Source organism: Pseudomonas sp. NPDC089758, from assembly GCF_044748705.1.
In the GTDB taxonomy this organism is placed as follows: Bacteria; Pseudomonadota; Gammaproteobacteria; order Pseudomonadales; family Pseudomonadaceae; genus Aquipseudomonas; species Aquipseudomonas putida_X.
Window position 1 is genome coordinate 1 of record NZ_JBIVGN010000006.1, and the last position, 113719, is coordinate 113719.

Here is a 113719-nt window from a genome sequence, read left to right on the forward strand (position 1 = left end):
AACAGCGGTAAGGCAACGACCCAGGCGTTGGTAATTCTGGCCAGGAAGCTCGCACGAGTGGCATTCGCCCTGATGAGAAATCAGGACGAATACGTTACCAAAGGCGGGAAAATGGCTTGCTGATAACCATAGAATCTCCCACAAAATGTCAGCAACCTTCAGGCATGCGGTATACCTTGTGGGAGCCGCGCTTGCCGGCGATGGGCCGCGAAGCGGCCCCGGTTACAAATGTCTGCTTTGGGTCCAGGCTGGGTAAAAACGTTCGGTGCGATCCGGCTGTTAGAAACATGATTTCTGCAGTGAGGCCCAGCTCTGGGTCGAAAGTCGTCAGTCGCCAAGGGCTGCTATCGACCCTAGCGCCGTTCGCGGAAAGTAGTAAACGGCCGCCAGCGGACGTTCGCGTGGAAAGCTCGCATCAAAAGACATCAGATTGAAGGGTTGCGCGGTAATAAAGCATGCTCTCGTCCCACTCTCCAGACTCACCTGTCATTCACGACTGAGTAGCCGATGCTGATTTCTACCCTTATCAACGGCCGATTGAAAACTCCACCGTTGCAGGACGACCCCCTCGTGCCCTGGTGGAGTTTCACGAAAACGGTATTAGCCGCGACAGCCCTGACATTAGTCCGCGACGGCAGGCTTGACCTGGATGCTTCGCTTCCCGAGGGTGTATTCACTCTGCGCCAACTTCTGCGTCACGAGGCCGGGCTCGCGGACTATGGCGAACTTCCCGAATACCACGCCGCCGTAGCCAATCATGAGTCTGCATGGCCCGTAGGCGAAATGATGCAGCGCCTGGATGGGCACCGACTGCGGTATAGCCCTGGAACGGGTTGGCGTTACTCGAATGTTGGTTTCATGCTGGTAGCCCAAATCATCGAGCGTGCTGCCGACCTGTCGATCGCAGACACTGTCAGACAGCAAGTCCTGAAGCCGCTCGACCTATCGACGGTTCGCTTTGCAACTGAGCGCGCTGAACTGAACGGGAATCACCTGAGTTACGACCCCGGCTGGGTCTATCACGGACTGCTGATTGGCCCTGTTTCACAAGCTGCCCGGCTCTTGGATGGTGTGCTTGCTGGAGATGTCCTACCTGACAATCTGATTCGGGAAATGCAGGCCACACGAGTACTGGGTGGCCCAATGGCAGGTCGGCCTTGGTTGACGCCTGGTTACGCGCTCGGCCTGATGCGAGGCGCAATCGAGGGAGACCTGATATTGGCTGGGCATACCGGATCGGGGCCAGGCAGCGTTGTTGCGGTTTATCGGTGTGATGTTGGTGACTCCGCCGTATGCTGTGCAGTTCACTCGGTGGGGGCGCAAGAGGCAGGTATTGAAAAGCTGGTAGTTCAAGAAATACGAGAGGCGCTAGCAGTGACACGCTGAAGTTATGCGTGCCGCTCGGGACGGCCTCTCCTCGCAACGCCTGCCTTGGGTCGAACGCAGCCAATCCCGGCCGGCAGATCTCGATCCGAAGCGGCCACGGGCGAGTTCGAGCGCGAGAGGAACAAAAAACTAGGCTGGAAGTCGCGTTCCTGGGCGAAATCCAGATCGGCTGACGTGCCCACAAATTTGAGCTTTCATGTAAAAGCGCACACTCTAGGTCTGGCAAAGAGTTTTTATACGCTCCGGGTCGAATGCGGCCGGTCGTGACTGACCGCAATCGACCTAAAGCGACCCTTGGTGGAAGGCAGCAAACGGTTGCATGGCTTCCAGGCCGAGACCCGCGATGTGCCGCACCTGCTCATCGGCATCCTGGGTTGCCAGGCGTAGCGCCTCGATGGCTCGAAGCGCGTCGTCGGGCAGCAGGCCACGGTTATTCAGCCCACTCACGGCGTGACGACGAATGGCTACGTGGGGTGAAGCCAAACCACGCAAGGCTTCGTTGACATCGGCGGTGGTGGTGTCGATCTGACCGTAGACGTCTTCAAGGGCCTCTTCAACAGCAGCCGCGAGCTCAGGACGCTGATCCAGCAGACGCTCAACAGGTGTGTAGTCCAGCACCGGTGGCTCCACGCCCCGCCAGCGGAAACCGTCAAAGTTGGCGCAGACCCCCGCCACAGCGACGTCGAACGCTTGCTGCATGAGCCAGTCGAAATCCTCGAGGTAACCCAAGGCCTTTGCGCACCAGTTGCGGGTCGGTTGTTCACAGGCCGCTATAGCCTGCCGGCGCAGGGCCTGAATGACGGGCTCATCAGCCATGCCAGCCAGCCCGAGAATGCGCGCGGCAGCGGTAGGCTCTTTGTGCCCGTTGAGCTGTTCGATAAGCGCTGCCTGTGCCGGACGGCCGTTGGCAATCAGCCAGCGCTCTGCGTCCTCCCCCGAAATGCCATCCGAACAATGCAAACGGCTGGCGTAGAACGCGGCCTGCTCGGCGAGCGGCAAGGCAGCGACTGCGCGCTGGGTGTTTTCAATGGCCAGTTCGACCGGGAAATTTTCCTCGAACTGCCGGCGGGTCATGCTGCGCTTGGCCAAGGCCATATAGCCAGCAAAGTCATGAAAGATCACCACGAAACCAGGCGTCACACCAGGATGCTGAGCGAAATGGCGGCCCAGCGCCCTGGCGGCACGGCTAACGGTGACCAGCAAGCGTTGCTCAGCCGCTTGCCATTGGCGCGGGCCAAGCCGGTTGGCGTGGGCTTGCAGCTCATCATCAAGCCGCGTGAACGACTCACCCGCGCAAATCTCCCAATCCCAGCGCCAGTCCGCCGGGTTCCACTTCACCGAACTGAAGCTTTCATCTTCCTCGTCGGGGTAGTCTTCGCTGAGTGCTTGCAGGCTGTTTGCGGCAAAGCTGGGCAGCGACAAAACCGCCCCTTCTTCTCGGTAGCTGGCATGAAAGGCTGCGGCGTACAAAGGGCTGCACCCCTCATCTAGCAGCGTTTGCAATGCCTGCCTGGCGGCGTCGAACAGCGCCAGTTCCAGCGCTTTCCAATTCATCATTCAGGTCCTTGCCGACAAGTAGAGTTCAGCCGAGCAGATCGAGCATCCCCTCAAGGGTGCTTTCCAGACGGGCTAATTCAATGTGCGTGCCATCGCCATATTCAGCGGTACGCAGCGCACACTCAATGATCACCGTGAGCCCCCGAGGGGCTCGATGGCCGGGGTATTTGCGCAGCTTGAGTTCGACCCGGGTCGGGCTCAACCAAGTGCTGAGGTCTGCTGACCATAGAGGATCCTGAAAGCCAAACACCACGTTTGCGTTTTGGGTATCGATGATTTGCGGCGGGAACACCCAGTGCGTGTTGCCAGCTTCCCACGGGGTCGCCTGGACTTGGTAGCGACCGTCTGGAGACAAGGACAGTATTTCAATTTCACTCATGAGTGTGCGTTCGCAAAGGCGTGGCCATCGAAGGCGCCTACTTGGAACGGGTCGAAGATGTATTTGACATGGCAGGTAATCATGAAATCAGTCCTTGATTCGGGAGCCCATCATAGGGGGCAACGGCTGCCGGTCAAGACTGACTGCTTTCGACGCATAGCGGACTCCCTCAGGTAGGTATGATCGGGTGCTTGTCGAGTTAGCCGGCGGTGCGCCTCAATAGTTGGGAAAAGCGGTAGATAGCCGCATGAATGTCATCCCTAGCGTCACAATCCCAATCTTCAATGGTTTCGAGTTCGGCTTGAGCCGTGCTATCCGCTCCATGATTTCTGCTACCTCTACAGCCCCACATTGCGCGGCAATTGCCGCCCATTTCTCCTCAGGAATTCTCTCCTGGATCGAAAGTCCTGCCTGTGCTTCTGCATTTAGTGCGGTGAGTTTACTCATCTTTACGCTCCAAGTGAGGCTGTTTCGGCGCTATAGATTCTCAGGCTTCTATGCCCGATTCTGGCCGGTTGCTGCCCCGAACGAAAGGCAGCTAAGGGTCGATAGCGGCCTGTCATGTACGGCAGCTTTCAACCCGAAGCTGGCATTTGTACCCGGGGCCGCTTCGCGGCCCATCGCCGGCAAGCGCGGCTCCCACAGGTACACCGCATGCCTGAAGGCCGGTGACATTCCTGTGGCCGGCTTGCCGGCGATGAGGGCGGACCTGACCACTGAGCTTTGACTCGCTGTCTACTAAGTGTCGAAAGCAGCCAATAACGAGCGGCAGCTTTCGACTCATTGCTGCCCTTCGCATAAGGCGGCAGTCGGCCAGAAGGAGGCGCTGGCGAGTGCTCAAGTTTTGAGGGAACATTCGGGGCATTAGGTACTAGCCGCCAAGGAACGGAAATGGCATTGACCAGCAAGATCACCCCCTACAACCCCACGTGGCCCGCCCGCTTTCTGGCAGACAAGTCACTCATCGCTTCGGCCTTTGGCGATGAACTGATTGCCATCCAACATGTTGGAAGCACCTCCGTTCCAGGACTCGCGGCGAAGCCCGAGATCGATGTACTCATCGAGGTTCACGATCATAGCAACGCCTCGGCGCGGGACGAGGTGTTGATGGGTTTGGGGTATATACGAGGAAGTGATCTGTCGGAAGGGCATCATTTCTATCGGCGTAATGTGGATGGGATTCGCACGCACAAGCTCCACGCTTGTGTTCGTGGCCACATTGCGATCACCCAGATGCTGGGGTTCAGAGATTTGCTCAGATGCAATGCCTCACTGCGCCAGCAGTATGAAGCGTTGAAGCTCCAACTGGAGTCGAGCAATACGGGTGGGATGGCTGAGTATCTGGAGAAAAAGTCTCCGTTTATTATCGCGGCACTACTACATGCCGGTATTGCCGTTCCTGGATGACTGAAAGATCGCTAAGCGACCCAGTATCAAGTGTCTGCATTGGGTGGAAAGCAACCCATCCCGACCGGCAGCTTTCAACCCGAAGCAGGCATTTGTAACTGGGGCCGCTTTGCGGCCCATCGCCGGCAAGCGCGGCTCCCACAGGGGTGGTGCAGAACTGGAGGCTGGTGACGTACCTTTGGGCGACGCGTGCCGCCGGTGTACGGCAGCTACCGACGCGTCGCGCAAATGCCAAAATTGCTCAGCTGCAGCTCGTGGAGTTCAGGTCGTTGATCACATCGTCGAACGCGCTACCGAAGAACTTGGCATCATGCTCGATCGGGTTGTTGTGCTTCCATGCCATCTGGCGTTGCTCATTGTATTTGTAGCCACCGGATCTGGCCGTATCGATAGCTTCACGGCCCTTGCCGACAAACTGGTTCAGGCGGCTGAGCATCACGCTGCAGCCTGGGCCGGTTGCCGTGTTCTGCTTGTGCCAGCCTTCGATCATCTGCGCGGTTTTACCCAGGCTTTCTTCAAATGGCTTGACCGACGCCTCGGCCCCGGCCGACTGGAAGAAGTCGGTGGACAAGCGCATCGATTGCTTGGCGTATAGCACGATCCCGGCGCGGTAATACGCCAGCGAGTCCTGTTCAGCCTCGTCGAACGCCTGTCGGGTGTTGACTTCATCGCGCTTGGCCAGGCCGTCATAGAACTTGGCCTGCTCGATGGCAACGCCCTCGAGCGCTGCATCCAGGGCCGGCTCCATCGCCCTGGCCTTCTGGCCACCATCGCTCAGGTAGCCTTTGGAGGCAGCGTAGTTGGCGAGTTCGCTGTGGACGGGCTGGAGCTTGTCCAGCGCCACCAGCATCGCTTTTGCTGGCGCGTCCAGGTCCGGCATGGGTGACGGCAAGGCCAGGGCCTTGTTAAGGTTGTCGCGCAGGAGGCTGATGTCGTAGGCACTGAACAGGTAGTACTCCGACAGCTTGTTCTTGGGCTGCAGGTCCTTCGAATACTCTGTTCGGCGATGATCCAGAATGGCCGCAAAATTGCCACCGCTGTTGGCGGCGTCGACATAGGCGTTGTACTTCTCGATCTCGATCTGTTCGGCGCTGGGTTGTTCGGCCGCAACCTGGCCTTGAGGGGCCGTCGCACTGCGAGGTGCTTGCGCGTTGTCACAACCGGCCAGCAGAACCCCTGCGGCGATCAGCAGTCCTAGCCATACCCTGCTTGCTTGCATCATCTTCATCCTTGTCATGTCCTGGGGCGACCAGCTGCTGACACATTGCCATCAGCCGGGAGCGGTATTCTAGAGACTCAATACTCGATGAAGTTCAAGCAGAGCCTGCCTTTTTGCGTTTTTGTGGCCGGCCTCGCATTCTGCCTCGGTGACTGCACCGTAAACTTGCATTCGGAACGAAAAGGAATTCGCCATGATTGTCGGGATTGACCTTGGTACGACCAACAGCCTGGTCGCGGTATGGAACGAAAACACCAGTGAGCTGGTGCCCAATGCCCTGGGGCAATTGCTGACGCCCTCTGTGGTCGGGCTCGACGACGAAGGCCGGATACTGGTCGGGCAGGCTGCCCGCGAACGCTTGTGCACGCACCCGTCACTGACCGCAGCGCTATTCAAACGGCATATGGGCAGTGCCCGCACGCTGCAGCTGGGCGCGACGCCGTTTCGTCCCGAAGAGCTGTCGGCGATGCTGCTCAGAAGCCTCAAGGCAGATGTCGAGCGCACCTATGGCGAGGTAGTCACCGAAGCGGTGATCAGCGTGCCGGCCTACTTCAACGATGCCCAGCGCAAGGCGACCCGCATCGCCGGTGAGCTGGCCGGGCTGAAAGTCGACAAGCTGATCAATGAGCCTACCGCCGCGGCGCTCGCCTACGGCCTGCCCCAGCACGGCAGTGAGTCGTCGTTTCTGGTGTTCGACCTGGGCGGTGGCACCTTCGACGTGTCGATCCTCGAGCTGTTCGACGGCGTGATGGAGGTACGTGCCAGCGCAGGCGACAACTACCTGGGTGGCGAGGACTTCGATCAGTTGCTGGCCAGGCAGTTTATCCAGGCCCACGCTGAAGATCCGGACTTCCCGGATAGCGCGTCGATCAGCCCGCTACTGCGCCGCGAGGCCGAGCGGGTACGCATCGCACTGGGCCACTCCCCCACCAGCGAATTCGTGCTGCAGGTCGGTGCGCGACGCTGGCAGCACACCTTCACCCAGCAGGCCATGGCCACGCTGTTCGAGCCCTTGCTGGAGCGGCTGCGCAACCCTGTGGAACGCGCCCTGCGCGATGCCCGCATACGCAGCGACGAGCTGGACCAGGTGCTGCTGGTGGGCGGCGCCACGCGCATGCCGCTGGTCCGCAAGCTGGCTGCCAGCCTGTTCGGCCGCTTCCCTTCGGTGCAGCTGAACCCGGACGAAACTGTAGCGCTGGGCGCTGCGGTGCAGGCCGCCTTGAAGGCACGGCACGCGGCCCTGGAAGAAGTGGTGCTGACCGACGTCTGCCCCTATACCCTCGGCATCGCGACCCTGCGCCAGGTGGGCAACGAACATGAGAGCGGGCACTATTTGCCGATCATCGAGCGCAATTCCACCGTCCCCGTCAGCCGGGTGAAAACCGTGTGCACGGTGCATGAGGCGCAAGAGCTCGTGCGGGTACAGATCTACCAGGGCGAGAGCCGCCTGGTGCGTGACAACATCGCCTTGGGCGAACTGGAAATCCCGGTGCCGCCGAACAAGGGCGTGGTTGAAATTGATGTGCGCTTCACCTACGACAGCAACGGCCTGCTCGAATGCCAGGTCAGCATCCCCGTCACAGGCGAGCAGTACGCGCTGGTCATCGAGAACAACCCCGGCGTGCTCAGCGCCGATGAAATTGCCGAATGCCTGCACAAGCTCGAAGCGCTGAAAGTGCACCCACGCGACCAGCAGGTCAACACCCTGCTGGTCGCCCGCCTGGAGCGCTTGTATGAAGAAAGCCTGGGCGAGCGTCGTGAGCTGGTAGACCACTGGGCCACACGGTTCCAAGAGGCGCTTGCCAGCCAGGATGAACGTGTCATCGGCCAGGCGCGCCACGAGCTGAACGCGCGCATGGCAGCATTCGAAAGCAGCGACGGGCGTTGACCGATGAGCTCGCTTTCCGATTGCTGGCAGGTGCTGGAGCTTACATCCGCGTGCGACGAGCGAAGCCTCAAGCGTCAGTACGCCAAACTGCTCAAAGTCACGCGCCCCGACGAAGACCCGGCCGCGTTCCAGCAGCTGCGCGACGCCTATGAACAGGCCCTGCAGGCGCTGCAGGGGGAGCGCACGGATGCTCAAGTTACCGAACGCGCGCCAGCGCCCGACACACCACCCGCCAGCCGTACGCTCCACGCGGGTTCAGCCCATGAGCAAGCCGTTGCCTTGCTGGACGGGTTCGTCGACTCGGCCATCGAAAAGGCCTGGGCCCAAGCGCAAGCAAAAGGCATCGAGGGCGTCTTCGAACGCCTCTTGTTCGAGCGTTGCCTGCGCGCCGCATCAGCCCATTCCCATACCCTGCACTGGGGTATCGAACAGCGTCAGTGGCTCACCCCATGGCAGCAGTTTCCCGCCTCGCACGCCGAACAGCAGCACCTGTCGCTCATACTCGCTGCCACCCTCTACAACGCGCTCGAACAATTATTGGCCGCAGGCGAGCATGAGCGCTTTAGCGGCATGCTCGAACGGGCCAGTCGCCAAGGCTGGCTAGCGGACCTGGAGCGTCGCCAAGCGCTTCAAGTGCACGTGCTGACCCTGTTGCTGAACGATGAAGGCTGGCCGCCCGAGCTGTTCGAGCACCTGTGCCAGACATTCGCCTGGAACGCATCAGGTGCCGAGCCGCCGATTGCAGACGAGCACTGGCAAACCCTGCGCAGGCGTTACCAACAGCGAGCCTGGCTGAGCCACCTGCGCAGCCTGGCGGATCGCCGCGAGGCGCAGGCCAGCCCCGATGCCAACGCCGCCGCGCTGTTTCTGTCGGCGCCTCAACCTGAGCAGCAAAAGGCAACGGCCGCTGCCTTCGTCGAGGCTGACTGGCAAGCCTGCGAGCGCCTGTCTGAGGCGTTCGCAGCGCGCTACCCCGACCTGCTGGGGATGTTCCCCAACCATGACGCCTGGTTCTGGAAAATGCTGGTCGAGCCCCGCGACCCGCCCCACGGCGTCAAACGCGCCGCCGCTGTGATCACACTGGCCCTGGCGCTGAAAGGCTTGCCCAATCTGGACCCTGTCACCACCTTGATCCTGCTCCCGCTTTACGCGGTGGGCGGGCTGCTTGCAGCGAAGATGGGCCAGTGGCTGTTCGGCCACTGGGCGCAGATTGCAGCCAGCCTTGAGGACATCGATCAACGCCTCAGCGCCTGGTGCGTCAGCAAGCGCCTCACCCGCGACCGCCGCTACCTGGTCATACGCAACGCAGGGCCGTTGCTTGGGCTGGCCGTGCTGTTATGGCATTGGCTGGGGCCGCTTGGCCTGGGCACCTACGTGCTCATTGGCATCATCGGGCTGCTGCAGCCCGCCGATTGGGGGCCGCAGGCCCGCGACTATCGCTGGCGCAGGCCGCTGCAAGCGGTGTATCGGATTGCCGGGCTCAGTGGCGTGCAGTGGCTGCTTTGCAGCGTGATGGTGGTGGTGATCGCTTGGATGCGGTGGGTAGCCTGATCGCCTTTGACACCTGAGTGAGCCACGAGACATGACAATGGCATACGCATCCCAGTATCCCTCAAGCCCGCGTGGCGCTTAGGGCTAGCAAAGCCTGCCGTTTTCACACGGTGCAATCGATAGTCACTATCGAGAATGGCAATTTCTAATGATCGCGGCCGCTCAATAACCTTGCTCCATCGATTCGTCATACACCATCCCCGAATCCTGGAGCTTCGCGATGAACACCACGGCCCGCCTGCTGCTCGCCACCTTGTCCGCTACAGCCATTGCCGTGCTCAGCGGTTGCGCCAGCCACCCGGAATTGCGCCCTTACACCGCGGAAGAAACCCGCCAGCTGCAGCTCGAAGCCATCCAGCGCCAGGCACTGTCCCTGGATGAGTACGAACTGCGCAAGCGCGTGATCTTGCGCGCCGCCAGCAAGCAGGTGGTGACCGAGGCGGCCGAAACGCCCGGGGCGATCGAAGGTTGAATTCAAAAAGCAGGCAGTACGTTCGCCACCTGGGCCAGAACCCGATTGAGCCCGCCTGAATCCGCTAAGTACGCCGTATTGTTTTCCCCACCCGCCAACACAGGTATCCTGTGCCGCTCAAGCGCAAGCCTTCCAGGACGGTGACCATGACCAGGCCCTTTCTGTTGCTCAGTGCGGCTCTGCTGTTCAGCACAGCGCTGCAGGCGCAGCAAATACAGCGCGAACTGGGCGATTTCGACTTCAAACTTGGCACCACGCCTTCACGCAGCATGGCCCAGGGGCTGATTTCGCCCAGCGCCAGCGGCGCCTTTCACGGTGGCCTGGACCTCACCCACCCCAGCGGTTGGTACGTGGGCCAGTATGCGCCGAGCATGGGGGTAACGCCTGACTCGACACTGCGCCTCGACAGCTACCTGGGCTACAAGCACCACTTCGACAGCACACTGGGTTATGAGGTAGGCCTGATCCATTACAGCCAGCCGAATATCGCAGGGCCAGACAGCTATGCGTTGTATGGCGGCATTTCGGTCATGGGCAGCCGGATCGGCGGGGCCTGGCGTGACAACCCGGACAATCGCACCGGTACGCTGTTCGCCGATTTCGGCCAATTGCCGTTGTTCGACATCGACCTCACGGTCAAACTCGCCCATCATCGCCTGGGCACGCCCTTCACCATCGGCGACGGCAGCCAGGTCAATGCCTTCTCCGACTGGTCACTGGAGCTGTCGCGGCCGTGGCTGGGCATCGACCTGAACCTGATCTACAGCAACTCCGACCTCAACGGCGGGGGCTGCGATGCCTATGCCGGGATCAACGCGTATTGCGAGAGCATGGTGACGTTCAAGGCTCAGCGTAGTTTCTTCTAGGGGGCCGGGGGCGGTTGCAATGGGCTGTCTGCACCCTCAGGCATCAAGGTGGCGATCAACGCCCTCACCGTCCCAGGCAACGCATCCAGCTCACGCACCAGAATGCTCCGCTCACGCACGGCCCAGGCTTCATCCAGTTCGATGGTGACCAGGTTCATGGTCTGGCTGTGGCGGATCGCCGCCGACTCGGGGATGATGCCAATCCCCACGCCCGCCTCCACCAGCCGGCAGATGGCCTCAAAGCTCGACAGTTGGATACGCAGCGACAGGCTCAGGCCCATGCGCTCGACATGGTCACGCAGGAAGCTGAGCAAGGTGCTGCCGTCGTGCAGCCCGATATGCTGAAACGCCAGCGTTTGCCTCAACGTGACCTGCCGGCTGCCAGCCAGCTCATGCCCTGCCGGCACGATCAGCACCAGCCGGTCGGTACTGAAGTGCAGCACTTGCAAGCCGCTGGCTTCCACGGGGCCGGCAATGATGCCCATGTCGGTGCTGCCATCGAGCACACCGCGCACGATATCCCGCGACAGGCGCTCCTGCAGGTCCACGGTCACGCCGGGACGTTTGGCGAGAAAGCCCGCCAGCACTTCGGGCAGGAACTCGGTCACGGCAGTGGTGTTGGCAAAGATGCGGATATGCCCGGCCGAATCGGTGCCGAACTGGGCGAATTCGGCTTTCAGGTAGTCCACCTGGCGCATGATCAACCGCGCATGCATGAGCAGTTTCTGCCCCGCCGGCGTCAGCTCTACACCCCGGCTGTCACGGTACAACAGGCGCGTGTCCAGCTGCGCTTCCAGCGCCTTGACCCGTGCACTGGCGGCGGCTGGCGAGAGGAATGCCCGCCGCGCGCCTTGGGTCAGGCTCGGTGACTCGCCGATATGAATGAACAGCCTCAGGTCTGCCAGATCGAAATGCATGGGCCTATCCGAAAGGGGTACAGGCGTTCAGCATACACGAACGCTGCTTTACACAAATGCAAATTCACAGAATGCCAGGTGCCTCGCATGATCGCTGCATAACAACAAATGCAGAGGCCAATGGTTATGACTGCTACGCACCCGCCCACGGATTACAGCGCCTGGATCGGCCGCACCGAAGAAGCCGTCGATGAGCTCAGCCGCAACCTGATCAAGCGCATCGCCGCCACGCTCGGCGAAAGCGCCCCTGCCGTGGGGCAGCCCTTGCCACCGCTGTGGATGTGGTGTTTTTTCCAGGAGCCGGTGGCCGAATCGCAACTGGGCAGCGATGGCCACCCGGCGCGCGGCGGCTTCCTGCCCCCCGCCGACAACCGCAACCGCATGTGGGCCGGGGGCCGTGTCGAGTTCATCGCCCCGCTCAAGGTCGGTGCCGAGGCCCAGCGCCTGTCGACCATCGTGAATATCGAAGAAAAGCACGGGCGCAGTGGCGCATTGCTGTTCGTCACCGTGCGCCACGAGTATTCACAGCAGGGCGCACTGTGCGTGCGTGAAGAGCAGGATATCGTCTACCGCGAACCGACCCCGCCCAAACTCAGCAGTGCCGTGCCAAGCGCACCCAGCGACTGGAGCGAGGCCGTTACGCCCTCCCCGACCCTGCTGTTCCGTTACTCCGCCGTCACCTTCAACGGCCACCGCATCCACTACGACTACCCCTATGTCACCGGCACCGAGGGCTACCCCGGCCTGGTGGTGCACGGCCCGTTGATCGCCACCCTCACCCTGCGCGCCTTCCAGCGCGCCAACCCTGGCAAACGCCTGCGCCAGTTCGCCTACCGCGGCGTACGCCCACTGACCGTGCCCACCCCATTCGACGTGGCCGGGCGCATGGGCGCACCGGGCCAGGCGCAACTGTGGGCCGGCAATGCCGACGGCGTGGCGCAGAGCGCCGACGTGCTTTTCGACTGAGAACTGGACAGGGAACCCCCGCATGCATACGTACGACAGCGATGATCTCAATGCCATCCGCGAAGGCGTGCGCGCCTTGTGTGCCGAATTCGACGCCGGCTACTGGCGCAAGATCGATGAAGAAAAAGGCTTCCCCGAAGCCTTTGTAAAAGCCATGACCGACGCTGGGTGGCTGTCGGCGATGATCCCCGAGCACTACGGCGGATCGGGCCTGGGCCTGGCCGAAGCTTCGGTGATCCTGGAAGAAGTGAATGCCTGCGGTGGCAACTCCGGCACCGTGCATGGGCAGATGTACAACATGTTCACCCTGCTGCGCCATGGCAGCGAGGAGCAGAAGCGCCACTACCTGCCCAAACTGGCCAGTGGCGAACTGCGCCTGCAGTCGATGGGCGTGACCGAGCCGACCACCGGTACCGACACCACCAAGATCAAGACCACGGCGGTGCGCCAGGGCGACAAGTATGTGATCAACGGGCAGAAGGTGTGGATCTCGAGGGTCCAGCATTCCGACCTGATGATCCTGCTGGCCCGCACCACGCCCTTGCCTGAGGTGAAGAAAAAGTCCGAGGGCATGTCGATCTTCCTGGTCGACCTGCGCGAGGCCATCGGCAAGGGCCTGACCGTGCAGCCGATCGCCAACATGGTCAACCACGAGACCAACGAGCTGTTCTTCGACAACCTCGAGCTGCCGGCCAGCAGCCTGATCGGTGAAGAAGGCAAGGGCTTCCGCTACATCCTCGACGGCCTCAACGCCGAGCGCACCCTGATTGCCGCCGAATGCATCGGCGATGGCCGCTGGTTCGTCGAGAAAGCGAGCCAGTACGCCCGTGACCGCGAGGTGTTCGGCCGGCCGATCGGCAAGAACCAAGGCGTGCAGTTCCCCATCGCCGAGGCGCACATCGAAATCGAAGCCGCCGACCTGATGCGCTGGCGCGCCTGCGCCGAGTACGACAGCGGGCAGCCGGCCGGGGCCAGCGCCAACATGGCCAAGTACCTGGCGGCGAAGGCTTCCTGGGAGGCTGCCAATGCGTGCCTGCAGACCCACGGCGGCTTTGGCTTCGCTTGCGAATACGACGTCGAGCGCAAGTTCCGCGAGACCCGCCTGTACCAGGTGGCGCCTATTTCCACCAACCTGATCCTGTCCTACGTGGCCGAGCACCTGCTCGAACTGCCGCGCAGCTTCTGAGGGCTTGAGCATGCAGCATACCCATGCCCTGGCCGGCTTTCTCGCCGACCTGCGCTACCCGCACCTGCCCGGCCACGTGCTGGACCGCACCGAAGACCTGTTCCTGGACTGGCTTGGCTCAGCCTTGGCAAGCCAAGGCGCGCATCCGATCCCGCTGTTCGAGCGCTATGCCGAACGCATGGGGCCTGCGCAAGGCCGTGCGCGGGTGCTGACCAACGGGCGCACGTCATCGCCCTACTTCGCCGCCCTGGTCAATGGCGCGGCCTCGCACCTGGTCGAGCAGGACGATTTGCACAACAGCTCGGTGCTGCACCCGGCCACTGTCGTGTTTTCTGCCGTTCTGGCGGCGGCGCAGGACCTTGGCAAGTCTGGCCAGGACCTGCTGCTGGCTGCGGTAGCCGGCTATGAAGCCGGCATCCGCATCGGTGAATTCCTCGGCCGCTCGCATTACCGCATCTTCCATACCACCGCCACTGCCGGCACCCTGGCCGCCGCCGTGGGTGTGGGCAAACTGCTGGGCTTCAACCAGGCGCAGTTCATCAACCTGCTCGGCAGCGCTGGCACCCAGGCCGCCGGGCTCTGGGAGTTTCTGCGCGACGCCGCCGACTCCAAACAGCTGCACACCGCCAAGGCTGCCGCCGACGGCCTGCTGGCCGCCTACCTCACCGCCGATGGCCTGAGCGGTGCGCGCAATATTCTCGAAGGCGAACAGGGCATGGCCGCCGGCATGTCCTGCGATGCTGACCCGGCGCGCCTGAGCGACCGCCTGGGCACCCGTTGGGCCCTGGTGGAAACCTCATTCAAGTACCACGCGTCGTGTCGCCATACCCACCCCGCCGCCGATGCCTTGCTGGTGCTGATGCAGCGCGAAGGCCTGCGCCATGACCAGATCGCCAAGGTCGTCACCCGCGTGCATCAGGGCGCGATCGATGTGCTTGGCCGCGTTACCACACCGGCCACCGTCCACCAGGCCAAGTTCTCGATGGGCACCGTACTTGGGCTGATTGCGGTGCATGGCAGCGCTCAACTCATCGACTTCCGTGACCTGGCGCTGAACGACCCACAGGTCGCGCACTTTCGCGAGCGCGTCGAGATGCACCTGGACACCGAAGTGGACGCCGCCTACCCCAAGCGCTGGCTGGGCCGCGTGGAGGTCACCGGCAACGACGGCCGGCGCTTCAGCGCCGCCATCGACGAACCCAAAGGCGACCCCGGCAACACCCTGTCGCGCCCTGAGCTCGAGGCCAAGTTCCAGCGCCTGCTGGCCTATTCCGGCGCGCGCAGCCCGGCCCAGGGCCAGGCATTGATCGAGCGCGTGTGGCAACTGCGCGACGCCCGCTCGCTGGCTGATCTGCACTGAACACCAACAGGTGACCCTATGACTCAAACAACGCCCCGCCCGCTGGACGGCATCACCGTGATCAGCCTGGAGCACGCCATCGCGGCCCCCTTCTGCACCCGTCAGCTGGCCGACCTAGGCGCCCGCGTGATCAAGGTCGAGCGCCCTGGCAGCGGCGATTTCGCCCGCGGCTACGATCAGCGTGTCGATGGCCTGGCCTCGCACTTCGTATGGACCAACCGCTCAAAGGAAAGCCTTACCCTGGACCTCAAGCAGGACGCCGCCGACGGTATTCTCCAGGCCCTGCTGGCCAAGGCGGATGTGCTGGTGCAAAACCTCGCCCCGGGTGCAGCAGCGCGCATGGGGCTGTCGTTCGAGGCCCTGCACGCGCGCTTCCCACGGCTGATCGTGTGCGATATCTCCGGCTATGGCGAAGGCGGGCCTTATGAAAAGAAAAAAGCCTATGACCTGCTGATCCAGAGCGAAGGCGGCTTTCTTTCGGTGACCGGTGGCTCGGGCGAAAACGACATGGCCAAGGCCGGCTGCTCGATCGCCGACATCGCCGCCGGCATGTACGCGTATACCGGCGTGCTCTCGGCGTTGCTGCTGCGGGAGAAAACCGGTGTCGGCAGCCGCATCGACGTCTCGATGCTCGAAAGCCTGGTGGAGTGGATGGGCTACCCGATGTACTACGCCTACGACGGCGCGCCGCCGCCCCCGCGTGCCGGCGCTTCGCACTCCACCATCTACCCGTATGGGCCGTTCCCCACTGGCGGTGGCGGCACCATCATGCTTGGCCTTCAGAACGAACGGGAATGGGCGCTGTTTTGCGAAAAGGTGCTGCTTGACCCGAAGCTGGCCAGTGATGACCGCTTCAATGCCAACTTCAAGCGCTCGGATAACCGCGAGGTGCTGCGCCAGATCATCATCGAGGGCTTCGCCAGCCTGTCGCTGGACCAGGTAGTGGCACGCCTTGAAGAGGCGCAAATCGCCAACGCCCGGGTCAACGACATGCACGGGGTGTGGCACCACCCACAGTTGCAGGCCCGCGACTGCTGGCGTGAAGTGGACAGCCCGGCCGGCAAGCTGCCCTCGCTGCTGCCACCAGGGCGCAACGCAGCCTTTGCCCCGCGCATGGACGCCGTGCCGGCGCTTGGGCAACACACCCAGGGCATCCTCGGCGAACTGGGCTTGAGCCCGGCAGAGCAGGCCAGCCTGGCCGCAAGCGGTGTGGTATGAACGCCGTCCGCTCTGCGCTGTTCGTACCCGGCAGCCGGCCTGAGCGTTTCGCCAAGGCGCTGGCGGCGGGGGCTGATGCCGTCATCGTCGATTTCGAGGATGCCGTGGAGGAGCCCCTCAAGCGTCAGGCCCGGGACAACCTGGGGGCTTTCCTGCAGGCCACGCCACTGGCGTCGGTGTGGGTCCGGGTGAACGCGCCGCAGCACCCGGAACATGCCTCGGACCTGGCCTTTTGCGCGCAGCAGCCTGGCATCGCCGGCGTGCTGCTGCCCAAGGTGGAAAACGCAGCCCAGGTGGCCGTAGCACGGCACACCGGCAAACCGGTATGGCCCATCATCGAAAGCGCCAAGGGGCTGTTGGCGCTGGAGCAGATCGCCCATGCCGAGGGGGTCGAGCGCTTGTCGTTCGGCAGCCTGGACCTGGCGCTGGACCTTCACCTGAACACCGACAGCGCTGCTGCCCGGCAATTTCTCGATCAAGCACGCATGGCCGTGCAGCTACACTCGCGGGGTGCCGACCTGCTGCCACCGCTCGATGGGGTATTTCCGGCCATTGCCGATGCCGAAGGTTTGCACCAGGCGATGCGCCATGCCTACGACCTGGGGTATGGCGGGGCGTTGTGCATTCACCCCGCCCAGGTGGCGGTGATTCACGCGGCTTTCACCCCCAGCGCCGAGGCGCTGGCATGGGCCCGCCGGGTGCTGACGGCGAGCGCCGCAGCCAACGGGGCCGGTGCGTTTCAGCTGGACGGGCAAATGGTGGATGCGCCAGTGGTGTTGCGGGCGCAGCGGTTGTTGGCACAGGCGCCCGCTTGAACCGCGCGGGCGTTCGGCTATACCGAATGCTGTCTTATACAAATGCTAATTCACCACACGCAAGCCATTGGTCCATCTTTACCTCCAATCCTCCTACAACAATAAATCAGAGGTGACATCGATGTTGAAGCTGACCCAGGCGCTGTTCTGCGCCGCTGCAGTGTCCATGGCCGGCCTTGCACAGGCTGCCGATCCGATAATCATCAAGTTCGCCCACGTGGTGGCCGACAGCACGCCCAAAGGCCAGGGTGCGCTGATGTTCCAGAAGCTGGTGGCGCAGGACCCGAAGCTCAAGGACAAGGTCAAGGTCGAGGTCTACCCCAACTCGTCACTGTTCGGCGACGGCAAGGAGATGGAGGCACTGCTGTTGGGTGACGTGCAGATGCTGGCGCCTTCCCTGGCCAAGTTCGAGCACTACAACAAGCAGGTACAGATCTTCGACCTGCCGTTCCTGTTCGACGATCTGGCGGCCGTCGACCGCTTCCAGCAAGGCCCGCAGGGCAAGGCATTGCTGACCTCGATGGACGATAAAGGCATCCACGGCCTGGCCTACTGGCACAACGGCCTCAAGCAGCTGTCGGCCAACAAGAAAGTGATCCTGCCCAAAGATGCCCGCGGCTTGAAGTTCCGCGTGCAAGCCTCCAGCGTGCTCGAAGAGCAGTTCAAGGCGATCCGCGCCAACCCGCGCAAGATGAGCTTCGCCGAGGTTTATCAAGGCCTGCAGACCGGCACGGTCAACGGCACCGAAAACACCTGGTCCAATTACGAAAGCCAGAAGGTCAACGAGGTGCAGCCGTTCTTCACCGAGACCAACCATGGCCTGATCGACTACATGGTGATCACCAACGCCAAGTTCTGGAGCGGCCTGCCTGAAGATGTACGTACCGAGCTGCAAACGCTCATGGACCAGGTCACCGTCGAGGTGAACAAACAGGCCGAAGCCCTCAACCAGACCTCCAGGCAGAAAATCATCGATGCCAAGACCAGCGAGATCGATGCCCTGACTGCCGAGCAGCGCCAGCAATGGCGTGAGGCCATGCGCCCGGTGTGGGACAAGTTCTCCGACCAGATCGGCGCTGACCTGATCAAGGCCGCCGAGGCGGCCAACAAGGCTTCCTGACAGCCGCACGCCCTGCCCCGGCCACCTCTGGCACAGGTGGCCAACCCTCTCTCTGTGTGGAGAATTCCTATGCAATCGCTCAGGCGTGTCTGGGAGCACTTCGAGGAGGGCATGATCGCCTTTCTCCTGGCGGCCATGACCTTGGTGACCTTCGTCTACGTAGCACTGAACAACCTCTATACCGTGTTCTACACGCTCAGTGATCACTGGAGTTTTGCCAGTGACCTGCTGCTGGGCATCGGCGACCACCTGATGGGTTACGCCCAGGAAATGACCTGGAGCATAGCCCTGACCAAGGCGCTCTTTGGCTGGCTGATCTTTTTCGGTATTGCCTATGGCGTGCGCACCGCCGGCCACCTGGGGGTCGACGTTTTGGTGCGGCGCACCCCCAAGCCCGTACAACGCGTGCTGGCGATGATCGCCTGTGCCTGTTGCCTGGCGTATGCCGGGCTGTTCCTGGTGGCGAGCATCAAGTGGGTAAGCGCGGTGCTGGTCGCCGGCATCGGCGCCGAAGACCTGGACCGCTACGGCATCAAGGTCGGCCATATCGCACTGATCGTGCCCTTCGGTTTCGCCTTGGTCATCGTCCGCTACCTGCAGATCCTCTATCGCCTGTTCACCCACCGCCAGTATGGCCTGGGCCTGGCCGACGAGGCTGCCGAGGCGAGCAAGCTGGCCAACCCAGGTGAGGAGCATCACTGATGACGGTCATCTGCCTGTTCCTGTTGTTGTTCGTGTTCATGTTCCTGGGGGTGCCGATCGCGATTTCGCTGGGCTTGTCGGGCGCACTTTCAATCCTGATGTTCAGCCAGGACTCCCTGAGCTCGCTGGCGATCAAGCTGTTCGAGACCTCCGACAGCTACACCTTCCTGGCCATCCCCTTCTTCCTGCTGTCGGGCGCGTTCATGACCACCGGGGGCGTGGCGCAGCGGCTGATCGACTTCGCCAACGCCTGTGTCGGCCACATACGCGGCGGCCTGGCCATTGCCGCGGTACTGGCATGCATGCTGTTCTCGGCGCTGTCGGGCTCGTCACCGGCCACAGTCGCGGCGGTGGGTTCGATCGCCGTTGCCGGCATGGTGCGCTCCGGTTACCCACGCGAGTTCGGCGCCGGGATCATCTGCAACGCAGGCACCCTGGGCATCCTGATTCCGCCATCGATCGTCATGGTGGTGTATTCGGCGGCGACCGAAACCTCGGTAGGCAAGCTGTTCATGGCCGGTGTGGTACCCGGCATCCTGCTGGGCCTGGCGCTGATGGTGACGATCTACATCGTCGCCCGGATCAAGAACCTGCCGGCACAACCTCGTGCCAGTTTTGCCCAGTGGTTGAGTACCGCCAGGCGTGCGTTCTGGGGGCTGTTGCTGCTGGTGATCATATTGGGCGGCATCTACAGCGGCATGTTCACCCCCACCGAGGCGGCCGCCGTGGCAGCGGTGTACTCGGCGTTCATCGCGCTGTTCGTGTACAAGGACATGCGCCTGCGCGACTGCCCGAAAGTACTGCTGGAGTCGGGGCGGCTGACCATCATGTTGCTGTTCATCATCGCCAACGCCATGTTGTTCGCCCATGTGCTGACCACCGAGCAGATCCCGCAGCAGATCACCCAGTGGGTGATGGCCGAGGGCCTGACGCCGATCGGCTTCCTGATCATGGTCAACGTTGTGCTGCTGGTGGCGGGCAGCTTCATGGAGCCGTCGGCGATCATCCTGATTCTGGCGCCGATCTTCTTCCCGATCGCCATGAAGCTTGGGATCGACCCGATCCACCTGGGGATCGTCATGGTGGTGAACATGGAGATCGGCCTGGTGCATCCACCGGTGGGGCTGAACCTGTTCGTGACCTCAGCGGTGACGGGCCTGACGCTGGGGCAGACGATTCGCGCCGCACTGCCGTGGCTGTCGATCCTGCTGCTGTTCCTGATACTGGTGACGTACGTGCCGTTCATTTCGCTGGCACTGCCGCAGTGGCTGGGCATGCCGTGATGCACTGATCATCCGGCCCCATCGGCGGCACGCCGGCGCTGGGGCCGTAAAGGCATCAGATCCCTCCGCCCTCCAGCACCTGGGACATCACCTTGGCCAATGCCGTGACCATCACATCTGCCGTCGGCCGGTGGACGATGACGATTTCGTAGCTGTCCACCTCCGGCAGTCCCTGTTCCCCCCCTAGCACTCGATGCTCCCCAGTGGCCGCCCGTGGCGGCAACAGGCTTATGCCCATACCATCGGCCACCGCTGCCTGGATGCCACTGAGGCTGGAACTGGTAAAACTGATGCGCCAGCGCCGGCCCATGCCTTCGATGGCGCTGATCATGTCATCGCGGTACAGCCCGCGGGGCGGAAATGTCACCAGCGGGATCGGGTCGAGTTCGAAGGCAGGCATGCGCGCGCTGTCGATCCACTGTAGGCGCTCGGGCCAGCACGCCACGCCTTCGCGGCTGTTGCGGCGCTGCTTGAGCAGTACCAGGTCAAGTTCACCGTTGTCATAGGCCTGACTGAGGTCGCGGCACAGCCCGCTGGTGACCTCCAGCTTGACCTGCGGGTGCAGCCGGCTGAATGCCGACAGCGCGTTGGTGGTGCGCCCACCGACGAAATCTTCCGGAACGCCCAGGCGTACGGTGACGCCGACCATGGCACCGGCCAGGGCTTCGAGCATCTGGTCGTTCAATGCCAGCATGTGCCGGGCATAACCGAGCAAGGTCTGGCCGGCGTCGGTCGGCAATACGTCACGGTTCCCGCGCACCAGCAGGCGGTGGCCAACCATGTCCTCGAGACGGCGGACTTTCTGGCTGATGGTCGATTGCGTCGAATGCAGGCGTACGGCAGCGGTGGTGAAGCTGCCACAATCGGCCACCACGACAATGGCACGCAGCAGGTCGAGGTCGAACAGGCTCCTATTCGATTTAACGCTGATAGACATCCCGGTATTCAACTTTTGAATGGCAAGGTTGTCTTCTACCACGACTAATCGCCAAGCGCCACGCCCTCGCGCCGCGGGTCGGCGCCCCCCGCCCAGCCTGCGCCGGAGCGCTGGATGATCTGCATGCCGCTGGTCATGGTCATGGGCGTCACCTCATGGCCCCAGGCCGCCAATTGCCGGATCAGCGCCGGGCTGGTCAGCCCGGCTTCCACTTCAGTACCTACGTTGCGGCTGCCGAAATTTGGCAAGTTGCTGGCCTGTTGCGGGTCGAGCCGCCAGTCCAGCAAACCTACCAGCGCCTTGTTCACGTAACCGATGATCTGCGAGCCACCGGGTGATCCGAGGCTGGCCACCAGTTCCCCGGACGCCCGCGCGAAAACCAGGGTCGGGGCCATCGCCGACAACGGCCGCTTGCCCGGTTCCACCCGGTTGGCCACGGGCTTGCCCTTCTCCTGAGGGATGAATGAAAAGTCGGTCAATTGATTGTTCAGCAGGAAGCCCTTGACCATAAGGTGCGAACCGAATGCCGCCTCTACCGAGGTGGTCATGGCCAGCGCCTGACCGCTGTCATCCACCGCCGAAACGTGCGAGGTGGAAATGCGCAGCGGCGAGCGGTCCGGGGCCAAGGCCAGGTCCGCCCCCTGCGGCCTGCCCGGCCGGGCCTGTTTCATGCTGAAGTCACCGATCAGCGTGGCCCGCCGGGCCAGGTACGCTGGGGCGGTCAGTGCCTTGAGCGGTATCGGCACATAGTCGCTGTCGGCCAGGTACTGGGCACGATCGGCGTAAGCCAGCCGTTCGGCCTCGGCAATCAGGTGAACGGCCAGCGGCGCAGGCTCAAGGCCTGCAGGCGAGGCACTGGGGCTGGGCGGCAGCTTCGCAAGGTCCCGTTGTGGCATGGCGTGCTGCAGCGCCTCGAGGATACCCAGGGTCTGCAGTACGGTCACCGCACCGGACGAGGGCGGCGGCATGCCACAGATCTGCCAGGCCTTGTAAGGGCCGCACAACGGCGTGCGCTCCTTGGCCTGATAAGCGCGTAAATCCGCCAGTGACAGGAATCCGGCATTGGCATGCCCCTGTACCTGGGCGACTATCGCTTCGGCAATTTCACCGGTATAGAACGCCTCCACGCCCTGCTGCGCGATGCGTTCGAAGGTATGGGCAAGCTCGGGGTTGCGCAGTTGCGTGCCCACCGCCAGCGGCTGGCCGTGCTCATCCAGAAAATAGCGGGCCATGGCGGGTGATTTGGCGATGAAAGGGTCACCCGCCAGCAACGCGTGCAGGCGTTCGGACACGGGGAAGCCACTGCGCGCCAGCGCGATGGCCGGCGCGAACAGTTGACTCCACGGCAGCTTGCCATGTTGCTCGTGCGCCATTTCCAAGGCACGCAGCACCCCGGGTACGCCTACCGAGCGCCCGCCGATCTGCGCTGCCCGAAACGGCATCGGGGTGCCGTCCGGTTGCAGGAACAGCGTTTGCGTCGCCGCTGCCGGCGCGGTCTCGCGGCCGTCGAATGCCTGCACCCGTTTGCCATCCCAGTACAGGATGAACGCCCCACCGCCAATGCCGCTCGATTGCGGCTCGACCAGGGTGAGTACCATCTGCATGGCAATCGCGGCATCGATAGCGCTGCCACCGGCACGCAGCATTGCCCGCCCGGCTTCACTGGCCAGCGGGTTGGCAGCCGCCACCATGTGCCGGTTGGCGTAAACCGCTTGCAGGCCAGAGCGGTACCCGGACTCAAGCTCAGGCGGCGCGGGCAGCGGTTGGTCGGCCCAAGCCCAGGGACTGGCCAGGGCAAGGCACAGGGTGCTGATCAATTGGGAAGACGATGGCATGGTGGCGTCCTGTCGAAGTGCGTGCCTTGGCCGCCCAACATAAACCAGGGCAGGTACTGCGCAAAGCGCCGTGGCACCACCTGGGCATTGAATGCACAATTTCTCGTATACAAAAATGAACATTTCTGGTTACATCAACCCGCGCCTACGACAGTGGTAATCGCTGCTGCGTATTGCGACAGGCTAAAGCCATGTACTACCCCTATCTGCTCATTCCCTTCGAGCGCCCCTTGCGAATCGACGCATTCGCCGTTCACCCGTTGCCCTTTGCACCCCTCCACCGCCTTACGCCAAGTCTTAGTGACCCGGCGTCGTCGGTGCGTGCCCGGCTGCGCTGACCGGCCCTGCCGCCCACACCGTGTTTTCCAAGCCGGGCCTGGTTGCCGCGATAACAACCAAGTGTCCGCACTGACAAATTGCACCTCGCCATTAGCGGGAAGGAATACCTATGCCAAAGACTTTGCTGATCAAGAACGCCGAACTGCTGGTGACGATGGACGGCGAGCGCCGCGAAATCAGACGCGGCGGCCTGTTCATAGAAGACAACCTGATCAAGCAGGTCGGCCCCAGCGACGAACTGCCCCAGCATGCCGACGAGATTCTGGACATGACCGGCAAGGTGGTCATCCCGGGGCTGGTCAACACCCACCATCACATGTATCAAAGCCTGACCCGCGTGGTGCCAGCGGCCCAGGACGGTGAACTGTTCAACTGGCTGACCAACCTTTACCCGATCTGGGCACGGTTGACGCCCGAGATGATCGCGGTCTCGACCCAGACCGCGATGGCCGAACTGATCCTCTCCGGCTGCACCACCTCCAGCGACCACCTGTACATCTACCCCAATGGTTGCAAGCTCGACGACAGTATCCACGCCGCCGGGGAAATCGGCATGCGTTTCCATGCCGCGCGCGGCAGCATGAGCGTGGGTCGCAGCCAAGGCGGCCTGCCGCCAGATTCGGTGGTGGAAAAGGAAAGCGATATCCTCAAGGAGTCGCAGCGCCTGATCGAGGACTACCATGACGCCAGCCATGGCTCGATGCTGCGCGTGGTCGTGGCGCCCTGCTCGCCGTTCTCGGTCAGCCGCGACCTGATGCGCGAAGCCGCGGTACTGGCACGCAACTACGGGGTTTCACTGCACACTCATCTGGCTGAAAACGTCAACGATATCGCTTACAGCCGCGAGAAGTTCGGTATGACACCGGCTGAATACGCCGAGGACCTGGGCTGGGTCGGCCATGATGTGTGGCACGCGCACTGCGTGCAGCTCGACCAGCACGGCATCGAGCTGTTCGCCCGTACCGGCACCGGCGTTGCTCACTGCCCGTGCTCGAACATGCGCCTGGCCTCCGGTATCGCGCCGATCCGCAAGATGCGCGACCACGGGGTGCCGGTAGGCCTGGGGGTCGACGGCTCGGCCTCCAACGATGGCGCGAGCATGATCGGTGAAGTGCGCCAGGCTCTGCTGCTACAACGTGTCGGCTTCGGCCCTGATGCGATGACCGCCCGCGAAGCGCTGGAAATTGCCACCCTGGGCGGTGCCAAGGTACTCAACCGTAATGACATTGGGGCATTGGCACCGGGCATGGTCGCCGACGTCGTCGCCTTCGACCTCGGCCATGTCGCCTACGCAGGCGCCCACCACGACCCGCTTGCGGCCTTGGTGTTCTGCACCCCGACCCAGGTCCACACCAGCGTGATCAACGGCCGTGTAGTGGTCAAGGATGGGCGCATCACCACCGTAGACCTGCCGCTGGTACTGGAGCGCCACAACCAGTTGGCCCGCCAGCTGGTTACCGGCGACTGATAGCGGCATGCAAGCCCGTGGAGCGGCGCGCAGGCGCCGCTTTGTCGGGCCCTGCGCCAGGCGCTGTCACAGCACCTTAACCGCCCGACCGATGAACTGCACCGGCCCGGTTGGGCGTCCGGTCGGCGAGCCACCGGCTCTTTCCAGGGTCAACTCAAACAGCTGGTTGGGCTCCAGCGGGGGCAGGCCATCGGCGGGCACGCGGTATTGCTCGCCAGGTTTGACCAAGCCCAGCGACAGCGGCGCCTGCCACTGTTCGCCCTTGGTCCAGAACTGCAGCACCTTGTCGCTCGGTACCGCGAACTGCCCCAAGGGTATCAGCTGAATGCTGCGTGTATCGCTTGCCTGCACCACCCAGCCCGGGGCACTGTCTGCCGGCGCAACCAGCACCACCAGGTAGGAAGGCTCTGGCGCCTTGGCGGTGAGCAGCGTGAAGGCCAACAACAGGCTGGCAACCAGGCCTGCACCGGCCAGGCCCTGCCACAGCACCAAGCGATGCCACCAACGCTCGGCCTGCGCTGGCGGCCCGACGCGCTGCGGCTGTAGCTGTGCATCGACGCTGCGGCTGATCCGCGCCCACAACCGTGGGCTGGGCGCCAACGGCTCAGCGAGCGCATTCAACGCCAATAGCCGCTGCTCCCAGGCATCCACGGCAGCACGCAACGGCTGATCCTCGGTAAGGCGTTGACGCACAGCCTCATGCTGTTCAGCCGACAAGGTACCCAGCACATACTCCCCGGCCAATTCATCGAGTGCGTCGGCGGTCTCGCCTTGTGGCTTCTTCATCCCATGCACTCCCGCAACGCCTTCAGGCTGCGTTTGATCCAGGCTTTGACGGTGCCCAGCGGCGTGTTCAGCAACCCGGCGATTTCGGCATGGCTGCAACCGTCGACATACGCGTGCAGGATGCACAGCTTGCGTGAAGGCTCCAGTTGCTCCAGGCAACGGTGAACCTTGGCCGAGTCCGCCATGAGATCGATATCATTGGCATAGGGCAACGGGGCTTGTGCGCTGTCCAACGCTTCTTCATCCAGCATGACTTCGCGCCGGGTGTCGCGTATGTAATTGAGCGCCAGGTGCCGGGTCACGCTATAGATCCAGCCCCGCGCAGAACCACGTGAAGCATCGAAGCTGGCTGCGCGGGACCATATCCGAATGAAGGCATCGTGCAGGATGTCTTCTGCTGTAGCGTGGTCACGGGCGATACGGCGCACCACACCTAACAGGCGTGCGCCCTCCTCCTCGTAGAGTGCATGCAGCGCTCGGCGGTCTCCCTCTGCGCAAGCTTCAAGGCAACGCTGAAAATCGAAAGGGGGCAAAGGTGAGTTCAATGCAAGGTCAGCCCTGTAGTCCCTGGACGGTTCCCCCGGCCATTGGGCCGGGGGGCTGTCGATCAGCGTAGACGCCAGTGGCTCACCTGCCTATACGCACTGCCATCATTTTGCCGCCCAGAAGATATAGTCGGCCTGATAGTCGACGATTTTGCGCTCACCTTTGTTCTGCATCGAGCAGGCAGTTGCCGGGGCGACCCCGCCACGGGTAGCCACGCGCTGGATATAGCTCACACCCGTCATGGCGCCTTTACCTTCGGCCGGGCTGGCCTGAACCAGTTGGTAAGGCAGGTCGCCCTTGCCCGCTGGCGCCACGGCCAACTGGGTGCCGGTGACCTTCGAACCGTCCTTGGCCTGCCAGGTGGCTGGGGGGCCGAAGTAGTCGCCCACTGCCTTGCCAGACCTGTCCTTGAGTACCGCTTTGGGGCCGACGAATGTCCACTCGGTCTGGCCGGGTGCATTGGCTTTGTCGCGGCATTCGTAGGTGACCTGGCCCACACCGACGGTTTCGAGCATGACGCTGTGGCCGTCCGGAACCTTGACCGCGGCAGGCAACGCGGATTGAGCGTGTGCGGCTTGGCTGGCCACGATCAAGACTAAGCCGCCTGTGAGCATCAACATGGTAACTGGGCTGTTCATGGTGCAAATCTCCTGGCGAGTAATCGACAGCGCGAAGTCGCGCTACCGGTAATACCCGCCAGGTTGCAGATTGGATGCACCTGCAGAAAAAAATGTGCAGCCACTCGCCCGTTACCCGGCTCGCCGATCAGCCAACTTGGGCGGGTGCGGTCTTGGCTGCCTTGCGCAGGCTCCATACACCCCATGCCAGGCCGATCACAGCCGCGATGACCGAGCCGGACAGCACGCCAAGCTTCGCCGCGCCCAGAACGCCAGGGTCAGAGAACGCCAGGTTGGCAATGAAGATCGACATGGTAAAGCCGATGCCCGCCAACAGCCCGATCAGCGTGATGCCGTGCCAGGTAACGCCCGCCGGCAGCGCACACCAGCCCAAACGTACCATCAGCCAGCTGATCGTCACGATACCCAACGGCTTGCCCAGCACCAGCGCCACAGCGACGCCTGTCATCACCCAGTGAGGACCATCGGCAGACAGGTCGACACCAGACAACCCGACACCGGCGTTGGCCAGGGCGAACAGCGGCATGATCGCGAAAGCCACCCAAGGGTGCAGATGGCCTTGCACGCGCAGCACAGGAGCAACCAGCTCCCGCTGCGCCACACGCAGGTTTTTCAACGGGTTCATCAGTTCGCTGTCATCGATCTGCGGTGCCTTGGCGCGACCTAGCAGGTCGTCGGTAAAGCGCCTGACGGCTTCCATCGGGCGCTCGCCCAAGGGCATCGCCCTGACCGGTGTCATCAGGCCGAGTACCACGCCCGCCAAGGTGGGGTGGGCACCAGTCATCAACATGCCCACCCAGGTGATGAACCCGGGAATGACGTAGGCATAGGCCGAACCGACCCCGATCTTCTGCAGGCCGAGCACCAGCAACAGGCCGATGCCAGCGACGCCGAAGCCACTGTAATCCAGGCCACCGGAATAGAAGAAGGCAATGATCAGCACGGCGATGATGTCGTCGATGATCGCCAGGGCGAGCAGGAATACCCGCACATTGGAAGGAATCGACTTGCCCAGCAGCGCCAGTACACCCACCGCAAAGGCAATGTCGGTGGCGGTGGGCACGGCCCAGCCCTCTAGCCCGGGTGGCGAATGATTGAACGCCAGGTAAATGAGCGCGGGTACCACCACACCGCCGACTGCTGCCGCCATCGGCAACGTGGCCTGGCGCAGGCTGGACAGCGCGCCTTCATGGATTTCGCGACGGATCTCCATACCCACGACCAGGAAGAAGATGGTCATCAGGCCGTCGTTGATCCAGAAGTGTAGAGACTGGGAATAGACCAGGGAGCCGAGGCCGAAGCTTATCGGCGTGTGCCAGAGGGCGTCGTAGCTTTCGGCAGCGGGCGAATTCGCCCAGATGAGTGCTGCAACGGCGGCGATCAACAGTACGACACCGCTCACGGCCTCAATGTGCAGAAAGCGCTCGAAGTTGGCGAATGCACGCTGGGCAAGTTGCTGGGCACGGGGCATTGCATGTTTTTGCATGGGCACAAGAACTCCCGCACGGCGGCCCGACCTGCGTAGTTATTTAACCTGCGTCACTGCTTCATGCAGCTAGCACCCGCGGGCATTCTAACCACATGGCCTGCCCCACGTCATCCATTGTTGGTCTCAGACCAACGCAGCTGCATGAACAAATCTTCATAGTGCCTGTGAGCGCCCGGGTTGCGGGGTGAAACGCCGGATGCTCGGTTTTGCGCATGGCAGCTGTCTTGAGCAGAGCCCCCGGCACGCGTAGCATCGCCGCCCCGCATGCTTGTGGGAGCCGGCCTGCCGGCGATTCGAGTGCCTGGCACTCGTCTACATCCATGTTGGCTGGCCTGGCGTAGTCGCCGGCAGGCCGGCTCCCACAGGTTCGCGTTCAGCCGACACATCACCGCCCATGCCCCAACCGATCCCTCTCAAAGACCACGAAAAGGAAAAGCACCTGGTCAACCGCCGGCTCCTGGCTTGCGCTGCCCTGGTCTTCAGCCTGGTCGCCGTGCTGATCGGCCGTCTCTACGTGCTGCAAGTACTGCAACACGACCAGCAAAGCGCGGTATCGGAAAACAACCGCGTACACGTACTGCCCATCGCCCCCGAGCGCGGGCTGATCTATGACCGCAACGGCGTGGTACTGGCCGACAACAAGCCCAGTTTCGACCTGACCATGACCCGTGAGCGCGCCGGCAACCCGGCCAAGGTGCTCGATACCCTGATCCAGGTGCTGGGTTTGAGCGAGGATGAGCGCAAGCAGTTCGACAAGGACCTGCGCCGTGGGCGCAAGCCGTTTGAACCGGTCACCCTGATGGTTGGCCTGACCGAGCAGCAGATCGCCCTGGTGGCAGTCAACCAGTTCCGCCTGCCCGGCCTGGATGTCGAACCGCAGTTCATCCGTGAATACCCGCTGGCCGAGCACTTTGCCCACTCGGTCGGCTATGTCGGGCGGATCAACGAAAAGGAAGCCAAGACCCTCGACAGCACCGAGTACCGCGGCACCCAGTCGATCGGCAAGACCGGTATCGAACACTTCTATGAAAGCCAGCTGCACGGCCACGTCGGCTATGAAGAGGTCGAGACCAACGCCCAGGGCCGGGTGATGCGCGTGCTCAACCATCAGGACCCGATCCCCGGCAAAGACATCCACCTCAGCCTCGACGCGCACCTGCAACTGGCCAGCGAAAAAGCCCTGGGTGACCGCCGCGGCGCGGTGGTGGTGCTTGACCCGGCCAACGGTGACGTGCTGGCAATGGTCAGCAACCCAGGCTTCGACCCCAACCTGTTCGTCAAGGGCATCAGTTTCAAGCAATACGCCGCCCTGCGTGACTCCATCGACCGGCCGCTGTTCAACCGCGTGCTGCGCGGGCTGTATGCACCGGGCTCGACGGTCAAGCCGGAAGTGGCCATCGCCGGCCTCGACAGTGGCGTGATCACCCCCGGCAGCCGGGTGTTCGACCCGGGTTACTACGAGCTGCCCAACTACGCGCACAAGTACAGGAACTGGAACCGCAGCGGCGATGGCTGGGTGGACATGTACACCGCCATCATGCGCTCCAACGACACGTACTTCTACGACCTGGCGCACAAGCTCGGTATCGACCGCCTGCACGACTACATGGCCGAATTCGGCCTTGGCCAGAAGGTCTCGCTGGACATGAACGAAGAGGCTTCGGGGTTGATGCCGTCTGCTCAATGGAAACGCGCCACCCGCCGCCAGGCCTGGTACCCCGGCGAAACGCTGATCCTGGGCATCGGCCAGGGCTACATGCAGGTCACCCCGCTACAGTTGGCTCAGGCCACCAGCCTTCTGGCCAGCAAGGGCGTTTGGCACCGCCCACACCTGGCTCTGACCGTGGGTGACGAAACACCGGTCGACCCGAACCCGATGCCGGACATCGTGCTGCACGACCGGCACGCCTGGGACCAGGTCAGCCAGGGCATGCAGATGGTCATGCATGACCCGCGCGGCATTGCCCGCGCCGCCGCCGCTGGCGCGCAGTACCGCATCGCTGGCAAGAGCGGCACGGCGCAGGTGGTGGCGATCAAGCAAGGTGAGCGCTACAACCGCAACAAGACACTGGAGCGCCACCGTGACAATGCCCTGTTCGTCGGCTTTGCACCCGCTGACCACCCGCGCGTGGTCGTGGCGGTGCTGATCGAGAACGGTGAGGCCGGTGGCCGGGTGGCCGGCCCGGTGGTGCGCGAGGTGATGGATGCATACCTGCTGGATGACCAGGGGCACCTGAAACCGCAGTATGCCGGTGATGCAGTACCCAAGCAGGTTCCACACGCCTGAGGCTGCCCGGCAAACTGATCGCCGGCACGCCCATAGTCACATTTCGGTCACGCTACCGTCGTAATCTGCCGGGCAATTCTATGCCAAAGGTCGCCCGGCATGCTCCGTCCGTTGCTCTTGCTGCTTCACCTGCTCCCGCTGACGGCCGTGGCCGAACCCGTACACCTGCGGGTGCAAGGGTCCAACACCATCGGCGCGGCGCTGTTGCCCGCGCTGGTGCAAGGGCACCTGTGGGCGCAACAGGCAACGGCGATCGAGCAACGCCCAGGCGCGGTGGCCAACGAGACCGTGATAACCGCCGTAGACGCCCACGGCCAGCCGCTGCGCATCGACATCGCGGCGCACGGCTCGAGCACCGGCTTTATCGCGCTTGGCCGTGGCGAGGCCGATCTGGCCGCAGCGTCTCGCCCCATCAACGATACCGAGGTGCGCCAGCTCAAGGCGCTGGGCGACTTGCGTGCAGCCGGCGCCGAGCAGGTGATCGGGCTGGATGGCGTGGCAGTGATCGTCCACCCCGATAACCCCCTGCCGCAGCTCACCACTGCGCAGTTGGCTCAGGTGTTTTCCGGCGCTATAGGCACTTGGGAGCAACTCGGTATCGCGGGGGGGCCGATCCACCTGTATGCCCGCGACGATCGCTCCGGTACTTTCGAGACCTTCAAGGCGCTGGTGCTGGAGCCGCATCAAGGTGAACTGGCCCCCGGAGCACAGCGCTTCGAGTCCGGTGACAGGCTGGCCGACAACGTGGTTGCCGATCGCCAGGCCATCGGTTTCAGCAGCCTGGCAGCCGTGCACGGGGCCAAGGTGCTGGCGATTGCTGAAGGCAATGCGCCGGCCATGCTACCTGAGCGCCCGCAAGTGGCCAGCGAGGACTACCCCCTCTCGCGCCGGCTGTATCTGTATCTGCCCGCCAACGCCAAACCTCAGGCCAAGGCCCTGGCGGAGTTCGCGCAAAGCCCTGCTGGCCAGTCGATCGTCGCTGAGCAGGGGTTCGTTTCACAGCAGATCCGGCCCCTTGCAGTGCCGGCGCAAGCCGACATGCCACCGCGCTACCGCAACCTGGCCCAGCAAGCGCAACGCCTGAGCGTCAACTTCCGCTTCCAGGAAGGCAGCGCCAGCCTCGACAACAAAGCCCTGCGCGATGTACAGCGGGTCGCCGACTACCTGCGCCAGGCCGGCAAGCTGCAAAGCAAGGCGGTGCTGGTCGGCTTTGGCGATCCCAAGGAAACACCAGGCCGCGCCGCCCTGCTCTCGCGCCTGCGAGCACAGGCGGTACGCCGTGAACTGGCGCGCGATGGCGTGGAAGTGCTGGAGGTCACCGGCATGGGCGACGAGCTGCCGGTCGCGGGTAACGAGCTGGAACAGGGGCGCTTGCGTAACCGCCGGGTGGAGGTTTGGGTGTACTGAGGCAGGCCGCCGCGCACGGGCTCAGGCAAAAATTTGTAACAGCACGCCACTCGGCATCACAGGGAAATGGGGCTAGGCTCAAATCCATGTGATACCGGGCCCCTCTGACGGCTGCGCGCCGCCATGTCGGATCACTGTTGCCATGCAACGTCGACAATCAAGGAGGGGCTCATGACAGCTCTACAGACCTTTCTCACAACCCCATTTCTCGGCACCAGCACCTGGTTGTGGCTGGTGTTCCTGGCCATCGTCATCGGCCTGCTGGTACTCGACCTGGGTGTGCTGCACCGCAAAGAACGCGAAATCGAAATGCGCGAAAGCCTGCTGCTGTACTCGGGCTATTTCAGCGTGGGCGTGTTGTTCGGCGCGTGGGTCTGGTACGAACTGGGCGCGCAGTCGGCGCTTGAGTTCTACACCGGCTTTTTGGTCGAACAGTCCTTGTCGATGGACAACGTGTTCGTCATGGCGATGATCTTCGGTTTCTTCGCCATCCCCCGCCGTTACCAGCATCGGGTACTGTTCTGGGGCATTCTGGGTGTGGTGTTCCTGCGCGCGATCATGATCGGCGTGGGCGCGACACTGGTGCAGAACTTTGAATGGGTACTGTACATCTTCGGGGCATTCCTGCTGTTTACCGGGATAAAAATGGCGTTCTCGAAAGAAGACAGCCACCCCGACCTGGCCAACAACCCGGTACTCAAATTCGTCAAGCGGCACATGCGCGTGACCGACCAGATTCATGGTTCACACTTCTTCGTGCGCCTCACCCCGCCAGGCGAGAGCAAGGCATTGCGCTATGCCACACCGCTGTTCCTCGCGCTGGTGCTGATCGAGCTGGCCGATTTGGTGTTTGCGGTCGACAGCGTGCCGGCAATCTTCGCCATCACGCAGGACCCGTTCATCGTCTACACCTCGAACATCTTTGCCATTCTGGGTCTGCGCTCGCTGTACTTTGGCCTGTCGGCATTGATGCACCGCTTCGTGTACCTCAAGTACGCGCTGGCGCTGGTGCTGATCTTCATTGGCTGCAAGATCTTCTACCACGGTATGGTCGGCAAGGTGCCGGCACTGCTGTCGCTGGGCGTGACTTTCGGCTTGTTGCTCGGTGGGGTCGTGGTGTCGCTGATCAAGACCCGCGGCGAGAAAGCGGTCGTGGGCGACGTGCAAGGGGAGCAGCTCCCACCCACGCAGCCCGAAAGCGCCAAAAAGGAAGAAGACCCGCAATTGCGGGTCTGACCCCCTGCATCTGCTGCGTACATTGCTTTCAGAACACCGAACAAGCGTTTATCGAGGCCGCGCTCACCGCCCGCTACGCAACATTTCAACCGGCACATATTTGCCGATCTCATACTTGCCGATCGCCGCCCGGTGCACCTCATCCGGCCCGTCAGCCAGGCGCAAGGTACGCTGCATCGCGTACATGTATGCCAGCGGGAAATCCCCACTCACCCCAGCACCACCATGGAGCTGAATGGCACGGTCGATCACCTTCAAGGCGACATTCGGCGCCACCACCTTGATCTGGGCGATCTCACTGCGCGCCACCTTGTTGCCGACCGTGTCCATCATGTACGCCGCCTTCAGGGTCAGCAGCCGCGCCATGTCGATTTCCATGCGTGAATCAGCGATCTTGTCGACATTGCCGCCCAGCCGTGCCAGCGGCCGGCCGAACGCCGTGCGCTCGACCGAGCGCCGGCACATCAACTCCAGCGCCCGTTCGGCCATGCCGACCGAGCGCATGCAGTGGTGAATACGGCCTGGGCCCAGGCGCCCCTGAGCGATCTCAAAGCCGCGCCCCTCACCAAGGATCACATTTTCGTAGGGCACACGCACGTTCTCGAACAGCACCTCGGCGTGGCCATGGGGGGCGTCGTCGTAACCGAACACAGGCAACGGCCGAACGATCTTCACCCCCGGTGCGTCAGTCGGCACCAGCACCATCGAGTGCTGCTGGTGGCGCGGCCCGTCAGGGTTGGACAGGCCCATGAAGATCATCACCTTGCAACGCGGGTCGCAGGCCCCGGAGGTCCACCACTTGCGGCCATTGATCACCCACTGATCACCGTCACGCACGGCAGTGGCGGCCATGTTGGTGGCGTCCGAGGAGGCTACGTCAGGTTCGGTCATGGCAAATGCCGAGCGAATCTCGCCCCGCAGCAGCGGCTCCAGCCACTGCTGCTTCTGCGCCTCGCTGCCATAGCGCACCAGCACTTCCATGTTGCCCGTGTCCGGCGCCGAACAGTTGAAGGGCTCCGGCCCCAGCAGCGAGCGGCCCATGATCTCGGCCAGGGGCGCGTACTCCAGGTTGCTCAGGCCGGCACCGTACTGCGACTCCGGCAAGAACAGGTTCCACAAGCCCTCGGCGCGGGCCTTGGCCTTGAGCTCCTCCATGATTGCGGTAGGTTGCCAGCGGTCACCTTCTGCGACCTGGCGCTCGAACACTGGCTCGGCGGGATAGACATGGGCATCCATGAACGCGGTGACGCGCTCGCGCAGAGCCTGGACCTTGGGTGAATAGGCGAAATCCATCGGGGCTACCTTCACGGTTCGAAGTACATGGGCAGAGCCTAGAGCAGCGCAGCTCAATCCACCTAGTCTATTTTCTGCGTGTATAAACATTCATAACCGATATATGATCGGCCGATAATTCCAACAAAGAGCGGCGCCCATGAACCTCAGCAAGGTCGACCTGAACCTGTTCATCGTCTTCGATGCCATCTATACCGAAGCCAACCTGACCCGCGCCGGGCAGATCGTCGGCATTACCCAGCCAGCGGTGTCCAACGCGCTCTCGCGCCTTCGCGAAACCTTCAACGACCCGTTGTTCGTGCGCACCGCCCAGGGCATGGTGCCGACCCCCATGGCGCAGAACATCATCGGCCCGGTGCGCAACGCCTTGGCGCTGCTGCGCACCTCGGTGCAGGAAAGCCGCATCTTCAACCCGCAGCAGGCCAACAAGACCTTCCGCATCAGCATGACCGACCTGACCGAAGCGGTGATCCTGCCCCCGCTGTTCCAGCGCCTACGGCGCCTGGCGCCTGCGGTGCTGATCGAGAGCTTCCTGTGCAAGCGCCGTGAAACTACCAAGGAGCTGGCTGCAGGGCGCCTGGACTTTGCCGTCGACGCGCCGTTGAACACCGATCCGCAGGTGCGCCATGTCAAGCTGATGCAGGACCGCTACGTCTGCGCCGTACGCCAGGGTCACCCGCTGGCCGACGCCAAGCTCACCGTCGAGAGCTACCTGGGCATGACCCATATCCATATCTCCAGCCGCCGAAACGGCCTGGGCTATGTCGACCTGGCGCTAGGCAAGATGGGTGTGCAACGCAAAGTCGCCCTGCGCTCGCAGCATTACCTGATGGCTTCCCAGGTGCTGCAACAGACAGACATGGCGATGACCGTGCCAGAACGGTTCGCCCGCCGCCACCAATTGCGCTACCAGCCTTTGCCGGTGGAAGTGCCTGCGCTCGAGACGCACCTGTACTGGCACGAAAGCACCGACCAGGATCCGGCCAACCGTTGGATGCGCGAGCAGATCATCGAGTTGTGCCAACGGGTAGTGGCTGAAGAAGAGCGGAGTTTGGAAAGCGCTTGAGCGTCGGCCTAGCTTATGAAACAACCTACGATCGGTCACTTTTGGAGAATAGTTTTCTACAGAAACGGGTAAACCATGAAAACAAGGGCAAAAATTTTCGCAGCGCCCGGGGTACGCTTGCTGTCAGGATCGCCGAACCCGCGGCGACAGCTACGGACCCAATGCCATGCCCAGCGCCCCACTCTATTTCGACTACGCCGCCACCACACCGGTAGACGACCGCGTCATTGAAACCATGCTCACCTGCCTCGGCCGCCAGGTGAACTTCGGCAACCCCGCCTCCTCGGGTCACGCCTACGGCCAGCGGGCTCGCGAGGCCGTGGAGCAGGCTCGCCAGCAAGTGGCCGAGCGTGTCGGGGCGAGCGCTGAAGACCTGGTGTGGACATCGGGCGCCACCGAGTCCAACAACCTTGCGCTCAAAGGCATCGCGCAAGGCATCGGCCAGCCAGGCCACCTGATCACCAGTGCACTAGAGCACAAGGCCGTACTCGATACCGTCAGCGAACTGGAGCGCCAGGGCTGGGCAGTCACCCGCCTGGCCCCGGACGCTGCCGGCCTGATTCAGCCCTACGACGTACAGGCGGCCCTGCGCGAGGATACCCGCCTGGTCTCGCTGATGGCAGTCAACAACGAACTGGGCACCGTCACCGATTTCGCTGCCATTGGCGAGCGCGTGCGTGCCCATGGCGCCCTGCTGCACGTGGATGCGGCCCAGGCGGTGGGCAAGCTGGCCATCGAGTTGCGGGCGATGGCGGTAGACCTGATGTCGTTTTCTGCCCATAAGGTCTATGGGCCAAAAGGCATTGGCGCGCTGTATGTCGGCCCTCGCGCACGCGCCTGGATGCGCGCCCAGATCCACGGGGGTGGCCATGAGCTTGGCCTGCGCTCAGGCACCCTACCTACCCATCAGATCGTTGGCATGGGCAGCGCCTTCGCCCTGGCCGGCCAGCCTGGCGACAGCGAGCACCAGCGCATCGAGCAGCTCGCCCGGCGGCTGCGCGAAGGGCTGCTGGCCGTGCCTGGGGTCCGCCTCAACGGCTGCGCCCGCCAGCGCGTAGCGCATACCTTGAACCTCTGTATCGAGGCCCCGGGCTTCAACAGCCTGACGCTGGCCAGTGAACTGGCGCTATCGAGCACCTCGGCGTGCAACTCGGCGAGTCACGCGCCGTCGCATGTACTGCTGGCGCTGGGGCTGGATGAGGCGCAGGCGCGCAAAAGCGTGCGCTTGAGCATCGGGCGGTTTACCAGCGAAGCAGAGGTGGACAAAGCGATCGAGGTGTTCGAACGCTCAGTTGCGGGCGCTTCGCTGGCCTTGTGGTGAACCTGGCGTTACCGCTTGCTGCAACGGCCTCCCTCAAAGGAAGGTGAAGACCTTCGAAGCCGGCAGGCGCGATTTGTTCAGCCCGGCATTGAAGTCCGACTCGCTACGGTAACCCAGGCTCAGCACCACCACACTGGTGTACCCCTGCTCACGCAGGCCCAGTTCGGCATCCATGATCTTGCTGTCGAAACCTTCGATCGGCGTTGCGTCCAGCCCATGGGCGGCAGCGCCGAGCAATGCAGTGCCCAGGGCCAGGTAAGTCTGCTTCTCCATCCAGTGCTGCAGGTCTTTCTGGTCGTAGCGGTGCAGGCTCACATAATGGCGACGGCTCTGGTTCTGGCCGGCACGGGCCTGATCATCGCGAAAACGTCCGTCGGCCGCTTCCTGGTCGAGCACGGCGTCCAGGTGTGCTTCGGTCATGTCGGTGCGGGTACAGAACACGATCACATGGGACGCATCGAGGATCTTCGGCGTGTTGTAGGCAAAACCGTCCAGGGTGCTCTTGGCCAGGCGTGTCTTGCCCTCTGCGCTGTCGGCCACGATGAAGTGCCATGGCTGCGAGTTGACCGAGGATGGGCTGTGGCGCAGCTGCTCGAGCAAGGCGTCGATGGTGGCCTGAGGGATCTTGCGCGCGGCATCGTAGGCCTTGGTGGTGTAGCGGCCCTTGGCCAGAGAAACGGTATCCATGTTGCAACTCCTTAAGCGGAACGGGACGTGCGGCGCATATTATCTTTCCTGCCAATCAAAAAAAGCAGCAAAATGCAGCAACACTTTCACCCATGGAGTGAAAATGCTCCGCATCACCGACCTCGAACTGTTCGTGCGCAGCAGCGCACTGGGCAGTTTCACCGCCGCCGCCCACGAGGCCGACCTGCTGCCCGGGCAGGTCGCCGCTGCCATCAAACGCTTGGAGCGTGACCTCGACGTGCGCCTGTTCGCACGGACCACCCGCAGCCTGCGCCTGACAGCCGAGGGCGAGCTGTACCTGCCTACCGCGCTCAGCGTGCTGCAAAGCCTGCGCCAAGGCCGGGAGAACCTGCACGGCGCCAACAGCACCCTGCGTGGGGTGCTGCAGGTGTCGGCGCCCTCGGACCTTGGGCGCAATATCCTGCTGCCATGGTTGAGTGATTTCCGCCGCGAGCACCCTGAACTGACCCTGCGCCTGCACCTGTCCGACCAAGTCGCCGACCTGTTCCGCGACCCGGTGGACGTGGCCATACGCTATGGCCTGAACGAAGAAGCCAACTACATCGCCCTGCCCCTGGCACCGTGGAATCGTCGTGTGCTGGTGGCCTCGCCGGCCTACCTGGCGCGTCACGGGCGGCCGCAGACGCTGGATGACTTGCAGCAGCATGCGTGCCTGCTTTACCTGCAACAGGGGCGTATCTACGACAAGTGGCGGCTGGGCAACCGTACCGTTCAGGTGAGTGGCCCACTGTTCAGCGACGATGCCGATGTGGTGCGGCGCTGGGCCATCCTTGGCGAGGGTATCGCCTACAAATCGTGGCTGGATGTCAGCGCCAATGTGGCAACTGGCGAGCTGCAAGTGCTGCTGCCGGAGCACCCGGGCGAACTGAGCCCGGTAACCTTGGTGTGCCCACACCGCAAGCAGCTGTCGCCTGCGGTATCGCAGTTGCATCTATGGCTGCGCGAGCGTTTCGCCGCGCAGCAGCCGCGCTGAAGCCTGCTGTGCACAATTATTCTAAACGCAGGGCGGATTCTGCATTAAGGTGAACTGCCCTACCTTCTGCAGCCTTGCCGCCATGCCAGACTGGATCGACCTCAAGCAAGACGCCGACACCGGCATCGAGTCGGTGCGTGCGCATTTCGTTGGCCACGCCTACGACCCGCACTGGCATGAGAGCTTTCTGGTCGGCGTCACCGAGCAGGGTGTGCAGCAGTTCCACTGCCGGCGTACACGCCATCACAGCACACCCGGGCAGGTGTTCCTGCTCGAGCCAGGCGACATTCACGACGGCGATGCGCCAACGGCAGAAGGTTTTACCTATTCGACCCTGTACCTGGAGCCGACCTGGCTGGAGGCGGAGCTGCGCGTGCTGTTCGAGCAAGCGCCCAGTGACAGCCTGCCAAGCTTCGCCGATACGCTGTGCGATGATCGCCAGCTTGCCCGCGCCACCACCCTCGCCTTTCAGGCGGTGCATGGCGGGGAGCTGCGCATCGTGCGGCAAACCGCCACCGATGACCTGCTCAGTTGCCTTACCGGCCACCTGCACTGGCGCAAACGCCTGAACCCCGATCCGCGCCTGCCGCTGACCGCCCAGCGGGCACGCGACTACCTGCATGCACACCTCGATCAGGACATCGGCCTCGACGACCTGGCACTGGCCTGCGGCGTGGACCGCTTCCGCCTGACCCGTGCCTTCAAGGCTGCATTTGGCCTGGCGCCGCACGCCTATCTGATCCAGCTGCGCCTGGCGCGCGCCCGACGTCTGCTTGCCCAAGGCCGGACCCCGACCGAAGTGGCCATGGCCCTGGGCTTCGCTGACCAGAGCCACCTGGGGCGCTGGTTCCGCCGTGCCTACCGGCTCACCCCCGCGGACTACCGGCGCCGCTGCTCAAACCTTCCAGACTGACACGCAGCAATCGGCCAGCATGGTGCCCTGTTCAATAGGAGCCGTTCACCATGTCGCATTCGTTGTTGCCGTTCATGCTCTTCGCCCTGGTCGCCAGCATCAGCCCAGGGCCGACCAACCTGCTGATCCTAGGCCATGGCGCACGGCAGGGCCTGCGCGCGAGTGTGGCGCCGATCCTGGCGGGTTGCAGTGCGGCGGCAGCGGTCGTATTGCTGGTCGGCCTGGGCCTTGGTGAGTGGCTGATGCGTCACCCGCTGGCCCAGCAGGTGATGAGCTGGGCCGGCGTACTGTGGTTGAGCTGGCTGGCGTGGCGCATTTTACGCAGCGCGGGGCAGCCCTTGGATGTCAGTGCAGCCAAGCCTTTCGGCGCCCTCAGTGCCGCGTCGCTGCAAGTGGTCAACCCGAAAGTGTGGCTGATGGCAGTGGCGGTGATCGGGGTGTTCGCCGCGCCGTCACTGCCGGTGTGGCAATTGGCACTGGTGTTTCTCGTGATTGCCCTGCCGTGCATGACGGCCTGGGCACTGTTGGGGGTCGGAAGTGCACGCTGGTTGCAGACGCCGGAGCGGTTACTGTGGTTCAACCGAGGGTTGGCGGGCATGTTGCTGGTGTCGGCCTGGGCCGCGCTGCTTGGCTGAGCCGAAGGTAGGCTGTACCGGCCCTGTCGGCAGCAAGCCGACGACAGGGCCGGCACCATCAATCAATGACGCAGGGCCTCGCGAAAGCGTCGGGTGCTGGCCAAGGCCAGCAGCAACCCGACCACCGCCACAGTGCCGCCGGCCCACCCGATGGAGGCCACACCCATCTGGCTGCTGACAATACTGCCCAGCAGCGCCCCGCCGCCAATGCCGATGTTATAGATGCCCGAAAACAACGCCATCGCCACGTCCGTGGCATCGGACGCCAGCTTCAGCGTCTTGGACTGCAGCGACAGGCTGAAGCTGAGGATCGCGACGCCCCAGAACATGCTCAGCCCGGCAAACAGATAGAAGTTGCCCGCCAAAGGCAACAGCAGCAGCAGGCACGCCGCCAGCAAGCCGATCGAGCCTACCAGCAGGCCATGCGGAAAGCGCTCGCTGTAGCGGCTGAACAGCACCGAGCCAAACACCCCCGCCCCGCCGAACAGCAGCAGCAACAAGGTGATGCGCTCACCACTGATCTGCGCCACCTGCAGGGCGAACGGCTCGATGTAGCTGTACGCCGTGAATTGCGCGGTGATCACCAGGGTCACCAGCACATACGTGATCACCAGCGCCGGGCGCTTGAACAGGATCGGCAAGCTGCGCAGCGAGCCGGAGTTCTGGCTGGGCAAAAGCGGCAGCGATTTCACCAGGCAAAGCATGGTGGCCAGCGCCACCCCGGCAATGCTGAGGAAGGTGACCCGCCAGCCCAGCGCTTCGCCGACCACGCGCCCCAGCGGGATGCCCAGGACCATTGCCAGGGTCGTACCGGTAGCCAGCAAGCCCAACGCCTTGGCCTGCTGGCCTGGCGGCGCCACACGCACGGCCAGCGAGGCGGTGATGGACCAGAACACGGCATGGGCCAGGGCGATGCCGATGCGGCTCAGCAGCAGTACCGCAAAACTTTGCGACAGCCACGACAGCAGGTGGCAGACCACGAACACCACGAACACGCACAACAGCAGGCGCCGACGCTCGATATTGCGCGTGAGCAGCATCATGGGCAGCGAGGCTAAGGCCACCACCCAGGCATAGATAGTCAGCATCAGGCCGACCTGAGCGGTGCTCATGTCGAAACTGCGGCCGATGTCGCTGAGCAGCGCCACCGGGACGAACTCAGTGGTGTTGAAGATGAAAGCCGCAAGGGCCAGGGCGATCACACTCAGCCAGCTGCCGCCGCCGGCGGTTGGCGGCAGGTTGGTGGGGATGGGTCCGTTCATGGGGCGAATTCTATTCTCCGCAGGCAAGGCGAAAAGACGCGCGTCAGGGGCCAAGTATCGGCCGCGCTGAGGCACGGGTTTGTTATTGGAGGGAATGCCGGCATGGTACGCGTCAACAGCGCACCTCACAACCAGGCGCGCACAGGGGAATGGGCGCCGCCCCCAGACCCGATCGCCCGGAGGGTCTGGGGGCAACGCGTGGCTGGGAAGGATCAGCCCTGCAGCGTCGCCATGTCGATCACGAAACGGTACTTCACATCACCGGCGATCATGCGCTCATAAGCCTGGTTGATATTACGGATATCCAGCATCTCGATATCGCAGCGGATATCGTGCTCGGCACAGAAATCCAGTACTTCCTGGGTCTCGGCGATACCGCCAATCAGCGAGCCCGCCAGCACCCGGCGCTTCATCACCAGGTTGGCCGCGTGCAGCGCCGGGTCGATCGGCTCGATCAGGCCCACCAGGATATGCACGCCATCGAACTTCAGCGTCTCCAGGTACGGGTTCAAGTCGTGCTGCACCGGGATGGTATCGAGCAGGAAGTCGAAGCGCCCGGCAGCGGCGCGCATCTGCTCGGCATCGGTGGAGACGATCACATGGTCGGCGCCTTGGCGACGGGCTTCATCAGCCTTGGCCTGCGAGCGGGTGAACAGGGTTACTTCAGCGCCCAACGCCTTGGCCAGCTTGATGCCCATGTGCCCCAGGCCACCCATGCCAAGAATGCCGACCTTGTGGCCAGGGCCGACGCCATGGTGCTTGAGCGGCGAGTAGGTGGTGATACCGGCGCACAGAATCGGCGCCGCGCTGGGCAGGTCCATGCCAGCCGGGATGCGCACCACGAAGTGCTCGCTGACCACGATGCTGCTGGAGTAACCCCCCATGGTATTGCTGCCATCGACCCGGTCCGGGGTGGCGTAGGTCATGGTCGGGCCTTCCAGGCAGTATTGCTCCAGGTCCTTGGCGCAAGCCTCACAGTGGCGGCAGGAGTCGACCATGCAGCCGACGCCGACCAGGTCACCGACCTTGTGCGCCGATACCTTCTCGCCCACCGCCGTGACGCGGCCGATGATCTCGTGGCCGGGCATCAGCGGGTACACGGCGATGCCCCACTCATTGCGGGCCTGATGGATGTCGGAGTGGCAGACGCCACAGTAGAGGATCTCGATGGCGACATCGTCCGGGCGCGGGCTGCGACGCTCGAAGGTCATGGGCGCCAGGGGGCTGGTCGGGGTTTGCGCGGCGTAACCGATAGCAGTGTACATACAAGACCTCAGGTGACAGTGAAACGATTCAGGCGGTATATTTTCCCCGTCCTCGCCCTTCCCGCCCACAGCAAATCCTCCGAGGTGAATGCCTGATTCTCCGAACCTGGCCTGAGCCACCTGGCGCCGAGCCTCGGATCTGAGATGATGCAAGTGTCTGATTCTCTGCCCATGGTCCATCATGCAACTGACCCGCCACGTCGACGCCAACGCCCCGCTGTGCGCCCTGATCCGCAGCCTGGCCACACGCCCGGGCTTCGTGCCCACTCATCTGCCACAAGTCCAGGTGTTGAGCTGGGACCATTACGTGGCCAGCAGCCCGCAGATCTATGAACCCAGCCTGATGATCCTGGCCCAGGGCAGCAAGCTGGCGCGCCTTGGCCCGCGCACGCTGGAGTATGGCGCCGGGCATTACCTCGTGCAGGCGCTGTCGGTGCCGTTCATGTGCGAAACCTTCGCCACCGCCGAAGCGCCGTTACTGGGCGTTGCGGTGGACATCGACCGCGGCGTGCTGGGTGAACTGGTACAAAGCATGGCGCTGGCGCCTGACCCTGCAGTGCAGGCGCAGACGCCGCAATCGATGACTTCGGCAGCGCTGGATGCGCCCATGCGCGAGTGCGTCGAGCGGCTGTTACGCTGCCTGCAGGATCCGACAGATGCCAAGGTGCTCGGCCCGGCGCGGGTGCGCGAGGTTCTGTACACCGCACTGCGCGGGCCCCAGGCCGGGGTGTTGCGGGCGTTGGTCGAACAGCAGGGGCATTTCGCGCGCATCGGCGCCGCCCTTGCTCACCTGCGTGAACACTACACCGAGCCGCTGAGCGTGGAAGCGTTGGCTGCACGGGCGAACATGAGCGTGTCGACCTTCCACGAGCACTTCAAGCGCTGCACCGACATGGCGCCGATGCAATACCTCAAGCGCCTGCGGCTGCTCAAGGCGCAACAGATGCTGATCGGCGAAGGGCTGGGTGTGGCGCAAGCGGCGCATCGCGTGGGCTACCAGAGCACTTCGCAGTTCAGCCGCGAGTACAAACGCCAGTTTGCCCGTAGCCCGGGGGATGAGCAGGCCTATCAGAGTTTGCCTGTATGACGGCGGGCAGCCACGAGCACCCCGTCGTGATTGCCGCGCAAGCATGGCGGCAGATCGACCAGTACCCGCCTCAGGGCGTCAACGGCCACTGCGCCAGCGGCAGGTACTGGCCTTTGCGCGATTCGTAGAGCGTGAAGTGCCGGGCTGTAATGAAAAAGTCGGGGGCCACGCTGGCCTCGGGCACCTGGCCGCGAAAGTCCCGTGACAGGGTCAGGTGTGGCCGGTACTCACGGGCCTGCTCGGCAAAGCCCATGGGCAGCAGTGCCTGCTGCAGCCCATAGACGAATTGGCGCAGCGCCGCCGGGGGCTGCTGCGGCTCGAGCACGAGCACGTTTGCCCGGGGCCAGACCTTGAGCTGATCGAGCAGCAGGCGCAGGGGGGCATCGGGACGCGCCAGGTTGTCCACCGCAGCGCAAATCGCCGGCACCTGCACGGCATCCACATCGCCTAGAAACATCAAGGTCAGGTGGAAGTTGGCACTCGGCACCGGTTTGCCACTACGCAGCTGGAGGCCACGCCGCCACTGGGCGATCGCACGCTGCTGGGTGTCGGTGACCGGCAGGGCGAAAAACAGCCGTTTGAAGGGGGCGCCTGTGAGGCGCGGGTCCTGAACCATGCGGGCTCCTTTACGTTAAACGTTTGCGCATACTGCGGCCATTGCACCTTGGTCGGCCGCAAATCTCGCCAACCACGGTGCAAACTATCTGTACAAACTCCCCCCATGATTGTTTATGCTGGCGGGCTTATGCCATGGCGCATGGCCATTTTTCGACAAGTAATCGTCCATGAAAATTGCACTCGTACTCATCTTCGCCCTCTCGATCGCCTATGTTCATCTGCGCGGTCGGGTACGCCACAAGCTCACCCGCCAGTTGGGTGACCACTCCAGTTTCCTGGCCCCGGTCAACAGCTTCCTTTACCTGTTCTCCAGGCACCCGGCCAAACCCTACCTGCCGGTCGAGGCCTTCCCCGAGCTGCAGCCACTCAAGGATCACTGGCAGGAAATCCGCCAGGAGGCCCAGCAGTTGCTGCATGTTGGCGAGATCAAGAAGTCCGACAATTACGACGACGTTGGCTTCAATTCCTTCTTCAAGACCGGCTGGAAGCGCTTCTACCTGAAATGGTACGGCGAAAGCCACCCGTCTGCGATGAACCTGTGCCCACGCACCACCGAGTTGCTGCAAGGCATCGGCTCGGTCAAGGCAGCCATGTTCGCGACCTTGCCGCCGGGCGCCAAGCTGGTGCGCCACCGCGACCCGTATGCCGGCTCGTACCGCTACCACCTGGGCCTGGACACGCCGAACGACGATGGCTGCTACATCGATGTGGATGGCGAGAAGTACTCATGGCGTGACGGCGAAGCCGTGGTGTTCGACGAGACCTACATCCACTACGCCGCCAACACCACCGAGCACAACCGGATCATTCTGTTCTGCGACATCGAGCGCCCGCTGAAATACCGCTGGGCGACTGCGTTCAACCGCTGGTTCAGCCGCAATGTCATGGCTGCCGCGGCAGCGCCGAACAATGCCAATGACAAGACTGGCGGCATCAACCGCCTGTTCACCCGGATCTACAAGATCCGCGAACGGGGCAAGGCACTGAAAAAACGCAACCGCATGCGCTACTACCTGGAGAAGTGGCTGGTGGTGGCGGCCTTGGTTCTGGTGTTCATCTATATCTGAATGGGCCGGGAGCCTTTGCCGCCATGATCCACATCCGCCCCATGACGCCCGAGGATTTCGAGCGTTTCTGGCCCACCTTCCAGGCCGTTGTCCAGGCCCGCGAAACCTACGCCTACGACCCCGCCCTGAGCTTCGAACAGGCGCGCCAGCTATGGTTGGAGCTGCCCTTGCGCACGCTGGTGGCCGAGCAGGACGGTGTGTTGCTGGGGTCGTACTACCTCAAGGCCAATGCCGCGGGCCCCGGCGCCCATGTCGGCAACTGCGGCTACATGGTTGACGAAGCCGCCCGTGGCCGTGGCGTGGCCAGGCTGATGTGCGAGCATTCACAGAAACTGGCGCGCCAGGAAGGCTTCCTGGCGCTGCAGTTCAACTCGGTGGTGGCCAGCAATGAAGTGGCCGTGGCGCTGTGGCACAAACTGGGCTTCGAGACCGTCGGCCGCTTGCCCAAGGCTTACCGCCATGCCCGCCTGGGCCTGGTGGATTGCCTGGTGATGTACAAATGGCTGGCCGACGAGCCGGTAGTGGAAAAACCGCCGCTGCTGATTGGCCGCAAGAACATCGAGGCGCGCGTGTCGCGGCGGCGTGGGCGCTAGGTGCGTTGCACTTTTCTGCGAACCCGTGGCATAGATGCAGGTCAACGCCTGTATGTGACCGTTTGCGCCACTCAAGGAGCCCCGCATGAACAATCCCCCCTACCTTCCACCCAAGGTCTGGCGTAACGAAGCTGCCTCCGGCGGCCAGTTCGCCAGCATCAACCGCCCCATCGCCGGCCCTACCCACGACAAGGCGTTACCTGTCGGCAAGCGTCCGCTACAGCTGTACTCGCTGGCCACCCCAAACGGTGTGAAGGTCACCATCCTTCTTGAGGAACTGCTGGCTCTGGGCCACAGCGGCGCCGAGTATGACGCCTGGTTGATCCGCATTGGCGAAGGTGACCAGTTCTCCAGCGGGTTCGTTGAGGTCAACCCCAACTCGAAGATCCCCGCCCTGCTCGACCGCAGCGTCGAGCCAGCGGTGCGGGTATTCGAATCGGGCTCGATCCTGCTGTACCTGGCCGAGAAATTCGCGGCCTTCCTGCCCAGCGGTGCGGCCGCGCGTACCGAAACCCTGAACTGGCTGTTCTGGCAGATGGGTTCTGCGCCTTATCTGGGTGGGGGCTTTGGTCACTTCTACGTGTATGCCCCGGAAAAGTTCGAATACGCCATCAACCGCTTCACCATGGAAGCCAAGCGCCAGCTGGATGTGCTCGAACGGCGCCTCGCGCAAAGCCGCTACCTGGGTGGCGACGAGTACAGCATCGCCGATATCGCCGTATGGCCGTGGTATGGCCAATTGGTGCGCGGCAACCTGTATGACGCAGCAGAGTTCCTTGCCGTGCATGAATACCCGCAGGTGCAACGCTGGGCCGAGGAAATCGCGCAGCGCCCGGCCGTGCAGCGAGGCACCCGGGTCAACCGCACTTGGGGGGACGAAGCCAGCCAGGTGCCCGAGCGCCATTCGGCAGCGGACCTGGATTAAACGCGTGAGGGCCGCCTGGCGGCCCTTCGCCGGGCACGCCGGCCGCCGCAGTGCCCGACAATGCCCCGCTGCAAAAAACCATTTGCCCCCGCGCAAACCTGCTTCCGCCCAGCCCTTCTTGTACACTCCTCGCAAAAGCCCCCACCTGCACACATTTTGGTGAAAGCATGATCGAGGTAACCGAGGTTTCCATTGCCGAGCTGCGCGATGCGCTCGAACAGGGCCGCACGACGGCGGTCGAGCTGGTCAAGGCCTACCTGGCGCGCATCGACGCCTACGATGGAGCCGATACCCCCACTGCGCTGAACGCTGTGGTCGTACGCAACCCCGAGGCGATCAAAGAGGCCGAGGCGTCCGACGCGCGCCGCGCCCGCGGCGAACTGCTCGGCCCGCTCGACGGCATCCCTTACACCGCCAAGGACAGCTACCTGGTCAAGGGCCTGACCGCGGCATCCGGCAGCCCGGCGTTCAAGGACCTGGTAGCCCAGCGCGACGCGTTCACCGTCGAGCGCCTGCGCGCCGGCGGCGCCATCTGCCTGGGCAAGACCAACATGCCGCCCATGGCCAACGGTGGCATGCAGCGCGGCGTCTATGGCCGTGCCGAAAGCCCATACAACGCCAACTACCTGACCGCACCGTTCGCCTCCGGCTCATCCAACGGCGCCGGCACCGCCACCGCTGCCAGCTTCAGCGCCTTCGGCCTGGCCGAGGAAACCTGGTCCAGTGGCCGTGGCCCGGCCTCCAACAACGGCCTGTGCGCCTACACCCCTTCGCGCGGGGTCATTTCGGTGCGCGGCAACTGGCCGCTGACACCGACCATGGACGTGGTAGTACCTTTCGCCCGTACCATGGCCGACCTGCTGGAAGTGCTCGATGTGGTGGTTGCCGACGATGCCGACAAGCGCGGCGACCTCTGGCGCCTGCAGCCTTGGGTGCCAATCCCGGCGGCCTCTTCGGTCCGCCCGGCGTCCTACCTGGACCTGGCGGTTGACGCCAGCGCGCTCAAGGGCAAGCGTTTCGGCGTACCGCGCATGTACATCAATGCCGACCCCGAGGCCGGCACGTCCGAAAAACCTGGCATCGGTGGCCCGACCGGCCAGCGCATCAACACCCGTGCCACGGTCATCGAGCTGTGGCAACAGGCGCGCCAGGCCTTGGAAGCAGCGGGCGCGGAAGTGGTCGAGGTGGATTTCCCGCTGGTTTCCAACTGCGAGGGCGATCGCCCCGGCGCACCGACCGTGTACAACCGCGGCATCGTCAGCAAGGCGTTCCTGCATGACGAGCTGTGGGAACTGTCCGGCTGGGGCTTCGACGATTTCCTGCGCGCCAATAACGACCCCAAGCTCAACCGCCTGGCCGATGTCGACGGCCCGCTGATTTTCCCCCACGACCCAGGCACCCTGCCCAACCGTGAAGACGACCTGGCCGCCGGCATGGACGAGTACGTCAACATGGCCAAACGCGGCTTGAAGGGCTGGGACCAGATCGAAACCCTGCCAGACGGGCTGCGCGGCCTGGAAAAGACGCGCAAACTGGACCTGGAAGACTGGATGGACGCTCAAGGCCTCGATGCGGTGCTGTTCCCCACCGTGGCCGATGTCGGCCCGGCCGACGCCGACGTGAACCCAGCCTCGGCGGACATCGCCTGGAGCAACGGCATCTGGGTGGCCAACGGCAACCTCGCCATTCGCCATCTGGGCGTGCCGACCGTCACCGTGCCAATGGGCGTGATGGCTGACATCGGCATGCCGGTGGGGCTGACATTCGCCGGGCGTGCCTACAGCGACAATGCACTGTTGAGTTTTGCCGCGGCCTTTGAGGCGACCGGCTCACGCCGCATGGTGCCGCCGCGTACACCGGCACTGGGGTGAGGATGGCCTGAAAGGCCATTTGCTTATCCACCCTTGGATCGAGCGCCGCTTCGGCGCTCGGTTCGCGGCGCATCGCAAACGCCAAGCCCCTCTAAATGGCCACGCGAGCCGCCGGACTACTTCTCGATACGAAAGCTCGCCACCAATCTGCGCAGCTCCCCCGAACGCCCGTCCAACCTTTCACACACCCCCAGGGTCTGCTCTTGGCCCGTCTGCACATGCTGATTGAGCGTGACGATTTCGCCCACTTCCCGACTGATTGACTCGACCACCGCACGTTGCTGATCCGTGGCTGCTGCGACGGACTGATTCATGTCATCGATATCAGCCAAACGCCCTATCACTGCGTCGATACCTTCGCAGGCCTGAGCGATGACGTGAACACTGCGTTCAGCGTGGCGATGGCTGGCAACCATCGAGGCAATCGACGCTTGGGCGCCGACCTGCAGCGATTCGATCATGGCGTGGATCTCCTTGGCCGACCCTTGGCTGCGATGCGCCAGTTGGCGCACCTCGTCCGCTACCACCGCAAAACCTCGGCCAGACTCCCCTGCTCGCGCAGCTTCAATGGCTGCGTTGAGTGCCAGCAAATTGGTCTGTTGGGCGATGCTGTGAATCACTTCAAGGATACGGCCGATGGCTTCAGTCTGGTCACCCAATTGCTCCATGCTCGCGCGGGCGGTTTCAACCTGGGCGGCGAGCGCATCCAGTGCCGTGGAGCCATCGCTGAGAATACGCTGGCCCTGCTCGGCCTGGTTGCGCGCCGCAGCACTCTGTACCGAAACATTCGCGGCATTGCCGGCGATTTCCTGGGCGGCAGCACCCAATTGCTCGATGGCAGCGGCAACCGTGTCGCTGCGCTGTAGCAGTTCGCTGGACTGGCGCAGGGTAGCCTGGCTGGCCTGGACCACACTGCGCGCACCTTCATCGACGCCGACACTGCCACTGGCGACCAGGCCGATGGTGCGCTGCATGCGCTCGACGAAAAGGTTGAACGACTTGGCCAGTTGGGCCAGTTCATCTCGGCCGGTGGCAGGCAGGCGCTGGGTAAGGTCGCCCTCACCGTTGGCGATGTCCTGCATGGCGACGTTCATACGCAGCAGCGGCTTTAGCAGCATACGCAACAGTGCACCGAGGGCGAGCATGACCAACAGCACTGACACCAGCATGGCGATCAACGCCGAACCACTGAAGTCGCGCAATTGCTGGTAAGCCAGGTCACGATCCACCGAAAGCCCGACGTACCAGTCGGCACCCGGCAGCCCCGGTACCGGGACGAAGGTATCGATGCGAACCTGGCCATCGACCTCGTGCTCTTGCAGATCACGACTGACTTTCAGGGTTTGCCCCCGGTCCAGTTCGTCGAGACGCCGGTTGATCAGGTCCGTCTGGGGATGCACCAGGATTTTCCCGGCGCCATTGACCAGGTAGGCGTAGCCTTTGCCTTGCAGGTCGACGCTGCCGATGATCTGGACCAGGGTATCGATCGGCATACCCGCGCCCACCGCGCCAAGCAACGCACCGGCACGCGCTACCGGGGCAGCGGCAGCCATGATCATCTCCTGGGTAGCGGCATTGACATAGGGCTCGGTGAGCACGCTGTCATTGCGCGCCTGCACGCGCTGGTACCAGTCGCGCTGGCGAGCATCGTACCCGGCGGGCATATCCTGCTGCGGGCGAATGCTGAAACTGCCATCGGCGCGCGCCAGATACACCATGTTGAAAGTGTTTTTCAGCACATCCTGGCCGAATGCCTGCTCGACAGCCGCCTCGCTGGTATCGTCGGCCAGGCGTTGTGCCAGGCTTTCCACCAGCAGTACTCGCCCGCCCAGCCAGTTGTGAACGCTGTCGGCGGCCAGGGCGCCAACCTCGCGCAGCTGGCTTTGCAGCTCCCGAGCAGGCGCTTTTGCCAGATGTAGTTGTACAGGGTGAACGATGCGAAGGCGCTGACCACGACCAAGGCCGCGGCCAACAGAATCTTGTGGTTGAATTTCATCATCAAGGCTCTAAAAAGGGCCGCGCAGCAAACCCTGCGCGGCCAAACACGCGCTACGCCATTTGCGGCCCCAGGAGCGCGAGGACGCGAATGCTGGCAGCGTCTCAGGCGACCCGCCCTCCCAGGTACAGTTCGCTGACTTGCGGGTCGTGCATCAGCTCCCGAGCATTGCCGGTCAACGCTACACTGCCCATCGACAGCACGTAGGCACGGTCGGAGATGCGCAGCGCCTCCATCGCGTTCTGCTCCACCATCAGGATGGTCACGCCTTCCTGATCGCGGACCTGCTGGATGGCTTCGAACACTTCCAGCAGCACTTTGGGCGACAGGCCTGCCGAAGGTTCATCGAGCAGCAGCAGGCTGGGCCTGGGCATCAGGGCCCGGGCCAGGGCGAGGATCTGCCGCTCACCACCGGACATGGATGCCGCGGGTGCGTTGAATTTCTTGGCCAGGATCGGGTAGGCCGTGCACAGTTCATCGATACGTCGCTGGTTGTCCTGGGGCCGCTGATAGTGCCCGCCCACATGGAGATTCTCGCGGATGCTCAGGCTGGCGAAGACGTTGTCGGTCTGCGGCACGAAGCCAAGCCGGCAACGGCGGATCTTCTGATGCACGGGTACCCGCGACACGTCCTGCCCCTGCAGCAGGATCTGCCCCTTGCGCGGCAGCAGGTAACCGGCAATGGTTTTGAGCAAGGTGCTCTTGCCGCAACCATTGGGGCCCAGCAAGGTAACGATTTCCTTCTGTTCGGCATGCAATGTCATGCCGCGCAGGATGTCCACCTCGGCGGTGTAGCCGGCGACGACGTCCTTCACTTCGATCATGGCGCGTTCTCCTCGAGGGCTTGCGGGCTGTGACGGCCACCCAGATAGGCCTGGATCACCCGCGCGTTGGTGGCCAGTTTGTCGGGGCTGCAGCTAGCGACGATCTCGCCGCGGTCCAGGACTACGCAGCGGCTGCAGACATCGCGGATGAAATGCATGTCATGCTCGACGATCACCAGCGTCATGCCTTGGGCATTGAGGCGTTTGAGCGCCTCCACCAGGTCACGGCGCAGGTTGGGGTGCACCCCGGCGGTAGGCTCGTCGAGCAGCACCAGTTCAGGCTCGCCCATCAAGGCGCAGACAATGCCCAGCAGTTTCTTCTGCCCGCCCGACAGCGCCGCAGCCGGCAGGTCGCGCACAGGGCTGAGCAGCAACTCATCGATCAGCCGCTCGGCCTTGGCTCGTGCCTGCTCCTCGGCCCGGCGCAGCGCCGGAAGGCCGAGCAAGGTGGCGAACACACCGTGCTGGCGAGTGCTGGCAGCCATCGCCACCTCGATTACCGACATCTTGGTGGGCATGGTAGGCAGCTGAAATGTCCGGGCAATGCCGTGGCGGACAATACGATGGGCCTGCAGCCGCTCGATACGCCGTGCCCCCAGCGCAATGGCGCCGCCATCGACCGCTTCAAAACCCGTGATGCAATTGAGCAAGGTGCTTTTACCGGAGCCGTTGGGCCCGAGCAGGCCGACGATTTCGCCGCGCTGCACGTTGAAGCTGACGTCACGCAGCACCTGGTTGCCGCCAAAGGCCTTGGCTACCGACTGCACGTTAAGCAGGTATTGGCGCGAAGCACTCATGCGATCTTCCTTACTTTTTCGGGGATCAGACCTTCACTGCGCCACATCAGGCAGGCCAGCAGGATCGCGCCGATCAGGCCCAGGCGCAGGGCGCCGGCAAGGTCGGAGTCAAAACCCAGGTAATCCTTGGCGAACGGCACCAGGCTATAGGCGGCCTGGACCAGGAACACCCCCAGCAATACGCCGCGCAGGTTGCCCAGGCCACCGATCATCAACATGGTCCAGAGCAGGAACGTCTCGGAGGCGAGCAGGTAGTCAGGGCCGACATAACTCATGAAATGGGCGTACAGCGAACCGGCGACAGCGGTGAGCGCAGCGCTGGCCATGATCGCCCGCGACTTCAGGGAGGTCAGGTCGTACCCCATGCAGGCGGCCAGTTGCGGCTCTTCGCGCATCAGCCGCAGCGCACGCCCGAAGCGGCCATCGGCGAGGCGCTGGCAGAGCAGCGTGGCGACACCCAGCAGCGCCAGCATCATCACCAGAAAGCCTACACCGTCGAACAGCGTAGGGATCGCACCGATGCCTTGCGCACCACCGGTAAGCCAGCCCTCGTTGGTCGCCACCACGCGCAGGATTTCGGCGATTGCCAGGGTGGCGATACCCCAGTAGTCCGAAGCAAGCTTGCGCCCCAGGCGGGCCACGCCCGCGCCCAACCCCATGGCCAGAAGGACACCAACGGCCATGCCGAGCCATGGCGAATAACCCGCCTGGACCGCGATGCCGGTGGCGTAGGCGCCCAGGCCGGCGAAGGCGATGTGGCCGAAATTGAGCAGGCCGCCATAGCCGGCCTGCAGGTTGAGCCCCAGTGCCATCAGGCCATAAAGGCTGGCGAAGGTAAGCGCGGAAACCAGGAAATCAAACACGGCGCACCTCCCGGTCGAACAGGCCGTAGGGCTTGAACAGCAATGCCAGCAGCAGGATCAGGAACGCAGCGCCGCTGATGTAGGACACCGGCAAGAAAGCCATCTCCCGGCCCACCAGCCAGCCGACGTTCAGGTTGGTGACCAGGGTTTCGGTGAAGGCGATCAACAAGGCGCCGGCGACCGCCCCCATGGGGTTGCCAAGGCCACCGAGGATGGCCGCCGCGAATACCGGCAGGAGCAGGTCATGCCCCAGGTTGATGTGGGCACCGGTGGACAGTGCCAGCAGGCCGCCGCCCAGCCCGGCGATGGCACCACTGGCGAAGGTCACCATCAGGGTTATGCGGGCAGCGTGCAGGCCACTGGCGTTGGCCAGTGCCGGGTTGCCGGCCAGCGCGCGCATGGCACGCCCCAAGCGGGTGTGAAACAGTGCCACGGTGAACACCGCCAGCAGAACGAGGGTGGTGGCGAAGAAGTACAGTTGGGTGTGGGTGATGCGCGCATCGCCCAACAGGATCGGCGCCGTCAGGGGTAGCTCGAACATCCTTGGAAAAGTACCCGCGCTGCCCTGCAGCGCCGCGACCAGCAGCATGGCAATGGCCAGCGAGCCGATCATCGCGATGGCCGGGCCACTTTTGAGCAGACGCTGGAACACCAGGCGCTGCAGCGCCAGGGTCAGGGCACCGACCAGCAGTGCGGCAAACAGCAAGGCCAACGGCAAGGGCGCGCCAGCGGCGCAAAGGCCATAGGTGAGGTAGGCACCCAGCATCGCGTACTGGACGTGGGCAATATTGGGAAACTTGACCAGGCCATACACCAGGCTGAGGCCGAAGGCGATCAGCGCCAGGTCGGTTGCCCGCAGCAAGGTATCGATCAGGAACTGCAACATGGAAAACACTCCGCAAGAGCAGGCTCAAGCCCGCCCGGCGAGCCGGGCGGGGGTATCGCGTCCTTATCGAGGGACGACTTTGCCGCCGTCATACTTGAGCTTGGCGTAGGGCGGGTCGAGCCGCTGGCGGCCGTCGTCGAAGGCGACTGTGCCAGTCACGCCGTCATAGCCCTTGCCCACCTCCTTGAGGGCAGCCTGTACTGCGGCCGGCTCGGTGCTGCCGGCCTTCTCGATCGCCTTGGCCGCCATCAGCACGGCGTCGTAGGCATAGCCGGTGTAGGAGGTTTTCATGCCTTCCTTGTATTTGGCGGCAAAGGCATCGGCGTAGGCCTTGCCGGTCGGGCCGACGAACGACCCGACCTCCATCCCCAGCTGGCCTTGGGCGATGTTGGCCGGCGTGTCCGACAGGCTCATGGACAACAGGATCGCGTACCACGGCTGTTCACGTAGCCCCAGTTCCAGTGCCTCGCGGTTGATGACCGCAGACTCCTGCCCGTAGGCGGTGTAGATGTATGCGTCCGGTTTGCTGCGGGCAATCTGTTGCAGTTCGCGGCGGTAGGTTGACTGGCCGGCGGTGTAGAGCGTCTCGTTGACGATCTTGCCGCCGAGCTTTTCGAACTCAGCGCGGAAACCGTGGGCTACGCCTTGGCCATAGGCATTGTTCGGTGCCAGAACGGCGACGTTACGAAAGCCCAGGTCCCAGGCATCCTGGGAAGAAAATTTGTTGCCCTTGTCTTCCAGGCCGATCAGGTTGAACGAGCTGCTGCCCAGGTCGCGGATCTTCACACTGGTGCTGGCGATGTTGATATGCACCACACCCTCTTTCACCAGATATTGGCCCATCGGGATGCTGATACCCGAGGAATATTCGCCGATCACTACCGGCACCTTGTCGACGCTGACCAGCTTGCGTGCGGCGTTGATGGCGGTGGTGGGGTTGCCGCCGGAATCTTCGACGATGACCTGGAATGGCTTGCCCAGCACACCACCGTCGGCGTTGACCTTGTCTTCAGCCAGCTTCACGGCGCGGCGCACGTCTTCGCCAACGGTAGCGTTGGCGCCCGTCAGGGAGAGCACGGCGCCCATCTGCACAGCTTCAGCGGCTGACGTGAACGGGGCGGCCGTGGCCAGGGTAAAAAACATCGAAGTCGAGATAAGCATGGAGCGGAACTTGAAAGGCATAACTGTCTCCTTGGAATGATCGTGACGGCGTCGCCGTCGCTCACTGCGTCATGCAGCCCCCTTGCGCCAGCGGGGCAAAACAGCTCAAGCACCGATGCTCCCTGAGTCGCTCGTGGCAAATCACGGACGCACCGCTCCGGTCCTCCCGAGGGTTGCGGAAGGAGGAAAATTCATGGCATCGCTTCGAAGCCCTTACCAGATAGGCAGGGTGTAACTGACGGTCAGGCGGTTGTGGTCGATATCGCCCAGTACGTCGCTGCGCAGTACGCCGTTGCGCCAGGCAACGCCCACGCCTTTCAATGGCCCGCCCTGCACCACATAGCTCAGTACGATGTCGCGCTCCCACTCTTCACGGTCGGAACCAACGGCAGTCTTGATCTGGTCGCCCTTGAGCCAGGTGACGCTGGCGTTCAAGCCTGGCACGCCGAGCGCGGCGAAGTCATAGGCGTAGCCGCCCAGGATGGTGCGCTCACCCGCATAGGTGAAGTTCTGCACCAGGCTGTCGGTGATCACATACGTGCTGGTGCCGCCTGCGCCCTCATTGGCCAGGCCGCCCTGGTTCAACTGGGTGAAGACGCTGTCGTCCGACACCTGCTGGTACCCCAGGGTCAGGGCATGGCCGCTCAGGGCGTAGGTGAACTTGGCGCTCCAGGTCGAATTGTCCAGTTCGCCATCGTTGCCACTGCCGTTGGTCGATGCCAGGTAGCCTGCCGCACGGTCGGCATTCTTGCCATCAGAGGTGGTGCGGAAGTAGCGCAGGTCGGTCTTGAGCACGCCAGGGCCCAGTGCCAGGCTGTGCAGCGCACCGATGAAGTGCTGGTCGTAATAGTCTTCGAGGTTGGCGAAGTAATACTGCAGGGTCAGGTCCTTGATGCCCTTGTAGTCGCCCCCGGCGAACCGCAGATGGTTGCTTTGCTGGCTGCCACCGGCGATAGACATGCCGGTGAAGTTGCTCGACATACGGCCCACGACATGCTCGATCTGGCCGCCAGTGAGCGTCAGGTTGTCGATCTCGTTGCTGGTGATCTGCCCGCCTTCGAACAACTGCGGCAGCATGCGGCCGTCGTTCGACCAGAGGATAGGCAGCTTCGGCGTGAGGATGCCGTAGCGGGCCTCGGTCTTGGAAAGGCGCATCTTGCCGGTCAGGCCACCGCGGCTGAAGTTGTCCACCGCCTCGCCGTCGCTGTCGGCCGGGAAAATGGACCGCGCACCGGATGCATCCAGCTTCACGCCCAAGGTGTAGGTGGCATCTACCCCGAAGCCGACCACGCCCTGGGTGAAACCGGATTGCACGTTGAGCAGGAAGGCTTGGCCCCACTCGTCCTGGGTCTGGGTATCGGTGTCCCGGAAATCGTGGTTGAAATAGAAGTTGCGTAGCTCCAGCTTTGCCGTGCTGTCTTCGATGAACCCTGCGGCAAGCGCCTGCCCGCCGCAACTCCCCATGGCCGCAAGAATGGCCATATTCAATAGTTTTCTCTTCATGTGAAGCGACTCTCCCTTGTACGTTGCTTTTTTAGGACGCACGCCCCCGCGGGGCTGCCATGGCAAGGCAGGCCCGGGGCACGAATACGGAGTGGCGACAGATAGAACCCGGAGCGCGAAGGCTCCGGTCATTGCATTCAGGCCGCGCGAGCGCCGCCTTGAATTTCGTCGTCTTTGCGACGTTTACCTACGGACAGGATGGCGACCAGCGAGATAGCTACGGTTGCCAGCATGTACAGGGCCACCGGCTGCCAGTCGCCCTTGTACTCGGCCAGCAGCCAGGTTGCGATCAGCGGTGCCGTGCCGCCCGCCAGTGCAGCGCCCAGCTGGTAGCCCAGGGTGATGCCGGTGTAGCGCACGCGGGTGGAGAATATTTCCGAAGACAAGGTGCCGAGCACGGCGGTGACCGGCGCCCACAGCACGCCGAAGCCGATGACGGTGGCGAGGGTGATGCCCCATTGGGTGCGAGTATCGAGCAGCATGAAATACGGCACGATGTACAACGCGATGGCCAGGATGCCGCCGATGTACACGCGCTTGCGGCCGATGCGGTCAGACAGCCAGCCCATGACCGGGATCAGCAGCGAGGCCACCAGCGCACCGATCATCACGGCGTTCAACGCTGAGACCTTCTGGTAGCCGAGGTTGTTTACCGCATAACTGACCACGAAGGTCGAGAAGATATAGAACGGCGCCGTCTCGACCACTTTAAGGCCCGCGGCGATCAGCACTTCACGCCAGTGATTGCGCAGCGTCTCTACGACGGGCATTTTCGAAACATTACCGCTGGCCTTGGCTTCTTTGAAGTCCGGGGTTTCGTCGAGGCCGTGGCGGATCCACAGACCGAGAAACACCAGGCCGGCGCTCAGCACAAAGGGCACACGCCAGCCCCAGGTCAGGAAGTCTTCCTCGGGCAGCATCGCCATCAGGCTCACGGCCATGGTGGCGAGCAGCATGCCTAGGGTCACGCCCACTTGCGGCACGCTGCCGAACAAGCCCTTGCGGCTGGCCGGTGCGTATTCATAGGCCAGCAACAGCGCCCCACCCCACTCGCCACCAATGCCAAGGCCCTGGATCACCCGCAGCAGGATCAACAGGATCGGAGCCCAGACGCCGATATGTTCATAAGTCGGCAGGCAGCCGATCAACACGGTTGCGCCCCCCATCAGCGACAACGTGATGACCAGCGTTTTCTTGCGCCCGATGCGGTCGCCGATGTGTGCAAACAGTACGCCGCCAATAGGCCGAATAAAGAACGTCAGGGAAAACGACAAGTAAGCCAGTAACAGCCCGACCACCGGATCGAAGTTGGGAAAGAACAGTTTGTTAAAAACCAGCGCGGCGGCTGTTCCGTAAAGAAAGTAGTCGAACCACTCGATCGAACTGCCTGTGAGGCTGGCGACCAATGCGCGGCGACGAGTCTTGGCCGATTGCGCCTCGGCGAGGGAATTGCTCATGTGTTATGCCTTATTTTTTTTGGGTTGGGCCACAACGACCCAAGTATCACTGGGTAGCACCGATCCTAGATTTCATCGGGCACAAGGTGCAACCACACATTTTTCTATAGGTATAACAAAAAGGGTGAATGACGCCGAAATGCACCATTGCAGTGCGCGCCATGGAGATGCCAAACGTTTGCTGCCTTGGTCTAGTACATAACTATTTTTATTGAACAAACATCCAACAAAGTTGATTGAAAGTATTAGGTTGCACTAGGTTGCACCTTTGTTGATTCCGGGTTTACTCTGCGCACCGTTCCGCTTAGCCAACTCCCCACCCGGTAATAACAACATGGCAACCACCACACTTGGCGTGAAGCTTGACGACGCCACTCGCGAGCGACTCAAACAGGCTGCACAACACATCGCCCAGACCCCGCATTGGATGATCAAGCAGGCCATCTTCAACTACCTGGAGCAGATCGAAGGCGGTATGACGCCCGCTCGGCAGGCTGGCCTGGCCGCAGTTGCGGGCGAAGAACAGGTAGAACACCTGGATGAGGGTGCCTTGCAGGTATTTCTCGACTTCGCCGAAAGCGTCCTGCCGCAATCGGTGCTTCGAGCTGCCATCACCGCAGCCTACCGGCGCCCGGAAGCGGACGCCGTACCGATGCTGCTCGAGCAGGCGCGCCAGCCGGTAGAAATGGCGCAAGCGTCTCACCAGTTGGCTTACAGCATCGCCCAGAAGCTGCGTAACCAGAAAAGCGCCGGCGGCCGTCAGGGGCTTGTGCAAGGCCTGCTTCAAGAGTTCTCGCTGTCGTCGCAGGAAGGGGTGGCGTTGATGTGCCTGGCCGAGGCTCTGCTGCGCATCCCCGACAAAGGCACCCGTGACGCCTTGATCCGCGACAAGATCGCCAATGGCAATTGGAGCCAGCACCTGGGGCAGAGCCCGTCGATGTTCGTCAACGCCGCCTCGTGGGGCCTGCTGATCACCGGCAAACTGGTGTCGACCCACAATGAGGCGGGCCTGTCATCCTCACTCAACCGCATCATCAGCAAGAGTGGCGAACCGCTGATTCGCAAGGGTGTGGACATGTCCATGCGCCTGATGGGCGAGCAGTTCGTTACCGGTGAAACCATCGGCGAGGCCTTGGCCAATGCGGCACGTCGCGAAGCAAAAGGCTTCCGCTACTCCTACGACATGCTGGGTGAAGCCGCACTGACCGAGCTCGACGCGCAGAACTACCTTGCCGCCTACGAACAGGCGATCCATTCCATCGGCAAGGCCTCGCACGGCCGTGGCATCTATGAAGGCCCTGGCATCTCGATCAAGCTCTCGGCACTGCACCCACGCTACAGCCGCGCTCAATACGAGCGGGTGATGGAAGAGCTGTACCCGCGCCTGCTCTCGCTGACCCTGCTGGCCAAGCAGTATGACATCGGCCTGAACATCGACGCTGAAGAGGCCGACCGCCTGGAGCTGTCGCTCGACCTGCTCGAGCGCCTGTGCTTCGAGCCAGCGCTGGCCGGCTGGAACGGTATCGGCTTCGTCATCCAGGCCTACCAGAAGCGCTGTCCATACGTGATCGACTACGTCATCGACCTGGCCAAGCGCAGCCGCCATCGCCTGATGATCCGCCTGGTCAAGGGCGCCTATTGGGACAGCGAGATCAAGCGCGCCCAGATCGACGGCCTGGAAGGCTACCCGGTCTACACCCGCAAGGTTTACACCGACCTGTCCTACATTGCCTGCGCCCGTAAGCTGCTGTCGGTACCGCAAGCCATCTACCCACAGTTCGCCACCCATAATGCTCACTCACTGGCGGCCATCTACCATATTGCCGGGCAGAACTACTACCCGGGCCAATACGAATTCCAGTGCCTGCATGGCATGGGCGAGCCACTGTACGAGCAGGTTGTCGGTAAAGTCTCGGAAGGCAAGCTGAACCGCCCGTGCCGCATCTATGCGCCGGTCGGCAGCCACGAAACCTTGCTGGCCTACCTGGTGCGCCGCCTGCTGGAGAACGGGACCAACACCTCGTTCGTCAACCGTATCGCGGACCGCACCATCACCCTCGATGAGCTGGTCGAAGACCCAGTGCTGCAGGTGGAGAAGATGGCCGGCCAGGAAGGCGCACTGGGCCTGCCGCACCCGCGCATCCCGCTCCCGCGCAACCTGTATGGCACCACCCGCCTCAACTCTGGCGGCCTTGACTTGTCCAATGAGCACCGGCTCGGCTCACTGGCCTCGGCGCTGTTGGCCAGCGCCAACCAACCCTACACTGCCGGGCCAACCTCAAGCAGCGATTGCAGCCGCCCCCGCACCGTCACCGCCGTACGCAACCCGGCGGATCATCGCGACCTCATCGGTCAGGTGTACGAAGCCAACGAAAGCGATGTGCAAAATGCCATCCTGTGCGCCCAGGCCAGCGGCCCGATCTGGCAGTCGACCCTGCCCGCCGAGCGCGCGGCCATTCTGGAGCGCGCCGCCGACCTCATGGAAAGCGAGATGCAGCAACTGATGGGGCTGCTGGTACGCGAATCTGGCAAGACCTTCAGCAATGCGATCGCCGAAGTCCGCGAAGCGGTCGATTTCCTGCGCTACTACGGCGCCCAGGCTGGCAGCTTCAGCAACGACAGCCATCGCCCACTGGGCCCTGTGGTGTGCATCAGCCCCTGGAACTTCCCGCTGGCAATATTCAGTGGCCAAGTCGCAGCGGCCCTGGCCGCTGGCAACACCGTGCTGGCCAAACCTGCCGAGCAGACGCCGCTGATCGCCGCCCAGGCCGTGCGCATCCTCCATGAAGCCGGCGTGCCGACCAGTGTCGTGCAACTGCTGCCAGGCCGGGGGGAGACCGTTGGCGCGGGCCTGGTCGGTGACAGCAGAATCAGGGGGGTAATGTTCACCGGCTCCACCGAGGTCGCCGGGATCCTCAGCCGCAACCTTGCCGGCCGCCTGGATGGCCAAGGCCAGACGCTGCCGCTGATCGCTGAAACAGGCGGCATGAACGCCATGATCGTCGATTCCTCGGCACTGGCCGAACAGGTGGTCGCGGATGTCATCAGCTCTGCGTTCGATAGCGCCGGCCAGCGCTGTTCAGCGCTGCGGGTGCTGTGCGTCCAGGCAGACGTGGCCGACCACGTGTGCCAGATGCTGCGTGGCGCGATGGCCGAATACCGCGTCGGCTCGCCAGAGCGCCTGGACACCGACATAGGCCCGGTGATCGACCGCGAAGCGCGCGACAACATCGTCAACCACATCGAGCACATGCGCCGTAAAGGCCGTACCGTCTTCCAGGCTGCCCGGGCCGACGGCCAGGTGCTGCAACGGGGCACGTTCGTGCTGCCGACCCTGATCGAACTCGACAGCCTCAGCGAACTGGAACGGGAAATCTTCGGCCCGGTGCTGCATGTGGTGCGCTACGAGCGCAGCCAGCTCAACCAGCTCTTGGAGCAGATCAACGCCAGTGGTTACGGGCTGACCCTGGGCGTGCATACCCGCATCGACGAGACCATCGCCCAGGTGGTCGATACCGCCCGCGTCGGCAACCTCTACGTCAACCGCAACATCGTCGGGGCCGTGGTCGGCGTTCAGCCGTTCGGCGGTGAAGGCCTTTCGGGCACCGGCCCGAAGGCGGGTGGCCCGCTGTACCTGTATCGCCTGCTCGCCACCCGCCCGCACGATGCCGTGGCGCAGGCCCTGGCTGACGGCGATGGGCATGCGGTTGCAGCCCCCACAGACCTGGAAAATGCGCGCAAGGCATTTGCCGCTTGGGCCGAGCAGAAAGAACCGGAGATCGCCACCCTGTTCGCCCGCTATCTGGCGCAGTCGCAAAGCTACACCACTCACCTGCTCGCCGGCCCCACCGGTGAGCGCAACAGCTACACCCTGCTGCCGCGCGAGGTGGTGTTGAACCTGGCCGAAAACCGCCTGGACCTGCTGGCCCAACTCGCCGCCAGCCTCGCGGTCGGCAGCCGCGTGCTGTGGCTGGATAGCCATCAGGCCCTTCGTGCAGAACTGCCAGCATCGGTGCAGGCGCGTATCGACAGCATCAGCGACTGGACCGACCCGGACACCCATTTCGACGCGATCCTGCACCACGGCGATAGCGATCAGTTGCGCCACGTCAGCCAGCTGTCTGCCCGGCGCCGCGGCGCCATCGTCGGCGTGCACGGCCTGGGCCGGGCAGACACCGACATTCCGCTGGAGCGTCTGCTGATCGAGCATGCCCTTAGTGTCAATACCGCAGCGGCCGGTGGTAACGCCAATCTCATGACCATCTGCTAGGCCCCACGATCGGAACCCGCGCAACGCACCCTTGCGCTGCGCGCCTTCGCACTACCACGAGGAACAACCATGAACGCACTTTTCCTGGGCTACGGTCGCATGGGCAGCGCCATTGGCCAAGCCTGGCTCAAGGCCGGCCTGGTCAGCCATGTCAGCGCCGTTGACCCCTATCTGCAAACAGCCAGCCAAGCCACCCTCTACAGCGACGCCCAGGCCCTGCCTGCACGACCGTTTGACATCATCGTGGTGGCGGTCAAGCCGAACTACGCGTGCGAGGCACTGGCCGCCCTACCCCACGCAGTGCGCGAGCACGCGGTGGTGATTTCTGTCGCCGCGGGTGTGCCCCACGACAAGCTCAGCCTGGCACTGGCTCACAGCTGCCCGGTGGTCCGCGCGATGCCCAACACGCCGGTGCTGGTCAACGCTGGCTGCACCGGCCTGTTCGCCCCCCCTGACCTGGATGCAACCCTGCGCGCGCGGGTGACTCGGCTGTTCGAAGCGGTCGGCAGCGCCAGTTGGGTCGAACACGAGGGCCTTCTGGATGCCGTGACGGCGTTGTCCGGCAGCGGCCCGGCCTACTACCACCTGTTCAGCGAAGCACTCGCCGCCGCAGGTGTAGCGTTGGGCCTGAGCCCAGAACTGGCGAAGACCCTGGCAGCGCAGACAGCGCTGGGTGCCGCGACGCTGCAAACCCAGCCAGGCGCAGACTTTGTCGCGTTGCGCACCGCAGTCACCTCGCCCAACGGCACCACGGCGGCGGCGATAGCCTCGTTCGAACACAATGAGGGCTTGCGTCGGCTGGTCGACGCCGCCGTGCAGGCCGCACATTCCCGTTCACAAGCGCTCTCGCGCGAATCTTGAAAGCCTGGGCAGCGGGCGGCCGGCAGGACGCCACCGCTGCCCCACTTAGCCGATGTGCATAGCCTATGAAGCTCCATCAACTGAAAGTATTGGTCACCATCTGCGAGAGCGGCAGCTTTCAGGAAACTGCGCGCTTGCTGCACCTTTCCCAGCCCGCGCTCTCCCGCACCATCAAGGAACTTGAGACGTCCCTCGGGGTGCCACTGTTGGTACGCTCCAACCGTGGCATCACCACCACCGAATATGGCGAACGCCTGGTGCGCAGGGCGCGCCTGATGCTTGAAGAGGCCAGCCGCGCCCGTGAAGAGATCGCGGCGCTCAAGGGCCAAACCCATGGCCGGGTATCGATCGGCCTGTCGCCGGCGACTCCCAGGGCGCAGGTGATCACAGCCATAAATCAGTACAGCGAGCGCTACCCACACGTGCGCCTACGCATTCACGAGATGCGGCCCTCAAAACTGATGGAGAGCCTGCGGGAAGGGCAAGTGGACCTGGCATTGTCCTGCCAGCCGGCAAGCCGATACGGCGATGGGTTTCAATGGACGGAGCTCTACAATCAACCCACGGCGCTGGCGGTGCGCAAAGGCCACCCGCTGCGCAAGGTGCGCTGCCTGGAGCAGCTACGCGAACAACGGTGGCTGTTGCAGGAGCCGCTGGAAAGTTCACAGATCGGTTTGATGTTCGAGCAATATCAGCTCGCACCGCCTGAAAACATCCTCGAATGCTCCGCCGGGATCATCTTCTGCGAACTGGCACGCGCGACTGATGTGATCAGCTATTGGCCGCTTCGCATGCTCGACTACGTCAACCGCACCGACCAGGGGCTGGAAATACTGAACCTTGAGGAGCAAGTGCCCGCGCTCAATATCTCGCTGGTTTATCGAAACCAGGAATTGCTCACGCGAGAAGCCAGGCTACTCGCTGATGAACTCGAGTATGTGTTCGTCAACCCTCAGGCACCGAAGTAAAGCGATCCAGGGCCGCTTCGCGGCCCATCGCCGGCAAGCCAGCTCCTACCGTTACCGCGCATGCCTCAAGAACTGCGCGGGCATCGAGGGAGCTGGCAGCGCCACAAATCACTTCACGTCGGTAATCTGCTGCGCGGTGCTATCGGCGGTTGCGGCCGGGACACTCGCTGCGGCCTTCGCACGGTTGCGTCGGCCCTGGCTGCGTTGCCGCGAAGCCTGTTGCTTGGCATGCAGCGCCTGAGCGGCGGTCACGATGCCAGAGGGTTGACCATTCAAGTCAAGGCGCGGTGCATTCTCCACCATGGCTGTCCAGTACCGCGCTCCGCGGCACCAGGTAGAAATGCCCAGCTTGAGTTGTTCGCGGGTCAGGCCGAGCAGTTCCAGGTGCTGCTCGGCATCCTTGAAAATACCCTCCTTGAGCGGCACCTTGGGCGCCGGATTGACCGGGAAGGCCAATGGAAAATGCTTCTGCAACGGCCAGATCGCCTGCACTGCAGGATCCAGGTCGCGAGGCTTCGCCTGGGGGGAAGCCTTGCGCTTGGGGTGTTTACCACCCTCGCCTTTTACCTGCTCTTTTTCCGACCTGAGGCGGTCACGTAGCTCAGCTAGTTGTTCAAAACCCATCGTTCAATTCACTGCTTCGAGGTTGATTGCGTTACGCAAGGATATGCCATGCAAGCCTTGAACGCAGCTAGAACAGGATAAACCGCCGCCAAATGGGGGCTGCGACTAAGCATTCAGCGCCCGTTTCAACACCTCGTAGATCTTGCTGTCACCAGATTGAGCGACGTTGAAACGCAGGTAATCACCCGCACTCATGGACTGGCTGAACGCATTGCCGGGCGCGAGCACCACGCCTTCCTTCAAGCACACCCTGGCCAGCGTCGCTGCATCCTTGCCCTGAGGGAGTTGGCACCACAGGTACATGCCTGCCTGGGGCACCAGCCAAGGCTTGATCCCAATCGCCTGAAGCCTCGCGACTGTTTTGTCCATTTCCTCGGCTAACCTGAGGCGGACACCTTCCATGTGCTTTCGGTACCCGCTATCGGTAATCGCGTGATGAACGATGTCGGCAGCCATGCGCCCACCTCCGAATGTGGTGGCAATCTTGAGGTCGACCAGGCTCTCGATCCATTCCCTGCGCGAAGCGATATAGCCGCACCTGATCGACGCGGAAATGGTCTTGGAAAAACTACCGATCTGGATCACCCGAGCCAGGCCATCGAAGGCAGACAGTCGTGGAGCCGGGCTATGCTCGAAATCAGCAAAAATGTCGTCCTCCACAATGACCAGGTTGGAGGCGTCGGCCAGCTTCAGCAGCCTGTGTGCTGTGACGGGCGACAAGGTGGCCCCGGTCGGGTTGTGGATGCCGGAATTCGTGATGTACAACCGCGGAGCATGCGCGAGCAGCGCGGCGCCAAACGCATCGATATCTGGGCCCTTTGCCGTGTAGGGCACCCCGACGATGTTGACCCTATGCGCCTTGAGCAATGCGTGAAAATTGAAATAACAGGGGTCGTCCACCAGCACAGTGTCTCCCGGTTCCAGCAGAAAACGGCAAACCAGGTCGATGGCGTGGGTGCCGGACTCCGTGAGCATGATCTGTTCCAGGGGGGCCTCTACACCGATGCCCGCCAGGCGTCGCGACAAGAATTGCCTGAGGGGCGGATGCCCAAGCGGTGAAGCGTATTCGCTCAGCTTCAACGTGTCAGAACGCGCGACCATTCGTAGCGCTTTACGCATGCCGGCTTCGTACAGCCAGGATGGGGGTAGCCAACCGCACCCGGGTTTCAACGCATCGCCGGAGGTTTCCAAAGACTGACGCGAGATCCACAGCGGGTCGACATTACGATCGAGTTTGGGGCCGAGCTCAGTCAGTGCCAAAGGCGCAACTGGCCCAGCCACGTAAAAGCCGGAGCCAGGGCGGGCGCTAAGCACACCCTCTGCGCTTAACCGTTCATAGGCCTCCAGAACGGTAGAAACCGATACCTGCATGCTCTGAGCCATTGCGCGAACTGAGGGAATTCTCGCGCCTGGCGTGTAGCTTCGCGAGGCGATCTTGGCCTGGACCTCTCCCATTACAGCTCGGATTCGCGTTCCGTTACGTTTCATCGCACCCTCAACTGTGCTGGATTCACTTGCATAACAGTTCGGTTGAATTGTAGTGGAGTGTACATGGCCTCGGCGAACCCGTCAGTGGTGTACTGAGCCCTGACTTATCGAGGACTCACGGATGGACAAAACAACCAGCGGGTGGATAAACGGCTTCATCGGCGTGGCCATATTTGCCGGCTCCTTGCCGGCGACCCGTGTGGCTGTGACGGCCTTCGAACCTACGTTTCTGACATGTGCCAGGGCAACCATTGCCTCCCTGTTGGGTGCGCTGTTCTTGATCGTGCTACGCCAGCCCCGGCCCCAGCGTGGTGACCTGTCGTCACTGGCTGTCACAGCGCTTGGCGTCGTTATCGGTTTTCCGCTGCTGACGGCGCTGGCCCTCCAGCACGTCACTTCTGCTCATTCCATCGTGTTCGTCGGGCTGCTGCCGCTGTGTACTGCAGGGTTCGCCGTGCTGCGGGGCGGTGAACGACCTGGGCCACTGTTCTGGTTGTTCTCGTTGATCGGTGCCGGGCTGGTCGTTGGCTATGCGGTGATGAATGGAGGCGAGGCGTCGGCGCTGGGCGACCTGCTGATGATGGCGGCGGTGGTGGTCTGTGGGTTGGGCTATGCCGAAGGGGCGCGCCTGTCGCGCACGCTCGGTGGGTGGCAGGTGATCAGTTGGGCATTGCTGGTAGCGTTGCCGTTCATGCTGCTGCTCACTATCGCGAATTTCCCGGCGCCCGATGCCTTCGCCCGGGTCAGCACCGGCGCCTGGTTCAGCTTCGCCTACGTTTCGCTGTTCAGCATGCTGATCGGGTTTGTGTTCTGGTACAAAGGGCTCGTCCAGGGCGGCATCGCCGCCGTGGGCCAACTGCAACTTTTTCAGCCGTTCATGGGGCTTGGGCTGGCTGCGTTGCTTCTGCACGAGCACGTCAGCTGGGTGATGCTTGTGGTAACGCTGGGTGCGGTCATCTGTGTTGCCGGAGCCAAGAAATACGCCAGCGCGTGACGTTTCGCTGCGTGCTTGCCGCGCGCCCTGCGTTCAGCTCAGCGGTTGCCGCCGGTAAACCAGCGCATGTAAGGGTTCTGTGCGCTGATCGGTGCCAAGGCCCGCGCCTCGCGCATCCAGGCCTGGCGATTGCCGTTGTAAGCCAGCAATGACAGCCCATAAAAACGACGCAGCAACGCCCACTCATCATTCACCGCGGCTTGCACCGAGGGGGCGGCATTCGCCAAGGGCGGCGCCACCCGCAGCGCCAGCAATGCCGGCAACACGCGGGTGATTTCGCGCGGCCTGACCCACGGCGCATACTCGATCCGGGGCCGATCGTCGGTAACCGGCTGTGCATCGCCGGCATAACGCTCAAGCCCTTGCCTGTCGGTGACCCAAGTGGCCAGCAATGCCTCGACCGAACTCACGCCCACCTGGGCCAAAGCAGCCGAAACCTGGGGTTGCTCGAAGCGCTGGCGGATACGCGGTACATCAAGCTCCATCGGCGTTGCCGAGCCGATCAAGAGCATCTCGTGAAACTCGGTGGTCCACAACGAGGCATGCGGGAACACGTCAAGAAAGCTGCGTACCAGCGAGCGACTGTCCTCGTCGTTCTGAGTGGGGAGCGGTAGCCATTGGGCGACCAGCCCATGCTCCTGCAGGCGCGACGCTGCCAGTTGGTAGAAGTCGCGCGAGTACAGGTTCACCACCCCTGCCGCCGAAGGCGGTGGCGGCTCCAGGGTGATCACGTCGTAGCGTTGCGCGTTACGCAAAAGCTCACGGCGCCCATCACGCAGGCGAATGTCAAGGCGCGGGTCGTTCACCGCATCGAAGTTACCAGAGAACAGCGGCGCCGCTGCCAGCACCTGCGGCAGCAGCTCGGCAACCACCGGATGCTCCAGCCCTGAATAGCGCAGCATTGCCCCGGCGGTGATCCCGGTGCCGAAGCCGATCACCAGCGCCGAGCGCGGCTCGCCGCGATGTATCAGCAAAGGCAGCAACGCCTGCAGGCGCATGTAGCGCAGTGACGGCATGGCATCCCCAGTGTTGGACACACCCTGGATGTACAGGCGGTTGAACGCTTGCCCCTGACGCTGCTGGTGGACCACCGCTACCGTGCCGCCGCGGCCTTCCTGGTAGAACACCAGCTCACCACTACGCGCGCCGGGTAACAACTGCGCCAAGCGTTCTGGTGGGGTGAGCGCGCCGGTAACCAGGGTCGCGCCGCCAACCAGCAGGACCGCTGCCCGCATGCCCTTGTGCACGGCCTGGCCCCGCCATGTCGCGACTACGCCGATGGCCGCCGCCACGCAGGCGAGCACCACCAAGGTTCGCACCAGCCCTATTCCAGGCACCAGGACAAACCCCGTGAGCATGACACCGACGATGCCGCCCAGGGTATTGAGGGCAACCACCGCGCCCACGTCCCGCCCCACTTGGCCACTGTCCACGGCCAGGCGCAGGGCCAGGGGAAACGCCGCCCCGAGCAAGGTGGTCGGGATGAACACCACACACACTGCGGCAGCCGCGAAGCGCGCGCACATCCCTGCCAACTGGCTGCCGGTCAGTTGCAGTACATGGCTTTCCAGCAGGGTCTGCCAGGCCACCAGCCAGCGCCCGAGCCCGGCAATCTGTAACAACGCCAGCAACCCGGCGCTCGCGATCAGCAGGCCGAACAGCCCCCAAGGGTCGCGGATGCGGTCGGCGCGCCGGGCGTACAGCGCACTGCCCAGGACCAGCCCCGTCAGGTAGGTGGCCAACACCACGGAGAAGGCGAACGCGCGGGTACTCATGAACTGCACGATCGATTGCGTCCACACCACTTCGTAACCGAGCGCCACGCCACCTGCCAGGCAATACAGGGCGATGGCCAAGCGAGCCTGCGGCGTGCGCGGCAGCGAGGCCGCAGCGCAAGCAGGCAAGGCCCGCTCATCCCTGCCGCGCCCGCACCAGGCACCCAGCGCGGCCAGCATATTCAGCGCACCCGCTACGCAGGCGGCTCCGGTGACGCCAAGCTGCGGCAGCAAGACGAATGCCGCCAGCAAGGTGCCGAAGATCGCGCCAGCGGTATTGGCGGCGTATAGCCGACCGCCCGCCTCCCCCGTCTGTGCATCAGTGGGGGTCAGCGCTCGCACCAGTACTGGCAAGGTACCGCCCATCAAAAAAGCCGGCACCCCCACCAGGCTCAATGGCAGCAACCAGGCCAGCAAACCGACACTCGCTTCCAGGCGGGCAAACAGTGCCGCACTCTGCGCCAGCCCCAGGGTTGCGGCCACTGCCAGCACTGCCACTGCCAACTCCAGCCCCGCATAGAGCTTGACCGGGTGGCGCAACCGGTCAGCCCAGCGACCGAACAGCAGCCCCCCCATGGCCAGCCCCGCAAAAAACGCGCTGATGCCCGCGGTGATGGCATACACCTCCACCCCAACCACCAGAGACAACTGCTTGACCCAAAGCACTTGATAGATCAGCGCTGCACCGCCAGAAACGAACAGCAGCGCCGCAGGCAGCAGCCATGGCAACGGTGCCTGCGTTTCGGTGGTGCTGGAACTGTCAGCGCGGGGAAGGTTCACGACTGCGGGCATCGACAAGCCTTAGCGGACCCACACGTCTGTCCGCACTGGGTAGGAAAGAATGCGCCCGCCAAGGGCGGGCGCGGGCATCGCGCTTACTGCTTCATCTTCTCTTCGATCTTCTTGTCCACGTCAGCACGAATCTGGTCGATGCTGAAGCTGGCCGGACGCTGGCTCGGCGGGTATTCCACGAACGTCTGCAGGAAGGCGGCAGCCTTGCGGGTCCCCTGGAAGATCAGGTAGTCGTTCTTGGTCACCCAATCGTAGTACTGGTTGGAGACCACATCGGCGCGCTCATACGGGTCCATACGCAAGTTGAAGATCTTGGGCACCCGCAAGCAGGTGAACGGTTCGCTCCAAACCGCGAAACCACCGGGGGCACGCTGTTCGCAGAACACCAGCTTCCAGTCGCCGAAGCGCATCGACACCAGTTCACCGTCATCGTTGAAGTAATAGAATTCGCTACGTGCGCTCTTGTCCGTTTTACCGGTCAGGTAGTCCAGCTGGTTGTAACCGTCCAGATGCACCTTGAAGTTCTTGCCACCTACATCGGCGCCCTTGAGCAAGCGGTCCTTGATGCCAGTGTCACCGGCTGCGGCCAGCAGTGTCGGGAACCAGTCCAGCCCCGAGAACATCTGGGTGGACACCGTGCCCGGTTTGACCTTGCCAGGCCAACGGATCATCGCCGGCACGCGGTAGGCGCCTTCCCAGTTGGAGTTCTTCTCGTTGCGGAACGGTGTGGTCGCAGCATCAGGCCAGGAGAACTGGTTAGGGCCGTTGTCGGTGGTGTAAACCACGATGGTGTTGTCGGCGATCTTCAGATCATCGAGGGTCTTGAGCAGTTTGCCCACGTCACCGTCGTGCTCCACCATGCCATCTGCATACTCATTGCCCTGCATACCGCTCTGCCCGCGCATCGACTCGCGCACGTGGGTATAAAGGTGCATACGGGTGGTGTTCATCCACACGAAGAACGGCTTGTCAGCCTTGGCTTGCTTGTCGATGAAGTTGATTGCCGCCTGGGTGGTCTCGTCGTCGATGGTCTCCATGCGCGACTTGGTCAACGCACCGGTATCCTCGATCTTGCCATCGGCGCTCGACTTGATCACACCCCGTGGCGAGGTAGCCTTGACGAATGCCTCGTCATCCTTGGGCCACAGTTCACGCTCCGGCTCTTCCTCGGCGTTCAGGTGATACAGGTTGCCGAAAAACTCGTCGAAGCCATGATTGGTCGGCAGGTATTCATCCCGGTCGCCCAAATGGTTCTTACCGAACTGGCCAGTGGCATAGCCCTGCGCCTTGAGCGCCTGGGCAATGGTGACATCGCGCGCCTGCAAACCCACGGGCACACCCGGCATGCCGACCTTGGACAAGCCGGTGCGCAGCGGTGTCTGCCCGGTGATGAAGGAAGAACGCCCAGCGGTGCAGCTGTTCTCGGCGTAATAGTCAGTGAACAGCATGCCTTCCTGGCCGATGCGGTCAATGTTGGGCGTCTGATAGCCGACCACGCCCTTGCCATAGGCGCTGATGTTGGTCTGGCCAATGTCATCGCCGAATATCACCAGGATATTGGGCTTTTCCGCGGCGGTTGCCGTGCACACGCTCACCGCTGCAGTAGCGGCTAGCGCGAATGAGGTTATCCATCTTCTGCTGGACTTCATGGGGCGGTTTCTCCGTATCACGTCTACTGGCGTTGGCCACGACTACGTGCACGATCGACCTACTGCTTGGCTGGTTCCCTGTGCCCTGCGGTTCTCTTTCATTGAGCCTGGTTGCTTTCGAATGGGTAGATGCGCTGCCACTCGCGGGCCATATCGACCACGGTCCAGTTGGAACCCTTGGCGGCATCCAGCGCCTTGTCCAAGCGCCCGACCTTGCTGTCGCGGTCATAGGCCCATTCGCGTGTCGCGTCGGTGTGATGGACCAGGCCGGCAAAGCGCTTGCCGTCGCCAGCCATGGTCCATTGCAGCATTTGCAGGTCGCCGTCGGAGTTGCCAAAGGCGAAGATCGGGCGACGGCCGATATGGGCATCGATGCTCACCGGCTTGCCTGGGCCATCGTCGTTGTGCAGCAACTTGGGCAGACGTTCGATCGACAGTTTGCCGTTGTCATCGATGAAGCGAGCCTCCAGCGTGGTGCCGATCACCTGCTCTGGCGGCACCCCGTAGACTTCCTCTGCGAATGCACGCATGAACGCCACCTCACCGCCCGAGACGATGTAGGTCCTGAAACCGTTGGCCCGCAGGTACTGCAAAAGTTCGAGCATGGGCTGGAAGACCATCTCGGTGTACGGCCTGTGGGTGCGAGGGTGTACGGCCGTTGCCAGCCAACGCTGGGTATTGGCGATAAACGCCTCGGTGCTGACCCCGGCATGAGTGGCGGCGACGATCTTGAGCATGCCGTCCATGCCGCTGTCACTCAAAGCCTTCTGGTCGCCCTCCAGAACGGCCTTGAACGGCTGCTGGCTGGTCCATTCCGGGTGTTGCGGTGCGAGCCTCTTGACCTCATCAAGGGCAAACAACACCTCAAAATACAGCGGCTGCTCGCTCCATAGCGTGCCGTCATTGTCGAAGACGGCAATGCGCTCGGCCTCGGGCACATAGTCTTCACTGCCTTCGGTGGTCACGGCGTCCACGAACGCTTCGATGGCTTGCCGTGAGGGGCCATCCCGCCAGGAAGGCAGCGCATTGGCCGCCTGCACCGCCAAAGGCAACACGAGTAACAAGGCCAACCACCAGCGCGCACGGTGTAGATCGAGCATGAAGTATCCCTTCTCAGTGCTGCCTATCACTTCAGGCAAAGACTCATGGGTTGAGTGGTTTCAAGCCTTCAGGGTGGCTGACCTGCCGCCCGCTCACTGCCGCTCGCCGCAACGCTGGTAGGATCGGGCTCAGTGACGGCGCGCTCTGGCGTACTTCACGGCCATTGCCGTAGCGGTTCTGGAGCCAGTCTAGTAGACGTATTCGCAATTGGGGCGGCAAAGCTGAGGAAAATTCTGACACTGTGCGCTGCCCGGTAGCCCTGCGAATCCACAGGTACAGCCCGTCGAGCTGCGGCGGGTCTTGCGCAAGTTGTGCACGCGCCTGCCGCCAGGCATGCTCAGCAGAGTGCAACCGCGCCATACGCCGCGCTGCTTGCCAGCTTTGCAAATGCCGCCACACCGCCCACAGCCACGGCCGTGCAACGTAAATCAGCGCCCCGCCAAGCAGCAGCAAGCCTGCAGCCCACAACCAGTGGCCAGGCAGGCGCAACTGTGCCTGACGGCCGAGCGCGCGCAGGTCCTGGTCGATGGAAAACGGCGCTTTGTAACCACCCTCGATGGCGGTGACATCGATTGGGGGCAACGTTGCTTGCCTGGCCTCACCCGTCGCCGCATCCCACCACTGCAGTTCGATCGCGGGCAGCTGGTAACGTCCGGCGGCCGATACCACATAGCTCACACTGTCCTCGCGCTGGCCGCCGGTCGAGCCCCCTCGGCCATCGCTTAGCGGCGCAACACGAGGGGTTTGCACATAGCGTTTGAGGCCTTCGATCTCGATCAGCGGTGGCGGTGGTATGAGCATCGCCTGCGCACCTTCGGCTCGCGTCACCACCCGACGGGTAATGCTGTCCCCTGCACGCAGCGGTGAATGCGACAGCTGTGTTTGTTGCTCAAGGCTGACCTTGCGTGCCACCAGGCGGTGCACGGTCGCATCACCGGCGAGGGCCTTGGCGACGAATGAAAGCGGCTCGCTGGCGAGTGTGACCGGCGCATCCGACTGGCCGGGGAACACCTGAAAGGTTTGCGCAGGAAGGGTGAAGGCCTGGGCCGTGTGCGGGGTGATCTGATAGGTGTAGCGCAGGCCGAAGAAGGCCTTGCCGTCGAGCCGTTCGTTCAGATGCTGCGCTTCTCCGCTGGGTGCGCTCACCGTAGCACCCGGCAACTCGATCACCGGCAGCACGGCCGGCTGGGTGAACCAGGTGTCTACCAGCAGATCGACCTGCAACTCGAGCGTCGCGCCTACCACCGTGTCGCCGGCCGGCAGCAGGCGCGCCTGCACACGAGCCTCGGGTGCCGCGACCGCAAGCAATGGCAGGTAGAGCCCTAGCAGCAACAGCATGCGTTTCATCAGCTGCCCTCCGCTGTGGGTCGTGAGGCATCCTGAAGCAGGAACTTGCGCCTGAGGAACTGCGCCGGCGACGTCGTCAGGTTATTCAGCCAGACTTGGTCCGAAGCGGCCTGGGGCGTTTGCTGCTGCTTTTGCCGGGCGCCTTTGGAAGGCGTCTGGTCCTCCACCACCTTGTCGGCCTTCTCGTCGGGTGTGCCTGCCTTTTGCTGGTCTTCATAGTCTTTGAGCAGCGCCTGCGCCAGTGCCAGGTTGGCACTGGCCTCGGGGAACGCAGGCTGGCGCTGCAAAGCCTGTTGGTAGGCCTGAACCGCCTGGGGAAACTTGAACTGGCGCACGTAGATATTGCCCCGGTAGAAAAAAGCCTGGGCGGTGTCGAGCTTGCCGAGGCTGGCCAAGGCAACGTCATAGTCGGCGGCGGTGTAGGCAGCCAGGCCTTTCCAGTAAGGGTCGTTGAAATGCGCTGCGGCCTGCGGGTAATGGCCATGCTCGAAGGCCCAGCGGCCCTGCTGGTCAGGGGTGAAGAAGGCATCCGCGACAGGCCCGGCCCGCGCGCTTTGCGGCTGCGTGCCCAACACGACCGCCACCAGCACGGTGGCCATCCAGTGCACCTTCCAGCCACGGCGCAGGCACAGCAGCGCAAGCAGCGCCAGCGGCCAGCACAGCCAGTAGCCGGCGTCCTTCCAGTGCACCTGCTGCGGGTCGCCTTGGGCTGCCTGAAAATGCTGCTGCGCATGCAGTTCGATCCAGTCCAGATCATCGTCGCTCAGGGTCAGGCTGCCCAGCGGGCCGTTGACGGCGTCGGCCAACTGCCTGAAGCCCTGCTGGTCGAAGTCCGCCTGCAGCGGGCGCCCTTCGGCATCGACCCGGGTACGGCCCTGAGCGTCATGCACAACCCCGCTGTCTTGGCTGCCCACGGCCAGGACCATCACCTGCAGGTCGCTGCCTTTGAGCGCGCCCGTCAGTGCCGACAATTGCCCGGCATCGGCGCCATCGGTCAGCAGCACCAGCGTGCCGGGCACCTGCTCGGCTGCCAGCAAGCGTTTCGCCACGTCGATCACCCCTACTACATCCTTGCCGGGTTGCGCGATCAAATCGGTGGTCAGTGCTTGCAAGAAGGTGTCGAGCAAGTGTGGGTCTTCGGTGGCGGGCAGCACCAGGTGCGCGCTGCCGGCATACGCGATGAGCGCTGTGCGTGCCCCTGCGCGGCGCATCACCAGGTCGTGCAAGGTATGTTTGGCGGCTTGCAGGCGGGATGGGGGTACGTCGTCGGCATCCATCGACGGCGACAGGTCCAGCGCCAGGATCAGCGGCGCACGGTTGTCGACGAACGCGGGGATGTCGCGCTGCCAGGTCGGCCCCGCGGCGGCCAGGGCACCCAGGCCGAGCAGTGCTGCCAGCAGGTGAACGGGCCGCAACCGCGCTTGCTCCTCGGGGGTGATGAGCAGATGCTCGACCAGGTGTGGAGCGATCACGCCGTGCAACTGCCGCTTCAGGTCATTGCGCCGCTGCCATGCCCAGGGCAGCAGCGCGGCCGGTAGCCACAGTAACAACCAATAGGGGCGCAGCAGGTGCAAGGCACTAAGGTCGATGTCCATTCATGGCCTCCCCTGCGCAGGCCGTGCCCGCAACGGGCCAGCCACGGCTGCCAGGCTATGCCCCAAGGCCAGCAACAGCAAGGCCGCCCCCAGTGGCCACCAGAACAGGTCACGCTTGGGCTGGTGGCTGAAGGTCTTCACGCTATGGGGGGTGATCCGGTCCAGCGTGGCATACACCTGGGCCAGCGCGCCCCGGTCGTCGGCGCGGAAGAACCTGCCACCGGTGGTGCGTGCGATGCCCTCCAGCGCTTGCAGATCGACCTTGTCTTCACCGCTGGCCTGGGGGTCGCCGATCCCAATGGTATGTACCACGATGTTCCGCTCACTGGCCAAGCCTGCCGCGTGTTCGGGTGTGATCGCACTGCCGGTGTCATTGCCGTCACTCAGTAGCACCATCACCTTTTCCTGCTCCTTGGCCTGATCCAGCAGCTTGATGGCAAGGCCAATGGCATCGCCTATGGCGGTGTTCGGCCCGGCCATGCCCACCCCGACTTCATCGAGCAGCAGCGAGAGACTGGCATGATCGAGGGTCAGGGGCGACTGTGGGTAGGCACCGGTGCCGAATACGATCAAGCCGATGCGGTCTTGCTTGCGCTGGGCGATGAAGTCGCGCACCACCGCTTTCACCGCGCTCAACCTGTCCACTTGCTGGCCATTGGCGTCGGTAAAGTCCTTGGCCTGCATGGACTGAGAAATATCGATCGCCAGCAGCATGTCGCGGATGGGCTGCTCACGCTCGATGGCCTTTTCCACCAGTACGGGCCGCGCGCAGGCGGCCAGCAGAAGGCCCCATACCAGCAGGTTCAAAAGCACTTGCCAGCGCCCACCCGAGGGTGGCGTGGTGTCGGGGAGCTGGTTCACCGCACGGCTCATGGCGAAGAAAAACGGCACCCGCAATGCGCTGCGCGCCTCGTGATAGGGGCGCATGAAGCGGTAGGCCAGCCAGGGCAAGGGCAGCAACAAGAACACCCACAGGTAATCAAACTGCCACATGGTGAGCCTCGATCCAGCGCCTGCAGGTGTTCACCAAGGTTCGCAGCTCAGGCTCGCCGATTGCCTGCACCTGCAGGTCTGGCGCATAAGCCAGCGTGTGCAGTTGCGCGGCGAACTGCTCAGGCAAGGCAAAGCGTGCCCGCTGCTGCAAAAACACCTGCCATTGCTGGCCTGACAGGCCGTGCACCGCTGGCGCGTCAGGCATGGAAAGCGCTACGCGCTTGAGCAACGCCGGTAATTCACGCAGCGCTGGCAAACGCTGCTCGGGATGGGCCTGCGCCGCAACAAGGGCGTCGAGCCGCTGCAACGCCTCACGTCGATAACGATCACGCTGCCAGCGCCGCCAGACATACACGGCATAAGCGAGCCCTACCACCACCACAACGGCCAGCAATACCGCCCAACCCCAGGTTTGCGGGGCATAACTGAACGGTGGCACCGGCAACGGCAGCTCCTTGAGCTGGTCGATGGCGGCAGGCGACGGCCGGGCGCTCATCGGCCACCGCCCCCAAGCCGCCCCAGTTCACGCTGCACCTGGCCCAACACCTCATCGCCGGTACTGATCATCATCAGCGGTATCTGGCTGCGGCGCAGCAACTGCGCCACTTGCTCAAGGCGCCCGGAGAGAAAATCGCCCAGCGGCCGGTGCACCTGGCGCCGCCCGATTTCAAGGTCGATCTGCATCTCGCCCTGGGTCACGCTCAAACGCCCCTTGTCGGGGACATCCAGCGCGATAGGGTCATACACCTGCATGGCGATCACGTCATTGTGCGCGCTCAGTTGCCGCAACAGCTTCAAGGTCTGCTCCGTCACCCCGGCAAAGTCACTGATGATGCAGACCAGCGCATCATGCCCGGCCAGGCCGATGACGTTGCGCAGCGCAGTGTCGAGTTGCCCCTCTTGCTCGCTGTCCGGGCCTGACGCGCTAAGGCGGTTGTTGCTGCGCACCACTGCCGCGCACAGGGCCTGCACCCGTGCGCGGCTGCGCAGCGGCCTGATGTGCACCACTTGCTGATCATCGAATACCAGCCCGCCCACCCGATCACCGGCCTGCAGGGCTATCCATGCCGACAATGCGGCAAGCTCGGCAGCGGTGACTGACTTGAAACTGCGCCGGGAGCCGAAATACATGTTCATGCGTTGATCGACCAGCAGCAGTGTCGGCCGGTCGCGCTCTTCGGTGAAGGTGCGCACGAACGGCTTGCCGTAGCGTAACGATGCGCGCCAGTCGAGGTGGCGCAGATCATCGCCAGGTATGTAACGGCGCAGCTCGTCGAAGCTCAAGCCGCGGCCACGCAGGCGTGAGGCGTGATTGCCCGCCAGGATGCTTGCCAGCGGCTGACGCGCCAGGAAGCTCAAGCCGCGCACGCGGTATTCGAACGCCATCAGCTGGCTGAGCGAGGCGTAGACGAAACCATCCTGGGTCGGTTGCATGGGCTCGCTCCGTTCAGGCCGGGATGGCGACCGTGTCCAGCAGCCGGTCGATCACCTGGTCGGCGCCGATGCCATCGGCAACCGCGTCGTAGGAGAGCTGCAATCGGTGGCGCAACACCGGATGGACCACTGCTCGCACATTGTCCGGGGTGACGTACCCCTGCCCGGCCAGCCATGCGTGGGCACGCGCCACTCTGTCCAGGCTGATCCCGCCACGCGGGCTGGCGCCGATCTTGATCCAGCGCGCAAGGTCCGGATCATGCTCGACCGGGTGGCGTGTGGCGTTGATCAGGTCGATCAGGTAACGATCGATCGCCGGCGACACTTCAATGCCCGCGATCGCACTGCGTGCGGCGAACACCACGTCCTGGGGCAGACGCCCAGGCGCCTGGTGCGGGTGGCCTGCCTGTTGTTCCTCGTTGCGCACCAGGCGCAGCACCAGGGTTTCATCCTCCACCTTGGGATAGTCCAGTTGCAGCTTCATCAGGAACCTGTCCATCTGCGCCTCGGGCAACGGGTAGGTACCCTCTTGCTCGATGGGGTTCTGGGTCGCCAGCACCATGAACAGGTTTGACATCGGGTAGCTCTGACCGGCCACGGTAATCTGGCGCTCCTCCATGGCTTCAAGCAGGGCCGCCTGAACCTTGGCCGGGGCGCGGTTGATCTCATCGGCAAGAATCACGTTGCCGAACAACGGCCCGGGTTGAAACTTGATCTCGTTGCCCTGTGCGGTCTGCTGGAGGATTTCGCCACCAGTGATGTCCGACGGCAGCAGGTCGGGGGTGAACTGGATGCGCCGCATGCTGGCCTCCAGGTGGGTGGCCAGCGCCTTGACCGTACGCGTTTTGGCCAGCCCCGGCAGGCTTTCCAGCAATACGTGACCATTGGCCAGCAAGCCAAGAATCACATGCCGGATGGTGTCGGCCTGGCCCAGCACGCTCTGCGCCACACTGGCTTCGAGTTCAGCAATCTGCTCGCGTGTATCCACTGCTCGGTCCTTGTCAGTCGGGGCATCGACACGAGGCCCCACGGATGTTCGCAACTGCTCGAAGGCGACGAGGTAAATCTAGCCGCTCACAGCGCCATCGCCAGCTCAATTGGTGCTTTCGTACTTTTGCCAGTAAGGCTCGATGCCTTGCAGGCGTGAATCGTCAGGGGCCGCTTTGCGCATCCGTTGCACATAGGCATAGGCTTCGCTGCGTTCACCGGCCAAGGCATGCAGGTAGATCAACGAGTACAGAAGGTCGGCGTTATCCGGTGCCTGCTCAAGGCCACGCTCCAGCGCCGCCAAGGCCTCATCGCGACGGTTCATGCGCGACAGCAGCAAACCTTGGTTGTAGCGAATGCGCGCATTGCCTGGCAGCGCGACCGCTGCCGACTCCATCAAGCCCACGGCCTCTTCGGGCTGGCGTCGTTCCACCAGCAGCAGGGCCAGCATGTACGCCAGGTTGCCGTGGTCGGTCGTCGACATCTTTTCCAGCGCCAGGCCTGCGCGCAGTACGTTTTCCGCTTCATCGAGCTGGCCCTCGGCTGTGGCGAGATTGGCCAGGTTGACCCGCGCCGGCACAAAGTATGGGTCAAGGCGCAGTGCCTGACGGTACTGCTCCATGGCTTCTTGCTGACGCCCCTGGCGGCTCAACAGAACGGCCAGGTTCAAGCGCCCGCCTGGCAGGTCTGCATTGCCACGCAGGCGCGCCTCGTAGTCTGCCAGCGCGGTGCTGAACGCCTCCTTCGCCTGGGCCGGCAACTGCGTGCTGGGCACATCCGCAAGCGCGCGCACTGCCTCATCGCGCACCGCCAGGGAGGGGTCTTCGAGCAGGGGCAACAGTGGTTTGAGGCGCTGCTCTGGCGGCACGCTCGAGAACCCAGACGTGGCATAGGCACGCACCAATGGGCTCGGATCGTTCAACGCCCAGCCCAGGCTGATGAGGGCTTGAGGGCCCAGGTCAGCCATCTGTTCGGCGGCAGTGGCGCGCACGATGCTTGGCTTGGTCTTGTCTGCTAGCACCGTGCCCAAAAGGCTCAATGGGATACCTTGGCCATTGCGCACCGCCTGGAACGCCTCGCCAAACAAAACCGGGCGCTGCGGCTTGCCAAACCACTGCTCGATCGCCTTGGCGGCCCAAGCCGGTTGCTGGTCTTGGTGGCAAGCCGTGCAGGCATCGGGGCTGTCGACCTTGCTGGCGAGGTCCGGACGCGGGATCCGCAAGCTGTGGTCGCGCCGGGGGTCGACGACCATGTAGGTCTTGGTCGGCATGTGGCAACTGACACACTGGGCGCCAGGGCTGCCGGCGACGTGGTGATGGTGCGCCGGCGTATCATAGTCCTTGGCCTGCAGGGTGGCGAAGCGGGCTACCGGTGGATTGCCGTTGTGGCATTGCAGGCACAGCCCGTTGCCTTCGACCTTGACCTTGGCGGTATGAGGGTTGTGGCAGTCGGTGCAGCCCACCCCTGCGTTGTACATCTTGCTTTGCGTGAAGGAGCCGTACTCGTACACCTCACCGTCGATCTGGCCGTCTGCGTGATAAAGCCCCGCGCGCAAGGTGGCCGGCAGGCTCTGGTCGAGCTGCGGATGACCGGGTAGCTGGCCCACGCCAAGAGTCTGCCGCCGGCTGTGGCAGAACGCACACTGCTCGACCAGGCCCTGACTGCCCAACGCCTTGTAATCGACAGCCAGGCCCATGTCCTTGGCCGACGCATCGGCTTGCTCAGCGGATGTGGCTTTGTTCGCCCAATCGACATGGGCCTGGCCAGGCCCATGACAGCTCTGGCAGCCAACGTTCTGCTCTTTCCAGGTGGACGCGAAGCTGTCCTGGCGATCGTCGTAGTGCTTGATCAAACGCGTGGAATGGCAATCGGCGCACATGCCGTTCCAGTTCTGGTAGCGACCGGTCCAGTGCAAAGGGTCATCGGGTGCAAAACGTTGCCCAGGGTAGAGCGAGAACCAGCGTTGCCCGCCCTCGCCCTTGGCTCTGCTGTCCCAGGCGATGGTCAACGCCTGCAGGCGGCCCCTGGGCAGCGCAACCAGGTACTGCTGCAGCGGATAGTGGCCGAATGTGTAGATGATTTTGAAGTCTGCCGGCTGGCCATCCTCACCTTCGGTATTGACGTAAAAGCCGCCGTGCCTGCGAAAGAAACGCGCCGAGACCCCGGCCTCGTCGAAGCGCGCGTCGTTGAAATTGCCAAGCACATTGGTCTCGTTGGCGTCGCGCATCGCCCAACCGTGATCCGAGTCCTTCCAGGCCTTGGCCTGGTCAACGTGACAGCCAAGGCAAGTAGCGGCAGCCACATAGCCTTCGGATTCGGTCGAAAAGGCGGGTGCAGCCCCCGCCTGCTCGGCACACAGCGCAGTGCCTACTGAGCCAACCAGGCAGGTGATCAAAACTGCAGACCAGGACAAGGCCTTCAATGCCAAGCCCAGAATATTGCCTTTGTCGCGACGCCCCATCCTTAGCTCCGTGATCAATAGAATCAGCAACCCTGCGGGTTGTTCTTGCAGGCGTATTAGCGATGCCGGCGTGCATTACCTTGGGAAAAGCAGCGTTACAGCAAACCGAAAGCCCCAGCCTTCGGGGCCATTATCCGGTGAGTCGAGCCAATAACGCGGGCCCGCCTGGACGGTAATAGGGTGCCCACCCACTTTTAGTAGTTGGGTCACCATCAGGTTGATTGGAATTGACCATTGTTTGGATTGCCAGTCGTAGGTCGACTCACTGTTGATGCCAAATGTGGTCAAGGCGCTGTTCGTGTAGGAAAGAAACGGCTGCATGAACGTCTGGTTGACCTTCTCCTTGCCATCTGCAGGGCTGCCCTCCAGCCCCCAGATATGGTTCGCCAGTATCCCGTGCGTCCACCCGTTGGCTTGCTTCAAGGCTACCGCTGTCGGTCCGAGCCCCCACTGTTCACTGCTCAGCACATCGTTGCTGCCTGTTGGTATCAACAGCGCCGGCCCTGCGCCCAGTATCCAGCCACTGGCCGTGGGTTGTTTCGGTGAGAAGAAAAAGCTTTGGGTCACATCGCCCACACCGGAGGTGTCCGCCGCGCCACCCAAACCGTGTTGGTCGACGACAGGCAGGATGGTCCTGGAGATCAGGTTCCAGTCATCATTCAGGCTGAACGGTAGCACGGGCTGGATATTGGTCAGGCTGCGCTTGCCCTCGCCATTGGGGCCCAGTTTCTGGTCCCAGTTATATTGCACCGGCAAGCTGTACATGGCCGCAACCGGGTTCAGTGCCTTCTTGGCAAGCTCTGCCGAATCCTCTGCGTGGCCTTGGCCGGCGTGCGCCAACAAAGCGAGCGCGTAAAGCGGGTAAACGTTCTTTTTCAACGCGGTGTCTCCCGTCAACTGCAAGCCAAGTGGCCAAACCGGATCAGTCGTTCGGCTATCCGCTGTGTTGCGGCATGTCGGGCTGTTTTGGCGGCAGCGGCCCAATGAACATGCGTTTAAGGCGCTCGCGGCCAATGACGCGCGCCAGTTCAGCGATGACGCAATACATGAATATCAAGGTGATCAACAGGATCTGAACCGCCCAGAAGCGAGGCCAGTTAATGGATGACCACAACAGCGCGTTGGCATCCATCACGCCAGCCGCCTCTTTCCAATACTCGTACAGACGCTCCAGGTAATGGACGATCAGCGCGACCAAGGCATACATGCAGGTCTTCCAGGCGACGTTCCAGATCAGCGGCTTGTCGGGAAAGCGATTGATGAAAGGCAGCATATCGGCCACCAGCACAGACTTGCCCAATATCAGCGCGGCGATCAGGACCGACGCTGAAACAGGCAGCTCCACCCCTGATCCTTTGATCATCAGCGCACGAATTAGCGCAACGATGTGCAGGATCACGAAAAAAAACACGGTGGGAGGAAGCACTTTCAGGAATTCATGTTTGAGCTTGAGCATGACCGTTTTCATCGGGGCATCCTTGAAACTTCGAGTCCGTGCATCAAACGCCGATGCCCCCTGCCGCGCAGCCACGGCAGGGGGAACATTCGGGCTATTTTTTCAAAGCCTTGAATGAACTGACCATGTCCTTGGCCCAGCCATCGAGCACGGCACGTGCGTCCGTGGCCTGCATGACCTGCGAGGAGTTCTCCAATTCAGTACCTGCTCCTTTGCGTACCACCTGGGCCACTACCTCGTTGGAGTTTCCGTCAATGAATGCGGCCTCGGTGGCCACGCTGGTGTCTTGATCGCGGATCCCCGTCGCCGTGCTGATGCCGGCGGCCACCAACGCGATCGGGATAACTTCATACGGGCGCAACCCCTTGGTTTTAGCGCTTACCCCAGTGATCGCAGGGCGCACCACCAGCACACCTGGCCCAGGGCTGGTCGCCAGCGGCAGCACGGTGGAAAACTGGTTTTTCAGCGCCTGATCGTAGTATTGGGTTATGCCTTGCAAGGTTTGCTGCGGAATTTTCGCAGTGGGTTGCGGCTTGGGATAAAACTGGCTGGGTTCGATATAGACGCTGGTAAATTGGTTGGCAGTGATGCCCGGCTTGATCCAGCGCATAACCTCCGCACCTGATGGTGACTTTTCCTCTTTGAGTTTGCTGTAGTCCTTCAGAAACCCGGAGTAATCATCAGGCTCCACGTATTTGCTCGCACAGCCATGCAGCAACAGCGATGCGAGGCACACGGTTGCAATAAGCGACCTACTTTTCATGCAACTTCTCCTTCCACGTTGAAGCGGTTATCGAGGATGAAAACCTTCAGAATCGCCACGTTGCACCGCCGCCGATGACGTGCAAGGCGGCGTTGTCGAAACTGCCTGACAACGTATCGCCGGAGCGTGCCTTGGTCTGCTCCACGTCCATATCGCCGAGCCAGAGCAGCGTGTAGGCCAGGTGCAGGTCCAAGCCTTCTTCAACCTTATAGTTCACCCCGGTCGCGAAGCGCCACGTCTCGCCCATCGGGTTGTCCACGGTGCGGTCCTTGTCATCGACGGCCGAGCTGTCATACCCCACCCCAACGCTCCAGCGCAGCTGGCGGGTCATTTGGTACTGCGCGCCGAGTGAGGCGTGCCAGGTATCCTTGTACTTGCGATCGACCGTGCGGCTGACACCGGCGGCATTGGCATCGACCTCCACGCCGATATCACCGAAATCGCTCCAGTCCTGCCAACCCACGCTGCCAAGCAACGTCCATTGCTCGTCCAACTGGTGGGCCACGCTGAACGTGGCGGTCTGCGGCACGTTCATGTCCAACGCCAGGGTGTCCACCGCCAAGCGGTTGAGCGCGGCGTTGATGAGGGGGTTGTTGATGCCGCTGACATGCGGGCTGTCCTCGAACTCCAGCTTCACCTTGCTGGTGTAGGCCAGGCCAATGCGCGTGCGGGGGTCGACCTGGTAGAGCACGCCCAGGTTTACACCCATGCCGAAGTCGGTGTCCTTGTATTCGAGCTGGCCATCGGGCCGCTCGACCAAACCCAGCAGGCTGTTGTTGACGGCCATCTCAGTGCGGTAATAGCCCAGCATCATGCGAGGGCCGATGCCGACAGTGAGGTCATCGGTGAACTTGTAGGCAAAGGTGGGTTGAAACGAGACGCCGATCACAGCCGCTTCCTGGGTGAAGTACCGCCCTGCCCAGTCGTCGTCGTAGTTCAGTGCCAGGCCGAAGTTGCCGTACAGGCCGAATCCGATCGCCGAACGGTCATCGAGCTGGTGGCTGATGAACAGGCTGGCGCCCGGTAGATACTGCAGAGCATTGCCGCCCTCGTTGCCGTCGAACTGGTTATTGCTGTCGCGTGAGTAACGCAGGTCGCCGAGGATGACCTGTGCGTTGGCGCTGACCTGCGTGCCGGGCAGCAAGGCGATGCCTGCCGGGTTGCTCATCAACACGCTGGGGTCTGTGGCGAGCGCCGCCGAGCCCGCGTTGGCCAGGCCGTTACTTTCCTGGCCGGCCTCATAGATGAAGATGCCTCCCGCTGACACGCCACTACTGTGCAAAGCCAATACCGTTATCGCCGCGGGAATCCACCCTTTCCCGTGCGCGATACGATTCGAAGTGGTCATCGTTCCTTGCTCCACACTTGGAATGGAACAGGACACCGATTGCTCAGTGCCCCGCCTGGCGCAGTCTGCGTCAACAGAGCAATCAGGGCGTCAAGGTCGGAAACCAGCTGTCTGGGTCTCTCTTGCGTTATTTGAGAACAGCCATTTCCAGTCCCTTTTGACCAATGCCCTACATCGTTTCGGCATAGCCTCTATGACGACTAGAGAGAGTAGACCGTGGTTTAGTACTCTGCTTCTCAGTGACGTCGTGTTTACGCAAGGGATCGATACTCATCATTGGCTTGAGGTCGCACGCGAGCACAACTCGCTGCTGTGCTCACCGTCGGCAGTGGTTGCGTCGGCTAATGGCTAGATCGCCGCAGGTGTTTTCACACAGCCTGGCCCCTTAGCGACCGCTCAGCCCTGAGAAGCTTGCACAGCACATATGAAAATACGTATATTCGGCTATCCATATATTCCGGTGCCGCCATGTTCACCCCGCCTGATGTCTTCAAATGCCTCTCCGACGAAACCCGTGCTCGGGCCACACTGTTGATTGCCAGTCTCGGTGAACTTTGCGTCTGCGAACTGATGTGCGCGCTGAACGACAGCCAACCTAAGATCAGCCGCCACCTCGCTCAGCTTCGCAGCAATGGCATGCTGCTCGATCGCAGGCAGGGCCAGTGGGTGTACTACCGCCTGAACCCGGAACTGCCCGCCTGGGTGCATGAAATGTTGCAGGTGACCTTGCAGGCCAACGCACAGTGGTTGGCAGATAACGCTCTGCGGCTGAAGAACATGGACGGCCGGCCCGTCCGTGATGCTGCCTGCTGCTGACCTACATCGAGCGAGGTATTCATGCTGGTCGCCATTGCAGTCTTTGTATTCACTCTCATCCTGGTCATCTGGCAACCGAGGGGGCTTGGTGTTGGCTGGAGTGCCACGCTCGGTGCGCTCATCGCCCTGGCAGCGGGTGCCGTTTCGCTGCACGATATCCCGACCGTGTGGGCCATTGTCTGGAATGCCACCGCCACCTTCATCGCTGTCATCATCATCAGCCTGCTGCTGGACGAGGCGGGTTTCTTCGAATGGGCCGCGCTGCACGTCGCGCGCTGGGCAAACGGCAGCGGCTACCGCCTGTTCGCCTTCTGCGTACTGCTGGGTGCCGCCGTGTCGGCGCTGTTCGCCAATGACGGTGCGGCACTGATCCTCACCCCTATCGTGATGTCAATGCTAGTGGCGCTACGCTTTTCGCCCGCCGCTACGCTGGCGTTCGTCATGGCCGCAGGCTTTATCGCCGACACGGCGAGCCTGCCGCTGGTAGTCTCAAACCTGGTGAACATCGTCTCCGCCGACTACTTCGAACTGGGCTTCAGCGAATACGCCTCGGTGATGGTGCCGGTGAATTTCGCCAGCGTGGCCGCCACCCTGCTGGTGCTGTTCCTGTTCTACCGCCGTGACATCCCTGAGCAGTACACGGTCGCTGCCCTGAAAGCGCCAAGTGAGGCGATCCACGACCGCGCCACCTTCAACGTCGGTGGCTGGGTGCTGCTGGTGTTGCTGATCGGGCTGTTCGCCCTGGAACCCCTGGGTATCCCGATCAGCGCGGTAGCCGCGGCCTGTGCGGCGATCCTCTTCGCCGTCGCCGCTCGCGGGCATCGCATCTCGACCCGTCGTGTGCTGCGCGAAGCGCCCTGGCAGGTGGTGATCTTCTCTCTCGGTATGTATCTGGTGGTCTACGGGCTGAAGAACGCCGGCCTCACCGATATGCTCACCCAGCTGCTCGATCGCCTTGCACAGCAAGGGCTTTGGAGTGCCGCCATCGGCACGGGGTTGATTGCTGCAGTGCTGTCCTCGGTCATGAACAACATGCCCAGCGTGCTAGTCGGCGCCTTGTCGATCCAGGCCAGCGAGGCGCAAGGGCTGGTGCGCGAGGCAATGATCTACGCCAACGTCATCGGCTGCGACCTCGGCCCGAAAATCACCCCTATCGGCAGCCTCGCCACGCTGCTGTGGTTGCACGTGCTGGAGCGCAAAGGCATGCGCATCACCTGGGGTTACTACTTCAAGGTCGGCATTGTGCTGACGCTCCCGGTTCTGTTGATCACCCTTTCGGCTCTGGCATTGCGCCTGAGCCTCTGACATCCGCCACGAAGCGGAGGAGCCTCTATGCGAGTCCTGTTCATGTGCACGGCCAACAGTTGCCGCAGCATCCTTTCCGAGGCCATGTTCAATCATTTGGCGCCTCACGGATTTGAAGCAGTCAGCTCCGGCAGCTTTCCCAAAGGCCAGGTGTTGCCTCGCAGCCTGACAACCTTGCAAGACGCCGGCATCTCGACCGATGGGCTGAGCAGCAAGGGCAATGACGCGTTCGAGGATTGCCCTCCTGACATCGTCATTACCGTTTGCGACAAGGCAGCCGGCGAAGCTTGCCCGGTCTATTTCGGCCCGGCCTTGAAATCGCATTGGGGGCTGGAGGACCCGTCCGATGTCGTGGGTGAGGCGGCGGCGGTCGACGCTGCGTTCCGCGCCACGCTGGCCCGCATCGCATCACGCTGCCAGGCATTCTTCGCACTGCCTTTCGATCACCTCGACCGTGACCAGCTCAAGCATGAGCTGGATCGCATCGGCACGCTTTGAGCGGGAGGAAACATGTCTGAGCACCTGCCCAATCTCGACCTGGCGCTGCTCGATGGGCCGCCAGCGGTAGCCCGTTCCAGCGAGCACAAACCGCGCATCCTGCTGCTGTATGGATCGACCCGTGAACGCTCCTTCAGCCGCTTGCTGGTGGAAGAAGCCGCACGCTTGCTGGAGCACTTGGGCGCCGAGACACGGGTCTTCAATCCGTCGGGGCTGCCGCTGCCTGATGATGTACCTGCCGAGCACCCCAAAGTGCAGGAACTGCGTGAGCTGATGCAGTGGTCGGAAGGCCAGGTCTGGTGCTCGCCAGAACGCCATGGTGCGATGTCTGCGGTATTCAAGGCGCAGATCGACTGGATTCCCCTGGCACTGGGTGCGGTGCGCCCTACTCAAGGCAAGACCCTGGCGGTCATGCAGGTGTGTGGCGGCTCGCAGTCGTTCAACGTGGTCAACCAACTGCGCGTGCTTGGGCGCTGGATGCGGATGTTCACCATCCCGAACCAGTCCTCGGTGCCCAAAGCCTACCTTGAGTTCGACGACGCCGGGCGGATGAAGCCCTCGCCGTACTACGATCGCGTGGTGGATGTCATGGAGGAACTGGTGAAGTTCACCGTCCTGCTGCGCGACCGCCAGGCGTTCTTGGTAGACCGTTATTCGGAGCGCAAGGAAAACGCAGAGCAACTCTCTGCCCGTGTGAACCAGCGCTCGATCTGAAGCTTTGAGCGGGATGGACGAGACTGGACAACGCCGCGTTTCTTTGGGTCGACAACAGTTGCTCGCCAATGGCAGCAAACACCCAAAGCCGGCGTTGGTAACCGGGGCCGCTTCGCAGCCCATCGCCGGCAAGCGCGGCTCCCACAGGTACAGCGTATGCCCTGAGGCTGGTGATATCTTGTGAGCCGGCTTGCCGGCGATGCCTGCTAACAACCCGCTCTCCCAAAGGAACTGAAATACATGACGGATCAACCGAGACCTATTCCCCTTGTTATCCTTGACGTTCAAGACGCCATTGATCGCCCGAACTGGGATGGAAAAAATAATCCTGGATATTTGGCAGTGATCCAACGCCTTCTCGGCCTTTGGCGGTCAAACGGCTGGCCGGTTCTTCACGTGAAGCACGATGAACGGACCCCTACATCCAGCTACTACGTCCATGGCCCGTGGAATGGCATCAAAAACGAGGTGGCCCCGGTTGAGGGAGAAACCGTCATTATCAAGCAGGAAAACTGCGCATTCATCGGCACCGAATTGGATGCCATTCTTACAAGAATGCGCGTAGAGCGTTTGGTGCTGACGGGCGTTGTCATTCATAACAGCATTGACGCCACAGTCCGTGCGGGAAAAGCACTTGGATACAGCATCGTCCTTCCCTCAGACGCGACAACAGCTGTACCAGTCCTCGGGCCGCATGGAAAGTCGTGGGATGCCACAACCGTTCATGAGCTGACCTTGGCAATACTCGGTGATGAATACGCCGATGTCATGTCGTCGGATGAAGTGATCGCACAACTCACCTAATGAAGAATGATGGGATCTACTGATGTGCGAGCAGTAGATCTCTCCTGAAGCCCAGCCCCCTGCACTGCACGCCCCTGCTAATGGATCAAGTACTTATAAACTCTGGGTCGGAAGCAGCCGCTGAGGGGACGCTCTACTGGCCCTGCCGATCAGCATCAGCCCGATGCTGGTTCTCTCCCTGCGCGGCTCGCAACCTTCAGGCAGGCGGTGTACCTGTAGGAGCCGCGCTTGCCGGCGATGGGCTGCGAAGCGGCCCTGCTCAGAGCATGTTGATTGCCGCACGCAACGCCAGCAGGTAGGTTTCGACACCAAACCCGCAGATCTGCCCTCGCACCACCTCGGCAAACACCGAGTGATGGCGGAACGGCTCCCTGGCATGGATGTTAGACATGTGCACTTCAACCACCGGCACTTCGATAATGGCCAGTGCATCACGAATGCCGTAGCTGTAGTGGGTCCAGGCGCCGGCATTGATCAGCACCGCATCCACCCGGTCCTCATAGGCCTGATGGATACGTTCGCACAGGGCGCCTTCGAAGTTGCTCTGGAAGCTCTCGACCTGCGCCCCCAGCTCCTCGCCCAGGGCCTGCAACGCCTGGTCGATGTCTGCCAGGGTCGCCGTGCCGTACTGGCGCGGGTCGCGCTTGCCGAACATGTTGTGGTTGATGCCATGCAGCATCAGTACTTTGGCGACCATCGACCTACTCCAGGGGAATCGTCAGCTGATCGATCACCGCACGTGTGTCGGGCCGCACCCCGCGCCACCAGGCGAACGCCTCGGCGGCCTGCTCCACCAACATGCCGACGCCATCGGCCAGGCGCGCCTGGCCCTGCTCGCGCGCCAGGCGCAGGAACGGCGTGAGGCCTTTGCCATAGGCCAGCTCATAGGCCATGCGCGCTTCGCCCAGCACATCCGCCGGCAGTGGCGGTAAATCCGCGGTCAGGCTCGCCGAGGTGGCGTTGACCACGATGTCGAACGATTGCCCTTCCAGCTCTTCGTAGCGGCTGATGCGCAGACGCGGGTGATCGAGCTCGTTACGCACCGTCAGCGCCTTGGCCATGTCACGGTTCGCGATCACCAGCTCACATGGCCCCGCCTGCAGGAACGGCAGCAACGCCCCGCGCACCGCACCGCCGGCGCCCAGCAGCAGCACACGGCGGTTGCGCAGCGGCTCGCCAAGGTTCTCCTCGATGTCGCGCAGCAAACCGATGCCATCGAAGTTCTCGGCAATGATGCAGCCGTCCTCGAACTTCAGCGCATTGGCCGCCCGTGCCAGTTGCGCCCGCTCACTGCGCTGGCTGGCCAGTTCGAAGGCACGCAGCTTGAACGGGGCGGTGATGTTCATGCCCTTCCCGCCTTCACTACGAAACTGCAGCACCTGGGCTTCGAAGTCATCCAGCGAGCCTTCGATAGCCCCGTATTCCATCTGCTGGTTGCTGACCTGGGCGAACAGGCCATGAATCAACGGGGATTTGGTGTGGTTGATCGGCCGGCCGATCACTGCGTAGCGGTCGCTCATCGTGCATCTCCGTGGGTAAACAGCACACCATCCGCCTGCAGGACGGCGATTTCTTCAGGGCTGAAGCCAAGCCCGGCAGCCACTTCGGCGTTGTGCTGGCCAAGGTCCGGGGCGACTTGGTGGATCGTGGTATCGCAGTCGGAAAAGCGGAACGGCAGGTTGGGCAGGCGCAGCGTGCCGTAGCGTGGATGCTGCTGCTCGATGACCATGTTGCGTGCCTGGATCTGCGGGTCGGCCAGCACTTCGTCGATGCGCTGGACCTTGGCACTGGGGATGTCGATGGCATCGAGCAACGCCAGAATCTCAGCCACCCGACGCGCGCCGACCCAGTCGCGGACCACCGCCAGGATCGCCTCGCGGTGGGCGTTGCGGCCGTTGAGGCTGTGGTAGCGCTGGTCGCTGCCGAACCCGGGCGGGCCGCCGTTGGCTTCGAGCATGGCCGCGAAGCGCCGCCAGGCATCGTCGACCTGGGCGGCGATCACCAGGTCGCCGTCGGCGGCGCGGAACACGCCGTAAAGGGTCGAGGTGGGCATGTCGTGGCCAGTCTGCTGGGGCAATACCGTGCCACCGGACAGCGTGTAGCACTGCACCGCGTATTCGTGCATCGACACCAGGGTGTCGTACAGGGCCATGTCGATGTGCTGGCCACGGCCACTGCTCACGCGGCCGAGCAGCGCGGCATTGATCGCCGCCACCGCATGGATGCCGGTGTACATGTCGCCCAGGGAAATACGCAGCAGCGGCGGCGCCTCACCCGGCACGCCAACCATCTGCATGATCCCGCTCTTGGCCTCGGCGATCAGGCCGAAGCCGGCGCGGTGGGCGTCCGGCCCGGTGTGCCCGTAGGCGGAAATCGAGCAGTACACCAGACCCGGGTTGCGCGCCGACAGCTCGGCGTAACCCAGGCCCAGCTTGTCCAGAGCGCCGGGGCGATAGTTTTCGATGAACACATCGGCCGAATCGGTCAGGCGTTGCATGAAGGCTTTGCCACGCGGGTCCTTCATATTGACGCTGACGCCCTGCTTGCCCATGTTCAGTTGCAGGAAGTAGCCGCTCTGCTGATCATCCAGGGTAAACGCATGCTGGCGGCCGGCATCGCCGCTGCCCGGCCGTTCGACCTTGATCACCTCGGCACCCAGCGCCGCCAGGCAGCGCCCCACATAAGGACCGGCGAGGAAGTGGCTGTAGTCGATGACGCGGATACCCGCCAATGGCAATGCCTGGCTCATGCGTCTGCCCTCCTCGGCACCATCAGGCGGTGCTCGCCGCGCTGCACGACCTCGCCATTCTGGTTGATCAGTTCCGACGGCAGTACCACGATGCCCCAGCCCGGGCGGCTTTTGCTGGGACGCATCGCCCCCACGCGCATGCGTACATGCAGCACATCGTTGACCTTGATCGGCAGCACGAAATCCCAGGTCCAGCCCAGCGACATACCCGGCACGAAGCGGTATTCACATTGGGTCTTCAGGCCGTCGGCGATCGACAACCCGAACAAGCCGTGGGCGACCAGGCAGCCGAAATGGCTGGCATTGGCGTATGCCTCATCGACATGGACCGGGGTGTGGTCGCCGGTAAGGTCGGCGTAGGCCAGGATGCGCTCGCGAGTTACCGTGTAGGTGGGGCTGAGGCATTCATCGCCTTCGCGTGCATCGTCCCAGAATTTTTCCACTACGCTCATGCCGATACCTCCGCACGCGGGTCGATGGCCAGTGCCTGGGCGACGCATTTGGCCGGCGAGGCCTGGATGAACTCAACCGCCAAACCGTCGGGCAGGCGCAGCCAGTTGCGGCCCTGAGGCATTTCGCTGACACCGAAGCGCTGGGCTGTGGCCAGGGCGGCTTCCAGGTCCTCGCACATGATGCCCAGGCGCGCCATGCGACCCTCCGGCCCGGCGAAGTCAGGCTGGTGAATGAACTGCAGGCCGCCCAGCGTCCAGTACTGCGTCGGCTGCTCGACGTCGCCCTGCACTTCCCGCATGGTCATACCGCACACTTCGTTGAAAAAACGGATATGCCACTGAATGTCCCGCACCCAGAAGGCAACGTGTTCGAGATAGGCTTTCGGCTGGCTCATGGAGTGTCCCTTTTCTGGTGATCGGCCATCGCGCGTTCGATGCCCTTGATACAGGCCACCAAGGTCGCGTTGACGGGGGTGGCAACGCCATGGCGCTGGCCCCAGCGCACGACGGAGCCGTTGATGAAATCGATTTCGGTGATCGAGCCCTTTTCCAGGCTTTGCAGCATCGAGGTACGAAAGCTGGCCGGCAGGCCCTCGGCAGCCAGCGTCCATGCCGCTTCGGGACTGGTCAGGCTCAGGCGAATGCCCGCCCGTTCGGCAACGGCGATGGCCTCGGCCACGGCAGCCTTTGCCGTGCTTTCCAGCAACGGCTCGCTGTACAGCTGCCCATAGCTGAGCATGGTGATGCCGCTCAACGCGCCCGTCGCGACGTTGACCAGCAGCTTGTCCCACATGGTGCCGAGGATGTTGTCACTGACCGTGGTGGCCAGCCCGGCGTTGTTGAAAGCTTCGGCGATGGCCTGCACGCGCGGGGTCAGCTGGCCGTCGAGCTCGCCAATGAAGGTTTGTTTACCGACGACACCGGCGCTGATCGAGCCCGGGGCGAGCAGCACGCCGCCGACATAGGTCTTGCCAGCAAGCACCCGCTCGCGGCCCACCGCCTCGGCCAGGATGTCCTCGTGGCCAAGGCCGTTCTGCAGCGACAGCACCAGCGTCTGCGGCCCGATCAGCGCGGCGGCACCGGCGATGGCCTCGGCGGTGTGAAACGACTTCACCAACACCACCACCAGGTCGGTCACGCCGACGTCCTCGGCTTCGATGGCCGCGTTGACCGGTACATAGCGCTCGCCCCGCTCGTCCTGAACCCGCAGGCCCTCGTGGTTCATCGCCTCGACGTGTGCGCGGCCGCGGTTCAACAGCCAGGTTTCATGCCCTGCCTCGCTCAGGGCCGCACCGATGGCGCAACCCAGTGCACCGGCACCCAGAATGCAGATTTTCACGTCGCAGACCTCCTGTGATTTGCAATCACCTTATGCAGCGGGGATTATTTGCGCTATACAATGACCTCAATAAGCCTATTGAGATTGTTAATAATGACGACCCTGGAGGCCCTGCCCGAGCCCAAGCTGCTGCAACTATTCGACGTGCTGTACCACTGCCGCAGCGTGACCCGCGCCGCCGAGCAGTTGGGGCAGAGCCAGCCGACCATCAGCATCTGGCTGGCGCGCCTGCGCGAACAATTGAACGACCCACTGTTCGTGCGCACGCCGGGCGGCATGGCCCCGACCCCCCGCGCCGACCAGCTGATAGGGCCGTGCCGCGAGGTGCTGGAATCGCTACGTCGGCTGACCGCCTGGGAGCCGCAGTTCATCGCCGCCACCGCGCAGCGGCGATTTCGCCTGTGTGTCAGCGATGCCAGCCACATCACCTTGCTGCCCAGCATCCTCAACCATTTGCGCAAGCATGCGCCGGGCATACGCCTGGAGGCGGCGCGGATCGATGGCAATACCGAGAGTGCCCTGGAATCGGGCGAAGCGGACCTGGCCATCGGCTTCGTGCCCTGGCTGGGAGGGGGGATGTATCAGCAGGTGCTGTTCGAGCAGGACTGGGTGTGCCTGAGCAACCCGCAGCATCCGCGCCTGGGCAAGGGCATGAGCCTGGAGCGGTATCGGGCCGAGGGGCATGTGCAGATCAGTTTCGGCACCGGGCAGAAGCTGCTGGAAGCGGGATTGGCGCGGGCCGGGATCGAACGGCGAATCATGCTGGAGCTGCCGGCGTTTCTCGGCTTAGGGATGATAATCGGGACTACCGATCTACTCGCCACCTTGCCGCGGCATATCGGCCGGACACTGGCCGACATGCATGGGCTGCAGGTCCATGACTGCCCGTTCGAAGTTGAAGGGTTCACAGTCAAACAGCATTGGCATGCCCGATATCATCAGGACAGTGGAAACCGGTGGTTGAGGGAAGTCGTTCGCGGATTGTTTCAGTCCGCAAGCCAGGCATGACGTTGTTTCGACTTAGAGCGCGCATGTGGTTCAAGCAGTGTGCTCTGGCCAAGCACATCTTCGCTAAAGGCGACGTTCAGTCGTCAGCGGCCACTCGCGAAGAACTGCGTTAAACCCGATGCAGGCATTTGTAACCGGGGCCGCTTGCTGGCCATTGCCAGCAAGCGGGGCCCCCACAACAGCATTCTGAAGCCTCTCGAAATGGAGGCTATAGACATGAACGCTGCGAGCAGCGCTACACGACAGGTTTGGAAGAGGCGCCTTGCTCGACCAGTCCCCGCCAAGTTTGATAGCTAGGGCGCTTCTGCATTTTGGCATGCCATGCCCGCAACGCATCGCACTCTTCTGGTATCGGCAGTTTTACCAACGAGGCGAAGATCATGCCGCCCAGTACGGCGATGTCCGCCATGGAAAACTTGTTGCCGGCAACGTACGGCTGACCTTTGAGCAGATTGTCGAAATAACGCATACCTCGGATCGCCTTCTCCCCCATTTTCGCGCCCCACTCGGCGTTCTGATACAACTCGACCTTTGGGCCCAAGCCTGGAGTGGCGTGGTGAAAATAGACGCTCACGGCATCAAGGAATTCGATTTCAGCACGCTTGGTCATCATATGGATCAACCCCTTCTCTAGAGGCGTCTCGCCTGTTAGCACCGGCTTGCCGTCCAGGCTGTCCAGATACTGAGTAATTGCGGTGCATTCGGCGATCAACGTCCCATCCTGTAGCTCAAGTACCGGGAGGGTGCCGGAGTAGTTGATAGCAAGGAACTCAGGTTCCTTGTGCTCGCCGGTCCACAGGTTTACCGAAACGAACTCAATAGTCGGCAACAGTCCTTTTTCGGCCAGAGCGATGCGTACCCGAGCGGGGTACGGACCATCGAACCAGTCATGGATTTTCATCGGGGAAATGGTCGAAGCGCTAACGCGTTGCTGTGTAGAAGTCATACTGGATTCCCCTACCTATCAGTTGGTAGGTAAAGACTGGGCCAGATTTTTCGCTATGTCAACACCCTACCTGTCAATTGGCAGGCAACCCTTCAATGAGTACAATGGCTAGCACACAGGTTCTGAATGCAAGGTGAGGATTAAGTCGTGAGTGAAAACGCCCGGGAGGCCATCTTGGCTGCGGCGAGATCCGCAGCACAGCTTCATGGATACAGCGGTATCAATTTCCGAAGCATTGCCGAAGAGGTCGGAATAAAAAACGCAAGCATCTACTACCACTTCGCAAGCAAAGCGGATTTAGGCGCTGCCGTCGCAGAACGCTATTGGCAAGACACGCTGGCGATGCTTGAAGAGATACGGGCGTCGGGCAATGATCCGCTCAAGTGCTTGCAATTGTATCCCTCCATCTTTCGTAAATCTTTGAAGGACCACAACCGGCTCTGCCTGTCTAGCTTCATGGCCGCAGAATATGAAGATCTGCCTGACCAAGTATCCAAAGAAGTCAGGAAATATGCGGACATCAATGTGAGATGGCTTGCCGAAGTGCTAGCAGATGCTGGTTGGGACGTTGGGCCAGCCTGTGAGCGTCGTGCCCGCGCGATTTACACCGCGGTTGCTGGTGCGCAGCTCATTGCGCGTACTTCAGCAGACATCAATCTATTTGACGATCTGATGTTGAGCTACCAGGAAGCAGGATTGATTCCAGCTTGATTGCTCAACACAGTCATCCTGCGCTTGTAGCCGATCGAGCGGCGGCCAACAATTGAGTTTTCTGCATCGCTGGTTGAGGTTCTCCGCCTTCAGGTATGCCTCGGGCGCACTTTGTCTGTGCCTGAAGCCGGTCACTAGGCAACAACGTCAACGTGGTGACAGCAAGATTTACGATGCTCATGAAAAGCCTATGTCAATCGAAGCGGCCGCTCAATGAGCACCGAACGGAAAATCGAATCGATCTCCCCAGGCTCACACTTCCATCTAGCCAGGTCATGGGCCGACAGGGTCTCGACCATGCCAAACCATGGCACTGCGCCAGTTTCAGACGACGCACAGACATGCCCATGATGTGACCTAGCGTACGGTCGAAATTAGCATAATCCAGGCGCTGCATGCCCTAGGGCACGGTATCGCCGGACAGGTCGTTGAAAGGCTCCAGGTCTGGCAGATGGATCGCGTACCAGGCGCAAGCACCAAGTTACCAAGCACTTCCTCCCACAGAGCTATGACCAGTCTCCAGGCCTGTGCAGTACCTGTGGGAGCCGGGCTTGCCGGCGATGGGCCGCGAAGCGGCCCCGATCACAAATGTTAGTCTTGGGTCGTACTGTTCAGACGTGAATGACCACTATCGACCCATAGCTGCCTTCAAAAAGGCAGCTAACGGCCAGAGGCTGCCATCGAAGTATCCGGGAGACAGGGCGTACAAGCGAACACTGTGGAGAGGCGTAAGCTCGTTTTCGCACAGCAGCTCGTACTCCCGGTCTTTCCTTACACCACGACCTGTTTCGCAAATAGCGCGTCGACCATAAAGTCGATAAAAACACGAAGCTTAGGCGCAAGATGCTTGCTAGATGGCCAGAGCAACCGGAAGGTGCCTTGGTGTTCGATGTATGTGTCCAACACAGAGTCCAGCTCTCCTCGTTCGATGGCCTGCCGCACCATGAAGTCCGGTAGGCATGCGATGCCTAGGCCCGCTAATGCTATATCCATCAACCCGGCAGAGGTGTTGCATATCATCGAGGCAGGCATTGTGAATTCTGGCGTGCCTTTAGTGCGCTTCAAGGGCCACGGCTCAAGTTTCCCAGAAGTGGGGAACCTGTGCTGCAAGCAGGCGTGGTGCGCCAGATCGGTAGGAACCTCGGGCGGCCTGCGGCTCGCCAGGTAGCGGGGCGAGGCAACAAGTTGCAGCCGGTAGCTTCCGAGCGAACGTGACATGAGGCGCGAATCGGTCGGTTCGCCGGTACGCATAACGACGTCGAAGCCTTCCTCGATCACGTCCACCATGCGATCCGAGAAATCAATGTCCAACTCGATGGCCGGGTAGCGGTGCATGAAGGCAGTCAGCGCGGGCATGACCAGCGTTTGGACCAGGGGCAGACTAATGCGCAGCCGCCCCTTTGGCGCTTGCTGGGTTTCGGAGAGTTCCAGTTCGGCCGCCTCGACTTCGCACAGAATTCGTCGACAGCGTTCGAGGAACAGCGCGCCCTCGGCGGTCAACGTGATGCTGCGCGTGCTGCGATGAAACAGACGCACGCCCAGTCGATCTTCCAGCCGCGACACGCTTTTCCCTACGGCCGACGAGGACACCCCAAGGCTGCGCCCAGCCTCGGAAAAGCTGCGGGTTTCTGCCGCCTGCACAAAGAAAGCTATGCCGTTGAGGGATTCCAAAGCGTTGCCTATTTATGAATATTTGTCCGATATGTTCTGAACATTAGCATTATTGTCTTGTATCGGAAATATTCTCAGCATAACGGCCTACATTCATTTCGTCCCGATTCCGTGCTATTTGCGCTCGTCACCGGTACTTGAAAAGGCAGGCCTATGGAAATTTCGACTACAACTTTTGGCTTCGGCGCGCAAAGCGCACGCTTTCCCATCGCATCACTGCTGGCCCTGGCAGTGGCTGGCTTCGTCACGATCCTGACCGAAGCCTTGCCGGCCGGGTTATTGCCTCAGATCAGCGCCGGCCTTGGAATATCCGAGGCTCTAGCCGGGCAGCTCGTAACCATCTATGCCATCGGCTCGCTGGTCGCGGCGATCCCCTTGACTGCCGCCACGCAGGGCGTGCGCCGTCGTCCGCTGCTGCTGGCGACCATCGCCGGCTTCGTGGTTGCCAATACCGTGACCACGTTTTCCTGCAACTATGTGCTGACGATGGTTGCACGGTTCCTGGCAGGCGTCTCGGCCGGACTGCTTTGGGCGCTGCTGGCCGGCTATGCAGCGCGCATGGTACCCGAACACCAGAAAGGCAGAGCTATCGCCATTGCGATGGTCGGCACGCCATTGGCGCTCTCACTCGGCGTGCCGGCTGGAACCTTCCTAGGCAATTGGGTGGGCTGGCGGACGTGCTTCGGCATCATGAGCGGATTAGCACTGGTGCTGATGCTCTGGGTTCGCGTCAAGGTGCCGGACTTCGCCGGGCAGGTAGCGGGCAAGCGGTTGTCGCTGGGTCGTGTGTTCACCGTGGCCGGTGTGCGCCCGGTGCTTTTCGTGGTGCTGGTCTTCGTGCTGGCGCACAATATCTTGTACACCTACATTGCGCCGTTCCTTGCGGCGGCGGGCATGGCCGAACGCACGGACTTGGTGTTACTGGTGTTCGGCGTCACGTCCCTGCTGGGTATCTGGATCATCGGCGTGCTGATCGACCGTCATCTGCGCATGTTGACGCTCACCATCACGGCTTTGTTCGGCCTGGCGGCGGTGGCGCTCGGCGTAGATGCTGATGCATCGACCATGGTTTATGTTGCGGTGGCCACCTGGGGCCTGGCCTTCGGCGGCGCGGCAACGCTGTTCCAGACCGCCATCGCCAAGACCGCTGGCGAGGGGGCCGACGTTGCGCAGTCAATGCTGGTCACCGCCTGGAATATGGCGATCGCGGGCGGCGGCATAATCGGCGGCGTTCTACTGGATCGCCTAGGCGTGGCGGCGTTCTCGCCTGCGCTGCTAGTTTTGCTGGTCGCAACGCTTATTGTTGTATGGGCATCAAGAAATCATGGCTTTCCTGCGCCTCCGAGATAAGCTTACGATCTATGAGCCAGCACTGGAGACCAGTCGGTTTTTTGGCCAATTCTGCCCAGTGTCACCGGCAGCTTTTGTACCCGTAGCTGCCAGTGATATGGCCGGGATTGACGACAGAATCCCAAACTTGTGCACAGTCTCAAGGTTGTTGCGGTCACTCTTGACCGACGGGCCGGAACCCCTAGAATCAGGCGTTTAAATCAAGGAATGATTTCATGATTACCTGCCATGTCCGATACATCATCGACCCCTATCAGATCGATGCTTTCGAACGCTATTCGCGCTCATGGTTCACGGTTGTAACCCGTATGGGTGGCCAGCACCATGGATATTTCCTGCCGGCTGAAGGAGCGAGCAACGTCGCCTATTGCCTGTTCAGTTTCGCAAGCCTTGCCGACTACGAACGATATCGCCAGGAAGCAACGCACGATCCCGAGTGCGTGCGTTTGGTGGAGGAAGCGTCCGAATTGAAGTTCATCGTGAGCTACGAGAGAAGCTTCCTTCGTCCTTTGCTTGTGTAACGCATACGGGAATGTCCCGACCATAGGCGGGCCGTCGTGCCGGTCTGCTTTCGACCCATTCGGCCTTTCGAGAAGGGCAGCAATCGGCCAGACGCAGCCCTTGGTCGATCTACCATCATCCGGCACATTGTTTTAGGTGTGGGGACTGCCTTCGTAATCAACCACTACTGTGCCGCAGGTAACCGATACCGAACCCCAGTCCCCTTTCAGGTGGTAAGTGGCACCTTCTATCCTGAATATATCTACTATGCATTCCAATAATAGTACGCTTCCCCAGATGCTGGTTTCACATAGAGTGGATGTGATTCGAGCAGCACCAACTCCATCGCAAATGACAAGGTTGATACGCCCTCCTCAATCGCAAGGACGTAGCTGTCTTCTAGGTAAATATTGGCAAAGCAGGTTTCATCGTAGTAATTCATAAATTGCAGATTGTGCAGATCTCAAGTGGGATCGTAGCATCTACAGTCAGTCGCCACAGCCCGCTATGGGTCGGTTAGCGACGGTCTGCCCTCGACCGTCGCTTTGGATGGTCAGACCTCCGTCTGCTCTGCCATCTCCAAGGCATCGTCGACCTCAATCCCCAGATATCTGACGGTGCTTTCAAGCTTCGTATGGCCAAGCAAGAGTTGGACTGCCCTCAGATTCTTGGTTCTACGATAGATCAACGACGCCTTTGTTCTTCGCAGCGTGTGGGTGCCGTACAGCGCTGGATCAAGGCCAATGGCTGTCACCCAGGCTTTCACTATTCGAGCGTATTACTTAGTGGAGAGATGAGCTGAACCGTGTAGCCGACTCGGAAACAGACAGTCCTCGCTACGGAGATGAGCCTGGTGCATCCAGGCTTCCAAAGCCATACGGGTTTGCTCGGTGATCTCAAATTGCACTGGATGGTGAGTTTTCTGCTGCATCACGATCGCTCGTGACGACACATGCTCTCCATGGGCTACGTCCCGTACACGAAGCTTGGTTAAGTAGTAGGCTCGCAGCTTGCTGTCGATTGCCAAGTTGAACAACGCCAGATCCCTGGATTTCTACGCGATCTGGAGCCTTACCCGGATGGCCCAGATATCTCTGAGTCGGAGCGGGGCTTTCTGCCCGACTAGCTTTCCCCTGTTCCATGGGCGATGGGTGTAGATAGCAGCGGTTTTCATGGGTTCTCCTCCGCGTTAGAGGAGGACAAGGATGAACTCGATGCGATGGACGGTCGCTAACCGACCCATAGCTGCCATTGTGCAAGCCGTAGCGGTCTTTCTCGACCTTCAAATGTCGAGCAACCTATGCAGCGTGCCCCCGTTCCTGGTTTGGTTACGCGCTACCAGGCAATAGCAAAGCATTAAGAAATAACCATATACCCTTAAATTCTTTGTCGCATGAGAGCATATATTTTCAACTAGCGCCTTTCTGAGCGAGCGCTGTTCGTGGAACACTGTGAAGTAGTTGTCATCGGTCTGGGCGCCATGGGCGCCGCCACCACGTTTCAGTTGGCCAAGGCGGGTGTCGATGTGGTGGGCATCGACCGCTTCCATCCCCCGCATACCTTTGGCTCAAGCCACGGTGATACGCGAATTACCCGACACTCCGTGGGCGAGGGTGCGCAGTACGTGCCTATCGTGAAGCGGGCTCAGCAGATCTGGCGAGATCTGGAAGCGCAGTCTGGCGAGTCTTTGTTCGAACAGTCCGGCTTGCTTGCCCTGACTTCCAGCCCCGACTTCGATCCCGAGGATAAAACCGACTTCACCTTGCGCACCATAGGGTTGGCCCAGACCTACGGGATCGATCACGAAGTGCTCGACGCCGAACAGATCCGACAGCGCTTCCCGCAATTCGCGAACGTACACGACGACGCTATCGGTTACTTCGAGCCGGGAGGTGGCTTCGTGCGCCCAGAGCGTTGCATTGAGGTGCAGTTGCGTTTGGCGGTGCAGCACGGCGCGACCTTGCACACAGGCGAAACGGTTACCCAGATCAGCTCGGATGAACAAGGCGTGACTGTCACGACCGACCTGCGCACGGTGAAGGCCCGCAAGCTGGTGTTCAGCGCCGGAAACTGAGCCGGTGGGTTGCTGGGTGAGCCTTTTGACCGGTTGCTGAGTGTCTACCGGCAGAAGCTGTTCTGGTTTGAGCTTCAAGACGGCTCGGGCCTAGAGGGCGCGTCGCCCACGTTCATCCTCACCCATGGGCGGGGAGACGACAAAATCATTTACGGCTTCCCTGCGCAGCCCGGCGAGGGCAGCCTGAAGATCGCCACGGCCCAGTACCACACGGTCTCGCAGCCGGACCTGCTGGACCGCACGGTTTCTGCCGAGGAAGAACTCGAGATGTACCAGCAGCAGGTGCTGGGCCGTATTGCCGGGGTCACAAACAAGGTCCTCAAATCGGCCGTTTGCGCCTATACCGTTACCCCGGACCGACATTTCATCATAGATCAGCACCCCACACTCAAGCACACCCTGGTGGTGTCCGCCTGCTCTGGCCACGGTTTCAAACACTCGGCGGCCCTGGGCGAGGCCTTCGCACAGTGGTGTACACGCGGCACTACCGACCTTGATCTTTCCTCTTTCACCCTTGAACGATTCGAAGGAAAAAAACTGTGAAGCGAATTGCCCTTTCCCTTGCCTTGCTGGCTGCCTCCCTCGGTGCTGCACAGGCCGAAACGCTCAAGATTGCCGTAGTGCCCGTGCCTCACGCCGAGATTCTGGAGTTCCTCAAACCTGAGTTGGCCAAGCAGGGCGTTGAGCTGGAGGTGAAGGTATTCACCGACTATATCCAGCCGGATCGCCAGGTTGACGAGGGGCGGTTGGATGCCAACTACTTCCAGAGCAAGCCGTATTACGAGGCCTACAAGAAAGACTGCCCGAGCAGCGACCAGGTACCGATTTAGCCGTTCACATCGAGCCGTTCGGCGCTTACTCGAGTAAGGTCAAATCGGTCGCCGAGCTGAAAGATGGCGCCACCGTTGCCATTCCCAACGACCCCACCAACTCCGGGCGTGCACTGCTGCTGATAGCCAAACAGGGCCTGATCACGCTGAAAGACCCCAGCAACATCATGGCAACCGCCGCCGACATCACCAGTAACCCGAAGCGCCTGAAGTTCAGGGAACTTGAAGCGGTCATGCTGCCACGCGTCCTGGGCCAGGTGGACATGGCGCTGATTAATGCCAACTACGCGCTGGAAGCCAAGCTGGTGCCGCACAAGGACGCGCTGTTCATCGAAAGCTCGGAATCGCCGTACGCCAACTACCTGTACGTGCGCAGGGACAAAGCCAGTGACCCAGCTGTGCAGAAGCTTGGTGCGTTGTTGAACTCGCCTCAGGTCAAGCAGTTCATCCTTGAGCGTTATCATGGCGATGTGGTTCCGGCGTTCTGATCGCTTGACTGACATCGCAAACCGATTACTAATTCGGCCCTGGAACAACCGCCGCTGAGCTGGGGGGAGCGGCCTTGTTCCGCGATCACGGGGGTAGCCCGTGCCAGGCAACTGTATTTTATGGGCCGACCTCTTCGCGGGGCAAGCCCGCTCCCACAGAATCACTGCCAACTTCACCGGCGGCTCTGGGTCGTAAGTGGCCATTCGTGAGCGGCGGCTATCGACCCACAGCAGCCGTTCGAAAAATACCCAAGCCGTGGCTTGAGGTGAGAGGTGGCCAGTACGGAAAAGGAAGGGGCTGATCCGGTTCATGCAAACCAGGTCAGCCCCCAGGCTTCAAGTGAAACCTTCACTCCCGTGGCGGGCGCGAAGCTGTCTGATTCAACGATCAGCCAAACATGACAAACTCATCGCTGTTGGCTGCCAGAATGATGATCTGGTTATCCGCCGTCTGGATCTCTTCGATGGTATTGAAGCCGGCGTACCAGTCCTTCAGGCGTACACCCTCCTCCGGAGTCTGGCCGGCGACGAAATCCCACCGGTGCAGGTAGAGATCATCGCCGACACGGTCGACCAGCAGTTCCGAGGCGCTGATGTTCGCCAGAGTCAGTTTGTCGCCACCACTTGCACCATCATCAAGAATCGTCACCAGTGACCGAGTGTTGACGGTATAGGTGTCGGCACCTTCACCACCGAATGCAGAACCTGCGCCCTGCAGCACCAGCCGGTCGTCTCCCGCAGCGCCGAACAGCGAGAAGCCTGAGCCGGTACCGGTCAGCAGATCGTTGCCCTCGCCACCATCGGCCATGCCATGCACAACTGTGATGACGTCGCCACCGGCCTCGCCATAGGCTCGACTGCCTTCATCGTTGGCCACGGTGATGATCGTGTCGTTGCCATTGCCGCCATACAAGGTGTCAGCCTGCGCGCCGCCGCTCGACCCATTGAGGTTGAAAGGCCCGATCTGCGAAACAAGTCCGCCGTAGAGGTAATCGTTGCCATCGCCACCGTAGATGACATCGTTGCCCAATCCGCCTTCGATGTAATTGACCCCGGCGTCGCCCGTCAGGCTGTCATCGAAATGACTGCCTACCACGCGCTCGATGTTGCTCAGTACGTCGCCCTCGGCATCGCCCCCCTGATTGACGCCGGTCTGCAAATTGATCGTGACGCCCGTCGCACTGGTGATGTACCAGGCACTGTCCTGACCTTCGCGTCCGTCGATGACATCCGCGCCAGCACCGCCAATGAAGACATCAGCCAATCGCGATCCAGACAACGTGTCATTGAAGTTGCTACCTTGGAAAATCTCCATGTTGGTGAAGGTATCGCCTGCGGCATCCCCCGAGTTGGCATTGGTGGTCAAGTCGAGGGTGACTGCACCACCGGCCAGCTCATAACTCACCAGATCCTGCCCGCCGGCACCATCCAGCCTCATGGCAGAGGCGCCTGCATAAAAGATGTCGCCCAGATTGCTGCCGCGAATGGTTTCGATATCGACATAGGTGTCACCTGCCGCTATTCCTGAGTGAACACCTGTCACCAGATTGATAGTGACGGCAACCGGACTATCAATCGCGTAGCTGACAATGTCGGTTCCCGCACCACCAAAGAACTGATCCGCGCCGGCACCGCCATTCAAAATATCGTTGCCGGCACCGCCGATGATGACGTTGTCCTGAGCGTTGCCGTAGCCGGTAAAGCTGCCGGTGCCGATGTAGGTCAGTTTCTCGATGAATGGATCGAGGGTGGCCGTCGGGGCACTGCTGCGCAGCTCGTCATAACCGCCGTTGTCTTCTTCGATGATCTTCACCCCGGTGGTCGCGACTGTGTAAACGTCGTCACCGGCGCCACCTTCAAAGGTGATACCCAGATTGCCGCCGATGGTGCTGTTGAACGTATCGTTGAATGCCGTGCCGATCACCTTTTCGATGTTCGTCAGGGTGTCACCTTGCGCATCGCCCCCGATACCGGCCTTGCCTGTGCCGGTGCGGATATCGACGTTGATCGCTTCTGCAGAAGACGAGTAATCAACGGTATCAAAACCATTACCGCCGTCGAAACCGATCGCCCGGCCGTCCGCAACGAAGGTGTCGTTGTAACCCGAACCGCCGATCACTTCGATTTCCGTATAGGTATCGCCTGCAGCGATCCCGCTGTTTACGCCGCTTTTCAGGTTGATCGTGACTCCGGCTGTGCTGTCGCGATAACTGGCCGTGTCCAGACCGGCGCCGCCAATCAGTTGATCCGCACCGCCGCCACCGATGAGAGTGTCGTTGCCCGCACCGCCCACTATCGTGTTGTCCTGAGCGTTGCCGGTGCCGGTGAAGCTGCCGGTGCCGATGTAGGTCAGTTTCTCGATGAATGGATCGAGGGTGGCCGTCGGGGCACTGCTGAGCAGCTCGTCATAACCGCCGTTGTCTTCTTCGATGATTTTCACCCCGGTGGTCGCGACGGTGTAAACGTCGTCACCGGCGCCACCTTCAAAGGTGATACCCAGATTGCCGCCGATGGTGCTGTTGAACGTATCGTTGAATGCCGTGCCGATCACCTTTTCGATGTTCGTCAGGGTGTCACCTTGCGCATCGCCCCCGATACCGGCCTTGCCTGTGCCGTTGCGGATGTCGACGTTGATCGAGGCTGCCGAGCCCGAGTAATCCACTGTATCAAAACCATTACCGCCGTCGAAACCGATCGCCCGGCCGTCCGCAACGAAGGTGTCGTTGTAACCCGAACCGCCGATCACTTCGATTTCCGTATAGGTATCGCCTGCAGCGATCCCGCTGTTTACGCCGTTTTTCAGGTTGATCGTGACTCCGACTGTGCTGTCGCGATAACTGGCCGTGTCCAGACCGGCGCCGCCAATCAGTTGATCCGCACCGCCGCCACCGATGAGAGTGTCGTTGCCCGCACCGCCCACTATCGTGTTGTCCTGAGCGTTGCCGGTGCCGGTGAAGCTGCCGGTGCCGATGTAGGTCAGTTTCTCGATGAATGGATCGAGGGTGGCCGTCGGGGCACTGCTGAGCAGCTCGTCATAACCGCCGTTGTCTTCTTCGATGATTTTCACTCCGGTGGTCGCGACGGTGTAAACGTCGTCACCGGCGCCACCTTCAAAGGTGATACCCAGATTGCCGCCGATGGTGCTGTTGAACGTATCGTTGAATGCCGTGCCGATCACCTTTTCGATGTTCGTCAGGGTGTCACCTTGCGCATCGCCCCCGATACCGGCCTTGCCTGTGCCGGTGCGGATATCGACGTTGATCGCTTCTGCAGAAGACGAGTAATCAACGGTATCGAGGCCGGCGCCGCCATCGATCTTGTCCGCCCCACCACTGCCCTTGATCACATCATTGCCACCCAGGGCATTGATCTCATCATCCGAGGTCGTACCGATCAGGGTATCCGTCCCGCTTGTCCCATTTATAACTGCCATTACATCTTCCTTGCCTTGTTTGTGAACTGGTACAGGCCAAAGTGTCGATCAGACGTCACTGCGGCGCAATTTTCGGGAACAACGAATGTGTTGATATCGGCAGAAAACGCTCTGTGCTTGAGCTCCTCACAAAGCGGGCGGTTTTAAAGGCTGAGTGCAACACCCGCTCATTGAGTTAAAGATGGGCTCTCATGATGCTTGGCCATCATCCCGGTCATCATTTCGATTGGACGCTTGCAATTGAAACGCTGCCGCGGACGGATATTCAATTCGTAGGCGATAGCATCCAGTTGCTTCTGGCTGTGGCTAGACAAGCTCGTGCCCTTGGGCAGGTACTGACCGCTATGGGTCGATAGCAGCCAGCGCTCCCCACGGTAGCCTCAGGAGATACAAGCACCATGTCCTCTACAGCAATCGTTGTTCTTGGCATAGGGTTATACGCGATCGGGTCACTCGCCACATTGCCGTGCAAGATCGTTCGCATGAAGCGGCGAACCGAGGACCTTCGGGCCTTTCTGACGCGGCGGCGACTTCTCTTTCTTGGCGTGCTCTACCTGATCACTGCACCGTTGGTAGGAATGCTCATCGCTGGGATAGGCGGCAGCGACGCATCGGGCCTATCTGATACGTTTGTGTTTTTTGGCTGGCTGAACCTGTGGACGTTCTTGGTAGCCGGCTGCTTTGCCTTGGTCGGTGCCGGCCTGTGGCATCGCTCCTGATAACTGCGCGAATGCGACGATTCTCAGAGAAAACCAAGGCTCACCAACTTCCTGGCACATCCCAGGCAATCAGGCCGTTCGAGCATCGCCCCCAAAGGTGTTTACCTGACAGGCTCCATTGCAGTTGCGCAAGACCACTGCATTTGGCGTCGTCGGTTTTCAGTGTCAGCGACCGCCCACTTTGCAGGTTCCATAGCACTACCGCATCTTCAGGGCCGCCGGTGCCCATTGCCAGCAGTCGACCGTCGGGCGAGCCCACTGCGGTACTCAGAGAGTCCTGCCCCGGGAGTGTCAGCGAATAGCGAATCTTGCCACTGACGATGTCGACAACATGCAGACCAGGCTTGCGCCGTTGGCCCTCCATCAACACGAAGCCGACGGCAATCCAGCCGCCTTTGGCCGAGCCAAATGGCTCTGGCGTCCATTGCGCCATGCCGCTGTCATCGCGTAAATCGACCTCGCCAAAGCGCCGAGGCAGCTTCACCACGCGCAGCACATGGCCAGTTTTGCCGTCGATTTCGGTGAGCCCGTAAAGGTCTTCTACCCATGCGGTGGGCATCAACCCGTCCCAATGTACAGGTTTGATCTGGCTGTTGGTCCGCGATGGCCCCTTCATCATGTCCTGGCGTGGGGTGGCATAGCGCAGCGTATACGTCCATACGCTGCCATCGCCAGCGGGTTGTGCAGCAGGCTCCCACACCTCCAGAGTATCCCGAGTGCCGCGAGAGTTATGGCGGTAAGTCAGCGGTACGCCACTTCCGTCATGCAAGTAGTCCATGTACTTGAAGCCAAGCCGGTCGTGTGTGTCGTAGGCCACGGTATGTGCGGCCAGCATTGTGCTTTTCGCGTCAAAACGAATCACCAGACCTTCCAGCGCCAAGTACGCGGTATTACCAATTATATCCCGGGTCAATTGCGACTTGCTGTAGCTCCCCGCAGACGTCCAGACCTCGCGCGGCTCGCCACCTGTGGCGGGTGACCAGTGCAGGAGTGCGCGTGGATAGTTGCGAAACAGCAAGACGCTGTCATCGGCCAGCACGGTGAATTTGTCCGTGCTGCGCACAGCGAACATCGCCGCTGCCTGGAGTTTCTTCGCATGGCTGTCCGGCAAGGTGAGTTTGGGCTCGGCAACCAGCGGGGTTGGTGTTGCGGGAGCGCGCCACTGTTCCGGGTTTGCTCCCAGTTGCAGATTGGCCTTGGGCAGTGCACTCAACGCGTCGTAGACCGGGCTCAGCAGTTCCTGGGGCACGTTTTGCCTATGCAAACGATTTGGGGCGGTAGGGCTGAAGATGTCGAATTTGGCCAGCTCCCTTAGCCGACCGATGAAGTTGGCCTCGGGGTTGGGAAACTCGTCGACTCGCGTCAAGTAAACTGCGCTGGCAGGCCGCCCAAAGATAGCGTCAATTTGCTTCACGTTGGCAACGAGAATGCTTGTGCTGCGCCCAAACGCACCGTGAGTACGTCGCACGCTACCGTGCCACTGCTTGTAGGGCTCCGTCAAAGGCGCCATGCGCTCGTTGCCTGATTGAAAGCGTAAAGTCCTTTCGATGCGGGCAATATGAGCGGGAATTTCGGAACTCGCCAACGCCCCGTCGCGAACATCCTGCTGCAAACTGGGTAGAACGGCCTGATCGACCAGGCCCTTCACCAGGTCGGGTCGACGCGACAGCAGCACCTCACCCCAGTCGTCGCTCAGGCGCGACAACGGTTGTTGAGCAATCTCGTCTTGCACAGGGCCAAGTCGCCTCAAGGCCGCAGCGACTATCGGCATAACTTGGCTGTACGGCAGGTCCACGACGATTTCTACACTGGCAACCCTGCGCCCGTCTTTGGCCAATTCCTGCGATTGCAAAGCCGACGGCAGCCCACGTTCGAGGTCCTCGGCCGCAGGCGGGTGGATCTGCCATCCCTGTGGTAACGCTGCCCCGTGGCTTGAACCACAGCAGCCGATTGCTGCAATGCACAATGCGTGCTTCCAGACATTTACCGGTTTCATGCAGATTGCCTCCTTGGCAGTGTGGCGGTGCGGGCTCGCTCCTTGTTGAGACTGCTCAGCCGAAGAAATGAACGGGTTATAAGAATGGAATTAATGTGGCAACTGCCGCACCGGTTTGAACCAAGAGCATTACCGAGAGCCATTTGGGCTCCCGCCGGATAAACCAGTAAACCGCGTTGAATATCATTGAAATCAGGTTGGTGAGCCCGAGGATTACAAATGCAATGGCGCCCGAGATATTGACGGGTGAAGTGGTTGGCGATTGCAGCACGTAGAGTGCCAGGATCGGGCCCAGGATGACTGTTGTGATCGAAAGGCCTGCGACAGTACGGGTAAGGAGTAAAGCCTCATCGGGCGTCATGCTGGGGATTTCCTTCTCTGATCGGGCTTGGGGCATCACTGCCAATGGGTCTATTCTGCTGCGTTCACGTAAGGGTTAACAAGGACGTCCATGATTCCCGTCGATATGCCGGTCATGTTGCTCAGCTACATGATCTACATTTTTTCCGAGGTTTTTCTCTGGCTTTTCATCGCCGGCCTGATCGCCTTGCTGGTTCCACGAAGCCGTCGTTATATGGTGGCGCGGCGCTGGAGGTTCGGCTTGTTGCTGATGTTGCTGGCAGTCGGTACTGCCCCTTACGTCGAGTCCACCAACAGGCTCTGGCAGGATTGGCGTGCGCACAATCCCCGCCTCGAACACAAGGAAGTGCTCGGTGATTTGGTGCTTCCAGCCGGGACGCGAGTCCATCTGCAAGACCTGGAGCCTTTTAACGACCTGTCCGGCGATCCCGTGCCCTATGGCATGCAGAGCCTGGATCATGCTGATTTCGACCGCACGCCAGGTCACATCATGGGCATGCCTGTGCGTCGTCTGAAACTGGCGCAGGGCCATGGTTTCGCTACGGTCGAGACCCTGTCGGCCCATGAACTGGCAGGATGGAAATGTGAGCCTGGGGAGATCGAGTTCGATTTTCCGTTCGGTGCTCATTTCAAGTTTTCCGAATGGAAGGTGGATCGATGCACGCTGGCGCCCGGTACCGTGCTGGGCGGCATCGTTTGGCCTGGGGCGGTAAGGGTATCCTCCAACACTCCTGGTTGGCTGGCCGAGTCAGAGGAGCGCCCGGTCAAGGTACTGGGGATCGAAATGCGCTCACTGATCATGATCCTGGATCGCCCATATGGGGAGGGGCGCTGGTGGCAAGGCCACGCGAACCAGCCCTTCGACTCCGGCCCTATTCACTATCCGGCCGACATCCAGGTCAGCCGTGATCGAGGCCAGATGCCGTTCAGTCTGCCACCGGACGCACAAGCCTAGGATCGACGTACTGGTGCGCCCATAGAGAACGGGCAGACGGTGGTGCAGAGTATGGTCGGGGAGGTGCTGGCAGTACGTACCAACCGCTCCATGAGTGTTTATATTCCTGACGAAATCATAGTGCGCTGAGGGTCAATGAGCTGAGGCGGGCCGCAGTGTCGGCAATGGGTCGCGAGCTTCCAGTCGTGGATGACCGCTACCGACCCAAATCGGCCATCCGCGAAGGGGCGACTGTCGGCCAAAAGCGGATTCTCGTAGGCAGCTCTCTTGTCCGCAATACGGTACCGTCGCTCCAGCTTTCAGCTCGCTCTGAATGGCTAAGAAACAAGAATGGCGGTAGCATTCTATCCTCTCGGCTTAAACAGCCTGTTTTTCAGATCAGGGTCGCATTGTGGAAAAGCTAAAACGCCTCCAAAGTGGAATCGAAGGGCTCGACGCTCTGCTCAAGGGAGGTCTGGTCGCAGGCGCCTCATACATAATCCAAGGGCGCCCGGGGTCTGGAAAAACAATCCTCGCCAACCAGCTTGGGTTTCATCATGCGAACAATGGCGGTCGGGTTCTCGTCGCCACGCTGCTGGCTGAGTCACATGATCGTCTATTCCAATTTCTTTCTACCCTTAGCTTTTTCGACTCGTCAAAAGTCGGTGCCGAAATCCAGTTTGTCAGTGCCTTTGACACCTTGGAAAACGAGGGGCTGGATGAGGTAGTGAAACTGCTTCGGCGCGAAATTAGCCGCCAGAAAGCCACTGTTATGGTCGTGGATGGTTTGCTCAATGCACGTTCGAAAGCTGACTCCCCCATCGACACCAAGAAGTTCATCTCGGAGCTGCAAGGGCATGCAGCTTTTGCTGGTTGCACGGTGCTATTTCTCACCAGCTCGCGACTTGACGATGGCAGTCCTGAGCACACCATGGTGGATGGCGTAATTGAGATGGGCGAAGAGCTATACGGTACTCGCTCAGTGCGTCGTATTCAGTTGCGAAAGACTCGGGGCAGTGGCGCAATGACCGGTCTTCATGAGTGTGAAATTACCGAAAATGGTTTGGTTGTTTACCCGCGACTCGAAAGTCTCTACAGCCACCCGTCGTCTCCCGATAGCGCTGGCATGACGCGAATCCCCAGCGGCATTAAGTCACTGGACGACATCTTAGGCGGAGGCCTGCACAGTTCCAGTGTGTCGCTGGTAATAGGCCCCTCCGGGATCGGCAAAACAACACTGGGCCTCAAATTTCTGGCTGAGTCGACCGCAGAGTCTCCGGGCCTGCATTTTGGCTTTTACGAAAGTCCACAGAGGTTGCGACTCAAAGGCCTGTCATTGGGTATTGATATCAAAGGCATGGAAGACAGCGGCGCGTTGAGCATTGCCTGGCAGCCTACTACTGAAGGTCTTCTGGACGGGCTGGGCACACGACTGCTGAGTCTTGTCGAAGAAAAGGGCATCCAGCGCGTATTCATCGATAGTCTGAGCGGCATGACACGAGTTACGACAAATCCGGCGCGGATAAATGATTTCTTCAGTGCTCTGATGAACGAGCTTCGATCCAGGGGGGTTACGGTATTCGCATCCTGGGAGATGCGCGATTTATTTGGCTCCGAGGTCAGCGCACCAAACTCTGACCTGTCCAGCATCGTCGACAACCTGATGCTGATGCGATTCGCTGAGCATCACTCTGAACTAAGCAGGACGCTTTCCATTCTTAAAGTACGAGACAACTCTTACGACCCTTCGCAATTCGAGGTCGTCATCCGTGACCAAGACGTTTTCCTGAAAAAGGCTTCAAGACATGAACCATCAGTACCCACTGAGTCATCGCCTGGTTCAAAATCTTAAGCCTTTGTGCGGGTTGAATTAACATGGCCACCATCCTGGTCGTCGACGACGAGTATCTGATCGCTGACATTCTCAGTTTTGCGCTGGAGGATGAAGGCTTCATGGTGGTGACGGCCAGTAATGGCCAAAAAGGGCTCGAAGTACTTGATAGAGAACGTCCAGATTTGATCATTACCGACTTTATGATGCCGGTCATGGATGGCCAAGAGTTCGCCACCGCCGTCCGCGCCCTTCCTTCCTGTAAGCATTTGCCAATTATTTTGATGAGCGGCGCTCAGGCGCACATAGGCATGCAGAGATCGGATCTGTTTGACGCGGTATTGCCAAAGCCATTCAGGATGGACGCGGTTCTAGCCGAAGTTCGAAAGCTACTTTCTCTCGAATAGACCTGTGCCGTGCTGATGATCACCCCCATTAATCTTAGGTTCTCCTTCACTGCGAGAGCCCACCTATGCGGGTTTTTCCCCTTAAATAAACAGAAGCCATAGGGTTGCCACGTTTTTTAATGTCGTCCAATGACTGTTTCTGGCCGTAGCGGTCGCGTCCGAGTGTCCGCTTATGGCCGTTAGCTGCCTGTCACGAACGGCAGTTTTGGGTCGGTAACGGTCATTCGCGAAAGGCTGCTACCGACCCTAAGCGGACGCTCACGACAAGCTTCTGCCAGTCAAAGCGACTGCTCGAGGGAGCAGACAGATGTATTACGTTGCCTGGCAATACTTGTCTCGTTATTGAACAATTGGATGGTATACACATAGAGCGCCTACCCTGGAGTGCACTGGGCAGGCGCTACTCTGTACGGCTGAACAGGTTAGTGACTACAGGTCGAGCGTGAGGGTCGGCGTCAAAGCCCGAGAAACGCACAGCATCATCACGTTCCCCTGCGCCCGCTCGCTTTCACTGAGCAGCATGTCGCGATGAT

Annotated in this window: 97 protein-coding genes and 6 pseudogenes (1 of these 103 cut by a window edge); 48 read left to right on the forward strand and 55 right to left on the reverse strand. The window is 62.0% G+C overall.

What is annotated here, in order from left to right; translation table 11 throughout:
* Positions 1-123: pseudogene (locus tag ACIPZH_RS10200) on the forward strand (IS110 family transposase); the annotation flags it as partial.
* Positions 124-507: 384 nt separating this feature from the next.
* Positions 508-1386, forward strand: a complete 879-nt coding sequence (locus tag ACIPZH_RS10205; RefSeq protein ID WP_400636089.1) for a serine hydrolase domain-containing protein — start codon at positions 508-510, stop codon at positions 1384-1386.
* 282 nt (positions 1387-1668) lie between these two features.
* Here ACIPZH_RS10205 and ACIPZH_RS10210 read toward each other — a convergent pair whose 3' ends face one another.
* The 3 genes from ACIPZH_RS10210 to ACIPZH_RS10220 form a co-directional block, all read right to left on the reverse strand.
* The gene (locus tag ACIPZH_RS10210; protein WP_400636090.1) at positions 1669-2943 is read right to left on the reverse strand and encodes a DUF4303 domain-containing protein; all 1275 of its coding nucleotides are present in this window, start codon (positions 2941-2943) and stop codon (positions 1669-1671) included.
* 25 nt (positions 2944-2968) lie between these two features.
* Positions 2969-3322, reverse strand: coding sequence for a hypothetical protein (locus ACIPZH_RS10215; RefSeq protein WP_241803798.1), 354 nt, complete (start codon positions 3320-3322; stop codon positions 2969-2971).
* 216 nt (positions 3323-3538) lie between these two features.
* The gene (locus ACIPZH_RS10220; RefSeq protein ID WP_400636091.1) at positions 3539-3769 is read right to left on the reverse strand and encodes a hypothetical protein; all 231 of its coding nucleotides are present in this window, start codon (positions 3767-3769) and stop codon (positions 3539-3541) included.
* A 444-nt stretch (positions 3770-4213) separates the two neighbouring features.
* On the opposite strand from ACIPZH_RS10220, the gene ACIPZH_RS10225 reads away from it, so the two are divergent.
* Positions 4214-4729 carry a GrpB family protein gene (locus ACIPZH_RS10225; protein WP_400636092.1) on the forward strand — a complete coding sequence of 172 codons (516 nt, stop codon included), beginning with the start codon at positions 4214-4216 and terminating at the stop codon, positions 4727-4729.
* A 241-nt stretch (positions 4730-4970) separates the two neighbouring features.
* On the opposite strand, the gene ACIPZH_RS10230 is transcribed toward ACIPZH_RS10225, so the two are convergent.
* Positions 4971-5948: a YiiG family protein gene (locus tag ACIPZH_RS10230; RefSeq protein WP_400636093.1), complete on the reverse strand. Its 978-nt coding sequence runs from the start codon at positions 5946-5948 to the stop codon at positions 4971-4973.
* A gap of 193 nt (positions 5949-6141) precedes the next feature.
* On the opposite strand from ACIPZH_RS10230, the gene ACIPZH_RS10235 reads away from it, so the two are divergent.
* From ACIPZH_RS10235 to ACIPZH_RS10250, 4 genes are all read left to right on the forward strand, one after another.
* A complete protein-coding gene (locus tag ACIPZH_RS10235; protein ID WP_400636094.1) occupies positions 6142-7836 on the forward strand; it encodes an Hsp70 family protein in 1695 nt (564 codons plus the stop codon).
* A 3-nt stretch (positions 7837-7839) separates the two neighbouring features.
* Positions 7840-9387 carry a J domain-containing protein gene (locus ACIPZH_RS10240; protein WP_400636095.1) on the forward strand — a complete coding sequence of 516 codons (1548 nt, stop codon included), beginning with the start codon at positions 7840-7842 and terminating at the stop codon, positions 9385-9387.
* A 220-nt stretch (positions 9388-9607) separates the two neighbouring features.
* Positions 9608-9859 (forward strand): hypothetical protein, encoded by a 252-nt coding sequence (locus ACIPZH_RS10245; protein ID WP_400626637.1) that lies wholly within the window; start codon positions 9608-9610, stop codon positions 9857-9859.
* Between the two features lie 146 nt (positions 9860-10005).
* Positions 10006-10725, forward strand: a complete 720-nt coding sequence (locus tag ACIPZH_RS10250) for a TorF family putative porin (protein ID WP_241805198.1) — start codon at positions 10006-10008, stop codon at positions 10723-10725.
* On the opposite strand, the gene ACIPZH_RS10255 is transcribed toward ACIPZH_RS10250, so the two are convergent.
* A complete protein-coding gene (locus ACIPZH_RS10255) occupies positions 10722-11642 on the reverse strand; it encodes a LysR family transcriptional regulator (RefSeq protein WP_267816667.1) in 921 nt (306 codons plus the stop codon). The two genes, ACIPZH_RS10250 and ACIPZH_RS10255, sit on opposite strands and share 4 nt — an antisense overlap.
* A 126-nt stretch (positions 11643-11768) precedes the next feature.
* Here ACIPZH_RS10255 and ACIPZH_RS10260 point away from each other — a divergent pair, with 126 nt between their 5' ends.
* From ACIPZH_RS10260 to dctM, 8 genes are all read left to right on the forward strand, one after another.
* Entirely contained in the window at positions 11769-12608 is an 840-nt protein-coding gene (locus ACIPZH_RS10260) for a MaoC family dehydratase N-terminal domain-containing protein (protein WP_400636096.1), read from the forward strand.
* Between the two features lie 22 nt (positions 12609-12630).
* Positions 12631-13794 carry an acyl-CoA dehydrogenase family protein gene (locus tag ACIPZH_RS10265; protein ID WP_267816672.1) on the forward strand — a complete coding sequence of 388 codons (1164 nt, stop codon included), beginning with the start codon at positions 12631-12633 and terminating at the stop codon, positions 13792-13794.
* Between the two features lie 10 nt (positions 13795-13804).
* The gene (locus ACIPZH_RS10270) at positions 13805-15154 is read left to right on the forward strand and encodes an MmgE/PrpD family protein (protein ID WP_241805202.1); all 1350 of its coding nucleotides are present in this window, start codon (positions 13805-13807) and stop codon (positions 15152-15154) included.
* Positions 15155-15172: 18 nt separating this feature from the next.
* Positions 15173-16372, forward strand: coding sequence for a CaiB/BaiF CoA transferase family protein (locus ACIPZH_RS10275; RefSeq protein ID WP_400636097.1), 1200 nt, complete (start codon positions 15173-15175; stop codon positions 16370-16372).
* A complete protein-coding gene (locus tag ACIPZH_RS10280; RefSeq protein ID WP_400636098.1) occupies positions 16369-17187 on the forward strand; it encodes an HpcH/HpaI aldolase/citrate lyase family protein in 819 nt (272 codons plus the stop codon). The genes ACIPZH_RS10275 and ACIPZH_RS10280 overlap by 4 nt, the downstream gene beginning before the upstream one ends.
* Before the next feature lie 121 nt (positions 17188-17308).
* Positions 17309-18307 carry a TRAP transporter substrate-binding protein gene (locus tag ACIPZH_RS10285; protein ID WP_400636099.1) on the forward strand — a complete coding sequence of 333 codons (999 nt, stop codon included), beginning with the start codon at positions 17309-17311 and terminating at the stop codon, positions 18305-18307.
* Between the two features lie 69 nt (positions 18308-18376).
* Positions 18377-19009, forward strand: a complete 633-nt coding sequence (locus ACIPZH_RS10290; RefSeq protein ID WP_241805206.1) for a TRAP transporter small permease — start codon at positions 18377-18379, stop codon at positions 19007-19009.
* Complete coding sequence (dctM, locus tag ACIPZH_RS10295) at positions 19009-20292, forward strand: C4-dicarboxylate TRAP transporter large permease protein DctM (RefSeq protein ID WP_241805207.1); 1284 nt, start codon at positions 19009-19011, stop codon at positions 20290-20292. The genes ACIPZH_RS10290 and dctM overlap by 1 nt, the downstream gene beginning before the upstream one ends.
* 55 nt (positions 20293-20347) lie before the next feature.
* On the opposite strand, the gene ACIPZH_RS10300 is transcribed toward dctM, so the two are convergent.
* Positions 20348-21229 carry a LysR substrate-binding domain-containing protein gene (locus ACIPZH_RS10300; RefSeq protein ID WP_400626650.1) on the reverse strand — a complete coding sequence of 294 codons (882 nt, stop codon included), beginning with the start codon at positions 21227-21229 and terminating at the stop codon, positions 20348-20350.
* 44 nt (positions 21230-21273) lie between these two features.
* Complete coding sequence (gene ggt / locus ACIPZH_RS10305; protein WP_400636100.1) at positions 21274-23064, reverse strand: gamma-glutamyltransferase; 1791 nt, start codon at positions 23062-23064, stop codon at positions 21274-21276.
* Positions 23065-23512: 448 nt separating this feature from the next.
* On the opposite strand from ggt, the gene ACIPZH_RS10310 reads away from it, so the two are divergent.
* Complete coding sequence (locus ACIPZH_RS10310; protein WP_400636101.1) at positions 23513-24871, forward strand: 8-oxoguanine deaminase; 1359 nt, start codon at positions 23513-23515, stop codon at positions 24869-24871.
* A gap of 66 nt (positions 24872-24937) precedes the next feature.
* Here ACIPZH_RS10310 and ACIPZH_RS10315 read toward each other — a convergent pair whose 3' ends face one another.
* From ACIPZH_RS10315 to nhaA, 4 genes are all read right to left on the reverse strand, one after another.
* The gene (locus ACIPZH_RS10315) at positions 24938-25657 is read right to left on the reverse strand and encodes an anti-sigma factor domain-containing protein (protein WP_400636102.1); all 720 of its coding nucleotides are present in this window, start codon (positions 25655-25657) and stop codon (positions 24938-24940) included.
* Positions 25654-26202, reverse strand: a complete 549-nt coding sequence (locus ACIPZH_RS10320) for a sigma-70 family RNA polymerase sigma factor (protein ID WP_400636103.1) — start codon at positions 26200-26202, stop codon at positions 25654-25656. Before ACIPZH_RS10320 ends, ACIPZH_RS10315 begins: the two co-directional genes overlap by 4 nt.
* Before the next feature lie 105 nt (positions 26203-26307).
* Positions 26308-26823, reverse strand: a complete 516-nt coding sequence (locus ACIPZH_RS10325) for a DUF3455 domain-containing protein (RefSeq protein ID WP_372490496.1) — start codon at positions 26821-26823, stop codon at positions 26308-26310.
* Positions 26824-26968: 145 nt separating this feature from the next.
* Positions 26969-28327 carry a Na+/H+ antiporter NhaA gene (nhaA, locus tag ACIPZH_RS10330; protein WP_400636104.1) on the reverse strand — a complete coding sequence of 453 codons (1359 nt, stop codon included), beginning with the start codon at positions 28325-28327 and terminating at the stop codon, positions 26969-26971.
* A 397-nt stretch (positions 28328-28724) separates the two neighbouring features.
* Between nhaA and mrdA the strand changes: the two genes are divergently transcribed.
* The 3 genes from mrdA to ACIPZH_RS10345 all read left to right on the forward strand — a co-directional run bounded on the left by mrdA (position 28725) and on the right by ACIPZH_RS10345 (position 33260).
* A complete protein-coding gene (gene mrdA / locus ACIPZH_RS10335; RefSeq protein ID WP_241805215.1) occupies positions 28725-30617 on the forward strand; it encodes a penicillin-binding protein 2 in 1893 nt (630 codons plus the stop codon).
* A 99-nt stretch (positions 30618-30716) separates the two neighbouring features.
* The gene (locus ACIPZH_RS10340) at positions 30717-32024 is read left to right on the forward strand and encodes a substrate-binding domain-containing protein (RefSeq protein WP_400636105.1); all 1308 of its coding nucleotides are present in this window, start codon (positions 30717-30719) and stop codon (positions 32022-32024) included.
* 171 nt (positions 32025-32195) lie between these two features.
* Positions 32196-33260, forward strand: a complete 1065-nt coding sequence (locus tag ACIPZH_RS10345) for a TerC family protein (RefSeq protein WP_400636106.1) — start codon at positions 32196-32198, stop codon at positions 33258-33260.
* A gap of 63 nt (positions 33261-33323) precedes the next feature.
* Here the strand turns inward: ACIPZH_RS10345 and ACIPZH_RS10350 are convergent, their stop codons facing one another.
* The gene (locus ACIPZH_RS10350) at positions 33324-34553 is read right to left on the reverse strand and encodes an acyl-CoA dehydrogenase (protein WP_241805218.1); all 1230 of its coding nucleotides are present in this window, start codon (positions 34551-34553) and stop codon (positions 33324-33326) included.
* Positions 34554-34692: 139 nt separating this feature from the next.
* Between ACIPZH_RS10350 and ACIPZH_RS10355 the strand changes: the two genes are divergently transcribed.
* Positions 34693-35619, forward strand: a complete 927-nt coding sequence (locus ACIPZH_RS10355; protein ID WP_400626677.1) for a LysR family transcriptional regulator — start codon at positions 34693-34695, stop codon at positions 35617-35619.
* Positions 35620-35785: 166 nt separating this feature from the next.
* Positions 35786-36940, forward strand: coding sequence for a cysteine desulfurase family protein (locus ACIPZH_RS10360; protein ID WP_400636107.1), 1155 nt, complete (start codon positions 35786-35788; stop codon positions 36938-36940).
* Positions 36941-36973: 33 nt separating this feature from the next.
* Here ACIPZH_RS10360 and nfsB read toward each other — a convergent pair whose 3' ends face one another.
* Entirely contained in the window at positions 36974-37627 is a 654-nt protein-coding gene (nfsB, locus tag ACIPZH_RS10365; protein ID WP_241805221.1) for an oxygen-insensitive NAD(P)H nitroreductase, read from the reverse strand.
* Between the two features lie 103 nt (positions 37628-37730).
* Between nfsB and ACIPZH_RS10370 the strand changes: the two genes are divergently transcribed.
* The 3 genes from ACIPZH_RS10370 to ACIPZH_RS10380 all read left to right on the forward strand — a co-directional run bounded on the left by ACIPZH_RS10370 (position 37731) and on the right by ACIPZH_RS10380 (position 40169).
* Complete coding sequence (locus ACIPZH_RS10370) at positions 37731-38621, forward strand: LysR family transcriptional regulator (protein ID WP_241805222.1); 891 nt, start codon at positions 37731-37733, stop codon at positions 38619-38621.
* A gap of 82 nt (positions 38622-38703) precedes the next feature.
* Positions 38704-39534, forward strand: a complete 831-nt coding sequence (locus ACIPZH_RS10375; protein ID WP_267816713.1) for an AraC family transcriptional regulator — start codon at positions 38704-38706, stop codon at positions 39532-39534.
* A gap of 50 nt (positions 39535-39584) precedes the next feature.
* Positions 39585-40169: a LysE family translocator gene (locus ACIPZH_RS10380; protein WP_400626685.1), complete on the forward strand. Its 585-nt coding sequence runs from the start codon at positions 39585-39587 to the stop codon at positions 40167-40169.
* A 62-nt stretch (positions 40170-40231) separates the two neighbouring features.
* On the opposite strand, the gene ACIPZH_RS10385 is transcribed toward ACIPZH_RS10380, so the two are convergent.
* On the reverse strand, positions 40232-41431 hold the full coding sequence (locus ACIPZH_RS10385) for a sugar transporter (RefSeq protein ID WP_400636108.1): 1200 nt from the start codon (positions 41429-41431) through the stop codon (positions 40232-40234).
* A 212-nt stretch (positions 41432-41643) separates the two neighbouring features.
* Entirely contained in the window at positions 41644-42696 is a 1053-nt protein-coding gene (gene calA, locus ACIPZH_RS10390; protein ID WP_241805226.1) for a vanillin reductase, read from the reverse strand.
* 181 nt (positions 42697-42877) lie between these two features.
* On the opposite strand from calA, the gene ACIPZH_RS10395 reads away from it, so the two are divergent.
* Positions 42878-43783: an AraC family transcriptional regulator gene (locus tag ACIPZH_RS10395; RefSeq protein ID WP_267816720.1), complete on the forward strand. Its 906-nt coding sequence runs from the start codon at positions 42878-42880 to the stop codon at positions 43781-43783.
* A 70-nt stretch (positions 43784-43853) separates the two neighbouring features.
* On the opposite strand, the gene thpR is transcribed toward ACIPZH_RS10395, so the two are convergent.
* Positions 43854-44399, reverse strand: coding sequence for an RNA 2',3'-cyclic phosphodiesterase (thpR, locus tag ACIPZH_RS10400; RefSeq protein WP_400636109.1), 546 nt, complete (start codon positions 44397-44399; stop codon positions 43854-43856).
* Positions 44400-44568: 169 nt separating this feature from the next.
* Here thpR and lpxO point away from each other — a divergent pair, with 169 nt between their 5' ends.
* The 4 genes from lpxO to ACIPZH_RS10420 all read left to right on the forward strand — a co-directional run bounded on the left by lpxO (position 44569) and on the right by ACIPZH_RS10420 (position 48857).
* A complete protein-coding gene (lpxO, locus tag ACIPZH_RS10405; protein WP_267816723.1) occupies positions 44569-45468 on the forward strand; it encodes a lipid A hydroxylase LpxO in 900 nt (299 codons plus the stop codon).
* 23 nt (positions 45469-45491) lie between these two features.
* The gene (locus ACIPZH_RS10410; protein WP_349974860.1) at positions 45492-46061 is read left to right on the forward strand and encodes an N-acetyltransferase; all 570 of its coding nucleotides are present in this window, start codon (positions 45492-45494) and stop codon (positions 46059-46061) included.
* Positions 46062-46146: 85 nt separating this feature from the next.
* The gene (yghU, locus tag ACIPZH_RS10415; protein WP_400636110.1) at positions 46147-46986 is read left to right on the forward strand and encodes a glutathione-dependent disulfide-bond oxidoreductase; all 840 of its coding nucleotides are present in this window, start codon (positions 46147-46149) and stop codon (positions 46984-46986) included.
* Between the two features lie 167 nt (positions 46987-47153).
* Positions 47154-48857, forward strand: coding sequence for an amidase (locus ACIPZH_RS10420; protein ID WP_400636111.1), 1704 nt, complete (start codon positions 47154-47156; stop codon positions 48855-48857).
* Positions 48858-48973: 116 nt separating this feature from the next.
* Here the strand turns inward: ACIPZH_RS10420 and ACIPZH_RS10425 are convergent, their stop codons facing one another.
* From ACIPZH_RS10425 to ACIPZH_RS10465, 9 genes and pseudogenes are all read right to left on the reverse strand, one after another.
* The gene (locus tag ACIPZH_RS10425; RefSeq protein ID WP_400636258.1) at positions 48974-49831 is read right to left on the reverse strand and encodes a methyl-accepting chemotaxis protein; all 858 of its coding nucleotides are present in this window, start codon (positions 49829-49831) and stop codon (positions 48974-48976) included.
* 6 nt (positions 49832-49837) lie between these two features.
* Positions 49838-50848, reverse strand: a pseudogene (locus ACIPZH_RS10430) (cache domain-containing protein); the annotation flags it as partial.
* Positions 50849-50957: 109 nt separating this feature from the next.
* Entirely contained in the window at positions 50958-51677 is a 720-nt protein-coding gene (locus ACIPZH_RS10435; protein ID WP_400636112.1) for an ABC transporter ATP-binding protein, read from the reverse strand.
* Positions 51674-52474 carry an ABC transporter ATP-binding protein gene (locus ACIPZH_RS10440; protein ID WP_400636113.1) on the reverse strand — a complete coding sequence of 267 codons (801 nt, stop codon included), beginning with the start codon at positions 52472-52474 and terminating at the stop codon, positions 51674-51676. The genes ACIPZH_RS10435 and ACIPZH_RS10440 overlap by 4 nt, the downstream gene beginning before the upstream one ends.
* On the reverse strand, positions 52471-53337 hold the full coding sequence (locus tag ACIPZH_RS10445; RefSeq protein WP_400636114.1) for a branched-chain amino acid ABC transporter permease: 867 nt from the start codon (positions 53335-53337) through the stop codon (positions 52471-52473). Before ACIPZH_RS10445 ends, ACIPZH_RS10440 begins: the two co-directional genes overlap by 4 nt.
* The gene (locus ACIPZH_RS10450) at positions 53330-54223 is read right to left on the reverse strand and encodes a branched-chain amino acid ABC transporter permease (protein ID WP_400636115.1); all 894 of its coding nucleotides are present in this window, start codon (positions 54221-54223) and stop codon (positions 53330-53332) included. Before ACIPZH_RS10450 ends, ACIPZH_RS10445 begins: the two co-directional genes overlap by 8 nt.
* Positions 54224-54286: 63 nt before the next feature.
* On the reverse strand, positions 54287-55405 hold the full coding sequence (locus ACIPZH_RS10455; RefSeq protein WP_400636116.1) for an ABC transporter substrate-binding protein: 1119 nt from the start codon (positions 55403-55405) through the stop codon (positions 54287-54289).
* Positions 55406-55597: 192 nt separating this feature from the next.
* Positions 55598-56887, reverse strand: coding sequence for an OprD family porin (locus tag ACIPZH_RS10460; protein ID WP_400636117.1), 1290 nt, complete (start codon positions 56885-56887; stop codon positions 55598-55600).
* 137 nt (positions 56888-57024) lie between these two features.
* Complete coding sequence (locus ACIPZH_RS10465; protein ID WP_400636118.1) at positions 57025-58344, reverse strand: MFS transporter; 1320 nt, start codon at positions 58342-58344, stop codon at positions 57025-57027.
* Between the two features lie 334 nt (positions 58345-58678).
* On the opposite strand from ACIPZH_RS10465, the gene putA reads away from it, so the two are divergent.
* The 3 genes from putA (at position 58679) to ACIPZH_RS10480 (ending at position 64443) form a co-directional block, all read left to right on the forward strand.
* A complete protein-coding gene (gene putA, locus ACIPZH_RS10470) occupies positions 58679-62614 on the forward strand; it encodes a trifunctional transcriptional regulator/proline dehydrogenase/L-glutamate gamma-semialdehyde dehydrogenase (protein ID WP_400636119.1) in 3936 nt (1311 codons plus the stop codon).
* A 69-nt stretch (positions 62615-62683) separates the two neighbouring features.
* Positions 62684-63475 carry a pyrroline-5-carboxylate reductase gene (gene proC, locus ACIPZH_RS10475; protein WP_400636120.1) on the forward strand — a complete coding sequence of 264 codons (792 nt, stop codon included), beginning with the start codon at positions 62684-62686 and terminating at the stop codon, positions 63473-63475.
* A gap of 65 nt (positions 63476-63540) precedes the next feature.
* Complete coding sequence (locus ACIPZH_RS10480) at positions 63541-64443, forward strand: LysR family transcriptional regulator (protein WP_267816750.1); 903 nt, start codon at positions 63541-63543, stop codon at positions 64441-64443.
* Positions 64444-64551: 108 nt separating this feature from the next.
* On the opposite strand, the gene ACIPZH_RS10485 is transcribed toward ACIPZH_RS10480, so the two are convergent.
* Positions 64552-65067 (reverse strand): ProQ/FinO family protein, encoded by a 516-nt coding sequence (locus ACIPZH_RS10485; RefSeq protein WP_400636121.1) that lies wholly within the window; start codon positions 65065-65067, stop codon positions 64552-64554.
* A gap of 105 nt (positions 65068-65172) precedes the next feature.
* Positions 65173-66555 (reverse strand): PLP-dependent aminotransferase family protein, encoded by a 1383-nt coding sequence (locus ACIPZH_RS10490; RefSeq protein ID WP_400636122.1) that lies wholly within the window; start codon positions 66553-66555, stop codon positions 65173-65175.
* Between the two features lie 121 nt (positions 66556-66676).
* Between ACIPZH_RS10490 and ACIPZH_RS10495 the strand changes: the two genes are divergently transcribed.
* Positions 66677-67549 (forward strand): DMT family transporter, encoded by an 873-nt coding sequence (locus ACIPZH_RS10495; protein ID WP_400636123.1) that lies wholly within the window; start codon positions 66677-66679, stop codon positions 67547-67549.
* 38 nt (positions 67550-67587) lie between these two features.
* Here ACIPZH_RS10495 and ACIPZH_RS10500 read toward each other — a convergent pair whose 3' ends face one another.
* The 14 genes from ACIPZH_RS10500 to ACIPZH_RS10565 all read right to left on the reverse strand — a co-directional run bounded on the left by ACIPZH_RS10500 (position 67588) and on the right by ACIPZH_RS10565 (position 85250).
* Complete coding sequence (locus tag ACIPZH_RS10500; protein ID WP_400636124.1) at positions 67588-70116, reverse strand: fused MFS/spermidine synthase; 2529 nt, start codon at positions 70114-70116, stop codon at positions 67588-67590.
* Between the two features lie 83 nt (positions 70117-70199).
* Positions 70200-71765 (reverse strand): arylsulfatase, encoded by a 1566-nt coding sequence (locus ACIPZH_RS10505; RefSeq protein WP_400636125.1) that lies wholly within the window; start codon positions 71763-71765, stop codon positions 70200-70202.
* A gap of 98 nt (positions 71766-71863) precedes the next feature.
* A complete protein-coding gene (locus tag ACIPZH_RS10510; RefSeq protein WP_400636126.1) occupies positions 71864-72865 on the reverse strand; it encodes an HAD family hydrolase in 1002 nt (333 codons plus the stop codon).
* Between the two features lie 43 nt (positions 72866-72908).
* Entirely contained in the window at positions 72909-74213 is a 1305-nt protein-coding gene (locus ACIPZH_RS10515; protein WP_400636127.1) for a hypothetical protein, read from the reverse strand.
* Entirely contained in the window at positions 74213-75808 is a 1596-nt protein-coding gene (locus tag ACIPZH_RS10520; protein ID WP_400636128.1) for a VWA domain-containing protein, read from the reverse strand. The genes ACIPZH_RS10515 and ACIPZH_RS10520 overlap by 1 nt, the downstream gene beginning before the upstream one ends.
* Positions 75809-76801: a vWA domain-containing protein gene (locus ACIPZH_RS10525; protein ID WP_400636129.1), complete on the reverse strand. Its 993-nt coding sequence runs from the start codon at positions 76799-76801 to the stop codon at positions 75809-75811. It abuts the gene before it with no gap.
* Positions 76788-77297: a DUF4381 domain-containing protein gene (locus ACIPZH_RS10530; RefSeq protein ID WP_400636130.1), complete on the reverse strand. Its 510-nt coding sequence runs from the start codon at positions 77295-77297 to the stop codon at positions 76788-76790. Before ACIPZH_RS10530 ends, ACIPZH_RS10525 begins: the two co-directional genes overlap by 14 nt.
* Complete coding sequence (locus ACIPZH_RS10535) at positions 77294-78235, reverse strand: DUF58 domain-containing protein (RefSeq protein WP_400626712.1); 942 nt, start codon at positions 78233-78235, stop codon at positions 77294-77296. Before ACIPZH_RS10535 ends, ACIPZH_RS10530 begins: the two co-directional genes overlap by 4 nt.
* A gap of 13 nt (positions 78236-78248) precedes the next feature.
* Complete coding sequence (locus tag ACIPZH_RS10540; protein ID WP_400626714.1) at positions 78249-79223, reverse strand: AAA family ATPase; 975 nt, start codon at positions 79221-79223, stop codon at positions 78249-78251.
* Between the two features lie 105 nt (positions 79224-79328).
* On the reverse strand, positions 79329-81683 hold the full coding sequence (locus ACIPZH_RS10545) for a tetratricopeptide repeat protein (protein ID WP_400636131.1): 2355 nt from the start codon (positions 81681-81683) through the stop codon (positions 79329-79331).
* A 75-nt stretch (positions 81684-81758) separates the two neighbouring features.
* Positions 81759-82526, reverse strand: coding sequence for a transporter (locus ACIPZH_RS10550; protein WP_400636259.1), 768 nt, complete (start codon positions 82524-82526; stop codon positions 81759-81761).
* 91 nt (positions 82527-82617) lie between these two features.
* Positions 82618-83151: a hypothetical protein gene (locus tag ACIPZH_RS10555; protein WP_400636132.1), complete on the reverse strand. Its 534-nt coding sequence runs from the start codon at positions 83149-83151 to the stop codon at positions 82618-82620.
* Positions 83152-83233: 82 nt separating this feature from the next.
* The gene (locus tag ACIPZH_RS10560; protein ID WP_241805247.1) at positions 83234-83902 is read right to left on the reverse strand and encodes a DUF3313 domain-containing protein; all 669 of its coding nucleotides are present in this window, start codon (positions 83900-83902) and stop codon (positions 83234-83236) included.
* A gap of 46 nt (positions 83903-83948) precedes the next feature.
* A complete protein-coding gene (locus ACIPZH_RS10565) occupies positions 83949-85250 on the reverse strand; it encodes an OmpP1/FadL family transporter (RefSeq protein ID WP_400636133.1) in 1302 nt (433 codons plus the stop codon).
* Positions 85251-85718: 468 nt separating this feature from the next.
* On the opposite strand from ACIPZH_RS10565, the gene ACIPZH_RS10570 reads away from it, so the two are divergent.
* The 5 genes from ACIPZH_RS10570 to ACIPZH_RS10590 all read left to right on the forward strand — a co-directional run bounded on the left by ACIPZH_RS10570 (position 85719) and on the right by ACIPZH_RS10590 (position 89387).
* On the forward strand, positions 85719-86066 hold the full coding sequence (locus tag ACIPZH_RS10570) for a metalloregulator ArsR/SmtB family transcription factor (RefSeq protein WP_241805248.1): 348 nt from the start codon (positions 85719-85721) through the stop codon (positions 86064-86066).
* Between the two features lie 21 nt (positions 86067-86087).
* Positions 86088-87371, forward strand: coding sequence for an arsenic transporter (locus ACIPZH_RS10575; RefSeq protein ID WP_400626722.1), 1284 nt, complete (start codon positions 86088-86090; stop codon positions 87369-87371).
* A 27-nt stretch (positions 87372-87398) separates the two neighbouring features.
* Positions 87399-87869 (forward strand): arsenate reductase ArsC, encoded by a 471-nt coding sequence (locus tag ACIPZH_RS10580; protein WP_400636134.1) that lies wholly within the window; start codon positions 87399-87401, stop codon positions 87867-87869.
* A gap of 12 nt (positions 87870-87881) precedes the next feature.
* Positions 87882-88583 (forward strand): arsenical resistance protein ArsH, encoded by a 702-nt coding sequence (gene arsH / locus ACIPZH_RS10585; RefSeq protein ID WP_400636135.1) that lies wholly within the window; start codon positions 87882-87884, stop codon positions 88581-88583.
* Positions 88584-88823: 240 nt separating this feature from the next.
* A complete protein-coding gene (locus tag ACIPZH_RS10590) occupies positions 88824-89387 on the forward strand; it encodes an isochorismatase family protein (RefSeq protein ID WP_400636136.1) in 564 nt (187 codons plus the stop codon).
* A 259-nt stretch (positions 89388-89646) separates the two neighbouring features.
* Here ACIPZH_RS10590 and aroQ read toward each other — a convergent pair whose 3' ends face one another.
* The 6 genes from aroQ to ACIPZH_RS10620 are packed head-to-tail and all read right to left on the reverse strand — an operon-like array spanning position 89647 to position 93927.
* Positions 89647-90084, reverse strand: coding sequence for a type II 3-dehydroquinate dehydratase (aroQ, locus tag ACIPZH_RS10595; RefSeq protein WP_400626730.1), 438 nt, complete (start codon positions 90082-90084; stop codon positions 89647-89649).
* Positions 90085-90088: 4 nt separating this feature from the next.
* Positions 90089-90907, reverse strand: a complete 819-nt coding sequence (gene aroE, locus ACIPZH_RS10600) for a shikimate dehydrogenase (protein ID WP_400636137.1) — start codon at positions 90905-90907, stop codon at positions 90089-90091.
* Complete coding sequence (locus ACIPZH_RS10605; RefSeq protein ID WP_400636138.1) at positions 90904-92136, reverse strand: CaiB/BaiF CoA transferase family protein; 1233 nt, start codon at positions 92134-92136, stop codon at positions 90904-90906. Before ACIPZH_RS10605 ends, aroE begins: the two co-directional genes overlap by 4 nt.
* A complete protein-coding gene (locus ACIPZH_RS10610) occupies positions 92133-92588 on the reverse strand; it encodes a MaoC family dehydratase (protein WP_241805265.1) in 456 nt (151 codons plus the stop codon). Before ACIPZH_RS10610 ends, ACIPZH_RS10605 begins: the two co-directional genes overlap by 4 nt.
* A complete protein-coding gene (locus ACIPZH_RS10615; RefSeq protein ID WP_400636139.1) occupies positions 92585-92983 on the reverse strand; it encodes a VOC family protein in 399 nt (132 codons plus the stop codon). Before ACIPZH_RS10615 ends, ACIPZH_RS10610 begins: the two co-directional genes overlap by 4 nt.
* The gene (locus ACIPZH_RS10620) at positions 92980-93927 is read right to left on the reverse strand and encodes a ketopantoate reductase family protein (protein WP_400636140.1); all 948 of its coding nucleotides are present in this window, start codon (positions 93925-93927) and stop codon (positions 92980-92982) included. Before ACIPZH_RS10620 ends, ACIPZH_RS10615 begins: the two co-directional genes overlap by 4 nt.
* Positions 93928-94020: 93 nt before the next feature.
* Here ACIPZH_RS10620 and ACIPZH_RS10625 point away from each other — a divergent pair, with 93 nt between their 5' ends.
* A complete protein-coding gene (locus ACIPZH_RS10625) occupies positions 94021-94935 on the forward strand; it encodes a LysR family transcriptional regulator (protein WP_241805268.1) in 915 nt (304 codons plus the stop codon).
* Positions 94936-95170: 235 nt separating this feature from the next.
* Here ACIPZH_RS10625 and ACIPZH_RS10630 read toward each other — a convergent pair whose 3' ends face one another.
* Complete coding sequence (locus tag ACIPZH_RS10630; protein ID WP_400636141.1) at positions 95171-95881, reverse strand: glutathione S-transferase; 711 nt, start codon at positions 95879-95881, stop codon at positions 95171-95173.
* A 147-nt stretch (positions 95882-96028) separates the two neighbouring features.
* On the opposite strand from ACIPZH_RS10630, the gene ACIPZH_RS10635 reads away from it, so the two are divergent.
* Entirely contained in the window at positions 96029-96592 is a 564-nt protein-coding gene (locus tag ACIPZH_RS10635; RefSeq protein WP_400636142.1) for a TetR/AcrR family transcriptional regulator, read from the forward strand.
* A 771-nt stretch (positions 96593-97363) separates the two neighbouring features.
* Here ACIPZH_RS10635 and ACIPZH_RS10640 read toward each other — a convergent pair.
* On the reverse strand, positions 97364-98263 hold the full coding sequence (locus ACIPZH_RS10640; protein ID WP_400636143.1) for a LysR family transcriptional regulator: 900 nt from the start codon (positions 98261-98263) through the stop codon (positions 97364-97366).
* Between the two features lie 153 nt (positions 98264-98416).
* On the opposite strand from ACIPZH_RS10640, the gene ACIPZH_RS10645 reads away from it, so the two are divergent.
* On the forward strand, positions 98417-99613 hold the full coding sequence (locus ACIPZH_RS10645) for an MFS transporter (RefSeq protein ID WP_400636144.1): 1197 nt from the start codon (positions 98417-98419) through the stop codon (positions 99611-99613).
* Positions 99614-99828: 215 nt separating this feature from the next.
* Positions 99829-100134: an NIPSNAP family protein gene (locus ACIPZH_RS10650; RefSeq protein WP_400636145.1), complete on the forward strand. Its 306-nt coding sequence runs from the start codon at positions 99829-99831 to the stop codon at positions 100132-100134.
* A gap of 533 nt (positions 100135-100667) precedes the next feature.
* On the opposite strand, the pseudogene ACIPZH_RS10655 reads toward ACIPZH_RS10650, so the two are convergent.
* Positions 100668-101288: pseudogene (locus ACIPZH_RS10655) on the reverse strand (tyrosine-type recombinase/integrase).
* Between the two features lie 267 nt (positions 101289-101555).
* On the opposite strand from ACIPZH_RS10655, the pseudogene solA reads away from it, so the two are divergent.
* A pseudogene (gene solA / locus ACIPZH_RS10660) lies at positions 101556-102731 on the forward strand (N-methyl-L-tryptophan oxidase).
* A pseudogene (locus tag ACIPZH_RS10665) lies at positions 102728-103506 on the forward strand (MetQ/NlpA family ABC transporter substrate-binding protein). The pseudogenes solA and ACIPZH_RS10665 overlap by 4 nt, the downstream one beginning before the upstream one ends.
* 388 nt (positions 103507-103894) lie before the next feature.
* Here ACIPZH_RS10665 and ACIPZH_RS10670 read toward each other — a convergent pair.
* Together ACIPZH_RS10670 and ACIPZH_RS10675 are read right to left on the reverse strand one after the other, a co-directional pair.
* Complete coding sequence (locus tag ACIPZH_RS10670; RefSeq protein ID WP_400636146.1) at positions 103895-106939, reverse strand: beta strand repeat-containing protein; 3045 nt, start codon at positions 106937-106939, stop codon at positions 103895-103897.
* Positions 106940-107106: 167 nt separating this feature from the next.
* Positions 107107-107277: pseudogene (locus tag ACIPZH_RS10675) on the reverse strand (IS30 family transposase); the annotation flags it as partial.
* A 60-nt stretch (positions 107278-107337) separates the two neighbouring features.
* Here ACIPZH_RS10675 and ACIPZH_RS10680 point away from each other — a divergent pair.
* A complete protein-coding gene (locus tag ACIPZH_RS10680) occupies positions 107338-107658 on the forward strand; it encodes a hypothetical protein (RefSeq protein WP_400636147.1) in 321 nt (106 codons plus the stop codon).
* Positions 107659-107698: 40 nt separating this feature from the next.
* On the opposite strand, the gene ACIPZH_RS10685 is transcribed toward ACIPZH_RS10680, so the two are convergent.
* Positions 107699-109654 carry a hypothetical protein gene (locus tag ACIPZH_RS10685; RefSeq protein ID WP_400636148.1) on the reverse strand — a complete coding sequence of 652 codons (1956 nt, stop codon included), beginning with the start codon at positions 109652-109654 and terminating at the stop codon, positions 107699-107701.
* A gap of 76 nt (positions 109655-109730) precedes the next feature.
* Positions 109731-110015, reverse strand: a complete 285-nt coding sequence (locus ACIPZH_RS10690) for a hypothetical protein (RefSeq protein WP_400636149.1) — start codon at positions 110013-110015, stop codon at positions 109731-109733.
* 90 nt (positions 110016-110105) lie between these two features.
* Between ACIPZH_RS10690 and ACIPZH_RS10695 the strand changes: the two genes are divergently transcribed.
* The 3 genes from ACIPZH_RS10695 (at position 110106) to ACIPZH_RS10705 (ending at position 113186) form a co-directional block, all read left to right on the forward strand.
* Positions 110106-110969, forward strand: coding sequence for a hypothetical protein (locus ACIPZH_RS10695; RefSeq protein WP_400636150.1), 864 nt, complete (start codon positions 110106-110108; stop codon positions 110967-110969).
* 388 nt (positions 110970-111357) lie between these two features.
* Positions 111358-112800, forward strand: a complete 1443-nt coding sequence (locus ACIPZH_RS10700; protein ID WP_400636260.1) for an ATPase domain-containing protein — start codon at positions 111358-111360, stop codon at positions 112798-112800.
* Positions 112801-112823: 23 nt separating this feature from the next.
* Positions 112824-113186: a response regulator gene (locus ACIPZH_RS10705; protein ID WP_400636151.1), complete on the forward strand. Its 363-nt coding sequence runs from the start codon at positions 112824-112826 to the stop codon at positions 113184-113186.
* 429 nt (positions 113187-113615) lie between these two features.
* Here ACIPZH_RS10705 and ACIPZH_RS10710 read toward each other — a convergent pair whose 3' ends face one another.
* On the reverse strand, positions 113616-113719 hold the final stretch of the coding sequence (locus ACIPZH_RS10710; RefSeq protein ID WP_400636152.1) for a PDR/VanB family oxidoreductase. It continues 856 nt past the right edge of the window; the window shows 104 of its 960 coding nt (coding positions 857-960); its start codon lies off the right edge, out of view — the gene reads right to left on this strand; it ends in the stop codon at positions 113616-113618.

Excerpts from the sequence above, each read along its gene's own strand:
- ACIPZH_RS10205 (WP_400636089.1), top strand. The coding sequence starts at position 508 with ATGCTGATTTCTACCCTTATCAACGGCCGATTGAAAACTCCACCGTTG.
- ACIPZH_RS10210 (WP_400636090.1), bottom strand. The coding sequence starts at position 2,943 with ATGATGAATTGGAAAGCGCTGGAACTGGCGCTGTTCGACGCCGCCAGG.
- ACIPZH_RS10215 (WP_241803798.1), bottom strand. The coding sequence starts at position 3,322 with ATGAGTGAAATTGAAATACTGTCCTTGTCTCCAGACGGTCGCTACCAA.
- ACIPZH_RS10220 (WP_400636091.1), bottom strand. The coding sequence starts at position 3,769 with ATGAGTAAACTCACCGCACTAAATGCAGAAGCACAGGCAGGACTTTCG.
- ACIPZH_RS10225 (WP_400636092.1), top strand. The coding sequence starts at position 4,214 with ATGGCATTGACCAGCAAGATCACCCCCTACAACCCCACGTGGCCCGCC.
- ACIPZH_RS10230 (WP_400636093.1), bottom strand. The coding sequence starts at position 5,948 with ATGCAAGCAAGCAGGGTATGGCTAGGACTGCTGATCGCCGCAGGGGTT.
- ACIPZH_RS10235 (WP_400636094.1), top strand. The coding sequence starts at position 6,142 with ATGATTGTCGGGATTGACCTTGGTACGACCAACAGCCTGGTCGCGGTA.
- ACIPZH_RS10240 (WP_400636095.1), top strand. The coding sequence starts at position 7,840 with ATGAGCTCGCTTTCCGATTGCTGGCAGGTGCTGGAGCTTACATCCGCG.
- ACIPZH_RS10245 (WP_400626637.1), top strand. The coding sequence starts at position 9,608 with ATGAACACCACGGCCCGCCTGCTGCTCGCCACCTTGTCCGCTACAGCC.
- ACIPZH_RS10250 (WP_241805198.1), top strand. The coding sequence starts at position 10,006 with ATGACCAGGCCCTTTCTGTTGCTCAGTGCGGCTCTGCTGTTCAGCACA.
- ACIPZH_RS10255 (WP_267816667.1), bottom strand. The coding sequence starts at position 11,642 with ATGCATTTCGATCTGGCAGACCTGAGGCTGTTCATTCATATCGGCGAG.
- ACIPZH_RS10260 (WP_400636096.1), top strand. The coding sequence starts at position 11,769 with ATGACTGCTACGCACCCGCCCACGGATTACAGCGCCTGGATCGGCCGC.
- ACIPZH_RS10265 (WP_267816672.1), top strand. The coding sequence starts at position 12,631 with ATGCATACGTACGACAGCGATGATCTCAATGCCATCCGCGAAGGCGTG.
- ACIPZH_RS10270 (WP_241805202.1), top strand. The coding sequence starts at position 13,805 with ATGCAGCATACCCATGCCCTGGCCGGCTTTCTCGCCGACCTGCGCTAC.
- ACIPZH_RS10275 (WP_400636097.1), top strand. The coding sequence starts at position 15,173 with ATGACTCAAACAACGCCCCGCCCGCTGGACGGCATCACCGTGATCAGC.
- ACIPZH_RS10280 (WP_400636098.1), top strand. The coding sequence starts at position 16,369 with ATGAACGCCGTCCGCTCTGCGCTGTTCGTACCCGGCAGCCGGCCTGAG.
- ACIPZH_RS10285 (WP_400636099.1), top strand. The coding sequence starts at position 17,309 with ATGTTGAAGCTGACCCAGGCGCTGTTCTGCGCCGCTGCAGTGTCCATG.
- ACIPZH_RS10290 (WP_241805206.1), top strand. The coding sequence starts at position 18,377 with ATGCAATCGCTCAGGCGTGTCTGGGAGCACTTCGAGGAGGGCATGATC.
- dctM (WP_241805207.1), top strand. The coding sequence starts at position 19,009 with ATGACGGTCATCTGCCTGTTCCTGTTGTTGTTCGTGTTCATGTTCCTG.
- ACIPZH_RS10300 (WP_400626650.1), bottom strand. The coding sequence starts at position 21,229 with ATGTCTATCAGCGTTAAATCGAATAGGAGCCTGTTCGACCTCGACCTG.
- ggt (WP_400636100.1), bottom strand. The coding sequence starts at position 23,064 with ATGCCATCGTCTTCCCAATTGATCAGCACCCTGTGCCTTGCCCTGGCC.
- ACIPZH_RS10310 (WP_400636101.1), top strand. The coding sequence starts at position 23,513 with ATGCCAAAGACTTTGCTGATCAAGAACGCCGAACTGCTGGTGACGATG.
- ACIPZH_RS10315 (WP_400636102.1), bottom strand. The coding sequence starts at position 25,657 with ATGAAGAAGCCACAAGGCGAGACCGCCGACGCACTCGATGAATTGGCC.
- ACIPZH_RS10325 (WP_372490496.1), bottom strand. The coding sequence starts at position 26,823 with ATGTTGATGCTCACAGGCGGCTTAGTCTTGATCGTGGCCAGCCAAGCC.
- nhaA (WP_400636104.1), bottom strand. The coding sequence starts at position 28,327 with ATGCAAAAACATGCAATGCCCCGTGCCCAGCAACTTGCCCAGCGTGCA.
- mrdA (WP_241805215.1), top strand. The coding sequence starts at position 28,725 with ATGCCCCAACCGATCCCTCTCAAAGACCACGAAAAGGAAAAGCACCTG.
- ACIPZH_RS10340 (WP_400636105.1), top strand. The coding sequence starts at position 30,717 with ATGCTCCGTCCGTTGCTCTTGCTGCTTCACCTGCTCCCGCTGACGGCC.
- ACIPZH_RS10345 (WP_400636106.1), top strand. The coding sequence starts at position 32,196 with ATGACAGCTCTACAGACCTTTCTCACAACCCCATTTCTCGGCACCAGC.
- ACIPZH_RS10350 (WP_241805218.1), bottom strand. The coding sequence starts at position 34,553 with ATGGATTTCGCCTATTCACCCAAGGTCCAGGCTCTGCGCGAGCGCGTC.
- ACIPZH_RS10355 (WP_400626677.1), top strand. The coding sequence starts at position 34,693 with ATGAACCTCAGCAAGGTCGACCTGAACCTGTTCATCGTCTTCGATGCC.
- ACIPZH_RS10360 (WP_400636107.1), top strand. The coding sequence starts at position 35,786 with ATGCCCAGCGCCCCACTCTATTTCGACTACGCCGCCACCACACCGGTA.
- nfsB (WP_241805221.1), bottom strand. The coding sequence starts at position 37,627 with ATGGATACCGTTTCTCTGGCCAAGGGCCGCTACACCACCAAGGCCTAC.
- ACIPZH_RS10370 (WP_241805222.1), top strand. The coding sequence starts at position 37,731 with ATGCTCCGCATCACCGACCTCGAACTGTTCGTGCGCAGCAGCGCACTG.
- ACIPZH_RS10375 (WP_267816713.1), top strand. The coding sequence starts at position 38,704 with ATGCCAGACTGGATCGACCTCAAGCAAGACGCCGACACCGGCATCGAG.
- ACIPZH_RS10380 (WP_400626685.1), top strand. The coding sequence starts at position 39,585 with ATGTCGCATTCGTTGTTGCCGTTCATGCTCTTCGCCCTGGTCGCCAGC.
- ACIPZH_RS10385 (WP_400636108.1), bottom strand. The coding sequence starts at position 41,431 with ATGAACGGACCCATCCCCACCAACCTGCCGCCAACCGCCGGCGGCGGC.
- calA (WP_241805226.1), bottom strand. The coding sequence starts at position 42,696 with ATGTACACTGCTATCGGTTACGCCGCGCAAACCCCGACCAGCCCCCTG.
- ACIPZH_RS10395 (WP_267816720.1), top strand. The coding sequence starts at position 42,878 with ATGCAACTGACCCGCCACGTCGACGCCAACGCCCCGCTGTGCGCCCTG.
- thpR (WP_400636109.1), bottom strand. The coding sequence starts at position 44,399 with ATGGTTCAGGACCCGCGCCTCACAGGCGCCCCCTTCAAACGGCTGTTT.
- lpxO (WP_267816723.1), top strand. The coding sequence starts at position 44,569 with ATGAAAATTGCACTCGTACTCATCTTCGCCCTCTCGATCGCCTATGTT.
- ACIPZH_RS10410 (WP_349974860.1), top strand. The coding sequence starts at position 45,492 with ATGATCCACATCCGCCCCATGACGCCCGAGGATTTCGAGCGTTTCTGG.
- yghU (WP_400636110.1), top strand. The coding sequence starts at position 46,147 with ATGAACAATCCCCCCTACCTTCCACCCAAGGTCTGGCGTAACGAAGCT.
- ACIPZH_RS10420 (WP_400636111.1), top strand. The coding sequence starts at position 47,154 with ATGATCGAGGTAACCGAGGTTTCCATTGCCGAGCTGCGCGATGCGCTC.
- ACIPZH_RS10425 (WP_400636258.1), bottom strand. The coding sequence starts at position 49,831 with ATGCAGCGCACCATCGGCCTGGTCGCCAGTGGCAGTGTCGGCGTCGAT.
- ACIPZH_RS10435 (WP_400636112.1), bottom strand. The coding sequence starts at position 51,677 with ATGATCGAAGTGAAGGACGTCGTCGCCGGCTACACCGCCGAGGTGGAC.
- ACIPZH_RS10440 (WP_400636113.1), bottom strand. The coding sequence starts at position 52,474 with ATGAGTGCTTCGCGCCAATACCTGCTTAACGTGCAGTCGGTAGCCAAG.
- ACIPZH_RS10450 (WP_400636115.1), bottom strand. The coding sequence starts at position 54,223 with ATGTTGCAGTTCCTGATCGATACCTTGCTGCGGGCAACCGACCTGGCG.
- ACIPZH_RS10455 (WP_400636116.1), bottom strand. The coding sequence starts at position 55,405 with ATGCCTTTCAAGTTCCGCTCCATGCTTATCTCGACTTCGATGTTTTTT.
- ACIPZH_RS10460 (WP_400636117.1), bottom strand. The coding sequence starts at position 56,887 with ATGAAGAGAAAACTATTGAATATGGCCATTCTTGCGGCCATGGGGAGT.
- ACIPZH_RS10465 (WP_400636118.1), bottom strand. The coding sequence starts at position 58,344 with ATGAGCAATTCCCTCGCCGAGGCGCAATCGGCCAAGACTCGTCGCCGC.
- putA (WP_400636119.1), top strand. The coding sequence starts at position 58,679 with ATGGCAACCACCACACTTGGCGTGAAGCTTGACGACGCCACTCGCGAG.
- proC (WP_400636120.1), top strand. The coding sequence starts at position 62,684 with ATGAACGCACTTTTCCTGGGCTACGGTCGCATGGGCAGCGCCATTGGC.
- ACIPZH_RS10480 (WP_267816750.1), top strand. The coding sequence starts at position 63,541 with ATGAAGCTCCATCAACTGAAAGTATTGGTCACCATCTGCGAGAGCGGC.
- ACIPZH_RS10485 (WP_400636121.1), bottom strand. The coding sequence starts at position 65,067 with ATGGGTTTTGAACAACTAGCTGAGCTACGTGACCGCCTCAGGTCGGAA.
- ACIPZH_RS10490 (WP_400636122.1), bottom strand. The coding sequence starts at position 66,555 with ATGAAACGTAACGGAACGCGAATCCGAGCTGTAATGGGAGAGGTCCAG.
- ACIPZH_RS10495 (WP_400636123.1), top strand. The coding sequence starts at position 66,677 with ATGGACAAAACAACCAGCGGGTGGATAAACGGCTTCATCGGCGTGGCC.
- ACIPZH_RS10500 (WP_400636124.1), bottom strand. The coding sequence starts at position 70,116 with ATGCCCGCAGTCGTGAACCTTCCCCGCGCTGACAGTTCCAGCACCACC.
- ACIPZH_RS10505 (WP_400636125.1), bottom strand. The coding sequence starts at position 71,765 with ATGAAGTCCAGCAGAAGATGGATAACCTCATTCGCGCTAGCCGCTACT.
- ACIPZH_RS10510 (WP_400636126.1), bottom strand. The coding sequence starts at position 72,865 with ATGCTCGATCTACACCGTGCGCGCTGGTGGTTGGCCTTGTTACTCGTG.
- ACIPZH_RS10515 (WP_400636127.1), bottom strand. The coding sequence starts at position 74,213 with ATGAAACGCATGCTGTTGCTGCTAGGGCTCTACCTGCCATTGCTTGCG.
- ACIPZH_RS10520 (WP_400636128.1), bottom strand. The coding sequence starts at position 75,808 with ATGGACATCGACCTTAGTGCCTTGCACCTGCTGCGCCCCTATTGGTTG.
- ACIPZH_RS10525 (WP_400636129.1), bottom strand. The coding sequence starts at position 76,801 with ATGTGGCAGTTTGATTACCTGTGGGTGTTCTTGTTGCTGCCCTTGCCC.
- ACIPZH_RS10530 (WP_400636130.1), bottom strand. The coding sequence starts at position 77,297 with ATGAGCGCCCGGCCGTCGCCTGCCGCCATCGACCAGCTCAAGGAGCTG.
- ACIPZH_RS10535 (WP_400626712.1), bottom strand. The coding sequence starts at position 78,235 with ATGCAACCGACCCAGGATGGTTTCGTCTACGCCTCGCTCAGCCAGCTG.
- ACIPZH_RS10545 (WP_400636131.1), bottom strand. The coding sequence starts at position 81,683 with ATGGGGCGTCGCGACAAAGGCAATATTCTGGGCTTGGCATTGAAGGCC.
- ACIPZH_RS10555 (WP_400636132.1), bottom strand. The coding sequence starts at position 83,151 with ATGAAAACGGTCATGCTCAAGCTCAAACATGAATTCCTGAAAGTGCTT.
- ACIPZH_RS10560 (WP_241805247.1), bottom strand. The coding sequence starts at position 83,902 with ATGAAAAGTAGGTCGCTTATTGCAACCGTGTGCCTCGCATCGCTGTTG.
- ACIPZH_RS10565 (WP_400636133.1), bottom strand. The coding sequence starts at position 85,250 with ATGACCACTTCGAATCGTATCGCGCACGGGAAAGGGTGGATTCCCGCG.
- ACIPZH_RS10570 (WP_241805248.1), top strand. The coding sequence starts at position 85,719 with ATGTTCACCCCGCCTGATGTCTTCAAATGCCTCTCCGACGAAACCCGT.
- ACIPZH_RS10575 (WP_400626722.1), top strand. The coding sequence starts at position 86,088 with ATGCTGGTCGCCATTGCAGTCTTTGTATTCACTCTCATCCTGGTCATC.
- ACIPZH_RS10580 (WP_400636134.1), top strand. The coding sequence starts at position 87,399 with ATGCGAGTCCTGTTCATGTGCACGGCCAACAGTTGCCGCAGCATCCTT.
- arsH (WP_400636135.1), top strand. The coding sequence starts at position 87,882 with ATGTCTGAGCACCTGCCCAATCTCGACCTGGCGCTGCTCGATGGGCCG.
- ACIPZH_RS10590 (WP_400636136.1), top strand. The coding sequence starts at position 88,824 with ATGACGGATCAACCGAGACCTATTCCCCTTGTTATCCTTGACGTTCAA.
- aroQ (WP_400626730.1), bottom strand. The coding sequence starts at position 90,084 with ATGGTCGCCAAAGTACTGATGCTGCATGGCATCAACCACAACATGTTC.
- aroE (WP_400636137.1), bottom strand. The coding sequence starts at position 90,907 with ATGAGCGACCGCTACGCAGTGATCGGCCGGCCGATCAACCACACCAAA.
- ACIPZH_RS10605 (WP_400636138.1), bottom strand. The coding sequence starts at position 92,136 with ATGAGCCAGGCATTGCCATTGGCGGGTATCCGCGTCATCGACTACAGC.
- ACIPZH_RS10610 (WP_241805265.1), bottom strand. The coding sequence starts at position 92,588 with ATGAGCGTAGTGGAAAAATTCTGGGACGATGCACGCGAAGGCGATGAA.
- ACIPZH_RS10615 (WP_400636139.1), bottom strand. The coding sequence starts at position 92,983 with ATGAGCCAGCCGAAAGCCTATCTCGAACACGTTGCCTTCTGGGTGCGG.
- ACIPZH_RS10625 (WP_241805268.1), top strand. The coding sequence starts at position 94,021 with ATGACGACCCTGGAGGCCCTGCCCGAGCCCAAGCTGCTGCAACTATTC.
- ACIPZH_RS10630 (WP_400636141.1), bottom strand. The coding sequence starts at position 95,881 with ATGACTTCTACACAGCAACGCGTTAGCGCTTCGACCATTTCCCCGATG.
- ACIPZH_RS10645 (WP_400636144.1), top strand. The coding sequence starts at position 98,417 with ATGGAAATTTCGACTACAACTTTTGGCTTCGGCGCGCAAAGCGCACGC.
- ACIPZH_RS10650 (WP_400636145.1), top strand. The coding sequence starts at position 99,829 with ATGATTACCTGCCATGTCCGATACATCATCGACCCCTATCAGATCGAT.
- ACIPZH_RS10670 (WP_400636146.1), bottom strand. The coding sequence starts at position 106,939 with ATGGCAGTTATAAATGGGACAAGCGGGACGGATACCCTGATCGGTACG.
- ACIPZH_RS10680 (WP_400636147.1), top strand. The coding sequence starts at position 107,338 with ATGTCCTCTACAGCAATCGTTGTTCTTGGCATAGGGTTATACGCGATC.
- ACIPZH_RS10685 (WP_400636148.1), bottom strand. The coding sequence starts at position 109,654 with ATGAAACCGGTAAATGTCTGGAAGCACGCATTGTGCATTGCAGCAATC.
- ACIPZH_RS10690 (WP_400636149.1), bottom strand. The coding sequence starts at position 110,015 with ATGACGCCCGATGAGGCTTTACTCCTTACCCGTACTGTCGCAGGCCTT.
- ACIPZH_RS10695 (WP_400636150.1), top strand. The coding sequence starts at position 110,106 with ATGATTCCCGTCGATATGCCGGTCATGTTGCTCAGCTACATGATCTAC.
- ACIPZH_RS10705 (WP_400636151.1), top strand. The coding sequence starts at position 112,824 with ATGGCCACCATCCTGGTCGTCGACGACGAGTATCTGATCGCTGACATT.